At 59.8% G+C, this 95,085-nt stretch carries 71 protein-coding genes and 1 riboswitch; of the genes, 50 read left to right on the forward strand and 21 right to left on the reverse strand.

Translation table 11 applies throughout. The features are described 5' to 3' along the window. On the reverse strand, positions 1 to 1,096 hold a 1,096-nt coding region (locus D8U18_RS07365; protein WP_177435001.1), incomplete at its 3' end, for a proline dehydrogenase family protein. A gap of 462 nt (positions 1,097 to 1,558) precedes the next feature. Here D8U18_RS07365 and putP point away from each other — a divergent pair. From putP to rlmJ, 4 genes are all read left to right on the forward strand, one after another. Then, positions 1,559 to 3,043 (forward strand): sodium/proline symporter PutP, encoded by a 1,485-nt coding sequence (gene putP, locus D8U18_RS07370; protein WP_056852312.1) that lies wholly within the window; start codon positions 1,559 to 1,561, stop codon positions 3,041 to 3,043. Between the two features lie 350 nt (positions 3,044 to 3,393). Beyond that, on the forward strand, positions 3,394 to 5,280 hold the full coding sequence (locus D8U18_RS07375; RefSeq protein ID WP_131107372.1) for a type VI secretion system tip protein VgrG: 1,887 nt from the start codon (positions 3,394 to 3,396) through the stop codon (positions 5,278 to 5,280). Then, entirely contained in the window at positions 5,270 to 6,007 is a 738-nt protein-coding gene (locus tag D8U18_RS07380; protein WP_130903938.1) for a DUF4123 domain-containing protein, read from the forward strand. Before D8U18_RS07375 ends, D8U18_RS07380 begins: the two co-directional genes overlap by 11 nt. A gap of 91 nt (positions 6,008 to 6,098) precedes the next feature. Beyond that, the gene (gene rlmJ, locus D8U18_RS07385) at positions 6,099 to 6,935 is read left to right on the forward strand and encodes a 23S rRNA (adenine(2030)-N(6))-methyltransferase RlmJ (RefSeq protein WP_056852315.1); all 837 of its coding nucleotides are present in this window, start codon (positions 6,099 to 6,101) and stop codon (positions 6,933 to 6,935) included. Between the two features lie 135 nt (positions 6,936 to 7,070). On the opposite strand, the gene msrA is transcribed toward rlmJ, so the two are convergent. The 5 genes from msrA to aceE form a co-directional block, all read right to left on the reverse strand. Continuing rightward, a complete protein-coding gene (gene msrA, locus D8U18_RS07390) occupies positions 7,071 to 7,718 on the reverse strand; it encodes a peptide-methionine (S)-S-oxide reductase MsrA (protein WP_075947336.1) in 648 nt (215 codons plus the stop codon). Between the two features lie 62 nt (positions 7,719 to 7,780). Beyond that, positions 7,781 to 10,474, reverse strand: coding sequence for a GGDEF and EAL domain-containing protein (locus D8U18_RS07395; RefSeq protein ID WP_056852316.1), 2,694 nt, complete (start codon positions 10,472 to 10,474; stop codon positions 7,781 to 7,783). A gap of 264 nt (positions 10,475 to 10,738) precedes the next feature. Beyond that, positions 10,739 to 12,133, reverse strand: coding sequence for an alkaline phosphatase D family protein (locus tag D8U18_RS07400; protein WP_131107373.1), 1,395 nt, complete (start codon positions 12,131 to 12,133; stop codon positions 10,739 to 10,741). A gap of 279 nt (positions 12,134 to 12,412) precedes the next feature. Continuing rightward, on the reverse strand, positions 12,413 to 14,374 hold the full coding sequence (gene aceF, locus D8U18_RS07405) for a dihydrolipoyllysine-residue acetyltransferase (RefSeq protein ID WP_131107374.1): 1,962 nt from the start codon (positions 14,372 to 14,374) through the stop codon (positions 12,413 to 12,415). A gap of 11 nt (positions 14,375 to 14,385) precedes the next feature. Continuing rightward, positions 14,386 to 17,031: a pyruvate dehydrogenase (acetyl-transferring), homodimeric type gene (gene aceE / locus D8U18_RS07410; protein WP_131107375.1), complete on the reverse strand. Its 2,646-nt coding sequence runs from the start codon at positions 17,029 to 17,031 to the stop codon at positions 14,386 to 14,388. Between the two features lie 383 nt (positions 17,032 to 17,414). Here aceE and glnE point away from each other — a divergent pair, with 383 nt between their 5' ends. From glnE to D8U18_RS07490, 15 genes are all read left to right on the forward strand, one after another. Then, positions 17,415 to 20,354: a bifunctional [glutamate--ammonia ligase]-adenylyl-L-tyrosine phosphorylase/[glutamate--ammonia-ligase] adenylyltransferase gene (glnE, locus tag D8U18_RS07415; protein WP_131107376.1), complete on the forward strand. Its 2,940-nt coding sequence runs from the start codon at positions 17,415 to 17,417 to the stop codon at positions 20,352 to 20,354. A 316-nt stretch (positions 20,355 to 20,670) separates the two neighbouring features. Then, on the forward strand, positions 20,671 to 21,705 hold the full coding sequence (waaF, locus tag D8U18_RS07425) for a lipopolysaccharide heptosyltransferase II (RefSeq protein ID WP_131107378.1): 1,035 nt from the start codon (positions 20,671 to 20,673) through the stop codon (positions 21,703 to 21,705). Position 21,706: 1 nt separating this feature from the next. Continuing rightward, positions 21,707 to 22,768 carry a lipopolysaccharide heptosyltransferase I gene (gene waaC, locus D8U18_RS07430; RefSeq protein ID WP_056852323.1) on the forward strand — a complete coding sequence of 354 codons (1,062 nt, stop codon included), beginning with the start codon at positions 21,707 to 21,709 and terminating at the stop codon, positions 22,766 to 22,768. After that, a complete protein-coding gene (locus D8U18_RS07435) occupies positions 22,768 to 23,892 on the forward strand; it encodes a glycosyltransferase family 4 protein (RefSeq protein WP_056852324.1) in 1,125 nt (374 codons plus the stop codon). Before waaC ends, D8U18_RS07435 begins: the two co-directional genes overlap by 1 nt. Next, positions 23,889 to 24,695, forward strand: a complete 807-nt coding sequence (rfaP, locus tag D8U18_RS07440) for a lipopolysaccharide core heptose(I) kinase RfaP (protein WP_130903944.1) — start codon at positions 23,889 to 23,891, stop codon at positions 24,693 to 24,695. Before D8U18_RS07435 ends, rfaP begins: the two co-directional genes overlap by 4 nt. Beyond that, positions 24,695 to 25,429 carry a lipopolysaccharide kinase InaA family protein gene (locus D8U18_RS07445; RefSeq protein ID WP_056852326.1) on the forward strand — a complete coding sequence of 245 codons (735 nt, stop codon included), beginning with the start codon at positions 24,695 to 24,697 and terminating at the stop codon, positions 25,427 to 25,429. Before rfaP ends, D8U18_RS07445 begins: the two co-directional genes overlap by 1 nt. Beyond that, the gene (locus tag D8U18_RS07450; RefSeq protein WP_130903945.1) at positions 25,426 to 26,178 is read left to right on the forward strand and encodes a lipopolysaccharide kinase InaA family protein; all 753 of its coding nucleotides are present in this window, start codon (positions 25,426 to 25,428) and stop codon (positions 26,176 to 26,178) included. The genes D8U18_RS07445 and D8U18_RS07450 overlap by 4 nt, the downstream gene beginning before the upstream one ends. Continuing rightward, positions 26,178 to 27,629 (forward strand): lipopolysaccharide kinase InaA family protein, encoded by a 1,452-nt coding sequence (locus D8U18_RS07455; RefSeq protein ID WP_130907026.1) that lies wholly within the window; start codon positions 26,178 to 26,180, stop codon positions 27,627 to 27,629. The genes D8U18_RS07450 and D8U18_RS07455 overlap by 1 nt, the downstream gene beginning before the upstream one ends. A 166-nt stretch (positions 27,630 to 27,795) precedes the next feature. Further along, positions 27,796 to 28,131 carry a YceK/YidQ family lipoprotein gene (locus D8U18_RS07460; protein WP_056852546.1) on the forward strand — a complete coding sequence of 112 codons (336 nt, stop codon included), beginning with the start codon at positions 27,796 to 27,798 and terminating at the stop codon, positions 28,129 to 28,131. Between the two features lie 165 nt (positions 28,132 to 28,296). Further along, positions 28,297 to 30,054, forward strand: coding sequence for a carbamoyltransferase (locus D8U18_RS07465; protein ID WP_056852329.1), 1,758 nt, complete (start codon positions 28,297 to 28,299; stop codon positions 30,052 to 30,054). After that, positions 30,038 to 31,168 (forward strand): glycosyltransferase, encoded by a 1,131-nt coding sequence (locus tag D8U18_RS07470; protein ID WP_131107379.1) that lies wholly within the window; start codon positions 30,038 to 30,040, stop codon positions 31,166 to 31,168. Before D8U18_RS07465 ends, D8U18_RS07470 begins: the two co-directional genes overlap by 17 nt. Next, a complete protein-coding gene (locus D8U18_RS07475) occupies positions 31,168 to 32,064 on the forward strand; it encodes an antimicrobial resistance protein Mig-14 (protein ID WP_130907027.1) in 897 nt (298 codons plus the stop codon). The genes D8U18_RS07470 and D8U18_RS07475 overlap by 1 nt, the downstream gene beginning before the upstream one ends. Positions 32,065 to 32,072: 8 nt before the next feature. Further along, the gene (locus D8U18_RS07480; protein ID WP_131107380.1) at positions 32,073 to 33,473 is read left to right on the forward strand and encodes a PIG-L family deacetylase; all 1,401 of its coding nucleotides are present in this window, start codon (positions 32,073 to 32,075) and stop codon (positions 33,471 to 33,473) included. 81 nt (positions 33,474 to 33,554) lie between these two features. Beyond that, on the forward strand, positions 33,555 to 34,511 hold the full coding sequence (locus tag D8U18_RS07485) for a glycosyltransferase (RefSeq protein WP_056852332.1): 957 nt from the start codon (positions 33,555 to 33,557) through the stop codon (positions 34,509 to 34,511). Between the two features lie 202 nt (positions 34,512 to 34,713). Further along, complete coding sequence (locus tag D8U18_RS07490; RefSeq protein ID WP_131107381.1) at positions 34,714 to 35,808, forward strand: glycosyltransferase; 1,095 nt, start codon at positions 34,714 to 34,716, stop codon at positions 35,806 to 35,808. Here D8U18_RS07490 and D8U18_RS07495 read toward each other — a convergent pair. Further along, entirely contained in the window at positions 35,803 to 36,408 is a 606-nt protein-coding gene (locus D8U18_RS07495) for a serine/threonine-protein kinase (protein WP_056852334.1), read from the reverse strand. The genes D8U18_RS07490 and D8U18_RS07495 overlap by 6 nt on opposite strands. Positions 36,409 to 36,516: 108 nt before the next feature. Between D8U18_RS07495 and D8U18_RS07500 the strand changes: the two genes are divergently transcribed. From D8U18_RS07500 to hldE, 3 genes are all read left to right on the forward strand, one after another. Then, positions 36,517 to 37,689 carry an O-antigen ligase family protein gene (locus tag D8U18_RS07500; RefSeq protein ID WP_056852335.1) on the forward strand — a complete coding sequence of 391 codons (1,173 nt, stop codon included), beginning with the start codon at positions 36,517 to 36,519 and terminating at the stop codon, positions 37,687 to 37,689. Between the two features lie 15 nt (positions 37,690 to 37,704). Continuing rightward, complete coding sequence (msbA, locus tag D8U18_RS07505) at positions 37,705 to 39,510, forward strand: lipid A export permease/ATP-binding protein MsbA (RefSeq protein WP_056852336.1); 1,806 nt, start codon at positions 37,705 to 37,707, stop codon at positions 39,508 to 39,510. 189 nt (positions 39,511 to 39,699) lie between these two features. After that, complete coding sequence (gene hldE / locus D8U18_RS07510) at positions 39,700 to 41,124, forward strand: bifunctional D-glycero-beta-D-manno-heptose-7-phosphate kinase/D-glycero-beta-D-manno-heptose 1-phosphate adenylyltransferase HldE (protein ID WP_131107382.1); 1,425 nt, start codon at positions 39,700 to 39,702, stop codon at positions 41,122 to 41,124. 161 nt (positions 41,125 to 41,285) lie between these two features. On the opposite strand, the gene D8U18_RS07515 is transcribed toward hldE, so the two are convergent. The 4 genes from D8U18_RS07515 to D8U18_RS07530 all read right to left on the reverse strand — a co-directional run bounded on the left by D8U18_RS07515 (position 41,286) and on the right by D8U18_RS07530 (position 44,737). Further along, positions 41,286 to 42,251, reverse strand: coding sequence for a metal ABC transporter ATPase (locus D8U18_RS07515; protein WP_131107383.1), 966 nt, complete (start codon positions 42,249 to 42,251; stop codon positions 41,286 to 41,288). A gap of 33 nt (positions 42,252 to 42,284) precedes the next feature. Continuing rightward, positions 42,285 to 43,097 (reverse strand): aldo/keto reductase, encoded by an 813-nt coding sequence (locus D8U18_RS07520; protein WP_056852338.1) that lies wholly within the window; start codon positions 43,095 to 43,097, stop codon positions 42,285 to 42,287. Next, the gene (locus tag D8U18_RS07525; protein ID WP_056852339.1) at positions 43,094 to 44,269 is read right to left on the reverse strand and encodes an FAD-dependent oxidoreductase; all 1,176 of its coding nucleotides are present in this window, start codon (positions 44,267 to 44,269) and stop codon (positions 43,094 to 43,096) included. The genes D8U18_RS07520 and D8U18_RS07525 overlap by 4 nt, the downstream gene beginning before the upstream one ends. 135 nt (positions 44,270 to 44,404) lie before the next feature. Then, positions 44,405 to 44,737, reverse strand: a complete 333-nt coding sequence (locus D8U18_RS07530; protein ID WP_008004867.1) for a multidrug efflux SMR transporter — start codon at positions 44,735 to 44,737, stop codon at positions 44,405 to 44,407. 103 nt (positions 44,738 to 44,840) lie between these two features. On the opposite strand from D8U18_RS07530, the gene D8U18_RS07535 reads away from it, so the two are divergent. Both D8U18_RS07535 and waaA read left to right on the forward strand, forming a co-directional pair. Beyond that, positions 44,841 to 45,743, forward strand: a complete 903-nt coding sequence (locus tag D8U18_RS07535; RefSeq protein ID WP_056852340.1) for a LysR family transcriptional regulator — start codon at positions 44,841 to 44,843, stop codon at positions 45,741 to 45,743. 11 nt (positions 45,744 to 45,754) lie between these two features. Next, complete coding sequence (gene waaA, locus D8U18_RS07540; protein ID WP_131107384.1) at positions 45,755 to 47,035, forward strand: lipid IV(A) 3-deoxy-D-manno-octulosonic acid transferase; 1,281 nt, start codon at positions 45,755 to 45,757, stop codon at positions 47,033 to 47,035. Between the two features lie 165 nt (positions 47,036 to 47,200). Here the strand turns inward: waaA and D8U18_RS07545 are convergent, their stop codons facing one another. Further along, the gene (locus tag D8U18_RS07545; protein ID WP_131107385.1) at positions 47,201 to 48,640 is read right to left on the reverse strand and encodes a TolC family outer membrane protein; all 1,440 of its coding nucleotides are present in this window, start codon (positions 48,638 to 48,640) and stop codon (positions 47,201 to 47,203) included. Positions 48,641 to 48,846: 206 nt separating this feature from the next. Then, a riboswitch (TPP riboswitch) is annotated at positions 48,847 to 48,952 on the forward strand. A gap of 163 nt (positions 48,953 to 49,115) precedes the next feature. On the opposite strand from D8U18_RS07545, the gene thiC reads away from it, so the two are divergent. Continuing rightward, on the forward strand, positions 49,116 to 51,005 hold the full coding sequence (thiC, locus tag D8U18_RS07550) for a phosphomethylpyrimidine synthase ThiC (protein WP_056852343.1): 1,890 nt from the start codon (positions 49,116 to 49,118) through the stop codon (positions 51,003 to 51,005). 208 nt (positions 51,006 to 51,213) lie between these two features. Next, the gene (gene cytX, locus D8U18_RS07555; RefSeq protein WP_131107386.1) at positions 51,214 to 52,506 is read left to right on the forward strand and encodes a putative hydroxymethylpyrimidine transporter CytX; all 1,293 of its coding nucleotides are present in this window, start codon (positions 51,214 to 51,216) and stop codon (positions 52,504 to 52,506) included. Here the strand turns inward: cytX and D8U18_RS07560 are convergent. Next, positions 52,475 to 53,221 carry an RsiV family protein gene (locus D8U18_RS07560; protein WP_056852345.1) on the reverse strand — a complete coding sequence of 249 codons (747 nt, stop codon included), beginning with the start codon at positions 53,219 to 53,221 and terminating at the stop codon, positions 52,475 to 52,477. The two genes, cytX and D8U18_RS07560, sit on opposite strands and share 32 nt — an antisense overlap. 224 nt (positions 53,222 to 53,445) lie before the next feature. Here D8U18_RS07560 and D8U18_RS07565 point away from each other — a divergent pair, with 224 nt between their 5' ends. The 9 genes from D8U18_RS07565 (at position 53,446) to D8U18_RS07605 (ending at position 62,870) form a co-directional block, all read left to right on the forward strand. Continuing rightward, entirely contained in the window at positions 53,446 to 54,063 is a 618-nt protein-coding gene (locus D8U18_RS07565) for an NUDIX domain-containing protein (protein WP_056852346.1), read from the forward strand. Continuing rightward, positions 54,054 to 54,506, forward strand: coding sequence for a DUF1249 domain-containing protein (locus tag D8U18_RS07570; RefSeq protein ID WP_008063540.1), 453 nt, complete (start codon positions 54,054 to 54,056; stop codon positions 54,504 to 54,506). The genes D8U18_RS07565 and D8U18_RS07570 overlap by 10 nt, the downstream gene beginning before the upstream one ends. Positions 54,507 to 54,617: 111 nt before the next feature. Beyond that, complete coding sequence (cpdA, locus tag D8U18_RS07575; RefSeq protein ID WP_131107387.1) at positions 54,618 to 55,433, forward strand: 3',5'-cyclic-AMP phosphodiesterase; 816 nt, start codon at positions 54,618 to 54,620, stop codon at positions 55,431 to 55,433. A gap of 208 nt (positions 55,434 to 55,641) precedes the next feature. Next, positions 55,642 to 56,250, forward strand: coding sequence for a YqiA/YcfP family alpha/beta fold hydrolase (locus D8U18_RS07580; protein ID WP_056852348.1), 609 nt, complete (start codon positions 55,642 to 55,644; stop codon positions 56,248 to 56,250). Between the two features lie 43 nt (positions 56,251 to 56,293). After that, positions 56,294 to 58,198 (forward strand): DNA topoisomerase IV subunit B, encoded by a 1,905-nt coding sequence (gene parE / locus D8U18_RS07585; RefSeq protein WP_131107388.1) that lies wholly within the window; start codon positions 56,294 to 56,296, stop codon positions 58,196 to 58,198. Next, the gene (locus tag D8U18_RS07590; protein ID WP_131107389.1) at positions 58,198 to 59,184 is read left to right on the forward strand and encodes an esterase-like activity of phytase family protein; all 987 of its coding nucleotides are present in this window, start codon (positions 58,198 to 58,200) and stop codon (positions 59,182 to 59,184) included. Before parE ends, D8U18_RS07590 begins: the two co-directional genes overlap by 1 nt. Next, the gene (locus tag D8U18_RS07595; protein ID WP_056852351.1) at positions 59,181 to 59,705 is read left to right on the forward strand and encodes a TIGR02281 family clan AA aspartic protease; all 525 of its coding nucleotides are present in this window, start codon (positions 59,181 to 59,183) and stop codon (positions 59,703 to 59,705) included. The genes D8U18_RS07590 and D8U18_RS07595 overlap by 4 nt, the downstream gene beginning before the upstream one ends. A gap of 7 nt (positions 59,706 to 59,712) precedes the next feature. Beyond that, the gene (gene parC / locus D8U18_RS07600) at positions 59,713 to 61,980 is read left to right on the forward strand and encodes a DNA topoisomerase IV subunit A (RefSeq protein ID WP_056852352.1); all 2,268 of its coding nucleotides are present in this window, start codon (positions 59,713 to 59,715) and stop codon (positions 61,978 to 61,980) included. Positions 61,981 to 62,156: 176 nt separating this feature from the next. Beyond that, complete coding sequence (locus tag D8U18_RS07605; RefSeq protein WP_056852353.1) at positions 62,157 to 62,870, forward strand: ABC-type transport auxiliary lipoprotein family protein; 714 nt, start codon at positions 62,157 to 62,159, stop codon at positions 62,868 to 62,870. Between the two features lie 250 nt (positions 62,871 to 63,120). On the opposite strand, the gene D8U18_RS07610 is transcribed toward D8U18_RS07605, so the two are convergent. Beyond that, positions 63,121 to 64,638 (reverse strand): AhpA/YtjB family protein, encoded by a 1,518-nt coding sequence (locus tag D8U18_RS07610; RefSeq protein WP_131107390.1) that lies wholly within the window; start codon positions 64,636 to 64,638, stop codon positions 63,121 to 63,123. 134 nt (positions 64,639 to 64,772) lie between these two features. On the opposite strand from D8U18_RS07610, the gene serB reads away from it, so the two are divergent. Then, a complete protein-coding gene (serB, locus tag D8U18_RS07615) occupies positions 64,773 to 65,987 on the forward strand; it encodes a phosphoserine phosphatase SerB (protein WP_034148725.1) in 1,215 nt (404 codons plus the stop codon). Between the two features lie 121 nt (positions 65,988 to 66,108). Here the strand turns inward: serB and asd are convergent, their stop codons facing one another. The 3 genes from asd to D8U18_RS07630 are packed head-to-tail and all read right to left on the reverse strand — an operon-like array spanning position 66,109 to position 69,385. After that, positions 66,109 to 66,969 (reverse strand): archaetidylserine decarboxylase, encoded by an 861-nt coding sequence (gene asd, locus D8U18_RS07620; protein WP_056852355.1) that lies wholly within the window; start codon positions 66,967 to 66,969, stop codon positions 66,109 to 66,111. Between the two features lie 18 nt (positions 66,970 to 66,987). After that, positions 66,988 to 67,803 carry a rhodanese-like domain-containing protein gene (locus D8U18_RS07625; RefSeq protein WP_056852356.1) on the reverse strand — a complete coding sequence of 272 codons (816 nt, stop codon included), beginning with the start codon at positions 67,801 to 67,803 and terminating at the stop codon, positions 66,988 to 66,990. Positions 67,804 to 67,846: 43 nt separating this feature from the next. Beyond that, entirely contained in the window at positions 67,847 to 69,385 is a 1,539-nt protein-coding gene (locus D8U18_RS07630) for an HDOD domain-containing protein (RefSeq protein ID WP_131107391.1), read from the reverse strand. Between the two features lie 166 nt (positions 69,386 to 69,551). On the opposite strand from D8U18_RS07630, the gene motA reads away from it, so the two are divergent. Further along, the gene (gene motA, locus D8U18_RS07635; protein WP_056852358.1) at positions 69,552 to 70,403 is read left to right on the forward strand and encodes a flagellar motor stator protein MotA; all 852 of its coding nucleotides are present in this window, start codon (positions 69,552 to 69,554) and stop codon (positions 70,401 to 70,403) included. Between the two features lie 3 nt (positions 70,404 to 70,406). Continuing rightward, positions 70,407 to 71,435 (forward strand): flagellar motor protein MotB, encoded by a 1,029-nt coding sequence (gene motB, locus D8U18_RS07640; RefSeq protein WP_056852359.1) that lies wholly within the window; start codon positions 70,407 to 70,409, stop codon positions 71,433 to 71,435. Between the two features lie 129 nt (positions 71,436 to 71,564). Here the strand turns inward: motB and D8U18_RS07645 are convergent, their stop codons facing one another. The 3 genes from D8U18_RS07645 to rsgA all read right to left on the reverse strand — a co-directional run bounded on the left by D8U18_RS07645 (position 71,565) and on the right by rsgA (position 74,354). After that, the gene (locus tag D8U18_RS07645; RefSeq protein ID WP_056852360.1) at positions 71,565 to 72,056 is read right to left on the reverse strand and encodes a toll/interleukin-1 receptor domain-containing protein; all 492 of its coding nucleotides are present in this window, start codon (positions 72,054 to 72,056) and stop codon (positions 71,565 to 71,567) included. Then, on the reverse strand, positions 72,056 to 73,015 hold the full coding sequence (locus D8U18_RS07650; protein ID WP_131107392.1) for a caspase family protein: 960 nt from the start codon (positions 73,013 to 73,015) through the stop codon (positions 72,056 to 72,058). Before D8U18_RS07650 ends, D8U18_RS07645 begins: the two co-directional genes overlap by 1 nt. Before the next feature lie 307 nt (positions 73,016 to 73,322). Then, positions 73,323 to 74,354, reverse strand: coding sequence for a small ribosomal subunit biogenesis GTPase RsgA (rsgA, locus tag D8U18_RS07655; protein ID WP_056852363.1), 1,032 nt, complete (start codon positions 74,352 to 74,354; stop codon positions 73,323 to 73,325). A 107-nt stretch (positions 74,355 to 74,461) separates the two neighbouring features. On the opposite strand from rsgA, the gene orn reads away from it, so the two are divergent. From orn to D8U18_RS07680, 5 genes are all read left to right on the forward strand, one after another. Then, positions 74,462 to 75,004 (forward strand): oligoribonuclease, encoded by a 543-nt coding sequence (gene orn / locus D8U18_RS07660; RefSeq protein WP_056852364.1) that lies wholly within the window; start codon positions 74,462 to 74,464, stop codon positions 75,002 to 75,004. Positions 75,005 to 75,223: 219 nt separating this feature from the next. After that, positions 75,224 to 75,835 carry a trimeric intracellular cation channel family protein gene (locus D8U18_RS07665; protein ID WP_056852365.1) on the forward strand — a complete coding sequence of 204 codons (612 nt, stop codon included), beginning with the start codon at positions 75,224 to 75,226 and terminating at the stop codon, positions 75,833 to 75,835. Between the two features lie 113 nt (positions 75,836 to 75,948). Then, complete coding sequence (locus tag D8U18_RS07670; RefSeq protein ID WP_131107393.1) at positions 75,949 to 79,905, forward strand: DUF6543 domain-containing protein; 3,957 nt, start codon at positions 75,949 to 75,951, stop codon at positions 79,903 to 79,905. Between the two features lie 207 nt (positions 79,906 to 80,112). Beyond that, on the forward strand, positions 80,113 to 81,099 hold the full coding sequence (locus D8U18_RS07675) for a hypothetical protein (protein ID WP_131107394.1): 987 nt from the start codon (positions 80,113 to 80,115) through the stop codon (positions 81,097 to 81,099). Positions 81,100 to 81,162: 63 nt separating this feature from the next. Then, positions 81,163 to 85,896: an RHS repeat-associated core domain-containing protein gene (locus D8U18_RS07680; protein ID WP_131107395.1), complete on the forward strand. Its 4,734-nt coding sequence runs from the start codon at positions 81,163 to 81,165 to the stop codon at positions 85,894 to 85,896. Here D8U18_RS07680 and queG read toward each other — a convergent pair. Beyond that, a complete protein-coding gene (gene queG / locus D8U18_RS07685; protein ID WP_131107396.1) occupies positions 85,887 to 87,002 on the reverse strand; it encodes a tRNA epoxyqueuosine(34) reductase QueG in 1,116 nt (371 codons plus the stop codon). The genes D8U18_RS07680 and queG overlap by 10 nt on opposite strands. A 63-nt stretch (positions 87,003 to 87,065) precedes the next feature. On the opposite strand from queG, the gene D8U18_RS07690 reads away from it, so the two are divergent. The 7 genes from D8U18_RS07690 (at position 87,066) to hflX (ending at position 95,000) form a co-directional block, all read left to right on the forward strand. Beyond that, positions 87,066 to 88,565, forward strand: a complete 1,500-nt coding sequence (locus D8U18_RS07690) for an NAD(P)H-hydrate dehydratase (RefSeq protein WP_130930645.1) — start codon at positions 87,066 to 87,068, stop codon at positions 88,563 to 88,565. Next, entirely contained in the window at positions 88,553 to 89,023 is a 471-nt protein-coding gene (gene tsaE, locus D8U18_RS07695) for a tRNA (adenosine(37)-N6)-threonylcarbamoyltransferase complex ATPase subunit type 1 TsaE (protein WP_131107397.1), read from the forward strand. Before D8U18_RS07690 ends, tsaE begins: the two co-directional genes overlap by 13 nt. Positions 89,024 to 89,026: 3 nt before the next feature. Continuing rightward, positions 89,027 to 90,454: an N-acetylmuramoyl-L-alanine amidase gene (locus D8U18_RS07700; RefSeq protein WP_201783971.1), complete on the forward strand. Its 1,428-nt coding sequence runs from the start codon at positions 89,027 to 89,029 to the stop codon at positions 90,452 to 90,454. 8 nt (positions 90,455 to 90,462) lie between these two features. Next, the gene (gene mutL / locus D8U18_RS07705; RefSeq protein WP_177434554.1) at positions 90,463 to 92,361 is read left to right on the forward strand and encodes a DNA mismatch repair endonuclease MutL; all 1,899 of its coding nucleotides are present in this window, start codon (positions 90,463 to 90,465) and stop codon (positions 92,359 to 92,361) included. Beyond that, positions 92,361 to 93,332 (forward strand): tRNA (adenosine(37)-N6)-dimethylallyltransferase MiaA, encoded by a 972-nt coding sequence (gene miaA, locus D8U18_RS07710; RefSeq protein ID WP_131107399.1) that lies wholly within the window; start codon positions 92,361 to 92,363, stop codon positions 93,330 to 93,332. The genes mutL and miaA overlap by 1 nt, the downstream gene beginning before the upstream one ends. A 93-nt stretch (positions 93,333 to 93,425) precedes the next feature. Next, on the forward strand, positions 93,426 to 93,686 hold the full coding sequence (hfq, locus tag D8U18_RS07715) for an RNA chaperone Hfq (protein ID WP_007902656.1): 261 nt from the start codon (positions 93,426 to 93,428) through the stop codon (positions 93,684 to 93,686). Between the two features lie 12 nt (positions 93,687 to 93,698). Then, positions 93,699 to 95,000, forward strand: a complete 1,302-nt coding sequence (hflX, locus tag D8U18_RS07720) for a ribosome rescue GTPase HflX (protein WP_131107398.1) — start codon at positions 93,699 to 93,701, stop codon at positions 94,998 to 95,000. Positions 95,001 to 95,085: the final 85 nt, after the last annotated feature.

Below are 95,085 nucleotides of genomic sequence, written 5' to 3' on the forward strand. Positions count from 1 at the left end.
TGTTCAGGCCGATGTCGTATTGCTTGGCCAGCAGGGTCAGCGACAGCAGGCGCGGGTACAGCTCATCCATCACGCGCTCGTACTGCGCACGGCTGTAGCGCGGGTGCAGTGCGGACAGTTTGATGGAGATGCCCGGGCCTTCATAAATCCCACGGCCGTGGGACGCTTTACCGATCGAATGGATGGCTTGTTCGTACGAGGCCAGGTACTTCTGTGCATCGTGCTCGGTCAGTGCCGCTTCACCGAGCATGTCGTAGGAGTAGCGGAAGCCCTTGGCTTCGAACTTGCTGGCGTTGGCCAGGGCTTCGGCGATGGTTTCGCCGGTGACGAACTGCTCGCCCATCAGGCGCATGGCCATGTCGACGCCCTTGCGGATCATCGGCTCGCCGCTCTTGCCGATGATGCGGCTCAGGGACGAAGTCAAACCCGCTTCGTTGTGCGTGGACACCAGTTTGCCGGTCAGCAGCAGGCCCCAGGTAGCGGCGTTGACGAACAGCGACGGGCTGTTGCCCAGGTGCGGCTGCCAGTTGCCGGTGCTGATTTTGTCGCGGATCAGCGCGTCGCGAGTGCCTTTGTCCGGGATGCGCAGCAGCGCTTCGGCCAGGCACATCAGCGCCACGCCTTCCTGGGACGACAGGGAAAATTCCTGCAACAGGCCCTGCACGATGCCGGCACGGCCGCCAGCGCTCTTCTGGTTGCGCAGTTTTTCCGCAATGGAGGCGGCCAGTTTGTTGGTGGCTTCGGCCATCGGCGCCGGCAGGCGTGCCTGCTCGATCAGCATCGGCACCACTTCCGGCTCCGGGCGACGGTAAGCGGCGGTGATCGATGCGCGCAGTACCGATTGCGGCAGGATGCTTTCGGCGAATTCAAGGAAGCACTGGTGGGCGTGATCCAGAGGCGCATCGACGGCATCGTCGGAATCCTTGGTCGAACCGTTCAGCTCGGTCAGGGTTGCACCACCCTCGAGTTTTTCCAGGTAATTGAAAATTGCCTGCTTGATCAGCCAGTGCGGCGTGCGATCAATCGAGGTCGCGGCGGCCTTGAGGCGTTCGCGGGTCGGGTCGTCAAGTTTGACGCCAAGGGTGGTGGTAGCCATGTTTTTATCCTCATGTTTGCCACGACCGCGTGGCATCAGCTGGCGGCAAGATTAGCCGTGCGACTCCTGAGGTGCAACCGGGTGCAACCCTTTTTTTGTCGGATTAATACGCAGCTCGTCAGGAAATAAATTCTGGTACGACCGTGCTGCATTTCCTTGGGGCTTTTTTGATGGATCGCCGGCGATCTTTGCTCCGAAAAGGAGCAAAAACAGCGCATGACAAGATTTTTCCGACTAGGTGCAACTTATTCTCCAGAAATGGGTTGCACCTTATTTGCTTTGTTGAATAGCATTCGCGCCCCAAGGTGCAACCGTCGAAGAGACCGGTGCACCGGCTGATGGCTTTCCTGGGGAAACATCAGTCATAAATGCGCGGGATCCCGAATCGTCTGTCAAACGTCACCGTTTGCGAGCGGTTCACCAGCCGCCGCTACATAAAAACAAAGCCAGGGCGTCACTTAAATGAGCGTAAGCAATCCAACCCTGATCACGTTCGTGATCTACATCGCAGCAATGGTGCTGATCGGCTTCATGGCCTATCGCTCCACCAATAACCTTTCTGACTATATTCTGGGCGGCCGTAGCCTGGGCAGCGTCGTGACGGCACTGTCCGCCGGTGCTTCCGACATGAGCGGCTGGTTGTTGATGGGCCTGCCGGGCGCCATCTACATGTCCGGTCTGTCCGAAAGCTGGATCGCCATCGGCCTGATCGTCGGTGCTTACTTGAACTGGCTGTTCGTTGCCGGTCGCCTGCGCGTGCAGACCGAGCACAACGGTGACGCCCTGACTCTGCCGGATTACTTCTCAAGCCGTTTCGAAGACAAAAGCGGCCTGCTGCGGATCATCTCCGCCGTCGTGATCCTGGTGTTCTTCACCATCTACTGCGCTTCCGGCATCGTGGCCGGCGCCCGTCTGTTCGAAAGCACCTTCGGCATGTCCTACGAGACAGCGCTGTGGGCCGGTGCTGCGGCGACGATTGCCTACACCTTCGTCGGTGGTTTCCTGGCAGTGAGCTGGACTGACACCGTACAAGCCACCTTGATGATCTTCGCCCTGTTGCTGACGCCGATCATCGTGCTGCTGGCCACCGGTGGCGTGGATACCACGTTCCTGGCCATCGAAGCGCAAGATCCAAGCAACTTCGACATGCTGAAAAACACCACCTTCATCGGCATCATCTCGCTGATGGGTTGGGGTCTGGGCTACTTCGGTCAGCCGCACATCCTGGCGCGTTTCATGGCAGCGGATTCGGTCAAGTCGATCGCCAACGCCCGTCGTATTTCCATGACCTGGATGATCCTGTGCCTGGGCGGCACCGTGGCCGTCGGCTTCTTCGGTATCGCGTACTTCTCGGCGCACCCTGAGGTGGCCGGTCCGGTGACTGAAAACCACGAACGTGTGTTCATCGAACTGGCCAAGATCCTGTTCAACCCATGGATTGCCGGCGTGCTGCTGTCGGCCATTCTGGCCGCTGTCATGAGCACCCTGAGCTGCCAGCTGCTGGTGTGTTCCAGTGCGCTGACTGAAGACTTCTACAAAACCTTCCTGCGCAAGTCGGCTTCCCAGGTCGAACTGGTATGGGTCGGTCGCGCCATGGTGTTGCTGGTTGCCCTGGTTGCCATCGCATTGGCTGCCAACCCGGAAAACCGTGTACTGGGTCTGGTGAGCTACGCTTGGGCCGGTTTCGGTGCCGCTTTCGGTCCGGTCGTGCTGATTTCCGTAATCTGGAAAGACATGACCCGTAACGGCGCACTGGCCGGTATCCTGGTTGGCGCAATCACCGTGATCGTGTGGAAGCACTTCGAGTTGCTGGGCCTGTACGAAATCATCCCTGGTTTCATCTTCGCCAGCCTGGCGATTTACTTCGTCAGCAAAATGGGCGCGCCGACTGCCGGCATGCTCCAGCGTTTCGCTGCTGCCGAAAGTGATTTCCGCCTGAACAAGTAATCGGCACGAGCGAAAGCTCTGCGCCAATGGCTTGAACGAAAACGGCCCGCTTCCTTTGGAAGCGGGCCGTTTTTTTGCCTGCACTTTCTAGGTTTTCTGTAGGCGCTGAGCTTGCTCGCGCTGGCGTCAGCACGTTCAACACATATGTTGGCATCCAGACCGCCATCGCGAGCAAGCTCGGCTCCTGCAAGGGGCGCGGTGTTCTCGGGGTTGTCTGTAGTCGAATGAAGCGTTTTTTGAGGGGCGATGCTTCAGGAGCGGTAGGGCAAATCTGATTTTCCTGTTTCTTGATCAGGGAGGCTTGATGCTCATGCAGAATCGCCCGCTGTCATTCTGCCGAGACACATCGGATGTTCGCTTCTGCCAATCAACCGCGCTTCACGTTGACCGTCGACGGTGTCCAGAGTGAACTCAAGGTACTTGAGTTCACCGGTAAGGAGGCCATCAGCCAGCCATACCGTTTTGACGTGGAGCTGGTCAGCGAGCGGCCGGACATCGATCTCGAAAACCTTCTGCATCGTCAGGCGTTTCTGGGTTTCGATGCGCAAGGCGCCGGTGTTCATGGTCAGATTTATCGGGTGGGCCAGGGCGATTCCGGTAAACGTCTGACGCGCTACGAGATCAGCCTTGTACCGCGTCTGGCCTACCTCGATCATCGGATCAACCAGCGAATCTTCCAGCACCAAACTGTGCCGGCGATCATCACGCAAATCTTCAAGGATCATGGCATCCTCGGCGATGCCTTCGCGTTTCAGCTCAGTGGCGCCTATCCCGAGCGCGAGTACTGCGTGCAATACGCGGAAAGCGATCTGGCGTTCATCCAGCGGCTGTGTGCCGAACTGGGTATCCACTACCATTTCCAACACAGTTGCGACGGTCACCTGTTGGTGTTTGGCGATGACCAGACAGTTTTTCCACGCTTGCCTGAACCGATACCTTACCGGCCGGGCAGTGGCATGGCGGTGAATGAAGCTGTTATCAAACGGTTCAATGTTCGTCTGGAAACCCGACCCACCGTGGTGACGCGCCGCGACTACGACTTCCATCAACCACGCCTGGAACTGCAAAGTCGTTCCGACAGTGAGCAGTTGCCGCTGCTTGAGGATTACCGTTTTCCGGGGCAGTTCAATGATCGGGAAATCGGCGGGCGGCTGGCTCAGCGGGCATTACAGAGTCATCGCGCGGATTACCGTCAGGCGCAAGGCAAGAGTGATCAAGCTGCGTTGATCAGTGGGCATTTCCTGCTACTCGACGAGCACCCGCAGCAGGAGTGGAACAACCTGTGGCTGCTGACTGAAATCGAACACCATGGCTGTCAGCCACAAGTGCTGGAAGAGTCGGCGGGCAGCACGGACAGTTTTCAAGGTTATCGCAATACCTTCCTGGCAACGCCGTGGGACGTTTTTTTCCGCCCGCGAATGCGCGCCAAGCCTCAGGTGGCCGGGTATCAAGCCGCTGTGGTGAGTGGGCCGAAAGACAGTGAAATTCATTGCGACGAATTCGGCAGGGTCAAGGTCCGGTTGATGTGGGACCGCTTCGGTCAGTTGGAAGAACATTCCAGTTGCTGGCTGCGGGTGGCCAGCGGTTGGGCGCACGACAGCTACGGCAGTGTGTTGATCCCGCGTGTCGGCATGGAAGTCCTGGTGGGGTTCGTAGATGGCGATGCGGACAAGCCGCTGGTGATGGGTTGCCTGCCCAATGCGATGAACCCGGTGCCGCTGGATCTGCCGGCAGACAAGACTCGCAGTATTTTCCGCTCGCGCAGCAGTCCCGGTGGCGGGGGCTACAACGAATTGCGCATCGAGGATCGCAAAGGGGCCGAGGAAATCCACTTGCGCGCCCAGCGAAACTGGAACCAGCAGGTGCTGCATGACATGCACGTGCAGGTCGGGCAAAACGAATACCTGCAGGTCACCGGTGACCGGCACATCCGCGTCGGCAGCCAGACCGTCACGGCGAGCGGGCAGTTTCAGCTCAATGCCGTTAGCCAGGTCGTGATTGATGGCGGCACCAACGCCACGATTCAGGCCGGTGGCCACTGGATCAATATCGGTCCTGCGGGAATTTTCAGCAGTGTGCCGATCGAAGTCGGTGGGGCGCCGATGTCGGCTCCCGGTGTATCAAGCGTGGCTGTGCAAGGTGTAGCGCTAAGCATGGCGCAGAGGCTGAGTTTGCAAAGTGCTTCGCCATTTTGCGAAGAGTGCGAACGCTGCAAGGAAGGTGCGTGTGCCGCCTGATTTTCTATTGCCCCTCGACTGGCTCGAACGCCAGCCGCTGCAAGCGTCGCAGCAGTTGTTCGCGATCTTCAGTAACGCCAGTGCCGCCAAACCACTCGAAGCCTGGCGACGATCGATGCCCATCAGCAAGGCGACCCCGATCTGGGCCGATACCGCTTATGCCGAGTGGGAAGCAGTGATGCCCTACGTCGCACATGTCGCGGTGGACAGTGAGTTTGTGCAGTGGGTGGCGACCACAAGGTCTCGCGATTGGGGGTGGCTGGCGGTTTCTTCTGCGAGCCAAGAGGTGCTCGCCGAACACCTGCGCAGTCTCACACAGGTTCTGTTGCCCAATGACAATGCGGTGTTTTTCCGCTTCTGGGATGGGCGTTTTCTGATACCGATCCTGCACAGTACAGAGGTCAATCCCTATGAACTCCTGCCGGTCATCGGCCGGTGCTGGATTAACGGGCACGCTGTCGAGATAGATGGCAATGCGCAGAAAACATCGAAGGTCTTCCCCTGGTGGAAGGTGCCAGATGCGCTGTTGCAACAACTGGCTGCGGATGACGCTACCACCCGGATCAACAACTTGTTGCAATGGTTGAGTGAAGAGCAGCCGGGTATTTTCGAGGTGTTTTCGGAGCGCGTCTTGCGCAGCAAGGCTGCGCATTTCCTTGCGGAAACTGACGTGGCAGCTGCGTCGAAAGCTGATTGGGTGGAGTATTTGCTGGAGGCGTCGAGCTGACGCCAGTCTTCGATACAGCCGGCCACTCAGCCGTGAACCCTGACTTGCAGGCCGGTAAAAGGTAAACTTGCCGGCCTTCGCAGGAGCAACCATGAATTATCGTCACGCCTTCCATGCCGGCAATCACGCCGATGTGTTCAAACACCTGACCTTGACCCGCCTCATCGCCCTGATGTCGCGCAAGGAACAGCCGTTTGCCTATCTCGATACCCACGCCGGCATCGGTCTGTATGACCTTCAGGGTGATCAGGCCAGTCGTACCGGTGAGTACCTGGAGGGCATTGCGCGTTTGTGGGATCAGCCGGATCTGCCGATCCTGACCGCTGACTACATGCAGGTGCTGCATGAGATGAACCCGGATGGCCAGTTGCGCTATTACCCCGGTTCGCCGGAATTGGCGCGACGTCTGACGCGTAAGCAGGATCGCGTGTTGCTCAACGAAAAGCACCCGCAAGACGGCTTGTTGCTCAAGGACAACATGGCGGGTGATCGTCGCGTGAAGGTGCACTTGGGCGAAGGTTGGCATGTGTCGCGCGCCTTGCTGCCGGTGCCAGAGAAGCGTGCGGTGATGTTGATCGATCCGCCGTTCGAAAAGCTCGATGAAATGCAGCGTTGCGCGGCTTCGTTGAAAGAGGCGATTGGCCGTATGCGGCAAACCGTGGCGGCCATCTGGTATCCGGTGAAGGATCAGCGCGCACTGCGCCGTTTCTATCAGGACCTGGCCGGCACCGGCGCGCCGAAATTGTTGCGCGTGGAGTTGCTGGTGCATCCGCTGGACACGCCCAACAGCCTGAACGGTTCCGGTCTGGCAATCGCCAATCCGCCGTGGGGGCTGGAAGAGGAACTGCGTGAACTGCTGCCATGGTTGTCCCAGAAGCTGGGGCAGACCCAGGGTGGGTGGCAGATGGATTGGTTGATTGCCGAATGAGGCGATGATCGTTCCCACGCTCTGCGTGGGAATGCCTCATGTGACGCTCTGCGTCACGCTTTTGGGCCGCGGAGCGTCCCGGGCTGCATTCCCACGCAGAGCGTGGGAACGATCGGGTACAGAGGTTGTGCTGAATCAGATCGGGCAAGTCACGCCAGTACCGCCAATCCCGCAATAGCCTTCCGGATTCTTCGCCAGATACTGTTGGTGATACGCCTCGGCGTAATAGAACGTCGGGGCTTCGTCGATTTCAGTGGTGATGATGCCTTTGCCGGCCTTGGTCAGTTCGACCTGGAACACTTGCGCGCTTTTTTTCGCCGCTTCCAGTTGTTCCGGTTTGGTGGCGTAGATCACCGAACGGTACTGAGTGCCGATGTCGTTGCCCTGGCGCATGCCCTGAGTCGGGTTGTGCAATTCCCAGAACATCTTCAGCAGCTCTTCATAGCTGACTTTCTCGGGTTCGTACACCACCAGCACCACTTCGGTGTGGCCGGTCAGCCCCGAGCAGACTTCTTCATAGGTCGGGTTCGGCGTGTAGCCGCCGGCATACCCCACGGCTGTGCTGTACACGCCTTCACGCTGCCAGAAGCGCCGCTCTGCGCCCCAGAAACAGCCGAGGCCGAAGATGGCGAATTCGACATTGCCGGGGAACGGACCCAGCAACGGGTTTTTGTTGACGAAGTGTTCGTCCGGAACCTTGATCGGGGTTTCGCGGCCAGGCAGAGCTTGTTCTTTGGTAGGGAGCACGTTTTTGTTCACCAGAATTTCCGAGCGCAGAACCATCATCAGTCCCCTCAGTCGTTGGAATATTTAGAAGTGCAGTTTGCCCGAGTGTTGGCCCGCTGTCAGGCGATTGGGCCGCGCGGGTAGCGTTTGAGCTTCTCGATCAGCTCGGCGCCGGGGATCGGCTGGTCGAACAGGTAGCCCTGGCCGACGTCACAGCGGTGGCGACGCAGGAAAGCCAGCTGCGCAGCCGTCTCGATACCTTCAGCCACGACCTTGAGCTTGAGGTTGTGCGCCATGGCGATCACCGCGGAAGTGATTTCCATGTCGTCCTGGTTGTCCGGGATTTCGTGGATGAAGCTTCGATCGATCTTGATGATGTCGATCGGGAATTTTTTCAAGTAACTGAGCGACGAGTAACCGGTGCCGAAGTCGTCCATTGCCAGCGTCAGGCCCAGGCGTTTGAGCTGGTCGAGCTGCAAGTGGGTGTCTTCGGTGGCTTCCAGCAGCAGGCCTTCGGTCAATTCCAGCTCCAGCAGGTGCGCCGGCAATGCTTCTTCCTTGAGAATGTTGGCGATGGAGGCCACCAGGTCCGGGTCGGAGAACTGTTTGGGTGACAGGTTGATCGCCACCTGCAAGTTACCCAGCCCTGCAGCGGTCAGTGCCTTGCTCATGCGGCAGGCCTGGCGGGCGATCCATTTGCCGATCGGGATGATCAGGCCGGTTTCTTCGGCAACGCTGATGAACTGGTCCGGGCGGATCATGCCCTTTTCCGGATGGTCCCAGCGCAGCAGCGCTTCCATGCCCAGCAGTCGACCGCTGCGCAGGCAAAGCTTGGGCTGGTAGAACACGTCCAGCTCGTTTTGGGTCAGGGCGCGGCGCAGGTTGTTTTCGACGAACAACTTGTAACTGGCCTCGGCGTTCAAGGCTTCGGTGAACACTTGCACCTGATGTTTGCCGTTGGCCTTGGCCTTGTGCAGCGCCAACCCGGCGTTACGCATCAGGGTTTGCGGGTCGCGGCCATGCAGCGGCGCGCAGGCCAGGCCGACCGAGCCGGTCACGCTGATCAATTGGTTGTCGACGAACATTGGCTTGTCGAGGGTCGTCAGCAATTGGCTGGCGATCTGCTGGCCGGTTTCCAGATTGGTATTGTCCAGCAGCACCGCAAATTCGTTACTGGCAAACCGCGCCAGGCTGCCGCTCGGGCTGAGGCTGTTGCGCAGGCGTCGGGCCAGGCTGATGAGCAGTTTGTCGCCCGTCTGGTGGCCCAGGCTGTCGTTGATCCGCTTGAAGTTGTCGATGTCCACCAGCAACAGACTGATGGGTGTATCGCTGTCCCGGGCGAAGCGCTCGTCGAGGTTGCGGATGAATGCCGGACGGTTGCCGAGGTTGGTCAGGTTGTCGGTGTAGGCCAGGCGCTCGATGCGCTGCTGGGCGAGTTTGGTCTGGGTGATGTCTTCGTAAATGCCGATGTAGTGGGTCAACTCGCGGTTGTCGCCGTAAACCTTGGAGATCGACAACTGCCCCCAGTAGGGTTCCAGGTTTTTGCGCCGGCTTTTGAATTCACCTTGCCAACTGTTGCTCTTGGCCAGTGCCGAAGGCGCGTCGAACAGCAGTTCGCTGAGGTTTTCCAGGGCCGGCAGTTCCGACAGGCGATGGCCGTGGACTTCTTCGGTGCTGTACTGGGTGATCGCGGTGAAGCTCGGGTTGACGTATTCGACCACGCCGTCGCAGTTGACCAGCAAAAAGGCGTTGGCGCTTTGTTCCACCGCACGCTGGAACAAGTGCAGGGCGCTGGTGGCGGTGCGTCGGTTGTGATTGTTGATGACCTGAGCAAACTGATCCGCCAGTTCGCCAGCGAAGGCGATTTCGTCCGACTGCCAGGCGCGGGTCACACCGGTTTGCTCCAGGCACAGTACGCCGACCACCTGACCGTCGACCCGGATGCTGGCGTCGAGCATCGCATTGACATCCCGCGGGCGCAGGCTCTCGGCCATTTCCCGGGTGCGCGGGTCGCGCATGGCATTGTGGGCGTCGATGGCGCGGCCGGTATGCAAGGCGTCGAGGTAGTCGGGGAATACGCTGACATCGATCGGTTCCGGCAGCAGGTATTCCTGGGTCGTGCGGTGATAGGCCGAAATCGGCACCAGCTGCGAGCCTTCGAGGTGCCACAGGCTGGCGCAGTCGATCTGGTAAATGTCGCAGGCGCTGCGGGTGATCAGTTCGGCAGCTTCCTGCAGGGAGTTGTTGCTGCTGTAGCGCTGGCGGGTCAACAGCAGGATCAAGTCCTGCTGGGCGCGGACCCGATCCAGATGCTGCAGTTGTTCCTGTTGGGCGCGCTGGTTGAGCTCAAGGGCGATCTGCAGGCGTGAGTTCTGGGTTTCCAGGTCGAGGGCCGGCAGCAACGGGTCGTCGTCGAACAAACCGTCGATCACCAACAGGTAGCCACGCAACAGGTGTCGGTTGTGTTGTTTGTAGGCTTCACCCAGTTCCAGCAGATTCAGCGAGCCGGAAGCCGTGTGCAGGGTGTAGCGGATCAGATAATGGGTGCTTTCGCTCAGTTGCTGTTGAACCGCGTCATGCAGCTGATAGCGCGCCTCTGGTTCCATGAGGCTGGCGTATGGCGAGCCGACCAGGGCGCACAGTTCCACAGCCGGCAGGCCGAACTGGCGTTCGCAATTGGGATCAAGAAACAGCAGCGCCCAGCTTGGTTCATTCAGCCGCTCGAAACGCAGCATGCCGAGCCGCGAGGGCACGGGCAACTGCGTCACTACCTCGGCCACCATACGGCTGGCGGCATCGGGTTGGCTTTTCATGGAGGGAACTCGCTTCGAATTTGCTGAACGCGCCGGGGCTCTCGCCCTCTTTACTGTTGCCTGCGGCAAGGTTGCATCATTGCGACACCGACTGACAAGAGAGATGAAGGCCAAGTGCTATAAGAATGTGTCGGCAGGCGCGAAGATTTCTGCAATTAAAGCCAAAAGTAATGTTCTCGGCGCAGAGAATGCAGCCTTCGTCGGCTCCTGCAGGGGGTATTCCATCCCAACGCGAGGGCTGTCGAAGGCTGCGATTTTTTACTTTTAACGCAACGCAATAGCCACCGACTCTAGAAAATGGCCATCCCGATCGTGATAACGCACATGAATCTGATCCGAATCGACGATCAGATGCGCGAAGTTATCCTGGCTGATCACGTCGCTGGTCAATTCGTGTCGATAGTCGCCGGCAGCGGTCCGGGCCAACGGTTGATCGAGAATGAAGGTCGAAGCCTTGGCATAAGGCAGCAGCTTGCTGTTGCACAGCGGTGACGAAACGATGGTGTTGACCTCGAAAGCCGGGTCTTCGCTGTGGGTCAGGCGGCTGGTGAGGGAGCCGTGGACGTCGCCGGAAATGAACACCACATTCTTTATGCCGTGGGTGCGAATCGTTTCGAGCAGCCGTAACCGTTGCTCGGGAAAGGCTTTCCAGGCGTCATCGCCCAAGCGTTTGCGGTCCGGGTAGAACATCACACTGGTGACCACGAATTTGACCCGGGCCGGGCTGTGAATCAGCCAGTCGCACAGCGCCTGTTCCTGTTCGCGATCAAGAATGCGCCGGTCGTTGGCCGTCAGATTGCGCCGCGTTCTGCTGTCGGTGACAAACCATTCGATATCACCATTGGCAAACTGGTACCAATAGCGCCTTGGTGAATGACTTGGTTGATCTTGGGTATTGAATTCCCCGGCCGGGCTGTGACTGGCTTGATACAGTTCATAAGCTGCCATGGCGTTCTTGTATAAATACTCATCATTGCTGTTTTTGTTGGCTGGCCAGTTATCTTCAATTTCATGATCATCAAGAATCATGTAAGTGGGAATGCCAGACATCAGTTTTGCAATATTAGGTTGGGAAAATGCAGAACGATACTTGGCAAGTATCTCGGTGTATTCCCGATCCGGCGCTATGAAGTTCAGATCGTCAACATACACTTGATCGCCCGTCATCAATACAGCATTGATAGGTGGTGACGCGCAGTGTGCAAGTTTGGCGATGGCGGCGAAGATCCGGTCGCCCAGGTGCGGAGCGGAAGGCTGCCCTGCCGTCATGCGCAAATAGCGGCAGGAGCCCACAATATAAGCTCGTGGCATGGCTGCCTTGCTGGCTTGCGTACGCAGGTGATAAACCTCCCGCGGCCACTGTAGAGGCAACTCCTGGACGGATTGCGGATTGTGCAACGGGCACATGGGGCTGAACCATCCAGCCTGGTATTCGTATTCAGTATCGGCAGTGAGATCCTGCAGAACGATGACATCTGACATGTCGCGCGACGGGATCAGTTGGGTAAATAAGCCGTTATTCCAGCGCTCTTCCCCCGCCCGTCGATAACGAATGCCGGCAAATACCAAAGCATCTTTTTGCCATTCTCCGCGCAGGAATATTCGTGCGTCATTAGTTGTTGTGTGGCCAATAATAGGGCCGACAGTAGGCTTGAACATAGTCGAGTCCTTTCGATGTTTTCCTGTTAATCAAAGCGGTAAAGTTATTGGCTGCTTTAACAGCCTTATAACCAAGGCTAGTGATTGAATCGCAAAAAATATCGGGCGGAAACGGACTTGAGTTGTGGGCGATGTCAGCCACAAATGTAGGAAGGATTCATTCAAAGTAAAAAACGGCGGGCAAAAAAAGCCCCGCCAATTGGCGGGGTTGAGGTACGAGCGTGGCGCTCGGAAACGTGGAACGCGACTGGCCCTCCCGTGAGGGAGGGCCGGCCGGTCTTACAGCAGGATGGTGCGGATGTCCGCCAGCAAGTCGCTCAGACGCTTGGTGAAGCGTGCAGCAGCGGCGCCGTTGATCACACGGTGATCGTAGGACAGCGACAGTGGCAGCATCAGTTTCGGCTGGAAGGCTTTGCCGTCCCAGACTGGCTGGATGGTTGCCTTGGAAACACCGAGGATCGCCACTTCCGGCGCGTTGACGATCGGCGTGAAGCCGGTGCCGCCAATGTGGCCGAGGCTGGAAATGGTGAAGCAGGCGCCTTGCATCTCGTCCGACGAGAGCTTCTTGGTCCGGGCTTTTTCAGCCAGGGAAGCCGCCTCGGCCGCCAGTTGCAGCAGGCTCTTCTGGTCGACGTTCTTGATCACCGGTACCAGCAGGCCATCAGGGGTGTCGACGGCGAAGCCGATGTTCACGTATTTCTTGCGGATGATCGCTTTGCCGCTTGGAGCCAGCGAGCTGTTGAAGTCCGGCAGTTCCTTGAGCAGGTGCGCGCAGGACTTGAGTAGCAGCGGCAGGATGGTCAGCTTGACGCCGGCCTTCTCTGCTACGGCTTTCTGGGCGTTACGGAACGCTTCGAGTTCGGTGATATCGGCCGAGTCGAATTGCGTCACGTGCGGCACGTTCAGCCAGCTGCGGTGCAGGTTGGCAGCGCCGACCTGCATCAGGCGGGTCATCGGCACTTCTTCGATTTCGCCGAAGCGGCTGAAGTCCACGACCGGAATCGGCGGAATGCCCGCGCCACCGGTTGCGCCAGCAGCAGCGGCCGGAGCTTCCTTGGCCTTCTGCATCATGGCCTTGACGTAAACCTGTACGTCTTCCTTCAGGATGCGACCGTGCGGACCGCTGGCGCCGACAGCGCTCAGCTCGACACCGAATTCGCGAGCCAGTTGACGCACGGCAGGGCCGGCGTGAACTTTCGCGCCCGGCTTGGCAGGCGCAGCGGCCGGAGCGGCAGCAGCAGGGGCAGCGGCAGCCGGAGCAGCAGCGGCTGGAGCCGGAGCGCTCGGTGCAGCAGCGGCAGGTGCCGCAGCAGCTGGAGCTGCGCCTTTGACTTTCAACTTGAGAATCAGGTCGCCGGTACCGACTTCGTCATCGAGCTTGATGGAAACGCTTTCCACCACGCCAGCGGCAGGCGATGGGATTTCCATGCTGGCCTTGTCGGATTCCAGGGTGATCAGCGACTGGTCGGCTTCAACGGTGTCGCCGGCCTTGACCAGGACTTCGATGATCTTCGCCTTGCCTGCCGAACCGATGTCCGGAACGTGGATGTCCTGGACGCTGTCGGCTACCGGTGCAGCCGGAGCGGCAGCAGCTGGCGCAGGAGCAGCGGCGGCAGGTGCAGCAGCCTGAGCTGGCGCAGTGGCCGGCGCCGCAGCACCCGCCACTTCCAGGTCCAGAATCAGGTCGCCAGTGCCGACTTCGTCGTTGAGCTTGACGCTGATGGCCTTGACCACGCCAGCGGCAGGCGACGGGATTTCCATGCTGGCCTTGTCCGATTCCAGGGTGATCAGCGACTGATCAGCCTCGACGGTGTCGCCGACCTTGACCTGGATCTCGATGATCTGGGCCTTGCCCGACGAACCGATGTCCGGCACGTGCACTTGCTGAACCGAAGCGGCAGCAGGAGCAGCAGGGGCAGCGGCTGGAGCGGCAGCAGGCGCGGCGGCCGGTTTGGCTTCAGCTTTTGCAGCAGGCGCAGCGGCAGCCGCAGGAGCCGCTTGCGCGGCGCCTTCGACTTCCAGCTCGAGCAGCTCGTCGCCTTCTTTCAGGCGATCGCCCAGCTTCACTTTCAGGCTCTTGATGATACCGGCCTTCGGCGCAGGCACTTCCATGCTCGCCTTGTCCGATTCCAGGGTCAGGATGCTCTGGTCGGCTTCGATACGGTCGCCGACCTTCACAAACAGTTCAATTACTTCACCTTCACCGCTGCCGATGTCAGGTACGCGAATGAGTTCGCTCACAGAATCTCTCCTCAGCAGTCCAGTGGGTTGAGTTTTTCCGGGTTGATACCGAACTTGGCAATGGCTTCAGCCACGACTTTAGGTTCGATGTCACCACGGTCAGCCAGTGCTTCCAGGGCTGCCAACACCACGAAATGACGGTCGACTTCGAAGAAATGACGCAGTTTCTTGCGGCTGTCGCTGCGGCCGAAACCATCGGTGCCCAGGACTTTGAATTCCTTGGACGGTACCCACTGACGGATCTGCTCGGCGAACAGTTTCATGTAGTCGGTAGAGGCAATGACCGGACCTTTACGACCGTTCAGGCACTCTTCGACATAGCTCAGCTTAGGCTTCTGGCCCGGGTGCAGACGGTTGGTGCGCTCGACGGCCAGGCCGTCGCGACGCAGTTCGTTGAAGCTGGTAACGCTCCACACGTCGGCGCCGACGTTGAACTCTTCACGCAAAATCTTCGCTGCTTCACGGACTTCACGCAGGATGGTGCCGGAGCCCATCAGCTGAACGTGGTGCGCCGCTTCGCGGGTGTCTTCTTCGAGCAGGTACATGCCTTTCTTGATGCCTTCTTCGGCACCGGCCGGCATGGCTGGCTGCTGGTACGACTCGTTCATCACGGTGATGTAGTAGAAGATGTCCTGTTGCTCTTCGGTCATCTTCTTCATGCCGTCCTGAATGATCACCGCCAGCTCGTAGCCGTAGGTCGGATCGTAGGTGCGGCAGTTCGGGATGGTCGCGGCCAGCAGGTGGCTGTGACCGTCTTCGTGTTGCAGGCCTTCACCGTTCAGGGTGGTACGGCCGGCGGTGCCGCCGATCAGGAAACCACGGGTACGGCTGTCGCCAGCGGCCCAGGCCAGGTCGCCGATACGCTGGAAGCCGAACATCGAATAGAAGATGTAGAACGGCAGCATCGGCTGGTTGTGGCTGGAGTACGAAGTACCGGCAGCGATGAAGGAGCTCATGGCGCCCGCTTCGTTGATGCCTTCTTCGAGGATCTGGCCCTTCTTGTCTTCCTTGTAGAACATCACCTGGTCTTTATCGACTGGCTCGTAGAGCTGGCCGACGGAGGAGTAGATGCCCAACTGACGGAACATGCCTTCCATACCGAAGGTACGGGCTTCGTCCGGGATGATCGGGACGATGCGCGGGCCGATTTCCTTGTCCTTGACCAGTTGCGCGAGGATCCGCACGAAAGCCATGGTGGTGGAAATTTCACGGTCGCCGGAACCGTCGAGGATAGCCTTGAGGGTATCCAGGTCCGGAGTCGGCACGCTGAAGCTCTGCGCGCGGCGCTGTGGCACGAAACCGCCCAGTGCAGTGCGGCGCTCGCTCAGGTAGCGGGCTTCGGCGCTGTTCGGCTCTGGCTTGAAGAACGGCAGGTTCTCCAGCTCTTCGTCCTTGACCGGAATGTCGAAGCGGTCGCGGAACAGCTTCAGGCTTTCGACATCGACCTTCTTGGTGTTGTGCGCGGTGTTTTTCGCTTCGCCGGCACCGGTGCCATAACCCTTGATGGTCTTGGCCAGGATGACGGTTGGTTGTTCTTTGTGGTTGACCGCTTCGTGGTACGCCGCGTAGACCTTGTACGGGTCGTGGCCGCCACGGTTGAGTTTCCAGATTTCGTCGTCGGACAGGTCCTCAACCATCGCCTTGAGTTCTGGCGTGTTGAAGAAGTGTTCGCGCACGAACGCGCCGTCTTTGGCTTTGTAGTTCTGGTACTCGCCGTCGATGACTTCGTCCATGCGACGTTGCAGGATACCGTCGACGTCTTTGGCCAGCAGTGGGTCCCAGAAACGGCCCCAGATGACTTTGGTCACGTTCCACTGTGCACCGCGGAACACGCCTTCGAGTTCCTGGATGATCTTGCCGTTGCCGCGAACCGGGCCATCGAGGCGCTGCAGGTTGCAGTTGATGACGAAGATCAGGTTGTCCAGCTTCTCGCGGCCGGCCAGGGAGATCGCGCCCAGGGATTCCGGCTCGTCGCACTCGCCGTCGCCCAGGAAGCACCAGACTTTCTGCTTGCCGGCAGGAATGAAGCCGCGGGCTTCCAGGTACTTCATGAAGCGTGCCTGGTAGATCGCCTGGATCGGGCCCAGCCCCATGGATACGGTCGGGAACTGCCAGAAGTCAGGCATCAGCCAAGGGTGCGGGTAGGACGACAGGCCCTGACCGTCGACTTCCTGGCGGAAGTTGTTCATCTGCTCTTCGGTGATGCGGCCTTCCATGAATGCACGGGCGTAAACGCCTGGCGAGGTGTGGCCCTGGAAGTAGATCAGGTCGCCGCCGTGTTCATCGGTCGGGGCCTGGAAGAAGTAGTTGAAGCCGATGTCATACAGGGTCGCACTGGAAGCGAAGCTGGAGATGTGACCGCCGAGGTCAGAATCTTTCAGGTTCGTACGCATTACCATGGCCATCGCGTTCCAGCGTACCAGCGAGCGAATGCGGCGTTCCATGAACAGGTCGCCAGGCATGCGTGCTTCGTGGGTAACCGGGATGGTGTTGCGGTAAGGCGTGGTGATGGCGTAAGGCAACTGCGAACCGCTGCGGGTCGCGAGTTCACCCATACGGGTCATCAGATAGTGAGCACGGTCTTCGCCTTCTTTGTCGAGAACCGATTCCAGGGCGTCCAGCCATTCCTGGGTTTCGACGGGATCGAGGTCTTGCATGGCTTGCTCCAGGGCGGAAAGGCTACCAGAATCGGTTGCCTGAGTTAGCGACTGGCCTTGTGGGCAGACGTTATGAATTCTTGGATTGCCGATAGGTTGTTCCGGCGGTGTGTAGTTTTACTACAAATCATCCGGCATTTCAGCCTTACTAATGTATATACGAGTAGTAAAACTACAGATGAGCGGCTTGTGGCCCCCGGCTGCGTTGTGAGAATAATCGTTAAGGTTGGTCATTTGCCAACCCGAAAAGGTGAAAGCTTGATGCTGGCTGCCAAAAATAAAGAAATTTCAGCTATTTCTAACTTTTGTTCGACAGTCCTTCAGGTAGTGCGTTATGAAAATTCACTACATGCAGCCCGATACACGCCGATCAAGGATAGACCATGAGCCTGCCTACGCTTGCCGAACTGCCCGCCATTCTGATGCCGCTTGTCACCCGCGCCGAGCAGTCGTTCCGTGCCGTTGTCGATGCCCTGGACGACGATCATGGGCTGTCCACCTGGACTTCTGAGCGCTGGGCTCAATTTGCCCGAGTGACCGCCGCCAGCGACTTTGTCATTGAACAGAGCGTGCGTGACCCTTTGATGTTGCTGGAGCTGGTGCAGTCCGGCGAACTGGACCGCAGCTTCAGCCCCGGTGAGTTGTGTGCGCAGATTGCCGCTGCGGCAAACGCGGCCGAAACCGATGACCAGCTCGGCCGTGCCTTGCGTCGTCAGCGTACCCGTCACCAGGTGCGGATCATCTGGCGCGACCTGACCCGCCAGGCCGATCTGGTGCAGACCTGTCGCGATCTCTCCGACATGGCCGATGCCAGTATCGACCAGGCCTATCAATGGTTGTACGCACGCCATTGCCAGCAATTCGGCGTGCCCACCGGCCGCCGCAGCGGCGAACCCCAGCAAATGGTGGTGCTGGGCATGGGTAAGCTCGGTGCGGTGGAGTTGAATCTGTCGTCCGACATCGACCTGATTTTCGCCTACCCCGAGGGTGGCGAGACGGTCGGCGTCAAACGCCCGTTGGATAACCAGGAATTTTTCATCCGGCTCGGCCAACGCCTGATCAAGGCGCTGGACCCGATGACCGTCGACGGTTTCGTGTTCCGGGTCGACATGCGTTTGCGTCCTTACGGTTCGTCCGGGGCATTGGTGCTGAGCTTCAATGCGCTGGAGCAGTATTACCAGGATCAGGGTCGCGATTGGGAACGCTACGCGATGATCAAATCGCGTGTGGTGGCGGGCGATCAGGTTGCCGGCGCGCAATTGCAGGAAATGCTGCGGCCGTTCGTTTACCGGCGTTACCTGGACTTTTCCGCCATCGAAGCGCTGCGCACCATGAAGCAATTGATCCAGCAGGAAGTGCGGCGCAAGGGCATGGCCGACAACATCAAGCTGGGTTCCGGCGGCATCCGCGAAGTGGAGTTCATTGCCCAGGCGTTCCAGCTGATCCACGGTGGTCGCGACCTGAGCTTGCAGCAGCGCCCTTTATTAAAAGTACTGAGCACGCTGGAAGGTCAGGGTTATCTGCCGCCTACGGTGATCAGCGAACTGCGCGAAGGCTACGAATTCCTGCGCTACACCGAACACGCCATCCAGGCGATTGCCGACCGTCAGACGCAGATGCTGCCCGATGGCGCCCAGGATCAGGCGCGTATTGCCTTCATGCTGGGGTTTGCCGACTGGGCGGCGTTCCATGAGCAATTGATGCACTGGCGCGGTCGGGTGGCGTGGCACTTCGGCCAGGTCATCGCTGATCCGGACGAGGAAGCCGGCACCGAAAGCGAAGTGGTGGTCGGTGGTGAATGGCTGCCGCTATGGGAGGAGGCGCAGAATGAAGAAGCCGCCTGCCGTCAGCTCGAAGAGGGCGGTTTCACTGATGCTCCCAAAGCGCTGAAAGCCTTGGCTGGCTTGCGCAGCAGCCCGCAATTACGAGCCATGCAGCGTTTGGGGCGCGAACGGCTCGATGCCTTTATTCCGCGTCTGCTTGCACAGGCGGTGGAACATGCCAATCCGGATCTGGTGCTCGAGCGTGTGCTGCCATTGGTAGAAGCCGTGGCGCGTCGTTCGGCGTATCTGGTATTGCTGACCGAAAACCCAGGTGCATTGCGCCGTTTGCTGACCCTGTGTGCCGCGAGCCCGTGGATCGCTGAACAGATCACGCGCTTCCCGCTGTTGCTCGATGAATTGCTCAACGAAGGCCGACTGTTCAAGCCGCCGTTGGCTCCCGAGCTGGCCGCCGAATTGCGCGAGCGCCTGACGCGGATTCCCGAGGACGACCTGGAGCAGCAGATGGAAGCCCTGCGCCATTTCAAACTGGCGCACCGCTTGCGAGTCGCCGCTTCGGAAATCGCCGGTAGCCTGCCGCTGATGAAGGTCAGCGATTACCTGACCTGGCTCGCCGAGGCGATTCTGGAACAGGTCCTGGCCCTGGCCTGGCGGCAAACGGTGGCCAAGTACGGCACGCCGCTGCGCACCGACGGCTCTTTATGCGATCCCGGGTTCATCATTGTCGGTTACGGGAAAGTCGGCGGCCTGGAACTCGGGCATGGTTCGGACCTGGATCTGGTGTTCATCCACGACGGTGATCCGCAGGCCGAAACCGACGGGCCGAAGCCGATCGATGGTGCCCAGTTCTTCACCCGCCTGGGACAGCGGATCATCCACTTGCTCACGGCCCAGACCAACTCGGGCCAGCTGTACGAAGTGGATATGCGCCTGCGTCCGTCCGGTGCGTCGGGGCTGTTGGTCAGTTCTTTGGGGGCGTTTGCCCGTTATCAGGAAAATGAAGCCTGGACCTGGGAGCATCAGGCGTTGGTGCGGGCAAGGGTGTTGGTGGGCAGTCAGGACGTCGGCCAGGCTTTCGAAAAGGTCCGTGCGGCGATACTGGGCAAACCGCGTGACTTGCCGACCCTGCGCCAGGAGGTCAGCGAGATGCGCGCCAAGATGCGCGAGAACCTTGGCAGCAAGAGCACGGCGGCCGGCACCGGGGCAAATGCCTTCGACGCCACGGCGCCCTTCGACCTCAAGCAGGACGCCGGAGGTATCGTCGATATTGAATTTATGGTGCAATACGCGGCCCTGGCGTGGTCGCAAACGCACCCGCCATTGCTGCGCTGGACCGATAACATCCGCATTCTGGAAGAGCTGGAACACGAAGGGCTGATGCCCGTCGAAGATGCCAGTCTGCTGCGTGAAGCCTATAAAGCTTACCGCTCGGCCGCCCACCGGCAGGCCTTGCAGAAGGATCCCGGGGTGATTGCCGGTGACCAGTTCGCGGACGAGCGGCGACAGGTCATGCGGATCTGGCGCGAGCTGGGGCTAAGCTGAGCAGGCGACGAGATTCAAATGTGGGAGCGGATTTTTGTGGCGAGGGAGCTTGCTCCCGCTCGGCTGCGAAGCAGTCGCCACTCAGCCGGCTCGGTCTGGCAGATGAAATACAGTCGCAGGTTTTGGGTCTGCTTCGCAGCCCAGCGGGAGCAAGCTCCCTCGCCACAGAGGTTTATGCTGACTGACATGAATGTGTATTAAATTGATCCGACGAGCCCCAGCCGGCTCGTCCAAATGACCTGATGGTTCATCCCGCAGGTGCTGGATTATCGAGGCGGGGAGGCATAAGCCTCCCCGGTTCGTTTTTGGAAGCCACATGAAAATTCTGATCGTTGGGCCCAGTTGGGTCGGTGACATGGTGATGGCGCAGACACTGTTCCAGTGTCTCAAGCAGCGCCACCCGCAGTGCGAAATCGACGTGCTGGCCCCCGAGTGGAGCCGGCCGATTCTTGAGCGCATGCCCGAAGTTCGCCAGGCCTTGAGCTTTCCGCTCGGTCACGGCGCGCTGGAGCTGGCGACCCGTCGGCGCATCGGTAAATCCCTGGCCGGGCAGTACGACCAGGCGATCCTGTTGCCCAACTCGTTGAAGTCGGCGCTGGTGCCATTCTTCGCCGGCATCCCCAAACGCACCGGCTGGCGCGGCGAGTTCCGCTACGGCCTGCTCAACGATGTGCGCACGCTGGACAAGGAACGTTATCCGCTGATGATCGAGCGCTTCATGGCGCTGGCCTTCGAGCCGGGTATCGAGTTGCCCAAACCCTATCCGCGCCCGAGCTTGCAGATCGACCCGGTCACCCGCGAGGCAGCATTGGCCAAATTCGGCCTGACCCTCGATCGCCCGGTGTTGGCGTTGTGCCCAGGCGCGGAGTTCGGCGAATCCAAGCGCTGGCCGTCCGAGCATTACGCCAAGGTCGCCGAGGCGAAGATCCGTGACGGCTGGCAGGTATGGCTGTTCGGTTCGAAAAATGATCACGGGGTGGGTGAAGACATCCGTTCACGTTTGATTCCCGGCTTGCGCGAAGAGTCGGTGAACCTCAGTGGCGGCACTTCGCTGGCCGAAGCAATTGATCTGCTCTCTTGCGCTGATTCCGTGGTGTCCAATGATTCCGGCCTGATGCACGTCGCTGCCGCGCTGAACCGCCCGCTGGTGGCGGTCTACGGTTCGACATCGCCGGGTTTCACGCCACCGTTGGCCGAACATGTCGAGATCGTGCGCCTGGGCATCGAATGCAGCCCTTGCTTCGATCGCACCTGCCGTTTCGGCCATTACAACTGCTTGCGCCAGCTGATGCCGCAAACCGTGAACGAAGCCTTGCAGCGATTGCAGGGCACCGTGGTCGAGGTCAAATAGCTTGCGGGTACTGCTGATCAAGACGTCATCGCTGGGCGACGTGATTCATGCGTTGCCAGCGCTGACAGATGCTGCGCGGGCGATCCCCGGCATCAAGTTCGACTGGGTGGTGGAAGAAGGCTTCGCCGAAATCCCCACCTGGCATCCGGCGGTGGGCAAGGTGATCCCGGTGGCAATCCGGCGCTGGCGCAAAAACCTCTGGCAAACCATCAAGAGCGGCGAGTGGAAGCGTTTCAAGCAAAGCCTGCGCGCCACGAAATACGATTTGGTCATTGATGCCCAGGGCTTGCTGAAGAGCGCCTGGCTGACTCGCTATGTCAAAGCCCCGGTGGCCGGCCTGGACAAGTCGTCGGCCCGCGAGCCAATGGCCGCGCGTTTCTATGATCGACGGCTGGCGGTTGCCCGTGGCCAGCACGCGGTGGAGCGAGTGCGTCAATTGTTCGCCATCGCCCTGGGCTACGACCTGCCCAAGGGCTTGGGCGACTATGGCCTGAGCGTCGAACGCCTGGTGGAATTGCCGCGCAAGAATCCTTACGTACTGTTCCTGCATGGCACGACCTGGGACACCAAGCACTGGCCTGAAGCCTATTGGCGCGAGCTGACCGAGCGTGTCGGTTATCTCGGTGTCGGGGTGAAACTGCCTTGGGGCAACGCGGTGGAGAAGGCGCGCGCCGAACGCATCGCTGCCGGTTTCAAGCACGCCGAAGTGCTGCCCAAGCTGAACCTGGCCGGCGTCGGCAAGGTGTTGGCCGGGGCTCAGGCGTGTGTGGCGGTCGACACCGGTCTTGGTCATTTGGCCGCTGCACTGGATGTGCCGACCCTGTCGCTCTTCGGTCCGACCAACCCGGGTCTGACCGGCGCCTACGGCAAATCGCAGATCCACCTGGCCAGCGATTTCCCTTGCGCACCCTGCCTGCAAAAGAAATGCACCTATCAACCGACGGCCGAAGATGCCCGTCAGTTCGACCTTGAGCGCGAGTGGCCCTTGTGCTTCACGCGCCTGAATCCCGAGCGGGTCGCCAGCCGACTGAGCACGTTGCTACTGGCTGAGGAGCTGCGCTGATGCAATTGGCATTTGTCCTGTACAAGTACTTTCCCTTTGGTGGCTTGCAGCGCGATTTCATGCGCATCGCCCTGGAGTGTCAAAAACGCGGGCACCAGATTCGCGTCTACACGCTGATTTGGGAAGGCGACGTGCCGCCGGGTTTTGAAGTGCTGGTGGCGCCAGTCAAGGCATTCTTCAACCATCGTCGCAACGAAAAGCTCAGTGAATGGATGGAAGCGGACCTGGCCAAACGCCCGGTTGATCGTCTGATCGGCTTCAACAAGATGCCGGGGCTGGATGTGTATTACGCCGCTGACGGCTGCTTCGAAGACAAAGCGCAGAACCTGCGTAACTCGCTGTATCGTCGCTGGGGCCGCTATCGCCACTTCGCCGAATATGAGCGCGCGGTGTTTGCCAAAGACGCGAAGACTGAAGTGTTGATGATCTCCGAAGTCCAGCAGCCGCTGTTCATCAAGCATTACGACACGCCGCTGGAACGTTTTCATCTGCTGCCGCCTGGCATTGCCCAGGATCGTCGCCGCCCAGCCGATGCCGACGAAATTCGCGCCGGCTTCCGGGCCGAATTCAACCTCAAGGACGATGAGCTGTTGCTGGTGCAGATTGGCTCCGGGTTCAAGACCAAGGGGGTTGATCGCAGCCTCAAGGCGTTGGCGGCATTGCCCGCTGATCTGAAGAAACGCACACGGCTGTTTGTAATCGGCCAGGACGACCCCAAATTGTTCCAGATGCAGAGTGCGACGTTGGGGCTGGGCGACAACGTGACGTTCCTCAAGGGTCGCAGCGATATTCCGCGTTTCCTGTTGGGGGCCGATCTGTTGATCCATCCGGCCTACAACGAAAACACCGGTACCGTGCTGCTTGAAGCGCTGGTGGCCGGGTTGCCGGTGCTGGTCAGTGCGGTGTGCGGTTACGCCCATTACATTGCCGAGGCCGATGCTGGCCTGGTGCTGGACGAACCCTTCGAGCAAGCACAGCTGACGCAATACCTGACCGGCATGCTCAACGACGCCCAAGCACGGGCGGCCTGGAGCCGCAACGGTTTGGCGTTTGCCGAGACGGCTGATCTCTACAGCATGCCGCAGCACGCGGCCGATGTGATTCTGGCGGAGCACGCTAAATGAAGTTGATGCTGGCTGAACCGTTCAAAAGCCTCTGGGCCGGACGCGATCCGTTCGCCGAAGTCGAGGGCTTGCAGGGCGAGGTATACCGCGAGCTTGAAGCGCGCCGGACCCTGCGCACTGAAGTGAACGGCAACGGGTTTTTCGTAAAGATCCACCGCGGCATTGGCTGGGGTGAGATCTTCAAGAACCTGCTCACCGCCAAACTGCCGGTACTCGGTGCAGGCCAGGAGTGGAAGGCGATCCAGCGCTTGCAGGAAGTCGGCGTGCCGACCATGACCGCCGTCGCTTATGGTGAGAAAGGCAGCAATCCGGCCGACCAGCATTCGTTCATCGTCACTGAAGAGCTGGCGCCGACGGTCAGTCTCGAAGACTTCAGCCTCAACTGGATCAAGCAGCCGCCCGAGCCGAAACTCAAGCGCGCGCTGATCGCCGAAGTGGCACGCATGACCGGGATGATGCACCGCGCCGGGGTCAACCACCGCGACTGCTACATCTGCCACTTCCTGCTGCACACCGACAAGCCGGTGACGGCCGATGACTTCAAGCTGTCGGTGATCGACCTGCATCGCGCCCAGACGCGTCCGAGGATCACTGCCCGCTGGCGCAACAAGGATCTGGCGGCGCTGTATTTTTCCGCTCTGGATATCGGCCTGACCCGTCGCGACAAGCTGCGGTTCCTCAAGGGTTATTTCCAGCAACCGCTGCGGCAGATTCTCAGCGAAGAAGCCGGGCTGCTCAGTTGGCTCGAGGGCAAGGCCAACAAACTCTACGACCGCAAACAGCGATACGGGGATGCGCTCTGATGGCGGGTTGGACACTGGAGCCTGAGTACAGCGATCTGGCAGAGGACTTCGGCAGCCTCGAAGCGGTGTTTGCGCTTCAAGGCGAGCGATTGACCCGTGATCCGCTGTCGGAAGTCATCCGCGTCCAGCGCAAGGGCGTCAACTATTACGTCAAACGCTACGTGGGCGCAGGCAAGGGGTTGCGCCGTTATCTGGGCAAGCCTCGGGTGAAAATGGAGTGGCAGAACCTCAAGCGCTTCGCCAAGTGGGGCATTCCCACCGCCGAGGTGGTGGCCTGGGGGCTGGAGCGTCGCGGCATGGCTTACGATCGCGGGGCGATGATCACCCGCGAACTGCCGCATACCGAAGACCTCTCGGCCCTTGCCGAACGGCACGACCCCAAGCTCGCGGACCGCGCGTGGGTCGATACCATCAGCCGCCAGCTGGCCAGCTACACCCGGACCATGCACGAGCATTGTTTTACCCACAACGATCTGAAATGGCGCAACCTGCTGGTCGACGATCAGCCCCAGCTGTTTCTCATTGACTGTCCCAATGGTGATTTCTGGAGCGGTTTCTGGCTCAAGTACCGCATCACCAAGGACCTGGCGTGCCTGGACAAGGTCGCCAAATATCAGCTGTCGGCCACCCAGCGCCTGCGCTTTTACCTGCAATACCGGCAACGGGAACGGCTCAATGCCGCCGATAAAAAACGCATCCGGCACGTGGTGAGATTTTTCGAGGGACGCGAATGACTGATTTTCTGGCCGCTGAAGACCGTGCGCTGCTCGAACGCCATGGCCTCGGCACGTTCGATGCGCTGTGGTCCCGGCAACTCGAGGCCGTGGACGAACCCAACACCCTTCGCGGTGGCTGGAGCAGCGTGTTTCGACTGGACCTGGAAGGTCATGGCTTCTATCTCAAGCGCCAGAGCAACTATCAGATGCGCACCTTGCACGCGCCGTTCGGCGAGCCGAGTTTTGCCCGTGAATTTCGCAACATCAGCCGTTATGAAAAACTCGGCATTCCGGCGCTCAAAGCGGCGTTTTTCGGCGAGCGCAAAGTTGATGGCGAAGTCCGCGCTGTGCTGCTGACCCGGGCACTGGACGGCTGGGATGATCTGGATTCGCTGCTGCGCCGCTGGTCAGAGCTCGGCGAGGCGCAACACGTGGCCATTCTGCAAGCCTGCGGCCGTCTGGCGCAGCGCCTGCATGGCAGGCGTCAGGTGCACGGCTGCTTCTATCCCAAGCACATTTTCCTGCGCGCCAACGGCGACGGCTATCAAGCGCAGTTGATTGACCTGGAAAAGACTCGGCCACTGCTGTTCGGTCAACGGGACCGGGTCAAGGATCTGGAGCCATTACTGCGTCGAGCACCCGAGTGGAGCGAAGCGCAGTTGCGGGTGCTTCTGGCCGCCTATCTGGATCAGGCTCAGGACAGTTCGCTGATCGACAGCTGGCTGACACGTCTGACTGCCCGGCGCAGCCATAAGGGGAAAGCTTGATGCGTTTGTCCGAACTGAAAAGCGCTGGCCGCAGTCCGACGCTGCCGTTGACTCTTTCCCTGGCCGACGCGGCCGGTCCGGCCGATTTGCAGCTACTGAGCCTGCTGCGAGTGTTGCCGGGGCAGCGTTACGTGGGCGCCGGTGTCTGGCGTGGCCGGCCGGTGCTGGCCAAATTGCTGGTCGGCAGCAAGGCTGCACGGCATTTTCAACGGGAACTGGACGGCGTGCGTATGCTCGCTGCCCAAGGCTTGACCACGCCGCTGCTGTTGGCCGACGGCCTTAAGGAAGGCGAGGGCGGCTGGCTGTTGTTCGAGTTTCTGGAAGGCGCTGAAAGCCTCGGCGATGCGTGGCAGCGAGTTGAAAGCTTGCCCGTGTTGGCCGACGAGCAATCAGCGGTTTTGGCCGAAGCCTTGGGTGCCATTGGCCAAATGCATCGCAAAGGCCTGTGGCAGGAAGATCTGCATCTGGACAATCTGCTGCGCCAGGGCCGTCGGCTCTATCTGATCGACGGCGCCGGAATCTGCAGCGAAACGCCTGGCCAGCCGTTGTCGCGGCAAAAGGTCCTGGAAAATCTCGGGGTGTTCTTTGCCCAGTTGCCACAATCATTGCAGCCGTTCACCGAAGAGTTGCTGGTCTACTACCTGCTGAGCAATGGCGAACATGCCTTGCCCATGGAAGCGCTACAGAAGCAGATCGACAAAGTCCGCAACTGGCGCCTCAAGGATTTTCTGAACAAAGTCGGCCGTGAATGCACACTGTTCAGCGTGCAGCGCGGGGCGTTCGGCTTGCGGGCGATTCGCCGCGAGGAAGAAGCGGCCATGCTGCCGGTGCTGGAGCGGGCCGATGAGTTGCTTGACCAAGGGCATCTGTACAAGACCGGCGGCGCGGCGAGTGTCGGCAAAGTCCAGGTCAATGGTCGCACGCTGGTGATCAAGCGCTACAACATCAAGGGCTTTGCGCACTGGCTCAAGCGTTTCTGGCGCCCGAGCCGGGCGTGGCACTCCTGGCGCGAAGGCAATCGCCTGGCGTTCCTCGGCATCGCCACGCCCAAGCCGCTGGCGCTATTGGAAAAGCGCTTCCTCGGGTTGCGCGGTCGCGCCTACCTCATCACCGAGCATCTGTCGGGGCCGGACATCATCGAGCGCTTTGCGCCCTATGTGGAAAGTGGTGATGCGCCGGAGTCCGAGCTGGCAGCGCTGGATCACTTGTTCGCCGAGCTGATTCGCGAGCGCATCAGCCATGGTGACTTCAAGGGCCACAACCTGTTCTGGCAGCAGGATCGCTGGGCACTGATCGATCTCGACTCGATGTGCCAGCATGGCTCCCTCGCCAGTTTCGCACCGGCGTATGCACGGGATCGCGCGCGGTTCATGCGCAATTGGCCGGACAGTAGCGCGCTTTATCAAGTCATCGATCGGCGTCTGCCCAAAGACATCGCCAGCGTTTCCTGAATCGGGCCTTCGGTCTGTCGCGGGCTTGCCCGCGATGGGATCGGACCAGCCAAATAAGATCAGGGACAAGTTCTTGTGAACCGTCCTACGCGATCTTCGGAAGCCATGAACTGTGGCCCGGATCGGCCCGATGCTAGTTTGCCCTGACATTTGCGGAGGGCGGACTTTGACAATAAGAATGGCGGCTGCTTCAGGCGCGATTTCGCTGGCATTGGCGGGATGCGGGACCGCTGCGACGGTGCTTCAGGACGATGCTGACGCCGCGCAAGGGTTGCGAAAGCAAAAAACCTATTGCCAGTCGATACCGCGGGTCTACAGCGGTCTCGCCCATGATTTCTGCGTATTGAATGCGCCACCCGATCCCACGGGCTTCCTCGTGCCATTCATTCTGCTGGACCTGACGTTGTCCGGCGCTCTGGACACCGTTGTCTTGCCCTACACGATTTACCGGCAAAGCGTGGACGGCAATATCCAGATCTATTGGCGACCCGTGCGCGGTTAAACAGCGGCAAGTCGACTTCCGAAAAGGCTTGCCGGTTGCCGCTAGAGGTTTGCCGCAGCTTTTACGCTATAATCCCGCCCTTTAGCTGTCTCTCGCCCCTTGCGAGGGCACATAAATTTTTGAGGCGCATTGCGCCTGCACGCAGACTAAAGAGGCTAGACCCCTGTGGCATTGACGATTCTTGGCCTGTCCGGCGCCCTTAGCCATGATCCTTCCGCAGCCCTGTACATCGACGGCAAGCTGGTCGCGGCGGCTGAAGAAGAGCGCTTCGTGCGCGATAAACATGCAAAGAACCGCATGCCTTATGAATCGGCGAAATTCTGCCTGGAACAGGCCGGTATCAAACCTTCCGACGTTGATGTGGTGGCCATTCCGTTCGCCCCGATCAGCCTGTTCGGCAAGGCTCGCTGGCACTACGCCAAGCGTTACTGGTACGCGCCGGACCGCGCCCTCGATGCAATCCTGATGGGCAACCGTCGCTACAAGCGCTATCGCAACAAGATCGTCTGGTGCCTCGAGCAACTGGGTTTCGATCCGAAAAAAATCAAGATCGAGCCGGTCGAACACCATCTGGCTCACGCCTCCAGTGCCTACCACTGCTCCGGTTTCAAAGAGAAAACCGCGATTCTCGGGATCGACGGCAAGGGTGAGTACGCCACGACGTTCTTCGGTTACGGCGAAAACGGCAAGATCCACAAGATCAAGGAATTCTTCGATCCTGACTCCCTCGGCGGCCTGTACGGCGCAATCACCGAGTTCCTCGGTTTCGAGATGCTCGACGGCGAGTTCAAGGTCATGGGCATGGCGCCGTACGGCGATGCCAGCAAATACGATTTCTCGCGCCTGGCCTCGTTCGAGAACGGCGAGCTGGTGATCAACACCGACTACGCCAACGTCATCGGCCTGCGTCGCTATAAAGAGAAGGGCAAGGGTTTCTACTTCTCGCCGAAGCTGATCGAGTGGCTGGGTCCGAAGCGCGAAGGCGACATCGCTGATGAACCATACATTCACTACGCCGCGAGTATGCAAGCGCTGTTCGAGAAGCTGGCGTTGCAGATGATCGACCACTATCTGGGCGACGTCCTCAAGGAAACCGGCAAGCTGGCTTTCGCTGGTGGCTGTGCGTTGAACGTCAAGCTGAACCAGAAAATCATCGCCCGCGACGACATCAAAGAGCTGTTCGTCCAGCCTGCGTCCGGCGATGCCGGTACTGCCGTCGGCGCTGCGGCTTATGTGTCCCACGCCCGCGGCGTTCCGGTCGAGAAGATGGAACACGTCTACCTCGGCCCGTCGTACAGCAATGAAGATGTGATCGCCGCCTGCGCCCGCCATGAGAACAAACCTGCGTGGCGCAAGCTCGACAACATGCCGGAGCAGATCGCCAAAATCATGGTCGACGGCAACCCGGTGGCCTGGTTCCAGGGCCGCATGGAGTTTGGTCCGCGTGCACTGGGCGGTCGTTCGATCATTGGTTGCCCGAGCGTGCCGGGCGTGGCCGATCGCATCAACCACCAGATCAAGTTCCGCGAGCGCTGGAGGCCTTTCTGCCCGTCGATGCTCGACACCGTTGCACCGCAGATGATCAAGATCGATCACCCGGCACCGTTCATGACCTTCACCTTCGAAGTGGCTGAAGAGTGGAAAACCCGCGTGCCGGAAGTGGTCCACGAAGACGGCACTTCCCGTGCCCAAGTGCTCAAGCGCGAATACAACCCGCGCTACTACGACATGATGAAAGCGCTGGAAGTACTCACCGGCAACGGCGTGTCGCTCAACACTTCGCTCAACCGTCGCGGTGAGCCGATGATCTGCTCGCCGACGGACGCCTTGAACATGTTCTTCGGTTCCGATCTACAGTATCTGATCATGGAAGACATCCTGGTGGTCAAAGAGGGCGCGAACGCATATGACACGCTCGGCTGAACGCCATGTGTTGCAGTTCTGCCACGGCTATGACGGGCCGTTTCTGGACTGCGCCCGGCAGTACGCCAGCCTGTTCGCGGGGACCGGTTATCGCGTGACCACGGTGTTTCTCACCGGGGTCGCCGACGCCGAAGTCGCCGCGGGATGCGCCTCTGATGAAGTGTTGTTCATGGAATACAGCTCCAGAGCCATTCGTGGCCTGAAGCTGGGCGCCATTGGCGATCTGCGCAAGATCGCCGCATCGCGCAATTTCAGTTTCTGCATCGCCCACCGCTTCAAACCCATCTACATCGCCTTGCTGGGCACTTCGTTGCCGGTGATCGGCGTGCACCACGCGTTTGACGATTACAAGCGCGGCACGCGCAAGCTGTTCGCTCATGTTTTCCGCAAGCGCCTGAGCCTGCTCGGGGTTTCCGATGCCGTGCGCGATGACATGCGCCGCTGCCTGCCGAAGTGGCCGGCGACGCGCATCCAGACACTTTATAACCGCATCGATGTGCCGGCGTTGCAGGCCAGCCAGGTTTGCGCGCGCGAGGCACGGGAGATCCTGGGGTTGTCGACGGATGCCTGGATCGTCGGCAACGTCGGTCGATTGCACCCGGACAAAGATCAGGCCACGTTGCTTGAGGGCTTTGCCGCAGCGCTGCCGGGGCTGCCCGCCAACAGTCAGCTGGTGATTCTCGGCAGCGGGCGCCTGGAGCAGGATCTAAAGGCGCAGGCTCGTGAACTGGGGATTGGCGACCGCGTGTTGTTCCTCGGCCAGGTGCCTGAAGCCCGACGTTATTTTCGTGCCTTCGATGTTTTTGCCTTGAGTTCCGATCACGAACCTTTCGGCATGGTGCTGCTTGAGGCCATGGCCGCTGGTGTACCGTTGCTCGCCACCGCTTGTGGCGGGGCGAAGGAGGTGGTCGAAGGTGTCGGCATTCTGTTCCCGCTGGGCGATGCCGAACATCTGGCGCAAGGGTTGAAACACCTTGCCGCGATGGACGATCAACAACGTCTTCAGTGTGCCGAGCTGATGCTGGACCGCTTGCGCGAGCGCTTTTCCGACCGCGCGGTGCAGGATGCTTTCTGGCATTTGCCACACGTTATCGAACTGGCACCGAGGGGCTGATGCTCAACAGATTTCAAGGCTGGCGCGAACGTGGCTGGTCGGTAGCCGATGCCTCGATCTATGCCGAGGTCTGGCAACGTTATGGCGGCAGCGTCGCGACTCACCCTATGGTGGTTGAACGGTTGGCGCAGTTGGCTGGTATTCCGGTGCGTTATCTGGCCTGGGAGCATGAGGGCGAGGTGAAAGCGGCGATCCCGACCTGGGGGCGCGATCTTGCCTTGTCCAAGGATGTGCTCAAGCGCAGCGGTAAAAAAGGCCTGTTCGACCTTGGCAACGCCGAGATCATCCTGCCGGCTGCGGCCGATGCCCAAGCGCCTCTGCGCCATCGCGGGCGTTACCTTTCGGCACTGAACGAAAGCCGTTTCACCGGCATCAAGTTGCAGGCCGAACAATTGGCCATGGCCCGCGCTCCCGAAGAACTGTCGAAGAAATTTCGCTACAACCAGCGCCGGGAACTCCGGTTACTGGAAGAGGCGGGCGGTGTGGTACGCCCGGTTTCGGATTTTTCCAGTAGCGAGCTGGCGGCCATTTATTGCGACCTGTTCCAGCGCCGCTGGGGTTTTCCGGCGACCGGCGCCGAGCGCATGGCTGAAGTCATCGAGTTGTTGCGCGCGTTGCTGATCGGCTCGGTGATCTTCCTCAACGATGCACCGATTGCCATTCAGCTGGTGTACCGCGTCGAGACGCCGCAGTGGATCAGCGTCGAGTACATCAATGGTGGCGTCGACCCTGAAACCCGCGAGTTCAGCCCTGGCAGCGTGTTGAGCTTCCTCAATACCCAAAGCGCCTGGGAGCATGCACGGGCACTGGACAAGCCCTTGCGCTTTTCCTTCGGTCGCGCCGACCGGGAATACAAGGATCGCTGGTGCAACCCTGTTCCGGTCTTCACCGTATGAGCCAAGCCATGAGCCGCAAACAACAACTGCTCAAGCGCCATCGGCGCAACAAACGCATCGGCTTGTTGATCGCGCTGGGAATGTTGATTGTCATGGGCCTGCTGGTGGCCTGGTGGCTGCCGCTGGTGCTCGCAGTCCTGGGCTGGATTGCCCATGAAGCGTGGTTCGCCGACCACCTGTTCTATTCGCCCAACGACGATTACCAGTACAGCTTCCCGCCCTACACGCCGCAACCGAAAGTCCACCTCAATGGCGATCGCCTGCGGTTGGACGATGGCGTCATGTTGGTCGAAGACGCGACGCTGGTGCTGGCGTTGCGGGTCAAAAGCACCTGGCTGGGGCGTTTCCTTGATCCTGTGGTCGAACTGGCTGGTGGTGACAATCCGGATCGGCTGACCTTCGAGCGCGGTGTAAACGGCCTGCGTTATCTCAACCTCAGTGGCCAGGCACAAGTTCTGTCCCAAGGCGAGCTCCGCCTGCGCGGCCGTTTTTGCCGCCTGCTCGGCGAGCCGGTGCTGTGGGCGATCGAACATCCGGATTACCGTCGCCAACGGGTGATGGTCATTGCGCCTCATGCCGATGACGCGGAACTGGCAGCCTATGGCTTGTACAGCCAGGCGGATGAAGCCTGGATCGTCACGCTCACCGCCGGTGAAATCGAAGCCGAACACTACCAGCAGATGGGATTGGACAAAGTCCAGGCCTCGCGGCTCAAAGGCCGTTTGCGAGCCTGGGACAGCATTGCAGTGCCGCGTTGGGCTGGCGTGGCCGAAAGCCGGTGCGTGCAATTGGGATATTTCTGCCTGCAACTGGCGACCATGCAGGCTTCGCCTGCTCAGCCGGCGGGCTCGCGCGAAGCGGATTTGAGTGATACCCGGTTGTTTCGCCAGTTGAACCCGTTCGCCTTGCCGGGCGATGTCGATGGCGCGCCGACCTGGAACAACCTGCTGGCCGACTTGCGAGAGTTGCTGCTGCGCGCGCAACCGCAAGTCATCGTGCTGCCGCATCCGACACTTGATCCGCATCCGGATCATATTTGCGCTCATGCCGCGGTTCTTGAAGCCTTGCAAGGGCTCGACTGGCAGCCGACATTGCTGGGTTACGCCAATCACTTGCATGACAACGATCGCTGGCCTATGGGCAATAGCGGTACCGGCGTGGCGCTGCCACCGGTGTTTGATCCTGCCTCGCTGCTGCATCCCTATTGTCTTTTACTCACGCCGGCGCAGCAGCGCGACAAGGCCATGGCGCTGGCAATGATGCATGACTTGCAGCCGCCAGCCCCGTTCAAGCGCCGGGTGCGCCGGGTATTGCAGCGGTTGCTGGCCGGGCGCCGCGGTTCGCCCTACGGTGAGAACGAATTTTTTCGCAAGGCTGTACGTCGCCATGAGCTGTTCTGGCATTTGTAGGATTGCGTTCGTGAAGCGCCCCAGCTGCGAGCAGGGGTATGTCAGAGGTTGCTCGGTTTGCCTGTTGCGGCAAGGAAGACGATGAAAGTTTTGTTTCTGGTGCAGAAAGATCAGCGGGCTATCCTGGACCGTCTGTACGAGGGCGTGGCCGCCCATTGCGAGTGCGACCTGCGGTGGCTGAGCAGCGATGAGCAGCGCAACCTGCGCCGCTATTTTCGACGCGAAGTCGATGTGGCGCAGTATGACCGGATCGTGTTTTTCCTGCGCTTCAAGCAGGAGATCCGCCAGGTCGGATTTATCCGCACGATCCCCAATCTGGTGATCCTCGAACACGACGCCTATCAGAACTACATTCCTTGCAAGTACACGGGAAAGTTCAGCGCACATTACCGCAAGCTGCCCTGGGCGCGAGTCATCAGCTCAGGTTTCGTCGTCACCGAAAGGTTGCGCAGCGAAGGGTTCGATGCGGTATTCGTGCCCAAAGGCTACGACCAGACCCAGCTTGAAGATCAAGGGCGTGAGCGCGATATCGAACTGGCCTTCGTCGGCAGCACCAACAGTGTCGCCTACAGCGGGCGCAAAGCCTTGCTCGATGAGTTGGCGGGCGTCGAACCCTTGGTGGTCACCCGCACGAAATCCGGCGAGGAATACCGCGACACCCTCAACCGCATCCGCTACTTCGTCAGTGCCGATGTCGGCATGGGCGAATTCATGATCAAGAACTTCGAGGCCATGGCTTGCGGTTGTGTATTGCTGGCGTATGACCAGGGCGAGGCGGAAAGCCAGGCACTGGGTCTGCTGGACATGCAAAACGTGGTGTTCTACCAGAACATCGCACAACTTCAGCAAAAGCTCGCGCTATTGCGCAGCGACCCGGAACTGGCTCAGCGCATTGCCCGTAACGGTCGCGAACTGGCGGTCAGCCAGTTCAGTTTTGCACGCATCGGTCAGCGAATCGTCGAGGAGCTCGAGCCGGCACTGCGTGTTCGCGCGCCCTTGAGCCTGCTGGAAAAAGTCCGTCTGAAGTTAGGCATTTGACGATGTGTTACCCGGCCATTGGCATTGCTGGCGACCTCCATTTCTTTAGGGATCAGGTGCAGTTATCCATGGAAAACGACATCGCATCGGTACACCGAGCGTGCGTTCCTGTTGGCGGTTGCTATGGTGAAGTTGTGGTCGGTTCATCCCCTGAGCGCCGTACGGCTTCTCTAAAGAACTCCCTGTCCCGGCTTTTCACCCTATGAGCATTGTTAACGTCATGTGGGCCAGCGGCGCTCCGTTTGCCTCGACTCACAAGGTGCACCAACAGATATTGTCCCAGGTCCCGGCCTCTGTACCGATCGAAACCTGGCTGCTTCAGGGGCATGCCTCGGAGTGTGGAGTGGCGGTCGGCAAGGTGCGGGAGTGGGGGCTGACCTCTGCGCGACTGAAAGGGCGACACATCTGGCGACTGGCCCGGCCCTGGATGCACTACAAATTGCAGAGTGCGCTCAAATCCAGCGATGCGCGCGTACTGTTGCTTGATGGCCTGGGCGTGGCCCGGGCACTGTTGCCCTGCATCGAGACCATGCCGCACTTGCGTGCGGTAGTGGTTTTCCATGGTTCGACGCGGCTTCACGCAGCGGATAGAACGCTCTTCCAGCGGTTCCCGGCGTCCCGGCTGTCGGTGGTTGCTGTGTCGCAAACCCTCGCGACGTCATTGAGCCAGGACCTGCAACGGCCAGTCACGACACTGCGCAGCGCTTTTGATCCCACGGCCTGGCGTTCTGCCCTGCTCACCCGGGAACAGGCGCGTTCCCGGTTGGGCTTGCCTGTGGATAACACATCGGTGCTGGGTGCCGTGGGACGGCTGGTTGGGGGAAAAGGTTTTGCCTGTCTGATCGATGCTTTCGCGGCAGCATTGCTTGAACGACCGGATCTGCGCTTGGTGATTGTGGGCGAAGGTGTTGCCCGTGCCGAACTGGAAGCGAAAATCCACGCGGCAGGGTTGCGCGGCAAAGTCTTTTTGCCGGGTCATGTGAGTGACGTGGGGCAGCTCTATCGAGCATTCGACTGGGTGGCGATGCCGTCGCTGAGCGAAGGCCTGGGGCTGATCCTGCAGGAGGCGGTCATGGCCGGGGTACCGGTAATCGCCAGTGAACTGGATGTGTTCCGTGAACAATTGGGCGATGCCGGCTGGTATGCCCCTGTCGAGGATGTGGCTGCCTGGCGCGACGCGATTGCCCGGGCGTTCAGTGCCAACGCTCAAGCGATCGCCGCAGAGCAATATCGTGCACTTGCCCCGGACCAGGCCTGGCGGGATTTCAGCCAGGCTTCCCGGGCATTGCTCTCATGAAGCGAGCAGTGCCTGTTCGAGGGCTTTCATCGGAAAGCTGTCGTTCAGGTTTTCCCGTGCAATATAGCGAGCGAAGTGCTGCAGGTTGCGCTTGACTAGATGACGGGACAGCGGTGCGCGCAGAAAGCGCATGTCCGCCACATCAATCAGGCCCATGCGGTTATCGGGGGTGACCACGATATTGCCCAGGTGCAGTGAGCGGAAATAAATTCCCGATTCATGGAGACTTCTTATCAGGCCCACCAGGTCCGGCAAGGCCTGCGGCCAGGTGAATCCTTCCTTGTTGGCGATCTGGCGCAGGGTCTCGCCTGGCAATGGCTGGTAAAGCACCGCCGTCATGCCTGGCGCTTGCAGTCGGTAGTACTGCAGGACCTGCAAAGTCGGCACACCGAGTTTTTGCAGTTCTACGGCGTTGTCGATGAATCGCTTGGAATAGGGACGAAACAGCGCAGAAGAAAAAATACGCTTGCGGCGGAACAGTTTCAGAATATTCCCATTCTGCAACAGGTAGACTTTCGGCCCAAAGCTGTCGGCTTCCAGTACTCTGGCGCCTTCAATCATTTGATTTAGAGCGGCTTGTGAAAGCCGAGAACATTGCATCGTAGAAAGCCTTGTTGGAAGACGGGCGTTGTGACGGGCAATGATGCCGAAAAGTTTCAGCTTTAACCATGCCGGGCGGGGTGGGTGACGTTTCTCAGGGGTAATTTGATGCAAGAAAAACGCTGGGCGCAAGTATGGATGACGATAGGTCTGCTTTGGTTCCTGTTGGCCATCGCCGTCGCGCCTACCAACAAGATCTATCAACAAGGTTTGGTCGCATCGGTCTGGCTGCCGGCACTGTTTTTTTCATGGTCCGCGCGAGCCCGGCTCCGGGAGTTATTCCATCAGCAACGCTGGGTCTATCTGCCGATGCTCGGGCTTCTGGTGTGGTCTCTGATCAGTCTTGCCTGGACGAACGCTCCGGACCTCGCTCGCGAGGCCAAGCGTTTGCTCTACATCGTGGTGTTCCTGATGTTCTTCCCGATATTTGCCAATGGCCAGCCTGATCGCGTGATCCGCATCATGCAGTGGGGTGGGCTCGGGTTGGCGCTGACGGCGCTCATCGCCATCATCAAGTTCTATGGCGTGGATGGAAACATTTGGAGCGCACGCCTGGAGGGGTTGGGTGAATTGGCTCATCCGATCCTGGGCGGGTATGTCATTGGGCTGGCTGCGGTCTGGCTGGCTTTCTGGCCTCCGGCCAGCGGCAAATTGCAGGTGCTCTGGGTGATTGCTCTGGCCCTGCTTTGTGCATTCGTGATGCTTAGCCAGAGCCGTGGCGCCGGGCTGGCGTTGTTTTTCACGATACTTGCCATGCCGGTTTGGAGCAGTGACCGACGTAGCCGCATCATCGCAGCGGCAGCATTGATCGTGGCGGTCATGGCGATCTGGTTTTTCGAATCGTTCGTCGTGGCGCGCGGAGTGTCTTATCGTCCGCAAATCCTGATAGCCAGTCTGCAGATGATCAGTGAGCACCCATGGCTTGGCCTCGGCCTTGGCGGTGACTACCGAGTGTTTGCTTCAGGTGAGTACTTCAATCATACGCATAACCTGTTTACCCACGTGGCTCTTGAATTAGGGCTGCCAGGGTTGCTGTTGTGGTGTTCGATCTGGCTTGCAGTGCTGTACGAGGCCTGGAAAGCCCGGGAGACGCTTTATGCCAAGGGAATCATTGGCATCTGGGTGTTCTCGACGCTGGCCATGCAATTTGACGCCGCCAGCCTGTCCGGGACCCCGAGGCCCGAATGGTTTATAAGCTGGTTGCCCGTGGGGCTGGCCAGTGTTCTGGTATGGGCACGGGCCAACTCCGGCGCCTGTGATAAAATTTCGCGTTCCATTTAACCAGTGAGCCCTACGATGAGTGATGCACCGCCTGAAGCGGGACAGGATTCCAGCCTGAAAATCTACCTTCGGCTGTTGGGGTACGTGAAACCCTATATCGGTCTCTTCCTGCTGAGTATCGTAGGCTTCGTGATCTTTGCCTCCACGCAGCCGATGCTGGCCGGGATTCTCAAATATTTCGTCGATGGCCTGAGCAACCCTGAAGCGGTGCTGTTCCCTACAGTCCCTTACCTGAAGGATTTGCAACTGCTGATGGCCGTGCCGTTGTTGATCATCCTGATCGCGGCGTGGCAAGGCCTCGGTTCGTTTCTCGGTAACTTCTACCTGGCGAGGGTATCGCTAGGGCTGGTGCATGACCTGCGCGTCGAGCTGTTCAACAAGCTGCTGGTGCTGCCCAACCGCTATTTCGACACCCACAACTCCGGGCATCTGATCTCGCGCATCACGTTCAACGTGACCATGGTGACCGGTGCCGCCACCGATGCGATCAAGGTCGTGATCCGTGAAGGCCTGACCGTGGTTTTCCTGTTTGCCTATTTGCTGTGGATGAACTGGAAGCTGACCCTGGTGATGCTGGCGATCCTGCCGTTGATTGCTTTGATGGTGGGTAGCGCCAGCAAAAAATTCCGCAAGCAGAGCAAGAAGATCCAGGTGGCCATGGGTGATGTGACCCACGTGGCTTCCGAAACCATTCAGGGTTATCGCGTGGTGCGCAGCTTCGGCGGCGAGACTTATGAAGAGCGTCGCTTCGCTGCCGCAAGCCAGGGCAACACCGAGAAGCAGTTGCGCATGACCAAGACCGGCGCGGTCTACACGCCGATGTTGCAACTGGTGATCTACACCGCCATGGCTGTGTTGATGTTCCTGGTGCTGTTCCTGCGCGGTGATGCCACCGCCGGTGATCTGGTGGCCTACATTACCGCCGCTGGCCTGCTGCCCAAGCCGATCCGCCAGTTGTCGGAGGTCAGTTCGACCATCCAGAAAGGCGTCGCCGGTGCCGAAAGCATTTTCGAGCAACTGGACGTCGAGCCCGAGGTCGACAGCGGCACGGTCGAGCGAGACCGCGTCAGCGGGCATCTGGAGGTGCGCAACCTCAGCTTCACCTACCCTGGAACTGACCGTGAAGTGCTGAAAAACATCAACTTCACGGCGGCGCCGGGACAGATGATTGCACTGGTCGGCCGTTCAGGGAGCGGCAAGTCGACCCTGGCCAGCCTGATTCCGCGTTTCTATCATCACGACATTGGCGAAATCCTGCTCGATGACGTTGAGATCGAAGACTATCGCCTGCGCAACCTGCGCCGGCACGTGGCGCAGGTTACCCAACACGTGACGCTGTTCAACGACACCATTGCCAACAACATCGCTTATGGCGACCTGGCTGGCGCGCCGCGCGAAGACATTGAAAAGGCTGCCACGGATGCCTATGCGATGGACTTCATCTCGCAGATGCCTGAAGGCCTCGATACTCAGGTCGGAGAAAACGGCGTGCTGCTGTCCGGCGGGCAGCGTCAGCGTCTGGCGATTGCGCGGGCACTGTTGAAAAACGCGCCATTGCTGATCCTCGACGAGGCCACTTCGGCCCTCGACACCGAGTCCGAGCGCCACATTCAGGCGGCACTGGACCAGGTCATGAAAGGGCGCACCACGCTGGTCATCGCTCACCGTCTGTCGACCATCGAAAAAGCCGATTTGATTCTGGTGATGGAGCAGGGCCAGATCGTCGAACGCGGCACCCACGCTCAACTGCTGGCGCAAAACGGCTACTACTCGCGTTTACATGCGATGGGGCTGGACGCGCCGGCTGAAGACATCGCCTGAAATAATCTTTTGCAGGGCGTTGCCCTGGCTGCGATCTTTTGACTTTGTTTTTAAAGATCAAGAGGTCGCAGCCTCGTTGCTCTCTACAGTCCTGCCCTCGCGAATTTATCCCGATGCAGCCGTCGCACAAGCCTGCGGCAACCCTGTGTTAATATCGCGCCCCTGTTCATTTTGTATGTGGGTTGCTCCATGAAGTTGTCCATGCCGCGATTCGATCAAGCCCCTGTCTTGGTGGTCGGCGATGTCATGCTCGACCGTTACTGGCATGGTGGTACCTCACGGATTTCCCCTGAGGCGCCAGTACCTGTAGTCAAGGTCGAGCACATCGAGGACCGCCCCGGCGGTGCCGCCAACGTTGCGTTGAACATTGCCGCCCTTGGCGCGCCAGCCTCGCTGGTTGGCGTGACCGGCGACGATGAAGCCGCCGACAGTCTGGTCAATAGCCTCAAGGGTGCAGGTGTGCGGGCGTTGTTCCAGCGCATCGCGCATCAACCGACCATCGTCAAGTTGCGGGTCATGAGTCGGCACCAGCAATTGCTGCGTATCGACTTCGAAGAACCGTTCGCCACCGACTCGCTGGCGTTGTCGGTGCAAGTCGACGAATTGCTCGAAGGCATCAAGGTGCTGGTGCTCTCCGACTACGGCAAGGGTGCGTTGAAAAACCATCAAGTCTTGATTCAGGCAGCTCGTGCCCGTGGCATTCCGGTGCTGGCCGACCCCAAGGGTAAGGATTTTTCGATCTATCGCGGTGCGAGTCTGATCACACCGAACCTCAGCGAGTTCGAAACCATCGTTGGCGGTTGCGCCGATGAGCACGAGCTGGTGAGCAAGGGCGCGCAGTTGATGCACGACCTGGACCTTGGCGCCTTGCTGGTGACCCGTGGCGAACACGGCATGACGCTGTTGCGCCCGGATCATCCGGCCCTGCACCTGCCGGCTCGCGCCCGTGAAGTGTTCGACGTGACCGGCGCCGGCGACACGGTGATTTCCACCCTGGCGACGGCGATTGCTGCCGGCGAGGAACTGCCGCATGCGGTGGGCCTGGCCAACCTGGCCGCGGGCATCGTGGTCGGCAAGCTCGGTACGGCGGCGATCAGTGCGCCGGAACTGCGTCGCGCCATCCAGCGTGAAGAAGGTTCGGAGCGCGGTGTGCTGGGGCTCGAGCAATTACTGCTGGCCGTCGACGACGCCCGTGCGCACAACGAGAAGATCGTGTTCACCAACGGTTGCTTCGACATTCTGCATGCCGGCCACGTGACTTACCTCGAACAGGCGCGCGCCCAAGGCGATCGCCTGATCGTGGCGGTCAACGACGATGCGTCGGTCAGTCGCTTGAAAGGGCCGGGTCGTCCGATCAACAGTGTCGACCGACGCATGGCCGTGCTGGCCGGGTTGGGTGCGGTGGACTGGGTGATCAGCTTCGCCGAAGGCACCCCGGAAAACCTCCTGCGCGAGGTCAAGCCGGACGTGTTGGTCAAGGGTGGGGATTACGGGATTGACCAGGTGGTGGGCGCGGACATCGTGACTGCCTACGGCGGCACCGTGAAAGTGCTGGGGCTGGTGGAAAACAGCTCCACTACCGCCATTGTCGAGAAAATCCGCAAGTCCGAATAACGCGTGATCACTGTGGCGAGGGAGCTTGCTCCCGTTCGACTGCGAAGCGGTCGTAAAACCATTGAATGCGATTTGCCTGGTGCAACTCGATTGCAGGTTTTAGGGTCGCTCCGCGACCCAACGGGAGCAAGCTCCCTCGCCACGGCAGCGTCCTGATCAGCCTATCGTGCAGCCTTGCGCGGTACGATCTTCTTCAGCAGTTGCTTGGCCTTCCCGCGCAGTCGCGCCAGGCCTGAGTCTTTCGTCGGTGGCGTCAAGCCTTGCTGGCGGACCCAGTCCTTCCAGCGAATGCGCTCATCCCTCACCAACCAGCCTTCCTGCCGGGCAAAGCTCTCGGCCAGAAACAACCCGCGCGTGCTCGCCGGGTACAGTTGATCCTTCTTCAAGGTATAGAGCTCGGCCAACGGGTGGCCGTCCTGCAAAGGCATCAAGTACAGATCGGGCCGCTTGCGATCCAGTCGGGCCACCAGTTGATCGCCTTCCAGCCGTTCGTCGACGTGGAACAGACTCAGGGATTTGGCTTCCTTGGGCACGTCCAGGCGCAAATCATAGATCAACTGCAACGATGCCGTCGGCAGGTGCACATAGGCCCGGGGCCGCTCAATCAGCTGCAGGTTGGCGCAACGCACCGGCCGCGCCGAGCCGGACAGTGGCGACAGGCGAAACGGCAGGGCTTCGCGGTAATGCAGAGCAGACGAGTAGGGCGCGGGCAACCATGTGTCGTTGAAGCGCCCACCGAGCCAGCCTTCCGGGGTTTCCAGCAGGCATTCTTCGGCAATCTCCTGGATCGCCGTGTGCAGCGGCAGGTTCAGCTCGTGGGCCGGCACGTAGCCGGAAATCAGCTTGAGCACGACGTCCCCGCGATCCTGGCGACGCTGACGCACCAGTACCCAGTAATCGCGATTCTGCCAATGCAGCGTCAGGCGCACCGAAACGCCGAGGTTGGCCAGTTCCAGGGCAAAGCGCTCGCTGTCGGCGACGGTGACCGGGCGGCGACGTTGCAGGGTCTGGGAGAAGTTCAGCGGCCTGCCGACGCTCTGGTAACTCAGGCCTTCGGGAGTCGCTTCGACGAATAACGGCAGGGTCTTGAAGTTGCTCGGATTCTTTCTAATGAGCGTACGCGGCATGTCGGCTCCTGCTTTAGGCCGCGTGGGGCGGCATCAGTGGCTACGTAGGACCTGGGCAACGGTCGCGACGTTGTGGGCGAGGTGCAGCGGGTTGATCGTTCCGACAATAGCACTGGCCACCCCCGGATGTTCAAACAGCAACTCGAAACTGGCGCGCACCGGGTCCACCCCGGGACTCAGGCAAACGTGACCACTGGCGAGGGCTTTTTTGACCAGAATGGCTTTGCCGTGAGCAGCAGCATAGTCAATCACGGCTTTCTCGTTTTGCTCGTTCAGATTGTAGGTGACCATTGCGCAATCGCCTTGCTCCAGCGCCTTCAAGCCACCCTCGACGGTTTTGCCGGAAAAACCGAAGCCGCGAATCTTGCCCTCGGCCTTGAGCGCGGCGAGGGTTGCATAGACTTCGCAATCGTTGAGGATCGCCAGGTCGTTGCCATCGGAGTGCACCAGCACCAGGTCAATGAAATCTGTTTCCAGGCGTTGCAGGCTGCGTTCAACCGAGAGCCGGGTATGTGCAGCGCTGAAATCGTGGCGCGATTGGCCGTCGGCAAACTCTTCGCCAACCTTGCTGACGATCACCCAGTCCTGACGCTGGCCGCGCAAGAGCGGGCCGAGGCGCTCTTCACTGCGGCCATAGGCCGGGGCGGTGTCGATCAGGTTGATGCCCAGGTCCCGGGTCAACTTGAGCAGCATGCGCGCTTCGTCATCGTCCGGAATCTGGAAGCCGTTGGGGTACTTCACCCCTTGGTCCCGGCCGAGTTTCACGGTGCCCAGGCCCAGCGGAGAAACCATCAGGCCGGTGCTGCCCAGGGGGCGATGCAGGTCGTGCAGGGTAGGTTGGCTCATGGCAGTAGTTGCTCCCAGACCGGAATGCCCATCGGTGGCCTTGGCAGCGGCGGCAGCGCCGCTACCGGACCCGGTTGAATGCCGTCGCGTGCAAGGCTGGCGATCACCCGGTCGGCAAAGTCCGGCGCCAATGCCAGCTTGGTAGGCCAACCCACCAACAATCGACCTTCCTCGGCGAGGAAGGCGTTGTCGGGGCGGGTCAGGCCCGATTGCAACGGCTCGGCACGATCCACGCGCAAGGTTGCCCACTGCACCGTGCTCAGATCAATCCAGGGCAACAACTGGCCGAGTTCTTTCTGTGCGGTGGCGATCTGTTCGGCGGGCTCGCGAGCCACACCTTCGCTTTCGGCGATGTCTCCGCCCATGTACCAGACCCACTGACCATCGGCTGCCGGATGGGTGGTTATGGTAAGGCGCGGTTTGGTGCCACCACCCAGGCAGTGGGCATACAGCGGCTTGAGGCTCGGGCCTTTGGCGATGATCATGTGCAGCGGGCGACGTTGCATGGCGGGTTGGCTCAACCCCAAAGCTTCAAGCAGCGCAGCTGTCCCGCCACCGGCGCTCAAGACGATGCGTTGCGCACGAATTTCACGCTCATCGACTTTCAGGCCGACCAGAACACCAGCCTCCAGCAGCGGTTCGATCTTCTGACCGGCGAGCAGGCCATCACCCGCCAGATCGGCCAGGCGCTGGATCAGGCTCGGCACGTCGATCACCAATTCGGCCAGTCGATAGACCTTGCCCTTGAAACGCTTGTCTTGCAGGGCGGGCGGCAATTGCTCGCCCTTGACCTGATCGACACGGCCGCGCACGGCTTTGCTGGCGAAGAAACTGGTGAGGTTGCCGGCGATCGTGCCGGGGGACCACAGATAATGGGCTTGCGATAACAGGCGCACGCCGGACAGATCCAGCTCGCCGTCACCGGCCAGCGCTTCCCGCCAGCGACGGGGCATGTCGGCAATGGCTTCAGAGGCACCGGTGATTGCGCCATGCAATGCGTACTTGGCGCCGCCGTGAATGATGCCTTGGGATTTCATGCTTTGCCCGCCGCCGAGGCTGGCGCTTTCCACCAGCACGGTCGAAAAACCCTGGCGGCGCAGGCGCGCATTCAGCCAGAGGCCGGCGACACCAGCGCCGACAATCAGAACGTCGGTGGAAATAACGGATGGCATGCGACGACCTCAGTGTTCAAGACGAGGGCGCAGTATACAGACTCGAAGATTGGAGGTTTTGCTGGCGATCAACACGGCGAATCAAAATCCTGTGGGAGCGAGCAGGCTCACTCCCACAGTGCATTAGGTGCGAGCTTAATGCCCGGCAGTCTTGGAGAAGAGCTGGATGACAACAACCCCCAGCACAATCAACGCCATCCCCAGCATCGCCGGCACATCCAGTTTCTGCCCGTAGATAAACAGCGCCGCCACGCTGACCATGACGATGCCCATGCCGGCCCACACCGCGTAGGCAACACCCACCGGCACGCTGCGCACCACCAGCGTCAGCATCCAGAAGGCAATCCCGTAACCGACGATGACCAGCAACAAGGGCAACGGTGTGCTGAAGCCTTTGACCGCTTTCATCGAAACAGTGGCAATCACTTCGGCGCAGATGGCGATGGCCAGATAGTAGTAGGCGGTCATGGTTCAATCCTCGTGTGAAGTGTTGCTCTCTGAGGTCGGCATTTTAGAGATTCCCCAGATGCGGTAAAGTCATTACCTATCTGCTTTGGAGATGGGTTGAGCCATGAACACACAATGGAATCTGGAGCAGCTGCGGCTGTTTGTCAGCGTGGCTGAGCAACGATCGTTTTCCGCCGTGGCGCGGGATCAGCGCAAGGCGCAATCGGCGGTCAGCAGTTCTATTGCATTGCTGGAGGAAGACCTGGGCGTGAGCCTGTTCGAGCGCAGTAGCGGCCGTCAGCCGAAACTCACCGAGGCCGGCACGACATTACTGGAGGAGGCCCGAGAAGTGCTGCGCCAGTGTGAACGCCTCAATGGCCGGGCGTTGGCGATGATGCGCGGGCAAGAGGCCCGTTTGCGTGTGGCGCAGGACGAGGCGATGCCTTACCAGCCGATCATCGAAAGCTTCGAAGCCCTGGCGGAAAAATTTCCCAGTGTCGAAGTGCAGTTGACCAGCGCCGCCCAAGGCGATGTCGCGCGCAAACTGGTGGAGCGGCGGGCCGATCTGGGGTTGTTGTTCTTTCATGATCAGATACCCGAAGCGCTGGAACGGCGGGTATTGGGCAGCGTCGAAATGGTCACCGTATGCGGCAGGGAACATCCGCTGGCGGCCAAGGGCACAGTGGACTGCCAGCAACTGGCGCAACACCGGCAGTTGTTGATGTCGACGGAGTCCAGCATTTATCCGGGCAGCGAGCCAGCCAGCCCGCAAGTCTGGCGTGCCGACAGTTTCTACGTGATGGCCGAATGGCTGGTGCGCGGCCTGGGTTGGGCATGGTTGCCGCGCCACGTGGTGCAGTACCCGACGTATCAGAATCAGATGGTGGAACTGGTCAGCGAATGGACCCCGCCGGCGCTGGTGGTGGAGCTGGTCTGGCGCCGCGACGAACCGCTCGGTCCGGCGGCTCGCTGGCTTGCTGAACGTTTTGCCGTGCACTTGCAGGCGATCGGCGAAAAAAGCCGATAAACTCCGCCGCCATGAATAGAACTCTCTACACCGCGCTGTTTTATCTGGGGCTGCCATTGGTGGCGATTCGGCTTTGGCTGCGCGCACGCAAGGCGCCGGCGTATGCCAAACGCATTGGCGAGCGTTTCTCCTATGGCATGCCCGCGATGAAACCGGGCGGTATCTGGGTGCATGCGGTGTCGGTGGGCGAGAGCATTGCTGCCGCGCCGATGATCCGTGCCTTGCTGCAACGCTATCCACAATTGCCGATCACCGTGACGTGCATGACGCCAACTGGCTCGGAGCGCATCCAGGCGTTGTTTGCCACTGAGCCGCGCGTCCAGCACTGTTATTTGCCCTATGACTTGCCGTGCGCCGCTAAACGCTTTCTTGATCGGGCCCGACCAAAACTGGCGGTGATCATGGAAACCGAGCTGTGGCCCAACCATATTCATCAATGCGCCAAGCGCGGGATTCCGGTGGCACTGGCCAATGCGCGGTTGTCGGAACGATCCGCCAAGGGTTATGGCCGCTTCGGCAAATTGACCGGACCAATGCTCGCCGAGATGAGCCTGTTCGCGGTGCAGACCGAAGCCGAGGCCCAGCGTTTCCGTGATCTGGGGGCGCGGGCAGAAACGGTTGAAGTGACCGGCTCGATCAAGTTTGACCTGACGATCGATCCGCAACTGTTGCAGCGCGCCAGCGAATTGCGTAGCCAATGGCAGGCCCAGGAGCGCCCGGTGTGGATCGCCGCGAGCACCCATGACGGCGAAGATGAAGTGGTGCTGGCGGCCCATCGCCGGTTGCTGGCCGATCATCCTGATTCGTTGCTGATCCTGGTGCCGCGTCATCCGGAGCGATTCGATTCGGTGTACGGCTTGTGCCAGCAACAAGGGTTTGCCACGGTCCGGCGTTCCAGCGGCGAGCCGGTTGGTGCCGGTACTTCGGTGCTGCTCGGCGACACCATGGGTGAATTGCTGTTTCTCTACGCGTTGGCCGACAGCGCTTTTGTCGGCGGCAGTCTGGTGCCCAACGGCGGGCATAACCTGCTGGAGCCGGCCGCGCTGGCAAAACCGGTATTGAGTGGCCCGCACCTGTTCAATTTCCTCGAAATCGCCGCGCAACTGCGCAGTGCCGGGGCCTTGCAGGAAGTGGAAGATGCCGAAGGTTTAGCCCTGGCAGTTCAGCGGCTGTTCGAATTGCCGCGGGATGCACAACGCATGGCCGAAGCAGGCTTGAAAGTGATGCGCAGCAATCAGGGCGCATTGCAGCGGTTGCTGGATGGGCTAGGCCGGTTGATCGCTGGCCACTGACCAATTGTGGCGAGGGAGCTTGCTCCCGCTGGGCTGCGAAGCAGCCCCATACCCCGACACCGCACTGCATACAGACATATCGCATTGCCAGGTTTTACGACTGCTTCGCAGCCGAGCGGGAGCAAGCTCCCTCGCCACAGAAAGCTTTTCACCCAAGTTGCCTTTTTACTGACCCGGCCGGGCCTTCAACTGTTCAGCCGCAGCCTTGGCCAGATCCGGTGGCAGGAAATCCTTGTCCGGGTTGTAGTCGGCTTTGAGGTAACGCGTCAGGTCCTGCAAATCCCCCGGGTTCAAGGTGCCGGCGGCCTGCTTCAAGCGCAGGTTGTCGAGGATGTAGTCGTAGCGGGTGTTGTTGTAGTTGCGCACCGAGGTGTACAGCTGGCGCTGCGCATCCAGCACGTCGACGATGTTTCGCGTCCCCACCTGATAACCGATTTCGGTCGCTTCCACCGCGCTCTGGTTGGAGATGATCGATTGCTTGCGCGCCTGTACCTGTTCGACGTCAGTGTTCACCGCGCGATGCAGGTCGCGGGTGTTTTCGACGATTTGCCGGCGCAGGGATTCGCGCTGCTGCTCGGTCTGGTCCAGTTGAGCGTAAGACTGACGGACCTGGGAATTGATCAGCCCGCCACTGTAGATCGGGATGTTCAATTGCAGGCCAATCGACGATTGCTCGACATCACCCTTGTACGACTGCCCAAAGGCACTCGGGTTACTGAAGCCCAGTGCATCGTTATCGCCTTTCTGGTATCTGGCCACGGCATCAACGGTCGGTGCATGGCCGGCCTTGCGCTGTTTGAGGGTTTGCTCGGCGGCGCTGACGGCATAGTTGCTGGCCAACAGATTGAGGTTCTGTCTGGCGGCTGTGTCGACCCACGCCTTGGCATCGTTCGGTGCCGGCGGCAGGATCGGCAAGTTATGGGAAATGCCCCAGATAGCCTTGTACTGACGGTTGGTCAGGGTGATCAGGGCTTCGAACGCGTCATCCACCTGACGCTGCGCGACGATCCGGTTGGCACGTGCAGTGTCGTAGCTGGCTTGTGAGTTCAAGACGTCGGTCTTGTCCGAAAGGCCGACATCGAAACGTTCGTTGGACTGATCCAGCTGCCGTTTGAACGCGGCTTCTTCGGCCTTGGTCGATGCCAGGTTGTCCTGACTGCGCAACACGTTGAAGTAACTGTCGGCGGTTTGCAGGATCAGGTTTTGCTGGGTCGCCGAGAGTTGCAGGGCGGCCTGTTCGTTGACGTCCTTGGCGGCCTGGAACTGGAACCAGCGATCGGCACGAAACAGCGGCTGTGCCAGGGTTGCCTGGTAAGAGTGGGCATTGCGGTTGGCAGTGGCCGACGGCTGATCGATAGACGTGCGGACACTGGTGACATCCGCGCCACCCGACAGATTGGGCAGCAGCCCGGCGCGGGCCTGGGGCACGACTTCTTTCTGGGCGCCATATTGAGCGATGGCGGCAGCGAGGTCGGCGTTGTTGTCCACCGCCTCCTGGTAGACGCTGACCAGATCGTTTTTTGTCGACAAGGGCGCTTCTGCTGCCCAGGCCATTCCATTGGACGCACATGACACGGCAACGGCCAGTGAGAGTTTGCGCAGCATAGGCGATCCCTAGTAGAAATATTACACAAGTAATTTAAGCGCCAAGGCTAAGGCGCTACAGGTGCAGCGTCAATGCGCAGCCTCGGCGTAGCGAGTGTAGTTGTGCATTCAATCGGCAACAATCCTGCCTTCCCCCGTAATTACGCCATTCATCAAGGTGTTTGCAGCGGTGTTGGCGTTCTTTGCCAGTTGTGTCTAGACTGGCCGGGTTCTTGTCGGGGTGCCTTGCTATGAGGCTGAGATCGAATAATTTCGGATCCCGTTGAACCTGATCAGGTTAACGCCTGCGTAGGGAACAAGATTTCTCGTCACCCGGCGAGTCCTCTTGTGCTTCGTCCGGGATGTTGTTCGACAATCGAACAGCCCTCGTGCACCGAGCACAGCACAGCTGGTTTTCCAGCGCCCGTGCGTCCATTCGTTTACAGGTTCGCTCCGACAAAAATCCACTGCCTGGATGATGTCTGGAGAACCCGTGATGACTACAAAAGCAAAAATCGCCACCAACCTGAGTGAATCGGCCAAGGTCGATCAGCAATCGGTTCAGCCGTTTACCCGCTCGCAAAAAATCTATGTCCAGGGCTCTCGTCCGGACATTCTCGTGCCGATGCGTGAAATCAGCCTCGACGTGACGCCGACCGACTTCGGCGGCGAGGTCAACGCACCGGTCGTGGTCTATGACACATCAGGCCCGTACACCGATCCCAACGTCATCATCGACGTGCGCAAAGGCTTGGCCGATGTGCGTTCGCCGTGGATCGAGGCCCGTGGCGACACCGAGCGACTGGCTGGCCTGAGTTCGAATTTCGGCCAGGAACGCCTTGCCGATCCCGAGTTGACCCAGCTGCGTTTCGCTCACGTCAACAATCCACGTCGCGCGAAACCGGGCGCCAACGTCAGCCAGATGCACTACGCGCGCAAAGGCATCATCACCGCCGAGATGGAATACGTCGCCATCCGCGAAAACATGAAGCTGGAAGTGGCCCGCGCCGCCGGCCTGCTGGACCAGCAGCACGCCGGCCACAGCTTCGGCGCCAGCGTGCCGAAAGTCATTACCCCCGAATTCGTCCGTGACGAAATCGCCCGGGGCCGCGCGATCATCCCGGCCAACATCAACCACACCGAACTGGAACCGATGATCATCGGCCGTAACTTCCTGGTGAAGATCAACGGCAACATCGGCAACAGCGCCCTGGGTTCGTCCATCGAAGAAGAAGTGGCGAAATTGACCTGGGGCATTCGCTGGGGTTCGGACACGGTCATGGACCTGTCCACCGGCAAGCACATCCATGAAACCCGTGAGTGGATCATCCGCAACTCGCCCGTGCCGATCGGTACTGTGCCGATCTATCAGGCCCTGGAAAAAGTCGGCGGCGTCGCCGAAGACCTGACCTGGGAGCTGTTCCGCGACACGCTGATCGAGCAAGCCGAGCAGGGCGTCGACTACTTCACCATCCACGCCGGCGTGCTGCTGCGCTACGTGCCGATGACCGCCAAACGCGTGACCGGCATCGTCTCCCGTGGCGGTTCGATCATGGCCAAGTGGTGCCTGGCGCATCACAAAGAGAACTTCCTCTACACTCATTTCGAAGACATCTGCGAAATCATGAAGGCCTACGACGTCAGCTTCTCGCTGGGCGATGGCCTGCGTCCGGGCTCGATTGCCGACGCCAACGACGAAGCGCAATTCGGCGAACTGGAAACCCTCGGCGAGCTGACCAAGATCGCCTGGAAACACGACGTGCAATGCATGATCGAAGGCCCGGGCCACGTGCCGATGCAGTTGATCAAAGAGAACATGGACAAGCAGCTCGAATGCTGCGACGAGGCGCCGTTCTACACCCTCGGCCCACTGACCACCGACATCGCGCCGGGCTACGACCACATCACCTCCGGCATCGGTGCGGCAATGATCGGCTGGTTCGGTTGCGCCATGCTTTGCTACGTAACGCCCAAGGAGCACTTGGGTCTGCCGAACAAGGATGACGTGAAGACCGGGATCATCACCTACAAGATCGCCGCCCACGCCGCCGACCTTGCCAAGGGACATCCGGGCGCGCAGATTCGCGACAACGCCTTGAGCAAGGCGCGTTTCGAATTCCGGTGGGAAGACCAGTTCAACCTGGGCCTTGATCCGGACACCGCTCGTTCGTATCACGATGAAACCCTGCCGAAGGATTCGGCCAAGGTCGCGCATTTCTGCTCGATGTGCGGGCCGAAGTTCTGCTCGATGAAAATCACCCAGGAAGTCCGCGAGTACGCGGCCAACCAACGCATCGAAGCGGTCGACGTGGACGTTGCCCAAGGCATGGCCGAACAGGCCGAGCGCTTCAAGCAGGAAGGCAGCCAGCTGTACAAGAAGGTTTGATCTGACCGGGCGCACTCGGGTGCGCCGCTTATCCATGTGGCGAGGGAGCTTGCTCCCGCTGGCCTGCGAAGCAGACCCAAAACCAGCCACCGCATTCTGGGTGCCAGATTGCGATGACCGATTTTACGACTGCTGCGCAGCCGAGCGGGAGCAAGCTCCCTCGCCACAAGGGTGGTTTACACAACAATGTCCCTCTGAGATAACACCCTTGAGCATTCAACCCAGCACTTACTCACCTGATATCGCCGTGCCGATCGACAAACGTGTGTTCGGCGGCCGCGATCTGTTTTCTCTGTGGTTCTCCCTCGGCATCGGCCTGATGGTCCTGCAGACCGGCGCATTGCTCGCACCAGGCCTGGGCCTGTCGGGCTCGTTGCTGGCGATTTTCCTCGGCACGCTGGTCGGCGTTCTTCTACTGGCGGCGGTCGGGGTGATCGGTAGCGACACCGGCCTGTCATCGATGACTGCACTCAAACTCAGCCTCGGCGCCAAGGGCGCGAGCCTGCCGGCAGTGCTGAACCTGCTGCAACTGATCGGTTGGGGGGCGTTCGAAATCATCGTCATGCGCGATGCCGCCAGCCTGTTGGGCGCCAAGGCTTTCAGCGATGCCAGCCTGATGTCGAGCCCGGTGCTGTGGACGCTGTTTTTCGGCGCGCTGGCGACCTTGCTCGCTGTCAGCGGTCCGTTGACCTTCGTGCGCAAGATATTGCGCAAGTGGGGCATCTGGTTGCTGTTGGCGGCGTGCATCTGGTTGACCTGGAACCTGTTCGCCAAGGCCGATCTGGCCGCATTGTGGACGCAGGCCGGCGATGGCTCGATGCCGTTTGCCGTGGGCTTCGACATTGCCATCGCCATGCCGCTGTCGTGGTTGCCTTTGATTGCCGACTACTCGCGTTTCGGCAAGCGGGCGAAAAACGTCTTCGGTGGCACCGCCATCGGTTTCTTCATCGGTAATTTCTGGCTGATGAGCCTGGGCGTGGCCTACACCCTGGCGTTCGCGCCGAGCGGTGAAGTCAATGCCCTGTTGCTGGCACTGGCCGGCGCCGGCCTGGGCATTCCGTTGCTGTTGATTCTGTTGGACGAGTCGGAGAACGCCTTCGCCGACATTCACTCGGCAGCGGTGTCCAGCGGGATTCTGTTGCGCCTGAAAATCGAGCACCTGGCATTGGCCATCGGCGTGATCTGCACGCTGATCGCCTTGCTGGCGCCATTGGCGCAGTACCAGAACTTCCTGCTGTTGATCGGCTCGGTGTTTGCGCCGCTGTTTGGCGTGGTGCTGGTGGATCACTTCATTCTGCGCAAGCGCAGTGGCCAGGTGGCGTCAGCCGCGCTGCGCTGGCCGGCGCTGCTCGCCTGGCTGGGCGGGGTCAGCACCTATCATCTGCTGGCCAACCTGTATGCCGATATCGGTGCAACCCTGCCGGCACTGGTGGTGGCAGGGCTGCTGCAACTGGTGCTGGGCCGGGCCTTCAGTTACGGCCGGGAAACAGCTCGGGCTTGAGGATGCCGTTCAGGCGAGGGTAGGGGATCTTCAGTTCGACATGGCCCAGTGCGTACGGCGCGATGCTGCTGGTTTCATATTTGAGGATCACCCCGCCATAGGTCAGCGCCACGTTCTGGGTTTTCTGGAACGGCCAGCTTTTGACGAACTCCGGTTCCTGATCGAGCTTGGTGCTGATCAACCAGCTGTTGTGCGCCACCTGCGCGGCTTTCCAGAACGCCTCTTCCTGCCCTGGCACCAGCATGTCCGCCAGCGTCAGCACTTTATGCTGCTGACGCGAGTAGTTGATGAAGCCGCGGCCCGGCGTGCCATGGGCGCCGCCAGTGTCCAGGTAGCTGGACAATTCGATGATCACCAAGCCGTCATGCTGCTCGCGTACTTTCGCTTGCAGGTAGCTGCTGTTGCGTGGCCCCGCAGTGCGCAAGAATTGCTCGCGATAGGCCGCGAGCGTCGGCGCGACCGGAGCATCGGGCGAGGTGCGGGTCATTGCCAGCAGGCGTTTTTCGATGATGCCATCCAGTGCGGGTTCCGCGGGGAAGTGCAGGGTGTCGATGTTCACCAGCGGGCAATCCTGATCCTTGCAACCCGGCTGAAGCTGTTCGGTGGCGTCGCGGGTGACTTCCAGCGGTGCGCGATAATTGGGCTGGAACAAACTCTGGCAGGCGCCCAGGGTCAGGGCGATAGCGGCCACGGAGGCGATTTTAAAAAGCGACATGTGCGTCCTTCATAAATCAGGGAAAGGCAAAAAGTTACCCGCTTCGACTACCAACGGAGCAGTCAGTTCGCCACTAAGCTAATTAGAGTGGGTTTCGTCCTCACCGTCTATCCCGCTGACGGGAAAGGGGCTGCATCAAACCTCACGGGCGCGTTAGGATGGCGCGAAGTCGAGGTTCCACGGGAAAAGGAATCTCGTATCGGATTGAAGTAATGAGGATTGTCATGACCGATTTTGCCAACGCCATTCCGACCGCCGTAGAGATCGTTCGGCGCGAAAAGTGCTTCGAGGGCTTCTACAAGCTCGAACGCGTGCACTTGCGCCATGAATTGTTCGCCGGTGGCATGAGCCGCGAAATCAACCGTGAACTGTTCGTCCGTCATGATGCAGTGTGCATGCTGCCGTACGATCCGCAGCGAGACGAAGTCGTGCTGATCGAGCAGTTTCGTGTCGGTGCCCTCGGCAAGACCGACAATCCGTGGCTGGTAGAACTGGTTGCCGGTCTGATCGACAAGGACGAACAGCCGGAAGAAGTTGCTCACCGCGAAGCGCAGGAGGAAGCTGGGCTTGAAATCGCAGCGCTCTGGCCGATGACCAAATATTTTCCATCGCCGGGCGGCAGCGACGAATTCGTGCATTTGTACCTGGGGCGTTGCGACACCACCGGCGCCGGTGGCCTGCATGGACTGGAGGAAGAGGCCGAAGATATCCGCGTTTCGGTGTGGGCCTTTGAAGATGCCCTGCAAGCCGTACGCGATGGACGTATTGCCAACGCGCCAAGCATCATTGCCTTGCAATGGCTGGCTTTGAATCGCGTTGAAGTGAGGGGGTTATGGTCGTAAACAAACTGCGCGATCGCTATCGAGTGGACCTCGTGGGGCTGCAAGCGTCCTGTGAGGCGAACTACGCGCGCCTGATGCGACTGTTGCCGGACATGCGCAGCGAGCCTGCGGCGAGGCGCATCGCCGTGACCCATGGCGACCAGATGCTCGGCGTGCTGGCGCTGGAGGTGTTGCAGGTCTGTCCGTACACCACCACCCTGCAAGTGCGTCAGGAGCACAGTCTGCCCTGGCTACCGGTGCCGCAACTGGAAGTACAGGTCTATCACGATGCCTGCATGGCCGAAGTGGTCAGTGCCGAACATGCGCGACGCTTTCGCGGCATCTATCCTTATCCAAATGCCTCGATGCACCAGCCCGACGAAAAAGCCCAGCTGAACATGTTCCTGGGCGAGTGGCTGAGTCATTGCCTGGCATTGGGGCATGAGTACGAAGTGGTACGTTAACTTCCGTCGCAGTTGTGAACTGCGTCAGGTTCACAGGTTTCTTCTTTCGATCGTCCCCCAGCATAATTGCGCCAATCATCCAATCCCGTGATCACGCCCTGGGAGAACACCTTGCCGAGCGTATCCACCTTGAGCACCGCTGAGCCGGCACTGCTGGTGCAAATTTCCGACAGCCATCTGTTCGCCGAGGCGCACGGCACGCTACTGGGCATGAACACCCGCGACAGCCTGCAAAAAGTCCTTGAAAGGGTGCGCGCCCAGCAGCCACGGATCGACCTGGTCCTGGCCACCGGTGACCTGTCTCAGGACGGCTCGCTGGAGTCTTACCAGGCGTTTCGCGACCTGACCCGACAGCTCGATGCGCCGGCGCGCTGGATTCCCGGCAATCACGACGAGCCGCAGATCATGGCCGAGGCCGCCGTTCAGAGTGCATTGCTGGAGCCGGTAGTGGATATCGGCAACTGGCGAGTCACGCTGCTCGATTCGGCAGTGCCGGGCTCAGTGCCGGGCTACCTGCAGGACGAACAATTGCAACTGTTGGCCCGCTCGTTGAGCGAGGCACCGCAGCGGCATCATCTGGTGTGCCTGCACCATCATCCGGTTTCGATTGGTTGTGCGTGGATGGAACCGATCGGTTTGCGCAATCCGGACGCCTTTTTTGAAGTGCTCGATCGTTTTCCGCAGGTGCGTGCCGTGCTGTGGGGGCATGTGCATCAGGAGATCGATCAATTGCGTGACAAAGTGCGTCTGATCGCCTCGCCGTCGACCTGCATTCAGTTTGAACCGGGTAGCGAGGACTTCACGGTCGGAGAGCAGGCGCCGGGGTATCGCTGGTTGCGGTTGATGCCCGATGGACAGCTGCAAACCGGGGTGGAACGCGTTACCGGTTTCGATTTCCAGGTCGACTACGGCTCCAACGGCTACTGACACGTTTCCCGCGAACACTGATTTCCATTGTGGGAGCTGGCTTGCCAGCGATTACGGACTGCCTGACAACATCAATGTTGAATGTGACGGCCTCATCGCTGGCAAGCCAGCTCCCACAGGGGCTGTGTTCAATTCGGTGGCGATGGCACCCAACATCCCCCGAGTCCCTGTAAACTCCGCTTCTTTACCCGACGCGCAGGGAGTCCAAATGTCCGGTTCGATCCTTTATATCCACGGTTTCAACAGCGCGCCTGCATCGAAAAAGGCCACGCAGTTGAGCGCAGTGATGGAACGGCTGGGCTTGAGCGACCATTTGCGCGTCCCGGCCTTGCATCACCATCCCCGCGAGGCCATCGGTCAGCTTGAACAGGCGATTGCAGCGCTCGGGCGGCCATTACTGGTCGGCAGCTCACTCGGCGGCTACTATGCGACTCACCTGGCCGAGCGCCATGGCCTGAAAGCCCTGCTGATCAACCCTGCCGTCAGCCCGCACCGGATGTTCGACGGATTTCTGGGGACGCAGAAAAACCTGTATACCGATGAGACCTGGGAACTGACCCACGACCACGTAACGGCGCTGGCCGAGCTGGAAGTGCCGCCACCCCTGGACCCGCTGCGGTATCAGGTATGGTTGCAGACGGGGGATGAAACGCTGGACTATCGCCTGGCCCAGCAGTATTACCGGGCCTGTGCCTTGCGTATCCAGGCCGGCGGCGACCATAGTTTCCAGGGGTTTGCCGCACAGCTTCCAGCCATGCTGAGTTTTGCCGGCATTGGCGCCGATGTGTATCAGGCGATAGATTTCACCGCATTGTGAAACCTCGCCCCTATTTTCAATGAACGACTGACGACGAGACCCCATGGCCACTCCCAGCGCTAGCTCTTATAACGCCGACGCCATCGAAGTCCTCTCGGGCCTCGACCCGGTGCGCAAACGCCCCGGCATGTACACCGACACCAGTCGGCCGAACCACCTCGCCCAGGAAGTCATCGACAACAGCGTCGACGAAGCCTTGGCCGGGCATGCGACATCGGTGCAGGTCATCCTGCACGCCGATCACTCGCTGGAAGTCAGCGACGACGGCCGTGGCATGCCGGTGGACATTCACCCCGAAGAGGGTGTTTCCGGGGTCGAACTGATCCTCACCAAGCTGCATGCCGGTGGCAAGTTTTCCAACAAGAACTACCAGTTCTCCGGCGGTCTGCACGGGGTGGGTATTTCGGTGGTCAACGCCTTGTCGACCGAAGTCCGGGTGCGTGTAAAGCGTGACGGCAACGAATACCAGATGACGTTCGCCGATGGTTACAAGGCCACCGAGCTGGAAGTGGTCGGCACGGTCGGCAAACGCAACACCGGTACCAGCGTGTTCTTTGCGCCGGACCCGAAATACTTCGACTCACCGAAGTTCTCCATCAGCCGCCTCAAGCATGTGCTCAAGGCCAAGGCCGTGCTGTGCCCGGGTCTGCTGGTCAGTTTTGAAGACAAAGCCACCGGCGAGAAAGTCGAATGGCATTACGAAGACGGCCTGCGTTCCTACCTGGTCGATGCGGTCAGCGAATTCGAGCGCCTGCCGGACGAGCCATTCTGTGGCGCGTTTGCCGGTAACAAGGAAGCGGTGGACTGGGCGCTGCTGTGGCTGCCGGAAGGCGGCGACGCGGTGCAGGAAAGCTACGTCAACCTGATCCCGACCGCCCAGGGCGGTACCCACGTCAACGGTTTGCGCCAGGGCCTGCTCGACGCCATGCGCGAGTTCTGCGAATTCCGCAGCCTGTTGCCGCGCGGCGTAAAGCTGGCCCCGGAAGACGTCTGGGAGCGCATCGCTTTCGTGCTGTCGATGAAAATGCAAGAACCGCAATTCTCCGGCCAGACCAAGGAGCGCCTGTCGTCCCGGGAAGCCGCGGCGTTCGTTTCCGGCGTGGTCAAGGATGCGTTCAGCCTGTGGCTCAATGCCAACCCGGAAACCGGTCTGGCGTTGGCCGAACTGGCGATCAACAACGCCGGTCGTCGTCTGAAGGCCAGCAAAAAGGTTGAGCGCAAGCGCATCACCCAAGGTCCGGCGCTGCCGGGCAAACTCGCCGATTGCGCCGGGCAGGACCCGATGCGCTCCGAGCTGTTCCTGGTGGAAGGTGATTCCGCCGGCGGTTCGGCCAAGCAGGCGCGGGACAAAGAGTTCCAGGCGATCCTGCCGTTGCGCGGCAAGATCCTCAACACCTGGGAAGTCGACGGCAGCGAAGTGCTGGCCAGCCAGGAAGTGCACAACATTGCCGTGGCCATCGGCGTCGATCCGGGCGCGGCGGACATGAGCCAGCTGCGCTACGGCAAAATCTGCATCCTTGCCGACGCCGACTCCGACGGTCTGCACATCGCGACATTGCTCTGTGCCCTGTTCGTCCAGCACTTCCGTGCGCTGGTCGATGCCGGCCACGTGTATGTCGCCATGCCGCCGCTGTACCGCATCGACCTGGGCAAAGAGATCTACTACGCCCTCGACGAAGCCGAACGCGACGGCATTCTTGATCGCCTGGTGGCGGAGAAGAAGCGCGGCAAGCCTCAGGTCACCCGATTCAAGGGTCTGGGTGAAATGAACCCGCCGCAGTTGCGCGAAACCACCATGGATCCGAACACCCGGCGCCTGGTGCAACTGACGCTGGATGATTTCGAGGCGACCTCGGAAATCATGGACATGCTGCTGGCGAAAAAACGCGCTGGCGATCGCAAGACCTGGCTGGAATCCAAGGGCAACCTGGCGGAGGTGCTGGGCTGATGCGCCTGGGCTTTGCCCTGGTGTGTGCGTTGCTGCTGACCTCGATGACGGTGTCCGGCGAACCGGCACCGCAACTGCGTCTGTTGTCCGAGCATGCCATCGATGGCATGCGCGGCGGCAACCTGTCCGGGCTGGCTCAGTGCGGCAAGGAACTGTGGACGATCTCCGACCGCGACGACGATCAGATCTACCGCCTCGATACCCAGGCCAGCGTCTGGCGTGCAGAGGCCGTGGGCATCGGCGTGCCGCAGGTGCCTGACAGCGGCTTGCCCTGGGGCCTGCGTTCGCGGGCCTGGGCGGCGTCATTCGTGCGTGGCGGCGGTCTGGACTTCGAAGGCATTACTTGCGACAACGCCGGCAATCGCTATGTCGTCAGTGAAGCCCATGCAGCGGTGTTGCAAATTCCGCCGACCGGGCCGACTTCCTGGTTGAAGATTTCCCCGCTGATGGTGCGTGAAGCTCGGGCCAGAGGCATGCTGTTGCGTTTCAACGCGTTGTTCGAGGGCCTGGCGATCAATCCTGAGGGTGACCAGTTGTGGTTGGCCGCTGAACGCCAGAACCGTGGATTGCTGCTGGTCAAGCGCAAGCAAACCGTCTGGGATTGCGACGGCGGCTGCGTGCTGCTCAGCGAAGACGGAAAAGAAATGCAGCCTGCACAGTTCCCCCATGCCAGGGCAATGCCCCGGGACTTTGCCGATCTGTCACTGTTCAACGGCAAGCTGTTCACCCTGGAACGCAATGCGTTCGAGATCTGTCGCCGCGACGCATTGACTGCCAAGCTCGAGCGTTGCTGGTCGTTTGCCGACGAGGCATTGCAGGAAAATCGGCGTTATCCCCAGGATTTCGGCCTCACGGAGGCATTGGTAGTCGACGCTGACGGAGCCTGGATCGGTATCGACAACAACACCGGAGCCCGTGCCGATGGTGAATTTCGTCCGATCGTCTGGCGCTTTGCCGCGCCTGACGGTGGCTGGAACGCGCCGTGAGCCAGCAAACACCCGGTAAACGCGCCGGTCGAGTGTTGATGGTGCTGGCCTGGTGTGCGGCGCTGTTTCTGGCCACACGGTTTTTCGGGCAGTGGGAAGAGCGTCAGCAAAACCCGAATGTGATGGTGAGCTCGGAACAGGGCAATGGTTACATCGAGGTGAAACTGGCCAGCAATGCCCAGGGACACTTCGTCGCCAGTGGCCATATCAACGGGCAGCCGGTGGACTTCATGCTCGACACCGGGGCCACTGATGTGGCGGTCCCGGCGGAACTGGCCAAGCGCTTGCAGCTGGCAGAAGGTTTCGGTGTGACCCTGAGCACGGCCAATGGCCTGAGCCAGGGCTATCGCACCCGTATAGAACGCCTGCAACTGGGCGACATCGTGCTGCGGGATGTCCGCGCACTGGTGGCGCCCGGCCTGCATGGCGACCAGGTGTTGCTCGGCATGAGCGCACTGAACAAACTTGAATTTACCCAGCGCGGTGGCACCATGCTGCTGCGCCAGACAACGAACCGATGAGGCCCGCATGAGCGACATCCTTGCAGACAGCTTAGATGGCGTAGAACGCCGATCGCTGGCTGACTTCACCGAAAATGCCTACCTCAACTACTCCATGTACGTGATCATGGACCGTGCCTTGCCGCATATCGGCGACGGCCTGAAGCCGGTACAGCGGCGCATCATCTACGCCATGAGCGAGCTGGGGCTGGACGCTGATTCCAAGCACAAGAAATCGGCGCGTACCGTCGGTGACGTGCTCGGCAAGTTCCATCCGCACGGCGATTCGGCCTGCTACGAAGCCATGGTCCTGATGGCCCAGCCGTTCAGCTACCGCTACACGCTGGTGGACGGCCAAGGCAACTGGGGTGCGCCGGATGATCCCAAGTCTTTTGCGGCCATGCGATACACCGAAGCGCGACTGTCGCGCTACTCCGAGGTGCTGCTCAGCGAACTGGGCCAGGGCACCGCGGACTGGGGACCGAACTTTGACGGCACCCTCGACGAACCGCTGGTGTTGCCGGCACGTTTGCCGAACATCCTCCTCAATGGCACCACCGGTATCGCGGTGGGCATGGCCACTGACGTGCCGCCGCATAACCTGCGCGAAGTCGCCAGTGCCTGCGTGCGTTTGCTGGATGAGCCCAAAGCCACGGTCGAACAGCTCTGCGAGCATATCCAGGGCCCGGATTACCCGACCGAAGCGGAAATCATCACGCCCCGTGCCGATCTGCTGAAAATGTATGAAACCGGCAAAGGCTCGGTGCGCATGCGCGCCGTTTATCACATCGAAGACGGCGACATCATCGTCACCGCGCTGCCGCATCAGGTTTCGGGTGCCAAGGTGCTGGAACAGATCGCGGCCATGATGCAGGCCAAACCGTCCAAGGCTCCGCAGATCGCTGACTTGCGCGACGAATCCGACCACGAGAACCCGTGCCGGATCGTGATCATTCCGGGAGCGCGGAAAAACTTCGACCACGATGCGCTGATGCAGCATCTGTTCGCCAGCACCGAGCTGGAGTCGAGTTACCGGGTCAACGTCAACATCATCGGCCTGGATGGCAAGCCGCAGCTGAAAAACCTGCGCGCCTTGCTGGTCGAGTGGCTGGAGTTCCGGGTTCAGACCGTTCGTCGACGCCTGCAATTCCGCCTCGATAAAGTCGAGCGTCGCCTGCACCTGTTGGACGGTTTGCTGATTGCCTACCTCAACCTGGATGAAGTGATCCACATCATCCGCACCGAGGAACATCCGAAAGCCGCGCTGATCGAGCGTTTTGCCCTGAGCGAGATCCAGGCTGACTACATCCTCGACACCCGCTTGCGTCAGTTGGCGCGGTTGGAAGAAATGAAGCTGCGCGCCGAGCAGGATGAACTGCTCAAGGAGCAAGCCAAGCTGCAAGCTTTGCTGAGCAGTGAAGCCAAGCTGAAGAAGCTGGTGCGCAGCGAGTTGATCAAGGACGCTGAAACCTATGGCGATGACCGCCGTTCGCCAATCGTCGAGCGTGCTGAAGCCAAGGCCCTGACCGAACACGATCTGCTGCCGAACGAGAAAGTAACAGTCGTTCTGTCGGAGAAAGGCTGGGTACGTTCGGCCAAAGGTCACGAAATCGACGCCACCGGGCTTTCCTACAAGGCTGGCGATGGCTTCAAGGCCCTGGCGGCGGGGCGTTCCAACCAATTTGCGGTGTTTATCGACTCCACCGGTCGCAGCTATTCGGTGGCAGCGCACACGCTGCCATCGGCCCGTGGCCAGGGCGAACCGCTGACCGGTCGTCTGACGCCACCGCCGGGGGCGAGTTTCGAGTGCGTGCTGATGCCCGAAGACGATGCGTTGTACGTGATCGCCTCCGATGCCGGTTACGGTTTCGTGGTCAAGGGTGAAGACCTGCAGGCCAAGAACAAGGCGGGCAAGGCGCTGTTGAGCCTGCCGAACAACGCCAAGGTCATCCTGCCGCGGCCTGTCGCCGATCGTGAACAGAACTGGTTGGCGTCGGTGACCACCGAAGGTCGCCTGCTTATCTTCAAGATCAGCGATCTGCCACAATTAGGTAAGGGCAAAGGCAACAAGATCATCGGGATTTCCGGTGAGCGAGTGGCCAGTCGCGAAGAATATGTCACGGACATCGCCGTTATCCCGGAGGGTGCAACCTTGGTGCTTCAGGCTGGAAAACGTACCTTGTCACTGAAAGCAGACGACCTCGAACACTACAAGGGTGAGCGTGGGCGTCGTGGTAATAAACTGCCGCGTGGCTTCCAGCGGGTGGATGCGCTGCTCGTCGAAAACCTCAATTAAGCGTCCTAGAGCGCTCGATCTACGATTTAACGCGTAGATCGACGCTTTCGCGCTGGAGTCGGAACGCATATTCACGGATGATATGGCCTTTCAAGCGCCGGCGTGGCCGAGCGTTCTTCATATTTATTGAGTATTTTCACTGTGATTAGCCTTGTGGCAATCACCTGGATGGGACGATGACTGCTCTGCGCCTTCCTTTTATTCTGATGCTCGCCGGCGTTCTTGGCCTGGCGGGCTGCAGCGTTCACCAGCCGGTGTCGCTGTATCAACTGGACAGCGGTAGTCCGGTTCAGCCTGCGCAAAGCGCGGGCATGGCTGTATTGCTGGGCCCGGTGACCGTTGCCGACTATCTGCAACGCGAAACCCTGTTGCAGCGTCAGCCCGACGGCAGCCTGCAAGCCGCGACCGACGGTCGCTGGGCCGGCAGCCTGTCTTCCGACATCGACCAGTTGTTGCTGCGTCAGGTCGCCGGTCATCTGGACAGCCAGCGCGTGGTATTGGCGCCGGCCACCGTTGGCTTCACGCCGGACGTTCAAGTGTTGTTGACCATCACGCGCCTGGATTCTGGGACCAAGCAGCCGGCCATCCTCGATGCGCAATGGCGCCTCATCGACCGTCGTGGGCAGGTCCGCGACAATCGCATCATTCATTTGCAGGAGCAGCACGCCGGCAGCACGGCGGCGCAGGTTCAGGCTCAGGGTGTGCTGTTGCAGAAACTGGCCGAACAGCTGTCGACCGCGCTCAAGCCTCTGGCCAACCAACCGCCAATCGCCGAAGCGCCAAAAAAACCGGCGGCCAAGCCTGTGGCACCGGCGGCGGAAGCGGAAAAGCAGCCGAAGATCCCGATGGCCTCGCCGATTCGCACGGACATGGAAGTGTTCCGCTTCTAAGCTTGTGATTGATTCATGACAAGGCCCGCTTTGATGCGGGCCTTGTTGTTTCTGCGGGTTGGAGATGATCGTTCCCATGCTCAGCGTGGGAATGCAGCCCGTGACGCTCTGCGTCACATCAGGGCCAGGCTGGAAGGAGGTGGGGCTGGAACGCGGAGCGTCCCTGGAGGCATTCCCACGCTGAGCATGGGAACGATCAGCCCGCAGACGAGTGATGATCTGCGGGCTCTTTCACAACGGGGCTTAAGGCTTACGCCCGGCGTTCGTGCATCCGCGCCAATTGCCGCTCCAGCATCGACGGATAAGGCTCCATCAACCGCTCTACGCAGCAAGCGCCTTCAGGGCTGGCAATCGGGCGGATCCGCGCGCGATGGCGGATCAGCGCGTCGTCACTGATCTTGCGTTCCACCAGCAGCAGGTTGCGGCTGTGTTGCGACAGGGCCAGGGCGTCCTGGGCGGCATCGGTCAGCAGCAGATCGATCTGGCTCAGACCGAACAAATCGTCGCCCAGGGTCAGGCCCAGCTGCAATTGCAGGGTGATGCCGCTGTCGGCGACTTCGATTTGTAACTGGTGGCCGAGCGCGCGGAGCAATTCGCCGCAGCAAATGGCATTGGTCAGGTAGTCGTCGCCGCTGTCTTCGGTGTGGAACAGCATCAGTGTGCTGCCGTCGTTCAGGGTGTGCAGTTCGCTCTCGTACAACGAAGCGGCCTGATCAAGGCAATCACGATAGCGTTTGAGCAATTCTTCCAGACGTGTGCGCGGCAAGCGACGCAGTTGCTCCTGGGAGCCCAGCTGCACGGCCAGAACGGCGCTGTGCTGCGGTACATTCGAAGGAGCAGGGCGGGCAAGCGGTTTCACTACGCTGTCTGCGTCATCGAGCAAATCGGCAAACGCATCGTCGTCATCGTCTTCAACGGTGCTGACAACGCGCCGTGGGGCCGCTTTCTTCGCCGCCATCGGCCGACTTTCGTCGAAGCTCGGATCGCGCAGGTTGCGCACTTCGAAGCCCGGTTCGGCATCGTCATCATCGCTGTCTTCGAGCTCGGGTTCCGGCTCCGGTTCAGGCTCGGCCGGTTCCGGTGCGAAGTTGGCGTGCAGTTGCCGGGCCAGATCACCGATCTCGTCCTGGCGTTCGGTGGCCGGGGTGTATTCGTCGATATTGCGCAGCCAGACGCGCAATTGCAGGAGCGGCGTAGAGATGTGCCGACCCAGGCGCAGGCTCAAGGCCAGGGAAAGTGCCAGCAGGATCGCGCTGAGGATGCCCATGCTTTGCAGGCTGATGGTCATCGGCTGCTGGAACTGATCCATGTCCAGGCTGATGCGCAGTTGCCCGGCCGTCACGTCCTGGAAGGTGATCTTGCTCTGGTACATGCCCTCGGCTTCGCCCAGCAAGCCGTGCTTGGGCCGCTGACCGGCTTCGGCGAGGATGCGGTTATCCACGCTGTAGATGGCGGCGTGGGCCACCAGCTTGTTCTTGGTCAGGTTGTTGAGCAGCACGTTGAGGCTGAGGATGTCATTGGACACCAGCAGCTCGGTGGCCGAGGTGGCCGTCTGCGTGGTCAGGCTTTCGCCCAGCGCATCCGCCTGCTCATGCATGGCCTGCTTGAACTGCAAACCCATCACACAGGCGTAGATCACCAGGGCCAGAGCGACCAGGATCACGTTATGGCTGGCAATGCGCAATGCAATCGGTACACGGCGGTGACGCAGTGCCCGGAAGATCAGCAGGAAGAAGTTATCGGTTTTAACTGGCGTGGGCCGGTTCACTTGAGCTCGGCTCTTTGTCCGTGAAGTTGACGCGCAGTATAGCGACAGGCCCTAGACCGTCAAAGCGCTCACGGTGCCCGATGGTCACTGAAAGTGGGTAGAATGCGGTTTTTTTCCACCTGCGGGGGTGCGCCTTGCGCGAAATCGTCCTGATAAACATCACGGGAGTCGACCGTCCGGGTCTGACTGCGGCCATTACCGGCGTTCTGGCCCAGGGTGGTGTGAACATTCTCGACATCGGTCAGGCGGTGATCCACGACACCTTGTCGTTCGGCATCCTGGTTGAAATTCCCGATACCGAGCAAGGTAAATCCGTGCTCAAGGACATCCTGTTCAAGGGCTATGAGCTGGATCAACAGGTGCGTTTCACGCCGGTGTCCGAAGAGGATTACCAGCAGTGGGTCGGCAACCAGGGCAAAAAGCGCCACATCGTCACGTTGTTGACCCGCAAGGTGACTGCCGGACAACTGCAGGCCGTGAGTTCGATCACCGCCAAGTACGGTTTGAACATCGATCACATCGATCGCCTGTCCGGGCGCATGCCGCTGGATACTCCGGCTGATAAAGGCAAGGGTTGCATCGAGTTTTCCGTACGCGGCGAGGCGGCCGATCCGCAGGCGTTGCGTGCCGAATTCCTCAGCGTCGCCCAGGAGCTGAACGTCGACATCGCGTTCCAGGAGGATTCGCTGTTCCGTCGCAACCGTCGTCTGGCGGTGTTTGACATGGACTCGACGCTGATCGAAGCCGAAGTGATCGACGAATTGGCCAAGGCCGCCGGTGTGGGTGACAAGGTTTCGGAAATTACCGAGCGGGCGATGGCCGGCGAACTGGATTTCCGTGCCAGCTTCAAGGAGCGTCTGGCCTTGCTCAAAGGCCTGGATGTCGGCGTACTGGATTCTATCGGCGCTTCGTTGCGCTTGACCGAAGGCGCTGAAACCCTGTTCGCCGAACTCAAGCGCCTGGGTTACAAGACTGCGATTCTGTCGGGCGGTTTCACCTACTTCGCCAAGCAATTGCAGGCCAAGCTCGGTATCGATTACGTGTTCGCCAACGAACTGGAAGTGGTCGACGGCAAGGTGACTGGCGTGGCGATCGAGCCGATTGTCGATGCGCAGCGCAAAGCGGATCTGCTCAAAGAACTGGCGCACAAGGAAGGTTTGCGTCTGGAGCAGACCATTGCCGTGGGCGACGGCGCCAATGACTTGCCGATGCTGGCGATTGCCGGGTTGGGCGTGGCGTTCCGTGCCAAGCCGCTGGTCAAGCAATCGGCCAAGCAGGCGATTTCCACCCTGGGGCTGGATGGCGTGCTGTACTTGCTGGGCTTCCGCGATCGCGACGGACAGCTCTGATACGCTGGAAATCAATGTGGGAGCTGGCTTGCCAGCGATGACTGACCAACCATCAACATCACGGTTGACGGTCAGTCCGCAATCGCGGGCAAGCCCGCTCCCACAAGGTACAGCGTGGTCTTTAAGCCTTCGGCAGGCCCATGCCCTGGCCCATCTGTACCGGGGCGCCGGCGACCATGTCTTCCGTCCACTTCACCTGATCCGGCCCGAACAGTACGACAGCGGTCGAACCCAGCTTGAAGCGGCCCAGTTCCGCACCTTTTTCCAGATGAATCGGCGCACGGGCGGCTTCGTCGTAACGGAAGGTTTTCAGTTCGCGCTTGGGCGGTGTGACCAGGCCGGCCCAAACGGTTTCGATCGACGCGACGATCATCGCCCCCACCAATACCACGGCCATCGGCCCGCGCTCGGTGTCGAAAATGCACGCGACTCGCTCGTTGCGGGCGAACAGTTCCGGCACGTTTTCAGCGGTGGACTGGTTCACCGAGAACAGCCGGCCCGGGATGTAGACCATTTCGCGCAGGGTGCCGGCCAGCGGCATGTGCACACGGTGGTAGTCTTTCGGCGACAGATAAATGGTCGCAAAATCACCGCCCATGAAAGGCGCAGCATTGGCAGCATCACCCCCCAGCAATTCCAGCACGCTGAAACTGTGGCCCTTGGCCTGGAACACGCGACCGTGTTCGATCGGGCCGAGTTGGCTGATCGCACCGTCGGCCGGGCTGAGGATCGCGCCCGGTGTTTCGTCCAACGGACGTGCGCCGTCTTTCAAGGCGCGGGTGAAGAAGTCGTTGAAGTGCTCATAGGCCGTCAGGTCTTCGACCAATGCCTGGGACATGTCCACCTGATAGCGCTTGGCAAACCAGGCGGTAAAGGCATTCTTGAACCAGCGCACCCGGCATTCGGCGACGCAGCCCGCCAGTCGCGAAAGCAAGTGGTGGGGCAGCAGGTACTGGCTGAGGATAAACAAACGTTCTTTCATTGGGTGTCCTTAAAAACCTTAAAGCTCGACAGGCGTGTCAGGGTGATTGCCCCACTCGCCCCATGAACCGGCGTAGCCTTTGACCCGCGGATAACCGAGGGACTTGGCCACCAGATAAGTGAAGCCGGACCGGTGGTGGGTCTGGCAGTGGGTAATGATTTCCTTGTCCGGCGTGATGCCGAGTTTTTCAAGGATCTGCGGCATGTCGGTGCGAATGCGCAGTTGGCGCGCCTGATCCATGCCCGCCGTCCATTCGAAATTGATCGCGCCGGGAATATGACCGGCCTTCGCCGCGAGCACTTTCTCGCCGGAGTATTCCAGCGGTCCGCGGGCATCCCAGATCGCCAGGTCGGCGGCGCCGAGACGGCTTTGCAGGTACTCGCGGGTAGCGGTGGGTTCGTCATGCAAGGTCAGTGAAACCGGACCACCCACGGCTGGCGGGATCTGGATCGACATCGGCAAGCCTTCCGCCAGCCAAGCTGTCAGGCCGCCGTCTATATAGTGGTACTTGCGGTGGCCGATGACATCCAGCAGCCAGATAAAGCGCCCGGCCCAACCGCCGCCTTCGTCGTCGTACACTACGTAGACTGCGTCGGGGTTGTGTCCCAGCTCACCAAACAACGTCTCGAGTGCAGCCTGCGGCGGCATCAGTCCCGGCGCAGGCGCCTGACCGAGTTGCGTGCGCTTGGGGTCGACAAAACGAGCACCGGGAATATGCCCTGCGGTGTAGCGGGCGCTGCTGGTCAGGTCCACCAGGATCAGTTCGCGGGCATCGAGGCGAGGGAGCAAGTCGCTCGGCTCGATCACCAGCGGCAAGCCAGAGAAGTCAGACATGTGAGGTCTCCAGGGCACAAAAAGGGAAGATTGTAACGCAGCCTTACTGGCCGCGGTGGCTAAAGCTGTGCAGGGCTTTCTCGATGCACTGCGCGGTTTTGCCAAAGGCTTGTACGGTGATTTCCGAAAAGGGACCGCCGTCCTGATCCGCCACGACAATCATGATCACGCGGCCGTTATTGACCAGTGAGCGCAGCAACAGATGCTCACCGCTGAATTGTGAGCGCAGGCTGTTGGGCAGCAGGGCGGAAAACTGTGCGTTGTTGGCTGGCGTCAAACGCACCTGCGCCTGTTGCGCGAGCAGCCGTTGCAGCACCGTGCTCTGGCTGACCGCGAAATTCATCCCGGCCACTTCTTTCGGTAAACCGGCGCTCTGGTGCACCCGCAGGTTGGCATGGGCTCGATCAGCCATCAGGATCATTACCCGGCGCATGCCGCACGCGACCAGGGCGTCGCGGGCCGAGGTGGTCAAGTGCATGGCGTTGGTGAAGCGGCTCGGCTCGATCAGCAATTCGGCACATTGACGACGCCACTTTGCCAGGTCTTCGGCGGTCGGCGCCGGGGCTGGCAACAGACCGGCATGCACTCGATTCGTGCCCCATGGCCAGAGCAATGCAACGGCAGGGTGCCAAAGGTCGGGCATGGCGTGATGGCGGGCGCTGTTGGCGGCCTGCTGGTGCAATTGTTGTTGCACCTCGTCCATGGGCATTTGCAGGTAAAGACTGGTCAGGTACTGCCAGCGCTCGCTGTGCGGACTGTCCCAGGCCTGTTGCGCCGACAGCGCCAGCCCGTTGGCCAGCAGCACCGTGTTGGCGGGCTGGTTGAGCCAGCGGCGCAGCGTCGGATCGTCATCCAGGCGATTTTGCTGTCGCAAAGGATGCTCGCTGTCGCGGGCAATGCGCAGGACTTTGACCAGTTCCCGCTGTTCGGTGAGCAACAGTTTATAGCCTTGCTGCACCCAGATCGGCAGGTGCCAGGCCTCCACCAGGGCCAGGCCGATTTCCAGCAGGCGCGCGCCAAACAACTGCTTTTCGACTTTACACGCCGACTCGCCTTTATGGATGACCCGCAGCTCCCATTCTTCGAGCAACTGCGGATGCGTCAATGCCAGGGGCCACAGCGGTGACAGAAACAGCAGGCTGCCCCAATGAATGTCCTGCCACAGGCGTGCGAGGCGGCTGGCGAAAAAACCGTTGGCTTGTTGCGTCGCGTGCTGGCTGATCATTTGTAGCTGACGCAGTGCCTTGGGAATCTCGCCCATGGGCGCGGCAGGCAAGCGTTCCAGCAATTCTTCGGTGCGTTTCAAACCGAGGCGGTTGATCGCTACCTCAAGGTTTTCTGCCGGCTCGGTCATGCTGCCGTGGGTGTGGCGGTTGGCTTCGCGAATCACGCTCAAGGCCAAAGCCGGACTGTCCTGCATCAAATCGGCGATGTCGCGCAGCGAGCTGCGACTGTCGCGGATTGCCCGGCAGACGCGGTCGTGACTGGCCTGCGGAACCGGCAGGCGGACGCCATCCAGAAGCTTGACCCAGCCTTGGAGCGTGGTTGGTTTGGGAGTCGGGACGTTCGTTTCGTTAACCATGTCTGGAGGCGATCATCGTCTGCGTTACCTGCGCCCGGAATGGGTCAAATTGGCTTTTCGCCTGAACTGGCTATAGTCTGGCGCAGTTTTGCCGATAAGTAGAAGAAGAGATTTTTTAACTTCCGAATATGACCTTGAACCCGACTCAGTAAGTGCTCTCCTACCTATGGCTAAAATAATCGGCATCATCGTCGTATTCGCGAGCGTGCTCGGCGGATACGTGCTCTCCCACGGCAAAATTGCCGCCCTGATCCAGCCTTTCGAGGTGATGATCATCGGTGGTGCGGCCCTCGGCGCATTCTTGCAGGCCAACCCCGGCTACATGACCATGCATGTGCTCAAGAAGTCCCTGAGCATGTTCGGTTCGCGTTTCAGCCACGGTTTTTATCTTGAAGTGCTTGGCCTGATTTACGAGATCCTCAACAAGAGCCGTCGTGAAGGCATGATGGCCATTGAAGGCGATATCGAAGATGCCGCCGCGAGCCCGATCTTCGCCAAGTACCCGACGGTCCTGAAAGACGAGCGCATGACCGCGTTCATCTGCGATTACCTGCGCATCATGTCTTCCGGAAACATGGCTCCCCATGAGCTGGAAGGCCTGTTCGACATGGAACTCTACAGCCTCAAGGAAGACCTTGAGCACCCGTCCCATGCAGTGAACGGCATCGCCGACGCCATGCCCGGTTTCGGTATCGTCGCGGCGGTATTGGGGATCGTGGTGACCATGGCGTCCCTGGGTGAGGGCGATCAGAAGTCCATCGGCCTGCACGTGGGTGCGGCGCTGGTCGGTACCTTCTTCGGTATTCTCGCTGCCTACGGTTTCTTCGGCCCGTTGGCCCATTCCCTGGCCCACGATGCCAAGGAAGAGCTGAACGTCTACGAAGCCATCAAGGCTTCCCTGGTGGCTTCGGCTTCCGGCATGCCGCCATCGCTGGCCGTCGAGTTCGGGCGCAAGGTTCTGTACCCGGCGCACCGCCCTAGCTTCGCCGAGCTGGAACAAGCGGTTCGCGGTCGTTAAGCCATGGAAAATAACCAGCCGATAATCATCAAGCGCGTCAAGCGCATCGCCGGCGGGCATCACGGCGGGGCGTGGAAGATCGCTTTCGCCGACTTCGCCACGGCGATGATGGCGTTCTTCCTGGTGCTGTGGCTGCTGTCGACGGCAACGCCGGAACAGAAGATCGCCATCGCCGGTTACTTCAAGGACCCGATCGGCTTTTCCGAAAGCGGCACGCCGTACATCATCGACCTTGGCGGTACGCCGACCCTGGCGCCGGAAAACACCCTCAACCCCGAGGTGAAGTCCCAGCCGCAACCGGACAAGGTGACCGTCGACGCCGAACAGGTCGAAGGCATGGCCGAAATGGTCGAGAAGGAACGTCTCGAGTTGTTGCTGCAAGAACTGCAAAACAAGGTTGAAGAGAACCCGCAGCTGCAGAAATTCAAAGACCAGATCATGTTCGAGATCACCCCGGACGGCTTGCGCATCCAGATCGTCGATGCCGAAAACCGGCCGATGTTCGACTCGGGTTCTGCGCGTCTGAAACCGTATTTCGAAGACATCCTGCTGGCCATGGCCGACACCATCAAAGCGGTGCCGAACAAGATCAGCATCAGCGGCCACACCGATGCCAAACCGTATAGCGGCCAGGGCGATTTCGGTAACTGGGAACTGTCGGCCAACCGTGCCAACGCCGCCCGCCGTGCGCTGGTGGCGGGCAGTTATCCGGACGGGCAGGTGGCGCGGGTGGTGGGTTATGCCTCGTCTGCCTTGTTCGACCGTGAACATCCGTTCAACCCGGTCAACCGTCGCATCGACATTGTGGTGCTGACCAAGAAAGCCCAGCGCGCCATTGAAGGTTCGCAAGGCGCGGAACCTGCTCCTGATGCACCGCAAGGTTCTGCAGCGCCAGGCGCCACCCCGGCTGCACCGGTCGACCCGAATGCGCTGCCGGCAGACAAGGAACCGCTGCCGGCCCACGAGCTGCGCGAGCGTTTGAATCTGTTTGATGATCCGGCGCCGAAGCCGGCTGAGCCAGCGAAGCAGTGATCCCAAAAAAACCGACAGTGATGTCGGTTTTTTTTCGGCGTTTATCAGGCCGCTGCATTCTCCGTGTGGGCACGATTCCTGTGGGAGCTGGCTTGCCAGCGATGTCGGACTGACAGCCGACCTGATCCTTCAGAAACCGCGAATGATCCTGGATTTGAGATCCGTGTGAAATCGATCGGCGTTGGTTTTGTTGACGCTGCGCACCGCCTCGCTGCCGTTAACCGACTCCAGTGACATCGATCGCTTGATGGTCGATTCGTTTCGATAGGCATCAATGAAGAACTCGATGTCTCTGTCGCTGGTCAGTTTCGGCCATTTATCGAGGTACAGCGGCAGTTCCGTTGGGCCGGTCTTGAATGAGCAGATGCGTCGGTTGGTGATGGTCGCCTCGCCGATTTCGAACGGTACCCACCAGGACAGTGCGGTTTTTTCCGACACCACTGCCAGCAGGTGCGTGCATTCACTGATGTTGCGCGTGATCACACCGGTGATGTCGTCGGTGGTCTGGGATTCGGCGTCCAGCACATCGAGATAGGTCTTGATGTTGGCCTGCATCAGGCGGGTGTTGATGTTGACCGCGTAGGCGCGATCCATGTGGCGGTAGCTGATAAACACTGGCATCAGAAATGTCCCTTGATTGCGAGTTCGCGGTAATAGGCACCGAGGGCGGTGAGGCGGCAGCCGGTGGAGTGAATGGCGGCGTAATACATATGTTCGGCATCAACCGGTTCGATCAGGCTGTGACGATTGCACTTTTGCAGTTGAGAGAAGACCTCGCCGTGTTCCGGATTGAACTCGGGTTCGCTGGGCTCGAAGCTGGGGGCGAGCGGGTAGACCGATTCCGCTTCGGCAAACCACTCGGGCAGTTTGCGCAGGATTTCCTTGGTGATCAGCGGTGAAACCTCGCGCAGGGAAATGAACTGCGACACGTTGGTCTTGAACACCGGCCGCTGTTCCCAGGCATCAAGGGCGTTGTCGACAAACGAATAGAGGCTGCCGGGAGTGATCTTGCCGAGGATATTCGCGGCGCCGCCGTGCAGAGCCTGGAGCAACAAGCCGGTAAAGACGCCGTGTTGGGCGCCTTCCATCGCCGGCTCTTCCTTTTTGCACGCAGTAAGAATGGTCATGCCTTCGCCCACTACGCTGCCTTCACTGCGCAAGGCGCGCAGTTCGCCTGCCGAGCCGCTCTGGCAGCAGTCGAGAATGATCACCTTGTTTTTGATCCGGGTGGCTTTGGTTGCCCAATTAAGAACATCGCTGAGGCGAATCCCGTCATTGGCGTTCCTGTAATCCTGCGGGATCAGCATGCCTTCGTCGGTATCGGCGTCGAAAGTGCCGTGACCGGCGAAGTACAGCAGTGCGACGTTGCAGTCCCCGGAAAACAACTCGCGGATCTGATCCTCGAGTTTCTTTCGACTCAGGTAATCCTCGGCACAGGTCAACACGATGTTCTTGAAGTTCGGGTCGCCATTGGCGTCGGTCTTCAGCACAGACGCCATGGCCATGGCGTCGTTGCAACAACCGCTCAGGCGCGAGACATGGGTGTAATCGTTGATGCCAATGAACAGTCCTTTGCGCATGGTTACACCGCCGTGCGCTGGCAAATGGCGACGCGGTGGGCAGGGGCGTACAGGTAGACCCACGGAGGGCTGATGAACAAATGATAGGTTTGCAATGGCTGTCCCTCGATGTCGCAGGAGTGCGAAGAGGGTTTGAACTTAGGTCATTGGCTGGCCGCCACAAGGTGCCGATCGCGAAAGAGAAATGCCCTACAGGGATGCGTGCAGACGCCTTACAGAAATGTCTGACGTTTAAGTTGGCGGGTGATTTAAACAGTAGAACCGGCAGCCCGCCGCCCCGTTGGATCAGGGCGGGGCAGGTGCCTGTTTAGTAGCCGTTTTCCGGCAAACTGGCGATGATCGAGCGGTAGCTGTTCATTCGTTGCTGTTGCACGCGGCCGTCTTCGAGAGCCTTGAGCAATGCGCAACCGGGTTCACGGTCGTGCTTGCAGTCGCGGAAGCGACAGGTGCCGAGCAAATCGTTGAACTCGATGAAGCCGGCCTCGACATCGGCACGGCTGACGTGTCCCAGGCCGAACTCGCGGATGCCTGGTGAGTCGATCAACTCGCCGCCGCCAGGGAAGTGGAACAACCGCGCGGTGGTGGTGGTGTGAGTGCCCTGGCCGGACAGCTCGGACAACGGACCGACGCGGGTCTCGACTTCCGGCAACAGGCTGTTGACCAGCGACGACTTGCCGACACCGGACTGGCCGACGAACACGCTGATGCGACCGTCCAGCTGTTTCTGCAACTGTTCCATGCCGTTGCCGTGGTGCGCCGAGACTTCCAGCACCGGGTAACCCAGCGTGCGGTAAACCGCGAGCAGGGCGTTCAGCGCCGGCGCGTTGTTTTCGTCGATCAGGTCGAACTTGTTCAGCAGTAACAGCGGCTTGATGCCCGCATGTTCGGCAGCGACAAGATAACGGTCGATCAGGTTGGCGTGGGGCTCGGGAAGCGGTGCAAAAACGATGACGATCATGTCGACGTTGGCGGCTACCGGCTTGAGCTGGCCACGGCTGTCCGGGCGGCACAGTTCGGTGTTGCGCGGCAGTTGCGCCACGATTACGCCGATGCCCTGGTTGCCAGCGCGCCAGACAACCTGGTCACCGGTCACCAAGGCAGGCAGGTTGGCCCGCAGGTGGCAGCGGAACACTTGGCCGGCCAATGCACCTTCGCAGGCCTCGACCTCGACCTGCACACCGAAGTGCGCGATCACCAGGCCGTGCTGTTCCGGACCCAGGTCGCCACCCTCGAGTGCCTCGACAGCCGAGGACTCGCGTTTGGCGGCGCGGGCAGCGCGCTCGCCCTGAATCTTTTCGATGCGCCAGTTTTGACGACGATTGAGTTGGCGTTTGGCCATGGGTGTTCCGTATAAAGAATGCAGCGATTAGGTAAAACGGCCGCGAGTTTAGCACGCCCGGCCACCGGCCTAGGCTAAACTGCGCAGCATTGCCTAGGAGCCGACACATGCAAAATTCGCAGAACCTGATCTGGATCGACCTGGAAATGACCGGTCTGGATCCGGAAAACGACGTCATCATCGAAATGGCCACCATCGTTACTGACAGTGATCTGAACACCTTGGCCGAAGGTCCGGTGATCGCCATCCACCACAGCGATGAAGTCCTCGCCCGCATGGACGAATGGAATACCCGCACCCACGGCAATTCTGGCCTGACCCAACGCGTGCGCGACAGCCGCATCAGCATGGCCGAAGCCGAAGCCGAGACCATTGCGTTCCTGGAGAAGTGGGTGCCGAAGGGCAAGTCGCCGATCTGTGGCAACAGCATCTGCCAGGACCGTCGCTTCCTTTATACGCACATGAAATCCCTGGAAAGCTATTTCCATTATCGCAACCTCGACGTGTCCACGCTTAAAGAGTTGGCCGCACGCTGGGCGCCGGACGTTCGCGACAGCTTCAAGAAGGGCAGCACCCACCTGGCGCTGGACGACATCCGCGAATCGATCGCCGAGCTGCAGCACTATCGCAAGCATTTCATCAAGTTTTGATCCGTTGGCTGGCGCGGGGCTATTGTGGCGAGGGAGCTTGCTCCCGCTCGGCTGCGTAGCAGTCGTAAGGACTGCAAATGCGCTCTGACCGGAAGAAGGCAAGGGAGCGCTTGGCACTCCAGCGGGAGCAAGCTCCCTCGCCTCATTGCTTTCGTGCGCCCTCTTTTGATGCCACGGCGAAGTGCGTAGACTGCGCGCCTTTTTGCAAGGACCGCCACCATGTTGCTGATGCTCTACCTGATCGCCATCACCGCCGAAGCCATGACTGGTGCATTGTCTGCGGGGCGTCGTGGCATGGATTGGTTTGGCGTGGTCCTGATCGCCTGCGTCACGGCGCTGGGTGGCGGTTCGGTACGTGACGTGCTGCTCGGCCACTACCCGCTGACCTGGGTCAAGCACCCGGAATACCTGGTGCTGACGTCCATCGCGGCGATGTTCACCGTGTTTGCCGCCCGCTGGATGCGCCACCTGCGCTCGCTGTTTCTGGTGCTCGATGCCGTGGGGCTGGTGGCGTTCACCCTGATCGGCTGCATGACCGCCCTGGAAATGGGCCACGGCATGCTGGTGGCCTCGGTCAGTGGCGTGATCACCGGGGTTTTCGGCGGCATCCTGCGGGACATTTTCTGCAACGACATCCCGCTGATCTTCCGTCGCGAACTGTACGCCAGCGTCTCTTTCGCGGCGGCGTGGTGCTACATGTTCTGTCTTTACCTGAACTTGCCGGGAGAGCAGGCGATTCTGATCACGTTGTTTGGCGGCTTTTTGCTGCGCTTGCTGGCGATACGTTTTCACTGGGAAATGCCCAAGTTCGTTTATAACGACGAACAGTAAGTTTCAGTGAAACGTGAGCACGCTGTGCAAGGGTGAGTGCGGTAACTATGTAGCCTTTTGTGAGTGGGCAGTTCAATAAGCTACGGTTTTACGTCGGCTTATAGGCTACCCGTATGTTTGAAACTTCCGCACAGCAACGCCCTTACAACCCTCACCAACAATTCATTGAAGAAAGAATTCCCGACTGGCTGACTCGCGCTTCGCCAGACAGGCGCCTGGCGTTGAAGCGCACCCCGGTGGCGATTCCTCAATGGTACAAGACCGCCTCGGCGGCTTCTCACGCGGCGCTGGCGCTAGCCATCAAGGCCAGTTGGGTATCGCAAAACAAGGTTGATCGGCTGTTCGAGTCGCTGGCAAATGTCCGTCAGTTTGCTGAACCCCTGCTTCGACAGGCACTGAAAGAACGCTTCGCCATTGAAGTGGATGTCACCCGCACCTACTTGAGGCTCTATCTGCCGACCGGCATTTTAGTGGGCTATCAAGTCAGGACCGTTTCCTTGCTGGATGCAGCGTTGCGCAACTTTGAGGCAAAGGAAGCAGGCATCCGCTACTTTGATTCAGCTTCCTGTTTTATCAGCGAGCCCAGCATGTCCGGGCAATTTGATGTGCTCGCCATTAATCAACGCATGAGTGTCAGCGCTTTTGTTTCGATGTGTCGTGAACTGGACATTGGCGGCCAGTACAACCAGCAACTGGAAACGTTGTTATTGCCCAAGGATGCTCTGGCCAGGGCAGTACTGGAACTCAATGTAAAGACCAGCCAGAAAGACGCGTTCAGGGCTGCGATACTCCTGGCCCGCATGAAAGGGGATATCGGCCTGCACTCTCACGCGTCCTTGTTGCATCTGCTCGATGGCGGCGCCAGGCCTGCCCTGGGTGCCCGGGTTTTGCAGTGCTACCAATTGCAGGTCATGGAGGCGAAGCTGACCGGGATCATGCTGCTGGCCGGTGATCTGGACCGTGCTACCAGAGTGGAACCGGTGCTCGTGTACATCCCCGACGATCCGCAGCATCCGCTCAAAGAGTACCCGTCGACGGCTGCTTTCAGGGCAGATTTGGCACAGCGGTTGCGTTCTGCGCACTACCAGCGTTTTTTTGCCCGGTTCGTCGCTCATGAACGGCGAGGCTATTTTTTTGCCGCGCTCAATGATCCTTCTACCGTAATGAAGTGGAGTTCGCGCCGGGTACAGGGTGATCCATGGACAGAGTTGTACCAGGACAAGCTCAACAAGATTCTCAATGATGCCCGCGCCATTGCCGTGCCTTGCGCAGACACCGACCGCAACTCTCGCTGGGCAACCTGGGACAGCCTGGAAAAGGTCGCCTCGATCGTATTGCAGGTCGCGGCCCTGGTGGCGGTCCCCTTTGTGCCGTTTCTGGGCGAATTGATGTTGGCGTACACCGCCTACCAATTGTTGGACGAGACCTGTACCGGCATTCTGGATTGGACCGAAGGTCAGGTGGTCGAGGCGGCTGATCACTTGATGGCCATCGCTGAAAATCTCGCGCAACTGGGCGCATTCGCGGTGGGCGGCGCGGTGGCCGGGAAAGTGCTGGCTATCAAGCCTTCGACCTTTGTCGACAGTCTCAAGCCCGTCGTGCTGGAAGATGGACGCACGCGCTTGTGGAACCCTGATCTGACGCCTTATGAGTTCGCTGCCTCGTTGCCTGCCGATTCGGTGCCGGACGAACTGGGTTTGCATCACCACGGCGCAGCGATGTTCCTGCCGCTTGAGGGCAGCCTGTACGAGGTTCGCACCGAGCCGGGCGAAAGTGCCTGGCGCGTCCGTCACCCGCAGCGGGCGAACGCCTACCGGCCACGACTGACTCACAACGGCGCCGGGGCCTGGGCGCATGAAGTCGAGCGTCCGATGGAATGGCAAGGCGCACAGTTGTTTCGTCGTTTGGGTCATTCAGTCGCTGACTTCTCTGACGTCACCGCCCGGCGCATCCTGGACGTCAGCGGCGTCGATGAAGCCGTGCTGCGTGACATGCACGTCCACGTCCGGCGCCCACCGGCCTTGCTTGAAGAAAGCATTCGGCGCTTCGGGCTTGATGAGCAAATCAAAGTATTCCGTGCGCAACTGCAAAGCCCGGATCCGGCGGTGTACACCAAAGCTGATCCCCAGATGCAGGCACTACTGCTGCAAGCGCAAGGTGTCCGTGTACCTGAGAGCCTGCGCAACGCCAATGGAATTCAAGGGATCGTTGAGTCACTGGACGAGGCGACGCTGAAAAAACTGCTGGGTGAAAGTACGGCGTTTGGTGATTCATTACCGGCGATCGACGTGCGAAAAGCGCGGTTGCGTTCGAGGATGGCCGATTGGGCCGAGGAGCATCGTGGCGCCTTGTTCCAGGCGCGCGAAGACGCCTTCGAACAGCACGCTGACGCAGACACGCAGCAACTACGGCGGATCTTCCCCGATCTGCCGAAAACGATCGCTCAAGAGCTGTCGCGTAATGCCAGTGCAACTGATCGCCTGCACATGCGCAATCATCCTGGAATAACTCAACGAATGGCGCACGAAGCGCTTTTCTATTTGCGAGAGGTGCGACTCAGCCGGGCTTGCGAAGGACTTTACCTGGATTCTGTCAGCAGCCTGGACAGCGACCGGCTGGCGCTGCACATGCTCGAAACATTGAACGGGTGGTCCGCCGATGTCCGCATCGAGATGCGTGATAAACGTTTTGATGGGGCGTTGCTGGACAGCATCGGTCGCCCTGAAGCTCCGCTGCGTAAAGTGCTGGTCAGGCAGGGCGGGCGCTACCAGGCACACGATAATGTCGGTGAGCAATTACATGGGTTCGACACGCTGTATGGCGCGGTGATGCACGCGCTTCCCGACACGCAACGTCTTTCGTTGGGGTTGCCCCATGTGGGGCAGTGGGCCGAACTGAAACAAATGCTCAGACGACAACCACTGCTGGATCGTGCTCTGGTGCGCGCGTTGTTCAAGCAGCCAGCGCTGGGGCCTGCCGTCCGATCGCCCATGGGGCTTGCCGTGGGGCGTTCTGGTTACTTGTTGGGTGGCGGGGATCTCGATCCCGCGCAGACGCAATCCATCGAACAACGGCTTCGAGCCCTGTATCCAACGCTTTCTGAAGAGCAGATGGCGGCCTTGCGTAGTGAGCGATTGACCGGGGACCCACTGCTGGCTGTTGCCAGGCTGGAAAACGAACACATTACGCTGGTCAATGAGCTGGAGGTGTGGAGTGCTGATGTGCCCTTGCTTCACCCGCAGACAGGCATTGCACTGACCACCGAAGAGTCAACCGTGCAAAGGCAGCGCAGAGCCCTGTTTAATCAAGAGCTGCAAGCGAGTTGGAGTCAACGGGTGACAGAGAATAATCCTTTCGATACCGGCCGTTTTTTTTTCAGGCTCGACATCGTTGGCAGCCTGCCTGCGCTGTCAGCCGACTTTAGCCATGTTTCCGAGTTTGTGCTGATCAATAGCAGCCCTTATTTGCGAGTGGGCAACTTTCTTGAAAGCTTTCTCAATCTGAAATTTCTGACTATGCGTGGCTTATGGCTCGACGCATTTCCCAACGTAACCTTCCGGATGCGCGAGCTGGTTGTCCTTAATCTGGAAAACTGCAACCTGCGACTGGACGAAGCAGCCGTGGAAGGCCTTGCACACATGGACGCTCTGGAAGAACTGGATTTGCGCAACAACCCTTTAAGCCTCACGCCCTACGTCGGTCACATGAAAAAGCTGGAACAATTAAGATTGAGTGATACCGATTTAAAGGAAGTTCCTGAAGGACTGTTTGAGCTGGAAAAGTTGCGTTACGCCGATTTGAACGGCAATCAAATAGTTGAACTGCCAGATGAAATGTTCGAGGTCGATGATATACGCAAGGTTACCTATAACTTTTGTGACAATCCTTTAAGCGAATCAAGCAGGCAGCGTATTGCCGAATATGAAGAAAATTCCAGTCTCGACAGACAACTATTGATTCAGTTTGATGGTGAGGCGGAAATTTTCAGTGGTAGTGATATGGGCAGTGATGTGGAATCAGACGATAGCGGTATGGGGTCTTCAGATGAAGGATCTGGAGGAGGCGATTAAGTTTTTTGTTTGAGCTTCGCCAAACTGCAGGTGATTTAAGATTACAAGATTTATTGCTTGGAAACATGCTGTAAGAATTGGTTTTTTTATTGGCGGGGCAAAGCGGGAAGTTGGTGGGGTGGATTGGTTGAAGTGATGGGCGACTTTTGTTATTGATTGTCTGGGGTCGGCAATGTCTGGCGGCTCGATCAATAATAAGGAAGTTATATGAGTGATATGCAAGATCTGGCATCCGGCCCATCCGCTGAGCAAGCGGCAGTCAGGCTGTCGCGCCTGGATGTGCGCTTTGAAGTTCCCGGTATCGAATCCAAAAGAATATATGCAAATGGCAGAATGCAAACCCGGGTATGGGTGTTTGTCGAAGCCGTCGACGATTCTGGTATGCCGGTGCCGATACCTTATTACCCGGACCTTATCACCACAAAGCTGATTCGGTATCACGATGGAGAGCCGTTGACCCAAGACGCTTATACCGGCCAGCCGATGCCGGGTTGGAGCGTGAGCCGCGAAGAAAACAGATACGTCCACGAAATGCCAGGCGTGGTTCAGTCCCCGGGGGGTGGCGGTAGCACGGGCACTCCAATAGAGTTTTGGGTGTCGTCCTCGGAAGAAGGGCAGTTGCAGATTGCCGCTGAAGTGACGGTTCAGGGAAAAGTTTACAGAAGCAACAATACGATTAACCCGAACGGTACCAAGTTCAATAAAAGTGTTGTGGTTATTGCTGAGCGAAGTCCGGCTTTCAGTCATGATCAATTTACCTGGAAGGCGCAACGTATTGAGGGGCAGTTTAATGGTGCCGCGCTGTTTCGTTATGATTTGGGTCTGTATGCAGGAGGGCGACAAGTAAAGCTGTTGGATTGGGATACTCAGCAATATGGAGGGTCCGGTAGGTATCCGATTCAATTCTGCTACACCGGATTGATTTTTTCGCACCCTGTTCCAAGATCCTTTACGGGTGTGATCGCACCCGTGCAGGCAAAAGAGATAAGGATTATTGGATTTAATCTGCCAGTTAATAAACGCCACGGAGAGTTGGCCGCTTTCAAGGGGGTGCCGCCCGTCTATAAATACAGCGGCGAGGAAGAAAGGTTGGATTCCTTTATGTTTACTGTCATTGATGAGTTCGGTAATACCCATCACCTCTCGTTGATTATCGATATACAAAGTAGCGAATTCTTGTTGCGCAACGGTTGAATGTATTTCCCGGTCTCTTCAGTTTTTGTCCTGAAGCAAGTCAGACATTTGAAAGGAGTTCAAATGACGGATAAACAAGCAAGTATTCATTCCAATGCGTTTAATTTTGATGGGTTTCTGGTTGGTGGCGTCGATCCCCGTACGGGGATTTACAACTGTTCGTTGTCGTTGGGTGAATTAAACTCCGGACGCTTGAACGGCCCACACATGCCGATCAGGTTGTTCTTCAGTCCGCTCAACGGCTCCGACAGTGGCTTGGGCCAGGGCTGGTCAATGGCGCTGACTCGGTACGACGTGACCAGTGGCATGTTCATTTTGTCGGGAGGTGAACGGTACAAAGCCAGACAGACGTCCACGCAACTGGTTTTTGATGAGTTGAAACTCGAAACGCTCAAGGTACTGCGCGCCGGTGCCGGACGCTTTGACGTTTTGCACAAAAGTGGTTTGCGTGAAGAGCTGCTCTTATTCGGCACCAGTAACCAGGCGGTGCCGACAAGAATCGTCGCCGCCAACGGTGCCGCGATCATGCTCGACTACACCGCGATCGATGGCGAACCGGTATTGTCGGCGGTGCGGGACGCTCAGGGGACGCTGCTGAAAATAGTTCGTACGTCTGGTCAGGTGACGCTCACCCAATATCCCGACACCGAGTACGCGGCGATCTTTGCACTCACGCTGGCCAATGGTGAAGTGGCCGCCGTTCGGTTACCGGAAGGGGAAGTCTGGTCGCTGACGTACGAGCGCATTGGCGGGTTGAACTGCCTGACGCAAGTTGTTTCGCCCTTGGGCGCCCGCGAGCTGATCGGATACCAGGATGATGGCCACCGATTGCCGCTGGACGCGCCCATGCGGACAATGCCCTGTGTGATCTCACACACCTTGTTCCCGGGGCAACACCAACCGGCAATCACTACGAACTATGCATTTTCGTCGAATAACTTTCTTGGTTTCGATGACGAAGACATCCGCTGGTCGCAGGACGGTGACACGCTTTACCAAAGTTCCTCGAGCTATCAATACACCTCCACCGAAACCCTGATGGCCGGCGCAACTGTGCACAGCACCACCACACGGACCTACAACAAATACCATTTACTGGTCTCGCAGGTTACGAGCTGCAATCAGAAAGTGACGGCCCAGACGATCGAGTACCACCTTGATCCGAGCAAGCCCTTCAATCAGCAGCCCGCGCAGTTTCGTATGCCTCGCGTTCAGACGCAGCGTTATGAGGATCTCAAGAGCAAGTCTTCGCGTGAAGAAGTGACCGAGACCGAATTCGATACGTTTGGCAACCTGATCAAACATGTCGCGCCTGACGGGGTGGTGACACTCTCGGAGTTTTATCCTGCAACCAAAACCGACGGTTGTCCTGCCGATCCGTTGGGCTTCGTGCGCTTCGAAAAGCAAAGAACCGTGCTGCCGGCGCCAGGTTTTGTCGACGCTGCGACCACACTGGTTCGTTATCGCTATCGAATGCTTGGTGGCGCCGAATCGACCGGCCGCGATGTGGTTGTCGAGCAGCATTCGTTGTACGAGCGAACGACCGAAAGCGACATTCTGCGTACGCAGACTGATCTGTCCTACATCGATCTGCCGCTGGACAAACGGCGTCACGGCCTACTGCAAACCCAGAGCATCACCCGGAACGGCCAGACCTCGGAAACCGAATTTCAGTACACCCTCAGTGGTACGACGCTCAATCTGACAACCGTTCAGACTGGATTCGATGGCACCCAAAGAACATCAACCCAGAGGTTTTCAGCGCTCAACGGCTGGAAACTGTCGGAGCAAACGGAAGATGAAGGGCTGGTTCTGTTCACCTACGACCGCATCGGCCGGGTGTTGAGCGAGACCGTGGCGCCCGACACCGATTTTACAGCCACCCGCAGAACCGAGTATCGACGGGCCCAAGGGCCTGGATTGCCGGCGACGACGCTGCGTACTGATGCAAACGGCGTGCAGCAAAAGACCTTATATGACGGCCTCGGCCGAGTCATCGCTATCGAGGAACAGGAGTCGGATCAATCGAGTCTGGGTGAGTTTCGACAGGTCTACGCCGCGAGATACGACAGTCTCGGTCAATTGGTTGGCGAAGTGCTGACCGATTGGTGGCCCGGGCAAAAGCGGGAATTGACCACAGGCTTTGTCTTTGATGATTGGGGACAGGTGCAAACCGTGATCCACCCTGACGGTCGCAAAGAGCACCACGACTACAACCCGGTCAGCAGGCTGGAGAGGACTTGGGTTGAGGGCATGGGTCAATCGGTCACGACCTACAATTACTTCGGCAAGCCTGACAGCGTCGAACTGTTCGACACTCGTGGGCAAACCCAGGGCAAGTACCTCTATGAGTATGATGGCCTGGGTCGCCGTGTCCGGCAGACTGACCCGGTTGGTAATCGCACCCTGTATGAATATGACATTTTCAATCGCCTGACTCGCAGTCTTCTGCCCGACGGCCATGCGGTAGAGACCGAGTACGCGGCGCACAGCCATGAATCCTTGCCTGTTAACGTCACGGTGGCCGGGCGTAGTTTGGGGCAGCAACGCTTTGACGGGCTCGGGCGCTTGATTCAGAGCAGTTGCGGCGGGCGGACGAGTCGCGCCGGATACGAGGCCGGTAACAGTCAGCCGGCCTGGAAGCAGACACCTTCCGGCGAGCGGATCGAGTTTATGTACGAACGTCATCTCGGTGGGCAGATAACGCAGCGACGGACGAGCGGATTGCTGGCCCGGTACGAGTACCATCCGTGTCTAGGCGAACTGACGAAATGTGTCGAGCAGGACAGTGAAATCCAGCTTGAGTACTTCCGCTCCGGACGGCTCAAGCGTGAAACATCGAAGGTCGGTTCGAACCGCCAGAGCGCTTCTTACACCTATACCTTGGGCGGTCGTCCGCTCAGTTTCATTGACGTGTTGGGTGACGAACACAAGACCGATTACGACGAAGCAGGACGCCCGCGATCCTTTGAGCAGCGGGCGCTCAAAGCCACGTTTGCCTACAACGCCTTGGGTCAATTGACCACCATTGCTACGCAAGCGGCCGAAGCTCGAGGCGAATTGGTGACCCGACTGGCCTACGACGATCTGGGGCGTGAAATCTCCCGTACGTTCCAGATCAGCGCTAGCGCCGAGTGCGTTCTGACGTCGCGCTACAGCCTGGCGGGCAAGTTGGCGCAAAAAACCTTGAAGCAGGGCGACGAGGTATTGCGTGACGAGCTGTTCTCTTATGACTCCCGCGGTCGGCTCAGCCAATATTCATGCAGTGGCACGCAGCGGCCGCGAGATATCCAGGGTAAAGAAATCATCCGGCAGACCTATGTGTTCGATGCGTTTGACAACATCATCACGCTGCAAACCGAGTTTCCTGATGGCAACAACGTCGCGTCATTCGAATACGGCGCCAATGATCCGACCCAGTTGACGGGTATCAGCCACAGCCATCCGGACTATCCGGCGCCAGTGGCGTTGCAGTATGACGCCAACGGCCACTTGCTTGTGGATGATCAGGGGCGTCAATTCACTTACGACGCTCTGGGGCGCTTGACCCAAGTGGCGACTGCGGTAGGCGCAGTGGTACGGGGTTATCACTACGATGCTCGGGATCAGCTGGTCGAACTGTCACAGCCATCGGGACCGCCGATCCAGCGTTACTATCGGGACGGCCGGGTGAGCAACGAGATTTGCGGTACTGATAACTCCACATCTTTGCGCCCGACAGGCATTTTACTGGGCCAGAACCGTAAGGGGGCTGATGCGGGCGTCCGCCTGCTGGGTATCGATCAACAACAGAGTGTGCTCGCCGAGTTGCAAGGTGGGCAGAGCCGTCATTACGCCTACAGCCCTTATGGGCATCGTCCGGCGGAGGGTGGGTTGTTCAGTTTGCTGGGGTTCAATGGTGAGCAACTTGATTCGCTGACCGGCTTGTATCTACTGGGCAATGGTTACCGCGCCTATTGCCCTGCTCTGATGCGCTTTGTAAGCCCCGATAGCCTGAGTCCTTTCGATGCCGGCGGGTTGAATCCCTACGCATATTGCGCAGGCGATCCGATCAATCGGGTTGACCCAACCGGACACGTGTGGGAATCGGTGCTGGGGATCGTCTTGTCGCTTGCCGGCCTGGCGCTGAGCATCGCCACGCTGGGCGCAACAACGCCACTGGCGTTGCTGAGTCTGGCATTTGCCACTACCTCCGCAACGCTGGGGATTGCCGGCATCATAGTGGATGAAATCGCGCCGGACTCGGGCGTGGGTGCACTGCTCGGCTGGGGAAGTCTGGCCGCTGGCGGGCTGTCGGCTGCCGCTGGTCTGGGCGCGTTGGGCAAAAGTGCGATCAAGACTGGAAATACGCTTGCCAATGCCTTCAAGCCGGGGTTGAGCGGCGATCCCACGACAGCAGCCAAAGCGATGGCCAAGGGAATGAAAAAAGGAAAGGCAAAAAAAATGCCGCCGATGCTCAAAGGTAAAGGAGCAATAAAAAATGCGAAGGCCGCCCAGGCGAGTGACAATGGAGCCAGCGCGCCGCAGAAATGGACGCGTACCGGTGTGGGTGATGAGTCAATTCCGGTTGATATGAAACCCGCCCAATTGGGCGAATGGGCAATATTCAGGGATGGTCTCGATCAAGGACTGCACCCCAAGGTTGCCAGCCAACGCATGGGTGATCCCAAATACGAAAAGTATCTCGGCACCAGCAATCAATGGGCGGTGCGACTGGGTGCAAAAGATCGGGTGACGTTTGCCATTCATGAAAAAAGCCATGTGGTGGAAATCCTGGACATTGCTGGTCACACTTGATCGACGCCAGGTGAGCGGGCGGGAAGTGGCCCAGCGCCGGATTGTCGCTCGACATGCTGACGCAACGCCCACTCCACATGCTCCCTGACCATTTCCGACGGATACTCCCGTCGCGCCTTCAACGCTTCCAGCACCGGAATCGTTGAAGGCGCATTCCCCAGCCCCACTGCCAGATTGCGCAGCCAACTTTCGTAACCGGCGCGCCGCAACGGCGAGCCTTCGGTGCTGCTGAGAAACTTGTCCTCGTCCCACATGAACAATTCGGCCAGTTCAGCGTTGTCCAGGTTGTGCCGTGGCTTGAAGTCGCTTTCCCCGGACGGACGGGCGAAGCGGTTCCACGGGCAAACGATCTGGCAGTCGTCGCAACCGAACACCCGGTTGCCGATCAACGGCCGCAGTTCTTCGGCAATCGCACCCTTGAGTTCAATGGTCAGGTAGGAAATACAGCGCCGGGCATCCAGCACATAGGGGCCGACGAAGGCATTGGTCGGGCAGATGTCGAGGCACGCGGTGCAGCGGCCGCAGTGTTCGGTGGCGTGGGGCGAGTCCACCGGCAGCGGCAAGTCGACGAACAGTTCGGCGAGGAAGAAGTAACTGCCGGCCTTGCGATTCAGGACCAGGGTGTTTTTGCCGATCCAGCCGAGGCCGGCTTGCTCCGCGATGGCTTTTTCCAGCACCGGGGCGCTGTCGACAAAGGCGCGGTAGCCGAAGGGGCCGATGACGGCTTGAATCTTTTCTGCCAGTTGTTGCACGCGCTTGCGAATTAATTTGTGGTAATCGCGGCCCAAGGCATAACGCGAGACATAAGCTTTTTCCGGTTGGGCCAGCACTTTTGCCATTTGCGTGTCGCCGGCCAGGTAGTCCATGCGCAGCGACACCACGCGCAAAGTGCCCGGCACCAGTTCTTCCGGGTGCGAACGTTTGCTGCCGTGGGCACCCATGTAGTCCATTTCGCCGTGATAGCCGGCTTCGAGCCAGCGCTGCAGATGCTGCTCATGCTCGGCCAGGTCGAGACCACTGATGCCGACTTGCTGAAAGCCCAGCTCACGACCCCAATCCTTGATGGATTGGGCGAGGGCGGGCAGATCTGTAGTAATAGCGGGCATGAGGCGAGAGAAACCGGAGCTGAGGTGCGTATAATTCTGCCAGACATCGGAGCCCGAAGACGCATGCCGCACACTAAAGATGAAATACCCGACGCGCTGTACAGCGCCGCCCAGGTGCGAGCACTCGATGCGAGCCTGATCGCGGCCGGCACCAGGGGCTTCGAATTGATGCAGCGCGCGGCACGGGCCACCTGGCGTGCAATGGTCCGCCAATGGCCGGCAGCAAGCGAGTTAAGCGTATTGGCTGGCCATGGCAATAATGCTGGCGACGGCTATCTGGTGGCGGTTCTGGCTCGACGTGCCGGATGGACCGTGCGGGTGCTGGCGGTGGGCGATCCGCAGCGTTTGCAGGGCGATGCGGCATTGGCACATGCCGAGGCTGTATCTGAAAAAGTCTTCATTGAACACTGGGCAGTCGCGTCCGAGTTGCGTGGCATTGTACTGGATGCGTTGCTGGGCACGGGTTTGACCGGCGAAGTGCGCGAGCCATACCGCAGCGCTATCGGTGCGATCAATGCCGTCGAGCTGCCGGTGGTGGCGGTGGATATTCCATCCGGGTTGTGCGCGGATACCGGTCGCATTCTGGGGGATGCAGTGCGAGCCGACCTGACGGTCACGTTCATTGGTTTGAAACTGGGATTGTTCACGGGCGATGCGGCGGACGTGGTGGGCGAGCTGGTTTTCAATGATCTGCACGCCGACCCGCAGTTGCTTGAGGGGGCACCGATCAGTGCCCGTCGCTTGTCAGCCAACAATCTTCCGCGTCTGGCCTCCCGCGCACCGGCTTCCCATAAAGGCAAGTTCGGCCATGTGCTGCTGATCGGTGGTGATCGCGGTTTCGGCGGCGCGATCCTGCTGAGTGCGCAAAGTGCACTGCGCAGCGGCGCCGGCATGGTTTCGGTGGCGACCCGCAGCGAACATGTACCCGCCGCGCTGGCCAGAATCCCCGAAGCGATGGTTTTGGGCGCCTCATCAGCCAATCAGTTAATGGGTTTGCTTCAAAAAGTTTCCGTGCTGGTTGTCGGCCCGGGACTTGGGCAGGCTGGCTGGGGGCGCAGCTTGTTGTCCGCCGCCGCCAACGCGCCGTTACCGCAAGTCTGGGACGCCGATGCGCTGAACCTGCTGGCCGAGGCGCGTGTGGTGTTGCCCAGGGATTGCGTCATCACCCCGCATCCGGGTGAGGCGGCACGCTTGTTGGGGATCAGCACGGCGCAGGTTCAGGCGGATCGGCCTGCAGCAGCCCATGCATTGAGCAAAAAATATACAGCCGTGGTTGTGCTCAAAGGCGCCGGCAGTTTGATCGCCAGTCCCGACGGGCGGTTGGCAGTGTGCCATCAGGGGCACCCGGCAATGGCCACCGCCGGTTTGGGCGATGTGTTGGCCGGGCTGGTCGGCGCGTTGCTGGCTCAGGGCATGGCGGCGTTCGACGCAGCCTGCCTGGCGGTCTGGCTGCACGCCAATGCCGGTGCGCAACAGGGTAAATTCGGCCGTGGGCTGGCGGCCAGTGATCTGATACCAGCCATTCGTCAGTTGTTGGAGGAGCAAGCACCGTGTCTGAAGTAACCCTGTACCTGGCTGATGAAGAAGCGATGACCGCGTTTGGCGCGCGTATCGCTCAGACGACTCAAGGGCACGGTCTGATTTTTCTCGAGGGTAATCTCGGCATGGGTAAAACCACGCTGTCGCGGGGCATCATCCGTGGCCTGGGCCATGTCGGGGCGGTGAAAAGTCCGACGTTCACCCTGGTCGAGCCTTACGAGATCGGTGACATTCGCGCCTTCCATTTCGACCTGTATCGCCTGGTCGACCCCGAAGAGCTGGAATTCCTTGGTATCCGCGACTACTTCGAAGATGACGCCCTGTGTCTGATCGAATGGCCCGATAAAGGTGCAGGCTTTTTGCCAAAGCCCGACCTGACCATTACCATTAGCCCGCAAGACAGCGGGCGTTCGCTGAAAATTTTAGCCCAGGGCTCGCGTGGCGAGGCCTGGTGTGCCGCTTTGGCATTGGAATCCAAATAGATGATGGGGTTAGGTATGCGCTTTCGCGCGTTGGTTGCTGCCGTAGGGATGTTGTTTTTGGCGGTGACCGTCGACGCTGTGGCCGAATCGAAGGTCAACAGTGTTCGCCTGTGGCGGGCGCCGGACAACACGCGGCTGGTGTTTGACCTGACGGGTCCCGTACAGCACAGCGTCTTCACCCTGTCTGCTCCCGATCGCCTGGTCATCGACATCAATGGCGCCAGCCTTGGCGCGCCGCTGAACGTCAACACTTCGAATACGCCGATCACTGCCATGCGCTCGGCCCAGCGTACGCCGACCGACCTGCGGGTGGTCATCGATCTGAAAAAGGCCGTCACGCCAAAAAGCTTCTCCCTGGCCCCGAATGCCCAGTACGGCAACCGACTGGTGGTCGACCTGTTCGACAACCCGGCCGATGCCGCGCCGCCGCCAGCGCCAACGCCTTCGGTCGCCACGGTGCCTGCCGTGCCGGTCACGCCGACCGAGCCTGCAATCAAATTGCCGCCAGCCCCGGCCGGCAAACGCGACATCATTGTCGTGATCGACGCCGGTCACGGTGGCGAAGACCCGGGGGCTTCCGGCTCTCGCGGTCAGCGTGAAAAAGACGTGGTGTTGCAGATTGCCCGCGAAACCCAACGCCAGGTCAACGGCATAAAAGGCTTCCGCGCCGAACTGACCCGCACTGGCGACTATTTCATCCCCTTGCGCGGGCGTACCGAAATCGCCCGCAAGAAGGGCGCCGATCTGTTCGTTTCGATCCACGCCGACGCCGCGCCTTCGGCCGCTGCGTTCGGTGCATCGGTATTCGCTTTGTCTGATCGCGGAGCGACCTCCGAGACCGCACGTTGGCTGGCAGACAGCGAAAACCGTTCCGACCTGATCGGCGGTGCCGGCAACGTCAGCCTTGATGACAAGGACCGCATGCTTGCCGGCGTGCTGCTCGATCTGTCGATGACCGCTTCCCTGACGTCCAGCCTGAACGTCGGGCAGAAAGTCTTGAGCAACATCGGCCGGGTCACGCCATTGCACAAACAACGCGTGGAACAAGCCGGGTTCATGGTGTTGAAGTCGCCGGACATTCCGTCGATCCTGGTGGAAACCGGGTTTATCTCCAACGCCAACGAAGCCTCGAAACTCGCGGCATCGAGCCACCAGCAAGCGCTGGCACGTTCCATCAGCAGCGGCGTGCGCCAGTTCTTCCAGCAAAATCCGCCACCGGGCACTTACATTGCCTGGCTGCGTGACTCGGGCAAGATCGCTCAAGGTCCGCGTGATCACCGGGTAAACCCGGGCGAAACGCTGGCGATGATCGCCGTGCGCTATCAGGTGTCGCCTGCTGCTGTGCGCAGTGCGAACAATCTGTCGAACGATGAGCTGAAGGTCGGTCAGCACCTGACCATTCCGGGCAATGACCTGGCGGCCAAAGAATGAACCAGGTCGTGAACAATAGCGCTCGCATCGAGCTGCTCAGCCCGCGGCTGGCGAACCAGATTGCCGCCGGTGAGGTGGTGGAGCGTCCGGCGTCGGTGATCAAGGAGCTGCTGGAAAACAGCCTCGACTCCGGCGCCAAACGAATCGATGTCGATGTCGAACAGGGCGGCGTCAAGCTGCTACGGGTGCGCGACGACGGCAGCGGGATTTCCGCCGACGACCTGCCGCTGGCGCTGGCGCGTCACGCCACCAGCAAGATTCGCAACCTGGAAGACCTCGAGCAGGTGATGAGCCTGGGCTTTCGTGGTGAGGCACTGGCGTCGATCAGCTCTGTGGCGCGCCTGACCCTGACGTCCCGCACCCGCGATGCCGATCAGGCCTGGCAGGTGGAAACCGAAGGCCGCGACATGGCGCCTCGCGTGCAGCCCGCCGCTCATCCAGTGGGCACCTCAGTGGAAGTGCGCGACCTGTTTTTCAACACCCCGGCGCGGCGCAAGTTTCTCAAAACCGAAAAAACCGAGTTCGATCACCTGCAAGAAGTGATCAGGCGTCTGGCGCTGGCGCGTTTCGACGTGGCGTTCCATTTGCGGCACAACGGTAAAACCATACTCAGCCTGCATGAGGCCCACGATGACGCGGCCCGTGCCCGGCGCGTGGCGGCAATCTGCGGGCCGGGGTTCCTGGAGCAGGCGCTGCCGATCGAAATCGAGCGCAATGGTCTGCACCTGTGGGGCTGGGTCGGTTTGCCGACCTTCAACCGTAGCCAGGCGGATTTGCAGTATTTCTTCGTCAACGGTCGTGCGGTGCGCGACAAACTGGTGGCTCACGCGGTGCGTCAGGCTTATCGCGACGTGCTGTTCAACGGCCGGCATCCGACATTCGTGCTGTTTTTCGAGGTTGACCCGACAGGTGTCGACGTCAACGTGCACCCGACCAAACACGAAGTGCGTTTCCGCGAAGGGCGCATGGTCCACGATTTCCTCTACGGTACTTTGCACCGCGCCTTGGGCGATGTGCGGCCGGACGACCATCTGGCGGCGCCGGTGGCGACGGCCATCGTCCGGCCGACCGGTCTGGATGCCGGAGAGTTCGGTCCCCAGGGCGAAATGCGCCTGGCCGCCAATGCACTGCTGGAGCAACCGCAGGCTCAGCCTTCGTTCAATACGCCTGCCGGTTCAGGCGCTGGCGCCGGTTACCAGTATCAATACACGCCACGTCCGCAGTCCGGTGTACCCGTGGCTGAAGCGCAAGCGGCCTATCGCGAGTTTTTCGCTCCGCTGCCCGAGGCCAATGCCGTCGCGCTGCCCGCGGGGCAGGATGATATTCCGCCGTTGGGTTACGCGCTGGCGCAGCTTAAAGGCATCTACATTCTTTCGGAAAATGCCCAGGGCCTGGTTTTGGTGGACATGCATGCCGCCCACGAACGGATCATGTACGAGCGCTTGAAGGTTGCGATGGCCAGCGAAGGCCTGAGCGGCCAACCGCTGCTGGTGCCGGAATCGCTGGCAGTCAGCCAGCGTGAAGCCGATTGTGCTGAAGAACATGTCGCCTGGTTCCAGCGTCTGGGCTTTGAATTGCAGCGTCTTGGCCCGGAAACCCTGGCCATTCGGCAGATTCCGGCATTGCTCAAGCAGGCCGAAGCGAACCGCCTGGTCGCTGATGTATTGGCTGACCTGATGGAGTACGGCACCAGCGATCGCATTCAGGCGCACATCAACGAACTGCTGGGGACCATGGCCTGTCATGGCGCGGTTCGTGCGAATCGGCGTCTGGCCCTGCCGGAAATGAACGGTCTGCTGCGTGACATGGAAAACACCGAACGCAGCGGTCAATGCAACCATGGCCGACCGACCTGGACCCAACTGGGCCTGGACGATCTGGACAAACTGTTCTTGCGCGGTCGTTGATGAGCCAGCTCCCACCTGCGATTTTCCTGATGGGCCCGACCGCCGCCGGCAAGACCGACCTGGCCATCGAACTCACCAAGGTCCTGCCTTGCGAACTGATCAGCGTCGATTCGGCGCTGGTCTATCGTGGCATGGACATCGGCACCGCCAAGCCGTCGAAAGAGCTGTTGGCAGAGTTTCCGCACCGTTTGATCGATATTCTCGACCCGGCCGAGAGCTATTCGGCCGCGGATTTTCGCCGTGACGCCCTCGAAGCCATGGCCGATATCACTGCGCGGGGAAAAATTCCGCTGTTGGTAGGCGGCACGATGCTCTACTACAAGGCTTTGCTCGAAGGGCTGGCAGAAATGCCGGCGGCTGATCCCTACGTGCGCGCGCAAATCGAGGAAGAGGCTGCACGCCTTGGCTGGCAAGCCCTGCACGACCAGTTGGCGGTGATTGACCCGGTCTCCGCGGCGCGGATTCATCCGAACGATCCGCAGCGCCTGAGTCGAGCACTGGAAGTTTATCGCGTGAGCGGTCAAAGCATGACTGCACTACGCTTGCAACAATCTGCGCAAAGTACTGAAGCAGCCGCTTCGGGACGACAACAATTGCCCTATACTGTCGCGAACTTGGCCATTGCTCCGGCAAATCGTCAGGTACTGCACGAGCGAATTAAACAAAGATTCACTTTAATGTTGGAACAGGGATTCATTGACGAGGTCGTAGCCCTGCGCAAGAGAAGTGACCTGCATGCCGGGTTGCCGTCTATACGTGCAGTAGGCTACCGCCAGGTCTGGGACTACCTGGATGGCAAGCTGACGTCAGCCGAGATGCAGGAGCGTGGAATCATTGCCACGCGCCAGTTGGCGAAACGCCAGTTCACATGGCTGCGCAGTTGGGCTGATTTACACTGGCTGGACAGCCTGGATTGCGACAATCTGCCGCGCGCCTTGAAATACCTTGGGACCATCTCCATATTGAGCTGAGTCCTTGCAATTGCCGTCTATCCTTGGGGGTGTGACGGCCAAAGCCATCTGTTTACCTATTTTTTATATTGAATCCTTAAAGGAGTGCGGCACATGTCAAAAGGGCATTCGCTACAAGACCCTTACTTGAATACTTTACGTAAAGAGAAAGTTGGGGTGTCCATCTACCTGGTCAACGGTATCAAACTGCAAGGCACGATCGAGTCGTTCGACCAGTTCGTCATCCTGCTGAAAAACACCGTCAGCCAAATGGTTTACAAACACGCTATCTCTACAGTGGTGCCGGTTCGTCCAATTCGTCTGCCTAGCGCAACCGAATCCGAAGCAGGTGACGCTGAGCCAGGTAACGCCTGATAGGAGTCTCCTTTGTTCTTTGAGCGCCACGGTGGTGGTGAGCGAGTCATCCTCGTTCACTTGGATGGACAGGACCCTGAGGCGCGCGAAGATCCGCAGGAGTTTCAGGAATTGGCTAATTCGGCCGGCGCCGAGACCGTTGCGTTTTTTAACGTGCCGCGTCATCGGCCAACCGCCAAATTCCTGATTGGTAGCGGCAAGGTCGAGGAATTGCGCGACCTGGTAAAAGCCGAAGAAGCCGATCTGGTGATTTTCAATCACGTCCTCACGCCCAGCCAGGAACGTAACCTCGAACGTGTTTTCGAGTGTCGCGTGATCGACCGCACCGGTCTGATTCTCGATATTTTCGCCCAGCGCGCCCGTACCCATGAAGGCAAGCTCCAGGTCGAACTGGCCCAGCTTGACCACATGAGCACCCGGCTGGTTCGCGGCTGGACCCACCTTGAGCGTCAGGGTGGCGGTATCGGCATGCGTGGGCCGGGTGAAACCCAACTGGAAACCGACCGTCGATTGCTGCGGGTTCGCCTGCGACAGATCAAGGGCCGGCTGGAGAAGGTGCGCAGCCAGCGCGAACAGTCGCGACGTGGTCGCATGCGTGCGGATATCCCTACCGTATCGCTGGTGGGATATACCAACGCCGGTAAATCCACGCTGTTCAATAACGTCACGAAATCCGACGTTTACGCGGCTGACCAATTGTTCGCCACGCTGGACCCGACCCTGCGCCGTCTGGATCTGGACGACCTGGGGCCGATTGTCCTGGCGGACACCGTAGGTTTCATTCGCCACTTGCCCCACAAGCTGGTCGAGGCATTTCGGTCTACCCTCGAAGAGTCGAGCAATTCCGATCTGTTGTTGCACGTGATCGATGCGGCCGAACCGGATCGCATGTTGCAGATCGAGCAGGTGATGGTGGTGCTGGGCGAGATTGGCGCCCAGGACTTGCCGATCCTCGAGGTCTATAACAAACTCGATTTGCTTGAAGGCGTTGAGCCACAAATCCAGCGCGACGAAAACGGCAAGCCCCAGCGGGTCTGGCTGTCGGCGCGTGATGGCACTGGCCTGGAAATGCTTGAGCAAGCCATTGCCGAGTTGCTTGGCAGTGATTTGTTTGTTGGCACCTTGCGCTTGCCGCAACGATTCGCCCGACTGCGTGCGCAGTTTTTTGAACTCGGTGCGGTACAAAAGGAAGAACACGATGACGAAGGCATCAGTTTGCTGGCCGTTCGCTTGCCACGATCCGAGTTGAATCGGCTGGTGAGTCGTGAGGGTTTGCAACCGGTGGAGTTCATCGAGCAACACACTTTGCAATAAAAGCCTGAGAAAGCGGTTGTGCCGTGGTGACAGGCATTCTGTAGCATTGGTCGGCGCGCCGTGGGTGCGTCTTTGCTTTATCAGA

Source organism: Pseudomonas sp. Sample_10 (assembly GCF_004321495.1).
Classification (GTDB): Bacteria; Pseudomonadota; Gammaproteobacteria; order Pseudomonadales; family Pseudomonadaceae; genus Aquipseudomonas.

Excerpts from the sequence above, each read along its gene's own strand:
- putP (WP_056852312.1), top strand. The coding sequence starts at position 1,559 with ATGAGCGTAAGCAATCCAACCCTGATCACGTTCGTGATCTACATCGCA.
- D8U18_RS07375 (WP_131107372.1), top strand. The coding sequence starts at position 3,394 with ATGTTCGCTTCTGCCAATCAACCGCGCTTCACGTTGACCGTCGACGGT.
- rlmJ (WP_056852315.1), top strand. The coding sequence starts at position 6,099 with ATGAATTATCGTCACGCCTTCCATGCCGGCAATCACGCCGATGTGTTC.
- msrA (WP_075947336.1), bottom strand. The coding sequence starts at position 7,718 with ATGGTTCTGCGCTCGGAAATTCTGGTGAACAAAAACGTGCTCCCTACC.
- D8U18_RS07395 (WP_056852316.1), bottom strand. The coding sequence starts at position 10,474 with ATGAAAAGCCAACCCGATGCCGCCAGCCGTATGGTGGCCGAGGTAGTG.
- D8U18_RS07400 (WP_131107373.1), bottom strand. The coding sequence starts at position 12,133 with ATGTTCAAGCCTACTGTCGGCCCTATTATTGGCCACACAACAACTAAT.
- aceE (WP_131107375.1), bottom strand. The coding sequence starts at position 17,031 with ATGCAAGACCTCGATCCCGTCGAAACCCAGGAATGGCTGGACGCCCTG.
- glnE (WP_131107376.1), top strand. The coding sequence starts at position 17,415 with ATGAGCCTGCCTACGCTTGCCGAACTGCCCGCCATTCTGATGCCGCTT.
- waaF (WP_131107378.1), top strand. The coding sequence starts at position 20,671 with ATGAAAATTCTGATCGTTGGGCCCAGTTGGGTCGGTGACATGGTGATG.
- D8U18_RS07435 (WP_056852324.1), top strand. The coding sequence starts at position 22,768 with ATGCAATTGGCATTTGTCCTGTACAAGTACTTTCCCTTTGGTGGCTTG.
- rfaP (WP_130903944.1), top strand. The coding sequence starts at position 23,889 with ATGAAGTTGATGCTGGCTGAACCGTTCAAAAGCCTCTGGGCCGGACGC.
- D8U18_RS07445 (WP_056852326.1), top strand. The coding sequence starts at position 24,695 with ATGGCGGGTTGGACACTGGAGCCTGAGTACAGCGATCTGGCAGAGGAC.
- D8U18_RS07450 (WP_130903945.1), top strand. The coding sequence starts at position 25,426 with ATGACTGATTTTCTGGCCGCTGAAGACCGTGCGCTGCTCGAACGCCAT.
- D8U18_RS07455 (WP_130907026.1), top strand. The coding sequence starts at position 26,178 with ATGCGTTTGTCCGAACTGAAAAGCGCTGGCCGCAGTCCGACGCTGCCG.
- D8U18_RS07470 (WP_131107379.1), top strand. The coding sequence starts at position 30,038 with ATGACACGCTCGGCTGAACGCCATGTGTTGCAGTTCTGCCACGGCTAT.
- D8U18_RS07475 (WP_130907027.1), top strand. The coding sequence starts at position 31,168 with ATGCTCAACAGATTTCAAGGCTGGCGCGAACGTGGCTGGTCGGTAGCC.
- D8U18_RS07480 (WP_131107380.1), top strand. The coding sequence starts at position 32,073 with ATGAGCCGCAAACAACAACTGCTCAAGCGCCATCGGCGCAACAAACGC.
- D8U18_RS07485 (WP_056852332.1), top strand. The coding sequence starts at position 33,555 with ATGAAAGTTTTGTTTCTGGTGCAGAAAGATCAGCGGGCTATCCTGGAC.
- D8U18_RS07490 (WP_131107381.1), top strand. The coding sequence starts at position 34,714 with ATGAGCATTGTTAACGTCATGTGGGCCAGCGGCGCTCCGTTTGCCTCG.
- D8U18_RS07495 (WP_056852334.1), bottom strand. The coding sequence starts at position 36,408 with ATGCAATGTTCTCGGCTTTCACAAGCCGCTCTAAATCAAATGATTGAA.
- D8U18_RS07500 (WP_056852335.1), top strand. The coding sequence starts at position 36,517 with ATGCAAGAAAAACGCTGGGCGCAAGTATGGATGACGATAGGTCTGCTT.
- msbA (WP_056852336.1), top strand. The coding sequence starts at position 37,705 with ATGAGTGATGCACCGCCTGAAGCGGGACAGGATTCCAGCCTGAAAATC.
- hldE (WP_131107382.1), top strand. The coding sequence starts at position 39,700 with ATGAAGTTGTCCATGCCGCGATTCGATCAAGCCCCTGTCTTGGTGGTC.
- D8U18_RS07515 (WP_131107383.1), bottom strand. The coding sequence starts at position 42,251 with ATGCCGCGTACGCTCATTAGAAAGAATCCGAGCAACTTCAAGACCCTG.
- D8U18_RS07520 (WP_056852338.1), bottom strand. The coding sequence starts at position 43,097 with ATGAGCCAACCTACCCTGCACGACCTGCATCGCCCCCTGGGCAGCACC.
- D8U18_RS07525 (WP_056852339.1), bottom strand. The coding sequence starts at position 44,269 with ATGCCATCCGTTATTTCCACCGACGTTCTGATTGTCGGCGCTGGTGTC.
- D8U18_RS07530 (WP_008004867.1), bottom strand. The coding sequence starts at position 44,737 with ATGACCGCCTACTACTATCTGGCCATCGCCATCTGCGCCGAAGTGATT.
- D8U18_RS07535 (WP_056852340.1), top strand. The coding sequence starts at position 44,841 with ATGAACACACAATGGAATCTGGAGCAGCTGCGGCTGTTTGTCAGCGTG.
- waaA (WP_131107384.1), top strand. The coding sequence starts at position 45,755 with ATGAATAGAACTCTCTACACCGCGCTGTTTTATCTGGGGCTGCCATTG.
- D8U18_RS07545 (WP_131107385.1), bottom strand. The coding sequence starts at position 48,640 with ATGCTGCGCAAACTCTCACTGGCCGTTGCCGTGTCATGTGCGTCCAAT.
- thiC (WP_056852343.1), top strand. The coding sequence starts at position 49,116 with ATGACTACAAAAGCAAAAATCGCCACCAACCTGAGTGAATCGGCCAAG.
- D8U18_RS07560 (WP_056852345.1), bottom strand. The coding sequence starts at position 53,221 with ATGTCGCTTTTTAAAATCGCCTCCGTGGCCGCTATCGCCCTGACCCTG.
- D8U18_RS07565 (WP_056852346.1), top strand. The coding sequence starts at position 53,446 with ATGACCGATTTTGCCAACGCCATTCCGACCGCCGTAGAGATCGTTCGG.
- D8U18_RS07570 (WP_008063540.1), top strand. The coding sequence starts at position 54,054 with ATGGTCGTAAACAAACTGCGCGATCGCTATCGAGTGGACCTCGTGGGG.
- D8U18_RS07580 (WP_056852348.1), top strand. The coding sequence starts at position 55,642 with ATGTCCGGTTCGATCCTTTATATCCACGGTTTCAACAGCGCGCCTGCA.
- parE (WP_131107388.1), top strand. The coding sequence starts at position 56,294 with ATGGCCACTCCCAGCGCTAGCTCTTATAACGCCGACGCCATCGAAGTC.
- D8U18_RS07590 (WP_131107389.1), top strand. The coding sequence starts at position 58,198 with ATGCGCCTGGGCTTTGCCCTGGTGTGTGCGTTGCTGCTGACCTCGATG.
- parC (WP_056852352.1), top strand. The coding sequence starts at position 59,713 with ATGAGCGACATCCTTGCAGACAGCTTAGATGGCGTAGAACGCCGATCG.
- D8U18_RS07605 (WP_056852353.1), top strand. The coding sequence starts at position 62,157 with ATGACTGCTCTGCGCCTTCCTTTTATTCTGATGCTCGCCGGCGTTCTT.
- asd (WP_056852355.1), bottom strand. The coding sequence starts at position 66,969 with ATGAAAGAACGTTTGTTTATCCTCAGCCAGTACCTGCTGCCCCACCAC.
- D8U18_RS07625 (WP_056852356.1), bottom strand. The coding sequence starts at position 67,803 with ATGTCTGACTTCTCTGGCTTGCCGCTGGTGATCGAGCCGAGCGACTTG.
- D8U18_RS07630 (WP_131107391.1), bottom strand. The coding sequence starts at position 69,385 with ATGGTTAACGAAACGAACGTCCCGACTCCCAAACCAACCACGCTCCAA.
- motA (WP_056852358.1), top strand. The coding sequence starts at position 69,552 with ATGGCTAAAATAATCGGCATCATCGTCGTATTCGCGAGCGTGCTCGGC.
- motB (WP_056852359.1), top strand. The coding sequence starts at position 70,407 with ATGGAAAATAACCAGCCGATAATCATCAAGCGCGTCAAGCGCATCGCC.
- D8U18_RS07645 (WP_056852360.1), bottom strand. The coding sequence starts at position 72,056 with ATGCCAGTGTTTATCAGCTACCGCCACATGGATCGCGCCTACGCGGTC.
- D8U18_RS07650 (WP_131107392.1), bottom strand. The coding sequence starts at position 73,015 with ATGCGCAAAGGACTGTTCATTGGCATCAACGATTACACCCATGTCTCG.
- rsgA (WP_056852363.1), bottom strand. The coding sequence starts at position 74,354 with ATGGCCAAACGCCAACTCAATCGTCGTCAAAACTGGCGCATCGAAAAG.
- orn (WP_056852364.1), top strand. The coding sequence starts at position 74,462 with ATGCAAAATTCGCAGAACCTGATCTGGATCGACCTGGAAATGACCGGT.
- D8U18_RS07665 (WP_056852365.1), top strand. The coding sequence starts at position 75,224 with ATGTTGCTGATGCTCTACCTGATCGCCATCACCGCCGAAGCCATGACT.
- D8U18_RS07670 (WP_131107393.1), top strand. The coding sequence starts at position 75,949 with ATGTTTGAAACTTCCGCACAGCAACGCCCTTACAACCCTCACCAACAA.
- D8U18_RS07675 (WP_131107394.1), top strand. The coding sequence starts at position 80,113 with ATGAGTGATATGCAAGATCTGGCATCCGGCCCATCCGCTGAGCAAGCG.
- D8U18_RS07680 (WP_131107395.1), top strand. The coding sequence starts at position 81,163 with ATGACGGATAAACAAGCAAGTATTCATTCCAATGCGTTTAATTTTGAT.
- queG (WP_131107396.1), bottom strand. The coding sequence starts at position 87,002 with ATGCCCGCTATTACTACAGATCTGCCCGCCCTCGCCCAATCCATCAAG.
- D8U18_RS07690 (WP_130930645.1), top strand. The coding sequence starts at position 87,066 with ATGCCGCACACTAAAGATGAAATACCCGACGCGCTGTACAGCGCCGCC.
- D8U18_RS07700 (WP_201783971.1), top strand. The coding sequence starts at position 89,027 with ATGGGGTTAGGTATGCGCTTTCGCGCGTTGGTTGCTGCCGTAGGGATG.
- miaA (WP_131107399.1), top strand. The coding sequence starts at position 92,361 with ATGAGCCAGCTCCCACCTGCGATTTTCCTGATGGGCCCGACCGCCGCC.
- hfq (WP_007902656.1), top strand. The coding sequence starts at position 93,426 with ATGTCAAAAGGGCATTCGCTACAAGACCCTTACTTGAATACTTTACGT.